This window comes from Sorangium sp. So ce836, assembly GCF_028553905.1.
Taxonomy (GTDB): domain Bacteria; phylum Myxococcota_A; class Polyangia; order Polyangiales; family Polyangiaceae; genus Sorangium; species Sorangium cellulosum_D.
This window is the reverse complement of the sequence record NZ_CP102233.1, coordinates 11,265,694-11,381,036: the sequence shown is the minus strand read 5'-3', so window position 1 is coordinate 11,381,036 and position 115,343 is coordinate 11,265,694. Positions and strand designations below refer to the sequence as shown.

The following is a 115,343-nucleotide window of genomic DNA, read 5'->3' as shown; positions in this document are numbered from 1 at the left end:
CGAAAAATCGGCAGCGTCGGCCGAGAGGAGCACATAGAGCTTCTGGTCGGCCACGACCGCCCGGTTGGCCCGGGGCAGGTATTTCGGGTCCTCGCCGGCCATCGCCGGCATCAGGTCGATCCGACCGGTGATGGATGGCACAGAGGGGTCGATCACCAGGACGTCGTTGCCAGCGTCGAACGGCTCGCTGCCAGCGGCGAGGTTCTGTCCAAGGCGCGTGACGTAGGCCTTGTGCGGCGAGGCCTCGACATAGTCCTGCGGGTTGGCGGCGAATCCGGTCGCCACCGAGAGCTGCGCGGCGACCTCGCCGCTCTTCACATCGATCCACGTCAAGACGGACGCCGGGTACCGATCGATGAGCGCGATCCGGCTACCGAGCTGGGGCATCGTCGGGAGAACGACGTCCCCGGACAGAGGGACCGAGAGCATGGTCGACGCGGCCGACGAGGAGATGAGCGAAGACGAGAGGACGGCTCCCTCGATGTCGAGGAGCGAGACATTGGTGGATTGGTAGTCAGTGTTCACGACGATCAATCCTCGCCCGCACCCGTCCGGCTGCTTCGTGACCCCTCCGGTGCTCCCCGGAGGCGGCGCCACGTTGCATCCGAGGAGCAAGAGCAGGCTCAGCGACCGCACCGCCCAGACGCTCGTCTTGTTCGCCATCACCACCATACCTCCATCCCCCCATGCACGCTTCGCCCCGGCAACGGGAGCCCAACCACATCGTAGTTTCTCGCATCGAGCACATTGGCGATCCTGGCGCGGGCCGAGATCCGCTTCTTCCAGAAGAGCGCCGACAGCTCCGCGTCGACGCTGACCTGCTCAGCCATCACGACGAGCCCTGCCGGATCGGCGAGCCTGGAGGACCGGTAGAACAGGCGTGCGCCGAGCGCGATCCGGTCGATGGGCAGCCACCGGAAGGGCTCCTGATAGACCTCCAGGTACGGCGCCGCGACCAGCCTCGCCTGGAAGGGGAGGATGTCATTCTTGAGGTGGCGCTCCTGCGACGTGTCCCGCGGATCCATCGCGGTGAGCGACACCTCGGCGTGGACGGCGTCCAGGAAGGAGGTCGACCCGGTGAGCTCGACGCCGAGCAGCCTGGCGCTCCCGATGTTGAACGGCCGAACGACGCCGAGCGATGAGCGCCGGAAGCCGATGAGGTCGGTCGCCAGCCGGGAGAACCCGAACACATCGACGCTGAACCCATGGCCCTTGATCCGGACGCCGACGTCAGCGGTGTATCCCTCCTCGACGCGGAGGTCGGCGTTGCCCCGCACGATCGGCGATGTGCCATAGAGCTCACCGAGGGTGGGGACTCGCACGTAGCGGCCGACGTTCGCGAGGAGCGCCATGTTCCAGGGGAGCTCCAGGCGTGCTCCGAGGCGCACCACAGGCTGGAGGGTCTCGCAGGTCCGACCGCCCTCCGGGCCGGCCGTGGTGTGGCACTCGAGCACCGCGTGGCCATGGACCTGGAGCGCCCGGGCCGGGGACGCGGCGACAGAGGCGCCGGCACGCGTGAACGCCCGGCTCGCGCGGAGGGGCTCGCCCTCTGGACGGTCGAGCCCCAGATGCTCGAACTCCTGCACCAGCGAAGCGCCGAGATCGAAGCCCTGCAGGCGGTAACGGAGGCGCGCTTGGTGCGAGACGCGCGCGCCTGCGCTCGCGGTCCACGGGGACAGCAGCCCGAGCTCCAGCTGCGGGTCGGCGATCCGGGTTCTCGCCAGGATCGCCGAGCTGGTGAGCTCGATCCAGCAGCGGTCGTCGGGCTCGCCCGGGATCGGCGCCGCGCACGGCAGCTTCGCCGAAGCCGCGCCGAGCCACCGCTGGGCATGCGAGCGCGCAGCGTGAGCCGGGATCACCGAGAGGCCGGTGACGCCTTGGTCGCGGACAAAGGCGTTGGTGAGCATGGTCATCGAGCTGCGCCCGAGCTGAAGCCGGCCGATGCTCCAGAGGTCATACGCGACGTAATCCGCGTTGAACCGGTCGCGCTCCCGGTCATCGCTCGGGTCAAACGTCGTGCCGCGATCGTCGACGTAGGCATAGTCGTTCCTCGCGCTCTCACGTCGTGCCGCGATCATCGCACCCCCACGCGCGTCACCCGTGGACGCCGCCGCCCACGTCGCGAGCTCTCCGAAGCTGCCCGCGCTGCCCCCCGCGCCAACCCTCGATCCGCGACGCAGCACCGGGTCAAAGAAGATGGCGCCTCCGATTCCTAGCCGGTCGGCCTGGATCGGTGCGTTGCCGCGGTAAATTTCCACTCGGTCGATCATCCAGAGCGGAACGGCGGAGAGATCGGCTGTGCCGGTGACGTCATCATTCAGCCGGATGCCGGCCAGGTAGATGGGCGTCTGGGCGCTGGTCGCGCCGCGAATCGATGCCGTCGAGAGATCGGAGCCAGCGCCGCCCTTCGAGACCTGCACCCCTGGGATCCGCTGCAGGACATGGGCCGCACTCTCGCCGGGTTGGCGCAACCTCTCTCTTGGAACTTTGCTCGATGCAGCGCTCAGATCGCGCGAGCCCGGGCCCGGGTCGCGCTTGTCGGCATGAACGGTCACCTCAAGGACGGACGCTTGCTGAGCCGCCGCGCCCGCCGCCAGCGTGACCGCGCCGGCGAACGACGCCGCCGCGACCGCGCGGCGGGGTGGAATCGATAGCGTCAGGCACATCGAGCGTCGATCATCCCGATTGCGTCGAGGTCAAACACCCGCGGGGGGTGTCCCAGCGGCCGGCGGTACCACGGGGGCGCGCCCCGGTAACCGCGCTATCGAGGAGGTCCACGGCCCCGATCGTCAAAATGGCAGCGCAGACATTGGACAGGAAGCCAATTTGTCGCAGCTGGGGGCTCATCGCGGTGCGATATTGACATAGACTGGTTCGTCCTGGTAGCGATTTCCGGGGCGGATGCCGGAGGGCAGCGACCCAGGCGAGCGCTGCGATGCGGCGCCACGTCGCCACGTCGCCACGTCGCCACGTAGAGATTGCATATACCGGTGTTCTTTGGGGGTGTGACACATGGATCTCCGGCGTTCCATTGCCAGGATCGGGTGCCTCATGCGAGGCAGCGGCGCCAATCATTCCGCAGCCTGGTCGGCCACGCTCGTTCTTGCCCTCGGCTGCTCGGGCGGCGCTCCGACGAGCGCGCAGCCGCCGGTGCCGGCATCCGGCGCGGAGGTGACGGTGATGGTCGCCTTGCTCCACATGAACCCGGAGCTCGGCAAGCGTGACCAGAACATCGCGAGAATAGCGCAGCTCGTTGAGGAGTCGCTGACCCAAGGCGCGAAGATCGTCGTGGCGCCAGAGCTCGCCACCACGGGATACTCGATCACGGCGGCTGAGGTGAGCACGAGCCTGGGCTCCGTCTCGCCCTTCCCCGAGCTCGATCGGGTCCGAGATCTCGCCGAGCGATACGCGGCGTACGTGGTTGTCGGCATCGCCGAGCGGACGCGAGCGTCATCGTTCAACTCGGCGGCCATCTTCGGCCCAGGCGGTCTCCTCGGCGTGGAGCGCAAGCGCGGGACGACGCCGTGGAATGCTCGTGGCGACACGCCGTTCAAGGTCATCTCGACGCCGTATGGCGAGCTCGCCGCCGTGATCTGCTCCGACACCTACCTGCCGGACTGGGTGCGCATCGCGACGTTGCAGGGAGCCGACGTCGTCGTCGCACCGGCCAACTGGTGGGGTGACTACGAGCAGGAGGCGATCTGGGCGACGCGAGCGCGGGAAAACGGCGTCTGGATGGCGGTGGCGAACCGCTGGGGGCATGAGGTCGATCGCCGCGGGGCGGACCCGTACGATTATGACATGAACGACGCGCCGTCGGTGGTGATCGACCCCCAGGGAAAGGTCGAGCTGCGTCACCGGGCGAAGGACATGACGGCGCCAGCCGACAAAATTCTCTACGCCACGATGTCGATCCCGCGGGCGCGCATCGGAACCAAGAGCAACCCGACCGACACCGTCGCGAACCGGCGCGCGCAGGCTTACGCGGATCTTGCAGGGCCTTGCTTCGTGCCAACGGCGCCCGCGTCCTGCGAGGCCGGGCTGCCTCCCGCCGGTAAGGTCGAGATCCGCGTCCTCTCCTACGTCCCTCAGGCCGATCCTGCCGCGAACCTCGACCTCGTCGCCTCGAGATGGAGTGACGGTCCGGCCGAGGTGGTCGTGCTACCGGCGCTAGGGATCTCCGGGGAGACCGCGCAGGAGGCGCTCCCGGACTGGAGCCATCCCCCATGGTCGGCGTGGCGGGAGTTCGTCGATCGGAGAGGCGTTCAGCTGCTCGTCACCACGATCCGCGAGAGGCCATCCGGCGCCGGCGCACGTGAGTCCCTGCTCGTGCTAGAGAGGGGGAGGCTTCCGCGGACGGTTCCCGCGATCCACGCCGCTGGCGCTGATCCGGGGAGCGGCAGGAGGCCCGAGCTCGTCGACCTGCCCGGTGCGCGCGTGGGGCTCGTGACGGGGCACGACTCGGTCTTCCCCGAGATCGGCGTCGCGCTGGCCAAGGCCGGTGCTGACATCGTGGTGATACCCTCGAGCCTCGCGTCGAACGGCGGCGTCTGGGACAAGGGGGCGCTCCTGTCCTCCTGGAAGAGCGACACGAACGCCGGCTTCCACCTGGCAGCGTCCGACGCTGCGGGCTTCGGTCTCCTCGTCGAGAGCGGCGGGATGTACAGGATCTCGGCGACGGAGCTCTCGACCAGGGATCCGGTGAAGGTCCTCGCGGTCAACATCCCGCCGGTGCGTGGGCGGAAGCTCAATACCTATTACCCGTTCGATCTGAGCGTGCTCCTCGGGCAGAATCCTCCTCCGTGACGAGGGCAGGGGCAGCGAGCGCCCTCGTTGTTATCCACGCTCTTCGGCTCGCGGCAAAGGCCGCCGTGGGCGCGCTCGATCTACTGCACATGCTCCACGACGAGCTCGTCGCGTGGCAGATCGTCTATGGCCGTGGAGGAAGACACGCAGCCAGCCAGGATCGCGGGAGGGGCAACAGCACCCCTCACCGCTTCGCGCCGCCCGCCGGCGCAGCCGGCGCGCCGCCGCCCGGCGTCGCGTCCACGGCCCCCGGCCCGAGCAGCGTCCCGCACATCGTCTTGCACAGGATATCCGTCGCTTTGCACTCGCACTTGCCCTGCTGCTTGAGCTCGAGCTTGCCGCGCATCTGCTCCACCGTGAACTGCGCGAGCCGCTCGACCCGGTCCATGTTCCACCCTTCCTGGATCTGGCGCGGCGTCCGCGGGTCGGTGGTCTTGCCGTCGGGCTCGGCGCAGCAGCGGAAGCTCAGGAAGTAATAATAGAACCCCTCGTCGTGCGTGTAGATCTTCGGTCGGCACTGGTTGCGCACGCCCTTGTACCAGGGGCCGCCGGTGTGGACGCTGTCGAACTTGCCGCGCCAGCCGCCGGTCGTCTCGCTCGCCACGACCTCATCGGTGTTCGCGGGCAGATCGGCGACGCCATAGTCGCTGATGCACTGCGGCTGCGACCCGCTCCGCACCCCTTTCCAGAGGCGCGCCAGCTCGCCCGGGTCGCGCTTCGCCACCTTCTTCATGTCGGGATCGTCCCAGAGGTGGTCGCCGTTGCACTTCGTCGCGTCGCGCGAGTAGCCGTAGGGAAACGGCTTCATCTCCGGCCCCTCGCAGGCGAGCGTCCACTCCGACTCGGTGCAGAGCCGCTTGCCGACGGCGGCGCACTTGACCTGCGCCTGGTGGAACCGGTTCATCACCTCGGGCCGCTCCCCCTTCTTGTTCGGCCACTCGTACGTGTCGATGCAATACCGCTTCTTCGTCTTGTCGCCGACGCAGCGGCCGGGGGTGGGGGCGAACTCCTCGCAGATCGTCTTCTTGTTCGACTTGTCGTACCAGCTGCGGAGGCAGCTGTGCTCGACCTCGGAGCAGTACTCGCCCTCGACGAGCTTCATGTCGGCCGGGCACGCCTGCTCCTCCGCGGCGGCGGTCTCCCCGCCGGTCGTCCCGGCCTCGGCGGTGGGCGCGCCGGGCTCTGCGGCCGGCGGCGTCGAGGCCGCGGGCCCGGCGGGGGACGGAGCGGCCGCGGGCGGGCGGTCGTCGTGCGCGCGCGGGGCGGTCGGCTTCTGGGCGGGCTCAGGCGGAGCGCCGGAGCAGGCCGCGGCGAGCGTCAGGGCGGGGAGGGAGAGAGGGAGAGGAGGAGGCGTCGCATGGCCGGCGTCATGGTCGAGATCGCGGCGGGAGGAACCAGGCATCGCGCCCTCGGATCGACGCCGCGCGCGCCCCGGCCGCCTCGGAGGCGGTCCGGCACGGAGCCGCGCGATCTCCCCCGTCGCTCGCCGCCGCCGTCGCGAGCAGCCCGGAGGCGCATGGTATCGTGCGCCCGGGGGTGAGAGGAGGTTCACTCATGAAGCGCATAGCCGCTCGATGTCCACCTCGGACCGGGGGCGGTGAAGGAGGCGACGAGTGTGGTGGTGGTCTCGCCGGCGCGCCGACGCCTATAGAACACCGATCAGCTTGAAACGCCCCAGAATGAAGAGGTTGGAGCCACAGAGGCGCAGAGGGCACAGAGGAAGAGAGAAGAGACAGCTCAGAATCTTTTCTTCATCCCTCTGTGTCCTCTGTGCCTCTGTGGTTCCAATCTCTTCATTCTCACGCGTCTCAAGCAGATCGGTGCTCTACAGCATGGATCCGGCCGGGAAGCCGACATCCACGACGAGCTCGGCATCCGAGAATACGTCCAGCGCATCGAGGGGCTTCGTGATGCTCCTCGCGCGGTTCGCGGCGTCCACGAGCGTCACGTCCGCCGTGTAGCGGCCCGGGAGCAGCGTGGTGCTGACCTCGAACCAATCACACGGAGCGTACTCCTCCGCGACGAGGTCGCCGCCGGGCGTATAGACGACGAGCTCGGCGTCGGTCGCCCCGTAATACGAGCACAGGAACGGGTCTGTCGTGCCCTCGATGGTGTACGCGATGGTCAGCGTCCCCGTATCCCGGAGCGGGCGCGGGTCGTCGGCCACGACGACGCAGCCTGCCGCCGGGGCCGCGAGCGCGGCCAGCAACATCAGGCTCAGCATTCTCGTGGATTGCATGGTTCTTCCTCCTCGGGTCTGCGGTCCTTTGGGCTGCGGCTCAGTCCGCGTAATAGCGGCGGCGGCGCTCGACCGGCTCGCGGTAGGCCGGGGCGCGTCGCTCCTCGTAGTACCGCGGCGGGTGGTAATGATGGGGCCGCTCACGCCGGCTCCGGATGACCACCCGGCGCTCCGCCAATACCCGCGGCTCGGATCGGAAGATCACCCAGCCGCGCGGGCCTTCGTAGTACCACGTTTCGCCGACGAGGTACGCGTACCCGCCGCGGTAGCGCACGCTCGGATACGCATAGATGTCCGCCGGCGCCGTCTCCACCCGGACGACAGAGTGGCCATAGAGGAGCTCGCTCTCGCCGCCGACTGTCCAGAAGCATCCAGCAGCGGCGAGCGCGAGCGCCCACAGCAGGATCGTGGCGCCGAGGCGGCGCGCAAACGTGCCTCGAACGACGCGATTCAAGCAGCGATGATCAGCTTGCACGATGCGTCTACCTCCCTCCATCGCCAATCCGCAATATGGGTGCCAAGAGGAGGAGGCGCGGGTCTTCATCGCGCGGCGAGGAGGCGATTTTCCCGGGTCTCCAAGAACGGCTCGTTTCGCTCGCGGGTGAGCGCGCCGCGACCGGCTCCGCGCCGGTGGGGGGCGGTCGAGCCGGAGCGGAGGCGCCGCCCGGAAGCAAGGCGGCGTCCAGCTGCGCCGGGGCCGAGCCGCGCACCGCGGGGGGCGGCCCGCGAGGTGCGCTGTACCCACGGACGCCGAGCTCGCCATGCCCTCCCGACTGTGCCGATCGTGCAAGGGGAGTGGCAATTTGCCATGATGGAACGCCATCGTCGCGGCGCGGGCGCGCGGCCGCGCAGGGCCGCGGGTGCCCTGGTGGGCGCGTGCGCCGCCGCGCCGGACACGCGCGGCGCATACCGGCGCATCCTGGCGCCGCCGGATCAGAACACGAGCCGGGCCGACAGCCCCGCAGGGCCGAGCGACGCGATGGGCCGGAACTCGACCTCCACCTCGCCCCGATCATGGGTGCGGTAGACCTGTGGCCTGTTCATGAGGAGCAGGACCGTCCCCGTGATCATCGTCGCTCCGCCGGCGACGAAGGCGCCGATCGCCGGGCCGCCGCCGCCCTGGCTGCCCTTGTCTGCCGCGCCGCTCCACATCAGCCCGCCACCCGCGACGCCCAGGGTTGCGCCTGCCCCGAGCAGGGTCCAGGGGATCCACGCGGGCCACCGCGGCTGGCCGATGACGGTGTCGACGCGCCGCGCGAGCTGGCCGGACGCCTCTTTGCCGGCGATCACGAGGATGGGCTTGACGACCGTGGAGTAGCCGTCCCTCCTCACCATGACGACGTGCTCTCCGGGCGTGACCATCCGGCGCTCGGTGCCGGGGCCGACGAACCAGGGCTTGTCGTCGAGCAGCACGGCGGCGCCCGGCTCATCGCAGCGGATCTCGATGGCGGCGAGCTCGCGCTCCATGAGCGCGCGCATCGCCGCGCGCGCCTCCTGCTCCTTCTCGGGCGCGAGCGTACCGGGCCCCCATCGCAGGACGAGCCGCAGGTTCTCATAGGCCAGGAGCGGCAGCCCGAGGCTCTTCAACACCCGCGCCAGATAAAGCCGGAGCTGGGGATGCTCCCAGGCGGCCAGCGCCTCTTCGTATTTGACCCGCGCCTCGGCGAACATCATGCGCCGGTGCAGCGCCCGCGCCTCCGTGAAGAGCTCGTGCGCGCGCTGCTTTCGATCGTCGGAGATGCCCTGGTGCCATGGCCGCGGCGACGGCGACGGACGGGGCGATGACGCATCCACCGCCGCCGGCGGCGGCGACGGCGGATGCGGCGAGAGAGAAGGTGGATGCGGCGACAGCGACCCTGGCGGCGGGCTCGCCGTCCCTGGGCTCGTCCCTGTGCCCGTCCCTGTGCCCGTCCCTGTGCCCGTCCCTGTGCCCGTCCCTTGGGCCAGCGCAGGCGCGGCGCAGAAGGCGCACAAGGCCACGAGAGCGATCGATAATGAGAGCTTCGCTGCTGGAAGGCGGACGTGCATGGGTCGCGTGTGGGTCCTTTTGCTTTGCGGGTCGCCCGCGGTGATCCACCGAGCCTTCACCCCGGCTCACCGGGCCGGCGAGCATGCCTCGCTCCCGAGGGTACGCCCTCGCATGTCCTCCTGTGAAGCGAGCTCGTCCCGGATCTGAGTACGCGCGCGTGCATTGGGCGCCTATGCTATCGTGATCGCTCTCGCAGCTCTCGCCATGGCAACCGCAGTTTCAGTGGCGGTGTTGTTTTATGCGCAGGGGGAAAGATGTCCACCGAGCTGATCATCCTGGGGCCGACGGGTCGATCGTCCGGCGCAGGCGAGCACCATCATGAGGGGTGCTTTCCAATGCGCACCGGAGCGCTCGAGGACGTAGGCTACACAAGCACGATGTTCGTCCGCGCAGCGCCCGCGCTGGCCGGCTCCGCGGCGGCGGCGGATGTCCTGCCGGCGGGCGCTCGCGCGATGAAGGCCGGCGGGGCGACGAGCGCGGGCGCTCCGCCGTCCTCGTCGCCTCCGCATCTCAAGCCGCTGCTCTCGGCCGGCGCCCGCATCGGGCACTACGAGCTCTTGCGCGAGCTCGGCCGGGGCGGCATGGGCATGGTCTTCCTGGCGCGAGACACGAGGCTCGCGCGCCTCGTCGCGATCAAGCTCCTCACGAAGCTGAACAGCAACGGCGTGCAGCGCTTCCTGAACGAAGCGCAGGCGACCGCTCGCTGCAAGCACGAGCATATCGTGACGATCCACGAGGTGAACGAGCACGACGGATACCCGTACATGGTGCTCGAGTACATCGAGGGGCAGAGCCTCGGCGCCTGGATGAGGCAGCGCAGGCCCGCGGACGCGGGGGAGGAGGTGTCGACGGCGCCGGTGCCGCCCAGCCTCGCCGTGGAGCTGATGGTCCCGGTCGTGGGCGCGCTCTCGCGCGCGCACGCGTCCGGCATCGTCCACCGCGATCTCAAGCCCGAGAACATCATGCTCGAGGCGTCGGGGGCGATCAAGGTGGTCGATTTCGGGATCGCCAAGCTGCGCGAGGACGAGGCGAGCCTCGCGCTCGCGGTCGAGCGCTCTGTCGCCGGCGCCGGCGCCGGCGCCGGCGCCGGCGATGCGCGCCTGACGGGCGAAGGAGCGGTCATCGGCACACTGCCTTATATGTCTCCCGAGCAGTGGCGAGGAATCGATATCGATCAGTCCAGCGATATCTGGGCGGTGGGCATCATGCTCCACGAGCTCGTGCTCGGCGCGCACCCGCTCGCGCCGGTCAGCATGGCGAGCCTCCTCCGGGTTCCGATCGTCGACGATCCGATGCCCGAGGTCGGCGCGCGCCGCCCGGAGCTCGGCCCGCTCGGCGCGATCATCGATCGCTGCCTGCGCAAGCGAAAGGCCGAGCGGTTCGCCTCCGCGCAGGAGCTTTTGGCCGAGCTGTTGCCCCTCCTGCCCGGGCGCCGGGAGGTCCACCTCGCCGCCGACGAGAGCCCGTTCGCCGGCCTGTCGTCGTTCCAGGAGGCCGACGCCGATCGCTTCTTCGGCCGCGCGCAGGTGCTCGCCGCCGTGATCGCGCGCCTCCGGAACCAGCCGCTGCTCGCGCTCGCGGGGGAGTCCGGCGTGGGGAAATCGTCGCTCGTGAGGGCGGGGGTGATCCCGGCGCTCAAGCGCTCCGGGGAGGGCTGGGAGGCGCTCGTCCTGCGGCCCGGGCGCGACCCCATGGCCGCGCTGGCGCACCTCTTCAGCCACCCCGCGGTGACGCCGAGCGCCGCCCCGCGCGCGCTCGCCGCGCAGGGCGGCGCGGGGACGGGCGCGGGCTGGAGCGAGCGGCTGCGCGCCGAGCCCGGCCTCCTCGGCGCCGCGCTGCGCGCGTGGTCGGACAGCGCGCAGCGACGCCTGCTGCTGTTCATCGATCAGTTCGAGGAGCTCTTCACGCTCGGCACCCCGACCGGCGAGCGCGAGGCGTTCCTCGCATGCCTGGAGGGGGTCGCCGACGACGCCTCCTCGCCGCTCCGGGTCGTCCTGTCGGTGCGATCGGACTTCCTCGAGCGGATGGCCGAGCACGAGCATTTCATGACGGCGATGATCCGCGGCCTCGTGTTCCTCCGGCCGATGGGGCGCGAGGGGCTGCGTGAAGCGCTGATGAAGCCGGTGGAGGCGGCGCGGCACGAGATCGAGGATCCGGCGATGGTCGAGGGCCTCCTCGACGCCCTGGAGAGCACGCGCGGCGCGCTGCCGCTCCTCCAGTTCACCGCGGCGAGGCTGTGGGAGATGCGCGACCGGGAGCGCCGGATGCTCACGCGCGCGAGCTACGAGGCGCTCGGCGGCGTGGCGGGCGCGCTGGCGAGCCACGCCGACACGGTGCTGGCCGCGATGAGCGAGCGCCGGGCGAAGCTCGCGCGGGCGGTCCTGGAGCGCCTGGTGACGCCGGAGCGGACGCGGGCCGTCGCCAGCCTGGGGGAGCTGTGCGAGCTGCCGGGGGATCGAGGCGAGATCGAGCGGGTGGTGGGGCTGCTCGCCGACGCGCGGCTCCTGGCGATCGAGACGGGGAGCGACCGCGCGGGCACCACGGTGGAGCTCGTGCACGAGTCGCTCATCGAGCGGTGGCCGACGCTCAAGCGCTGGCTCGATGAGAGCCAGGAAGACGCGGTGTTCCTGGACCGCCTGCGCGCGGCGGCGAGGCTCTGGGAGTCGAGCGATCGCGCCGCGGACACGCTCTGGCGTGGCAAGGTCGCCGACGACGCGCGCCAGTTTCGCAAGCGCTACCGGGGGGAGCTGCCCGAGCGGGAGCGGGTCTATCTGGACGAGGTGCTCCGGTTCGCCGATCAGCAGCAACGCGGGAGGCGCCGCCTCGTATCCGGGATCATGGCGGCGCTGTCGATCCTGATCGTCGCGGCGGGGGCCGGGATCGTGACGGTGACCCGCCAGAACGGGGTCATCACGGCGCAGTTCCACGAGATCCAGAGCACCGAGCACACGCTGAAGGACGCGCTCGCGAGCGCGGAGGCCGCCCGGAGCGCGGCGGAGAGGGCGCGGAAGGAGAGCGAGGCCGCGCGGCAGGAGAGCGACGCGCAGCGGAGGCGGGCCGAGCAGCTGCAGCAGGAAGCCGAGGCGGCCCGGGACCGCGCGGAGGCCGAGGCCGAGAGGGCCCGCGTGGCGGCCAGCCAGGCACAGGCCGCGCGGGACGAGGCGCGGAGGTCCGAGGCGGAGGCGCGACAGGCCGAGCTCAAGGCCACCGAGGAGGAGCAAAAGGCCAGGGCGGCGTCCGAGGCGGAGCGTCGGAGCCAGCGCGAGCAGGAGCTGCTCATCGAGCGGAGCGTGGGGAAGATCGAGGATAAGTTGGACTAGGTCCGCCCGCCCGAAGTCCGGCCAGGGGTGGCCGGACTTCGGCGCCGCTTCGCGGGGGCCTCGCGCGGGCGGACCTAGCTTCATTTCCTCGGGGCTCCGCCCCGAGAGTCGATGTCCCAGAGGAGCACGGTGGGGCGCATGCCCCGCGTCGTCGGTCTGGCGCGCGCCGAGCGCGAGCGCCGAGGCGGTGCCCGAGGGCGAGCACGGGAGGGCGGCGGACGGCCGTCCGGCGGCCTCACCGCGCGACGCAGCAGGCGATCCGGGCGATGTTCAGCGGATTCAACCATGCCGTGCAGGCGACTAACGCACCTTGCATGACTCCAGACGGACCATCTTCTCGTGCTGCTTCTTCTGCAGCACGTTCCAAAGCTTTTCCTCCGTATCGTCGCCTTCGCCGAACGTCTTGGCGTCTTCGATGAGCGCATCGGCGTCCTGGATGCCCGCCCGTATCGCGGCACTGATGAACAGTGGGTTGAACAGCACATAGCTGAGCACATCGGGACGGCTGTACGGGCTCACGGAGGTGAGCACGTAAAGGAGCCATAGGTCGCGATGCTGCAGCTTGCGCGTGCCACGCAGGATGTCCTCCAGGGCTCTCGCCGCCACGGAGCCGACGGCTTCTTGCCCTGATGGGCCGCCGAAGATGATGGGGATGCAGGGGGGGCTGCACTCCTTCGTTTCGCCCTCCTGCTTCTGCAGGAAATCGGCGTTCACTTCCACCTGCTTGTGAACCTCCTCGATCATGCGATCGGAGGTGATCACGCGCATCACCTGCAATACGTGATCCTGCAGCGACGGCCACTCGTTGATGTTCACCGCTGCGGACGCCCCATATCGCCGTGAATCCGTCGAGATCACGATGATGGCCTCGGCGCCGAAATCGATCGCGGGCTGCAGCGGAGCGTTGAGGCGCACGCCACCGTCGACGTAGAAGCGGCCGCGAGCCTGCGAGCCGATCCGGATCGGAGGGAACAGGACCGGGATCGCGGCCGACGCCAGCACGTGCTCCGGGGACAGCCGGGTGGGGATGTATTCGATCGCCCGATCCTCGTCGTTCTTCGGTATTCTCGCGCAACTGTTGGCGCCCATCTGGTAGAATATCTTGGTTCGCCCCGACCCGGACTCGGTCGTGGCGACCGCGAGCACATCGACCTTGGCCCGTTTGCGGTCCACCGACCTGTCTCTCTTGCAGTCCTTGGAGCTGCCTTGCGGGTTGTCGCTGAGCTCGTTGCCGTCCACCGTCCCGTCGCCTTCGCAGTCCTTGGGGCTGACTTGCAGGTTGTCGTGGATGACATCCCAGTCGACCAGGGTCGGGTTCTCGAGGTTGGCCCGCAGCGGTCTCGTGTCGAGCAAGCTCGTGGGGCCGTTCGTGCCGCACAGCAAGCCGGCGAGGTACTTTGCGCCGGCGCTGAGCAAGGAGGGCACGACAGGGCCGAGGACCATCTCTTTGTGGATGCGTTGCCAGCGCTCCACGAGCTCGCGGCTGGCCTCCTCCGGGGTCCTGGCGGCCAGCGACGCGAGCAGGGCTGCGTTGATGGCGCCGGCGCTGGTGCCGATGAGGATGGTCGGTCGAGTTTCGAGCTCGGGCAGCAGCCTGGAAACGAAGCCGGCCTCGTATGCGCCGCGAGCCCCCGCGCCGGTCAACACGATGGCGATCGGAGCTTTGGGCCGTTTTACCTTCTGGAATGGCTGGATTCTGAATTGGGCCGATTGGTGCTGCTCTGACACGACGTTCTACCTCCCCCTGCCATCGCTTGCGATCGCTCCACACCGAGCAAAAGCCAGGCCCCACGCCCCGAAGGAGGCGGCGTGGGCCCCACTGCAAAAGCTACCACGGTGAGGGTGGCTGTGGTAGCGACGCCATGACTCCTTCGAGCCCGCGCTCTCGTTCGTGCCCGGCAGATCGCCTCGGCGAGGGGCGCGCGCGGGCGTGCCTCACGGAGGTGAATCCGTCGATTTACGCCTTTGCTCGTCTGCGCCGAACTCTGGCTGCTCCGCGGGATCTGCGCTGTGCGTACGGAGAACGTCTCGGCCGGGGCCCGGCCCCGGTCCTGCGTCCCGTTGGGCCACACCGGAGCCGCCCTCGGCGGGGAAGCAGGCGGAAATTTTGAAAATCTCTGCTGGTTCTGGCGACCGCTCGTCATCGACCGGTCTTTCTGGCGGGATGTCTGACACGCGGAACTAGGTCCGTGCGTCAGACAATCTCACCGCTTCTCGCCGCCCGTCGCCGCCGGCGCACCGCCGCCCGGCGTCGCGTCCACGGCGTTGGGCCCGAGCAGCGTCCCGCACATCGTCTTGCACAGGATATCCGTCGCTTTGCACTCGCACTTGCCCTGCTGCTTGAGCTCGAGCTTGCCGCGCATCTGCTCCACCGTGAACTGCGCGAGCCGCTCGACCCGGTCCATGTTCCACCCTTCCTGGATCTGGCGCGGCGTCCGCGGGTCGGTGGTCTTGTCGTCGGGCTCGGCGCAGCAGCGGAAGCTCAGGAAGTAATAATAGAACCCCTCGTCGTGCGTGTAGATCTTCGGCCGGCACTGGTTGCGCACGCCCTTGTACCAGGGGCCGCCGGTGTGGACGCTGTCGAACTTGCCGCGCCAGCCGCCGGTCGTCTCGCTCGCCACGACCTCATCGGTGTTCGCGGGCAGATCGGCGACGCCATAATCGCTGATGCACTGCGGCTGCGACCCGCTCCGCACCCCTTTCCAGAGGCGCGCCAGCTCGCCCGGGTCGCGCTTCGCCACCTTCTTCATGTCGGGATCGTCCCAGAGGTGGTCGCCGTTGCACTTCGTCGCGTCGCGCGAGTAGCCGTAGGGAAACGGCTTCAGCTCCGGCCCCTCGCAGGCGAGCGTCCACTCCGACTCGGTGCAGAGCCGCTTGCCGACGGCGGCGCACTTGACCTGCGCCTGGTGGAACCGGTTCATCACCTCGGGCCGCTCCCCCTTCTTGTTCGGCCACTCGTACGTGTCGATGCAATACCGCTTCTTCGTCTTGTCGCCGACGCAGCGGCCGGGGGTGGGGGCGAACTCCTCGCAGATCGTCTTCTTGTTCGACTTGTCGTACCAGCTGCGGAGGCAGCTGTGCTCGACCTCGGAGCAGTACTCGCCCTCGACGAGCTTCATGTCGGCCGGGCACGCCTGCTCCTCCGCGGCGGCGGTCTCCCCGCCGGTCGCGCCGGCCTCGGCGGTGGGCGCGCCGGGCTCTGCGGCCGGCGGCGTCGAGGCCGCGGGCCCGGCGGGGGACGGAGCGGCCGCGGGCGGGCGGTCGTCGTGCGCGCGCGGGGCGGTCGGCGTCTGGGCGGGCTCGGGCGGAGCGCCGGAGCAGGCCGCGGCGAGCGTCAGGGCGGGGAGGGAGAGGAGGAGGCGTCGCATGGCCGGCGTCATAGTCGAGATCGCGGCGAGAGGGCCAGGCGTCGCGCCCCGGAGCGACGCCGCGCCCGGCCGCGCCGCGGGCTCCTCCTCGCCGGCGCGCCCGCTCAGCCCTGCTTCGGCGCCCTCATCCGCGCCGGGTCCACGACCGCGTCCCGCGCCACCTTGCCGAACGCGATGACGCTCCGGTCGCCGTTCTTCTCCTCGATGACCACCCGCCGCACCGACCACAGCTCCGGCCCCGACGTCATCTCGAGGCTGCGCACGTGCTTCGCGACCTCCTCGGCCCGCGGCCGCGCCGCCAGCGTGATCCCGTCCGCGCGGCTCGGGATCGAGAGGTCGTAGCGCGCCCTGAGCTTCGCGAGGTCGCCGCCGAGGAGCACGAGCAGGTCCGAGAGCACCGCGCCGAAGCGCCCCGCCGCCCCCCGCCCCGCGCCCGCCGCGCCCTTCGGGGTCGCGAAGCCGAACCCCTCGGGCGTGATCCAGTAGGTGATCGCGTCCGGCGGCTTGAGCTCCCAGCGGAGCCGGTCCGGCAGGACCAGCGTCATCTCCCCGTCGCTCTTCACCGCCGTCGCGAGCAGCCCGATGCTCCGCTCCTGCGTGAACGGCGCGACCAGCGTCTTCACCGACGCGCGCGCCCTCGTGATCTCGGCGAGCGCGTCGCCCACCTCGTCCGCGCGCGCGCGGCCGGCGAGCGAGAGCGCGCCGCCGCACGCCGCGAGGCCCATCAGGAAAGATCGTCGCTGCATCCTCGTCCTCTTCCTTCAGACGGGCACGCCGCGCTCAGTCTGCAACCGGCTTCGGCGTGTTGGGCCCGCTCTCCGGCAGCGCCGGCTTCGCGATGTACTCCTTCGGGAGCTCGCCCGTCAGCGACTTGAGCCAGACCACGATCTGATGGACCTGGGCCTCGGCCAGATCCTTGCCGAGCTGGTGCTTCGCCATGAGCCGCACCGCCTCCTCCAGCGACGAGATGGACCCGTCGTGGAAGTACGGCGCCGTCGCGGCCACGTTGCGCAAGGTCGGCACCCGGAAGACCATGAAATCCGCCTGCTTCTTCGTGATCTCGAAGACGCCGCGGTCCATCGTGTCGGGCCACGACCGCACCAGGCCGAGCTTCTGGAACATCGTCGCCCCGACGTGCGGGCCGAAGTGGCACGTCACGCAGCCGACCTCGACGAAGGTGTTGAACCCCTCCTTCTCGGCGTTGGTCAGCGCGTCGCGCTCCCCCTCGAGGAACTGATCCCACCGCCCGCGCGTGAACAGCTTGCGCTCGAACGCGCCGATCGCCTTCGCCGTGTTGCCGACGGTCACGGGCCACGGGTCGTTCGGGAACGCCCTGCCGAACGCCTTCACGTAGTCGGGGATCGAGCGCAGCGTCGCCTCGAGCCGCACCGGCGTCATCGCCATCTCGCTCGGGTTCATCATCGGCCCGTTGGCCTGATCCTCGACGCTGTCGAAGCGCCCGTCCCACATGAGCGAGAAGAACCCCGCCGAGTTGTAGACGCTCGGCGTGTTGCGGCGGCCGCTCTGGTGGGCGTGCCCGATCGAGACCTTCGAGCCGTCGGCGCCGTAGCGGTCGAGCGGGTGGCACGAGTTGCACGACAGGTCGTGGTTCTTCGAGAGCCGCGTGTCGTAGAAGAGCATCCGGCCGAGGTGGATCTTCTCGTCCGTGAGCGGGTTGTTCGAGGACGTGACGACCGCCGGCAGCGGGTTGAAGCTCGCGAGCCGCTCCGGATCGATCTGCACGGCCGGCTCGGCCGGGGCCGACGCGGTCGCCCCCGGCGCGGCCGCGGTCCCGGCCGGGGCCACGGGCGCGGCCGGCGCGGCGCCGGCCGCGGTGGAGGGCGCGGCCGCCGTCGTCTTCTGCACGAGCCAGGCGCCGACGCCGGCGCCCGTCGCGGCGACCAGCGCCGCCGCCGCCACGAGCGGCGCCGCCTTGCTGCGGGGGCGCGCGGCCGCGGGCGGCGGCTCGCCCGCCACGATGATCGTCTTCTGGAACGGCACGGACGTGCCCGCGACCGTCCTCGACGAGGGCGGCCCGTCCGGCAGCCCGCGGATGACGGGGCTGCTGTGGCTCGGGTGCTGGCCGCTCTGGCCGAGGTGCTGGCCGCTCTGGCTCAGGTGGTGGCCGCTCTGGCTCAGGTGGCCTTGGCCGCTCTGCGAGAACGCCGTGACGTGCTCGGGCCAGCTGCGGGGCGTGGCCACGGGCGTGGGCGGGCGGCGGGTCGCGTGATCGCCGTGGTCCTGCCAGCTGCGGGGCGTGGCCACGGGGGTGGGCGGGCGCCGCGTCGGGTGATCGCCGTTGTCCGGCCAGCCGCGGGACGCGCTCCCGGGCGCGGGCGTGCGGGAGGTGTGGACGGGCGTCGGCGGGCGCCGCGTCGGCGCCTCGGGGTGCGCCGAGCGCGAGGGCGGCGGCATGTCGGCCTGCACCGACTCGGGCAGCGGCTGCAGCATGTCCTCCCGGATCGAGAAGCCGTGCGGTAGGAGGATCCGGCACTCCTCGAGCATCTCCTCCGCGCTCTGGAAGCGCAGGTTCCTGTCGATCTGGAGCGCGCGATGGACGATCTCGCCGACCTCGTAGGGGACCCAGGGCGCCAGGCTCTGGATGGGCGGCGCCGGCACCGAACAGATCGCGACGATGAGCTCGCCCAGCCCGCGCGAGTTCCGGTAGGGGGTGCGGCCGGCGAGCATCTTGAAGAGGACGATGCCGAGCGACCAGAGGTCGGTCCGGCCGTCGACGTCCTTCATGTTGCGCGCCTGCTCGGGCGACATGTAGATGGGCGAGCCGATCAGGTTGCTCGTGGCCGTGAGCTCCTGGTGGGACTCGAAGCTGTCGTCGGCCTGGATCTTGGCGACGCCGAAGTCGAGGAGCTTGACCGAGTAATCCCCCCCGTCGCGCCGGGTCAGGAACAGGTTGGCGGGCTTGATGTCGCGGTGGAGGACGCGCGCGTCGTGCGCCTTGATGAGGCCCATGCACGCCTGGGCCACGATGCAGAGCGCGAGCTCGGGCGACAGGGGGCCGAGCCGCCGGAGCAGCTGGTCGACGTCCTCCCCCGAGAGGAGCTCCATCACGAGGAAGGGCAGGCCGGTGGCCCGGTCCCTGCCGCTATCGAGCACGCTGGCGATGTGCTCGCTCTCGATCGCGCCGGCGGCCCTGGCCTCGCGCTCGAAGCGGGCCATCACCGCGTCGTCCTGCGCGAGCTTGCTGGTGATCACCTTGACGGCGACGCGGCGGCCGGTGCCGAGGTGCCGTGCCTCGTAGACTGCCCCCATCCCGCCCTCGCCGAGCAGCCCGAGGATGAGGTACCGTTGATCGAGGGTGGTGTTGATCAGGTTGATGTCCGTCATGGTCTGGTCGACCCGGTCGCCGCTCCGCTGCGGCGACCTTGCGCCCCGCATCGCATTGTCGGACGGAAGCTCCCGCTAGGCAATCTCGCGGTACGGGAGCGCCGGACGAGAGGTGTCCTAGCCCCGGTGTACGGGCGTGGGAGAGGGGCCCTGTGAAACTGCGGCGAAACAGTTGCGCGCCGGGCTCGGCCATGTCTCAGGCGCGCCGCGGAGGGGCCGGGAGCGGCGCGTCGCCGGCGTTCGCCGCAGGACGGCGCGACCCGGACGGAGCGCTGTCCAGCCCGCCATGGGATGGACGCGGCCCGGACGCAGCGCCGTTGCGCGGGCGCGGGGGGCGGCGTGGGGCTGTCGCGATCGGGCAAGGGAGGTTGCTTCGTTAAGTTGTTTGTCGTTGGGTGAAGATCGTTGGTTATTTAAGGAGCGTCGCGGCCGCCGCGCCCGACGAGCGACGCGGTCGTGCTTTCAGGGATCGCCCGGGTCGCGCTCGCGGTCCGCGGCGGAGGGGCCGGGGGCGTCGCTGCCGAGCTCGCCGCCCGCGTGGGGCGAGCCGGCGCGTTCCCAGGCGGCGTAGTCGCCGCTCGTGAGCAGCGGATCCTCGGGCAGGGCGACCGGCTCGGCGGTGTCGAGGGCGGGGTCGAACGCCGGGTCGAGCAGCCGCGCCAGGTCGAAGCGCAGGAAGCGGCCGGCGAGGTGGGGGCCTTCGCTGACCCAGAGGACGCGCGCCGTCGCGTCCATGACGACCGCGTGCGTCGCGATGAGGGCGTCGATCGCGCGCCGGTCGCCGAGCGGCAGCGGCGCGCCGCCGGGGCCGCGCCGGTCGCGCAGGACATCGACGGCGGCCTCGACGGTCGCGCCCTCGGGCAGCGCCGCGAGCCGCTCGTCGAGGCGGCGGCGGCGCGCGCGGGTCGAGGTCTCGGCCTGGACGCGGAGGTTGCGCGGGTCGCCGGCGAGCGGCCCCTCGAAGTGGTTGGTGAGCGGGACCTTGCCGCGGCCGCGGCGCGCGTGGAGCTTCGCGCCGGGCGCCCGCTCGGCGATCGCGACCTCGCCGGCCGCGTCGACGAGCATCACGAGGTGGGAGACCATCGGGGCGCGCGCCTCGAGGAGCGCGAGCGCCTCGTCGACGCCGCGCGCGCGGCCGAGCACCTCGCGCATCGTGTGCACGACCGGCTCGCCGGCGGCGCGCGGCTCGCCGGCGCGCCCGCCGTGGACGACGAGGGCGAGGCCGGCGGCGTTCATCCCGGTCACCGCGCCGACGAGGCCGGGCCAGGCCACCGAGGCGTACGGGATCCTGCCCTGCTCGTGGACGAGGAACACCGCCTTGCCCTCGTCGAAGACGGGCCCGGCCTCGAAGTCGAAGTTGCGGGCGAGCACCGCGTGCCCGCCCGCCGACGCGGCCCCGGTGAGGGCGAAGCTCGTGCAGCCGATGAGCGGAGAGTGCTCGAACGAGAGCGCGATGTCGTAGAGCGACTGGAGGAAGACGAAGCGGTGGTAGGTGGGGAGGACGCCGTCGAAGGGGTCGGGCGAGAAGGCGCGGGCCTGGGCGGCGATCTCGCGCCGCGCGCCGTCGCTCATGCCCTCGTCGACGCCGCGGAACTCGAGGCGCGAGAGGTCCATGATGAGCCACCGGAGCGGGGCGACGGGCACGTAGCGGCGGAACTGCTCGTAGAGGGTGCCCTCGTTCTGGACCATCTCCGGGTAGAAGAGCCGGCCGTGCTGGTGGCCGATCTCCTCGGGCGTCCCGGCGAGGCGCGCCTCGAGGATGCGGCCGCGGCGGCGCGCGTAGGCGGGGCCGAGCACGCGCAGGCCCGCGGGACCCGCGGCGGGCTCGCCGGAGGCGGCGCGGATCGGCGGCGGCTCGATCCGCGTCGCGGCGGCGATGCCGAGGTGGGCGAGGACCGGCGCGGCGAGGAGCGCGGCGGCGGCGATGAGCTTGCGGCGGTGACGGGCGAGGCGCGAGGGCCGTGGGGGCGCGGTCGCGGTGGCGGCGGGGGCCGCGGTGGCGGCGGGGGCCGCGCTGGAGCCGGCTGGGTCCGTCACGCGTTCCAGAGCGCTGGCCCCGGGTCAGGGAGGCGCGGCCGTCGGCTGCGACGGGTGGGGGTCGATCTCGGCGGCGAGGGCGCTCGCCACGGCGGAGCGGCGCGCGGCCGCGGGCGGCGTCGGCGCGGCGGGCACGTGGCGGAGGCCGCGCGTGAGCGCGAGCGTCGCCACCACGCGGCCCACGATCCGCGCCGGATCGCGCACGCTGTCGAAGTGGGTGAGCCGCTCCTCCTCGGGCGGGTAGATGACCCGGGTCGGCACCTCGACGATGCGGACGTCGGCGGCGACGGCGCGCAGGAGGATCTCCGCCTCGAATGCGTAGCCGTCGTCGCGCGCGCCGAGCGACAGCGTCGTCCGGAGCGGGTAGCGGCGCAGGCCGCACTGCGTGTCGGCGAAGGGGCGGCCGGCGAAGAGCGAGAGGAAGAAGTTCGAGATGCGGTTCGAGATCTGGTTGGCGCGCGGCGCGCCGGCCGACGCGAGATCCCGGACGCCGAGGACCAGCGCCTCGGGATCGGCGTCGGCCTCGATGAGGCGCCGCGCCTCCTCGGGCGGGTGCTGGCCGTCGGCGTCGATGGTGATCGCCACGTCGAAGCCGGCGGCGAGGGCGAGCTCCATCCCGGTGCGCAGGGCGGCGCCCTTGCCCTGGTTCTCGGGGTGGATGAGCACGGTGGCGCCGGCCGCGCGCGCGCGCTCGGCCGTGCGGTCGCTCGAGCCGTCGTCCACGACGAAGACCGCGCCGCCCAGGCCGTTGACCCGGAGCGCCTCCCGTGTGACGTCCCCCACGTTGCGCTCGGCCTGGTAGGCGGGAATGATGGCGCAGATCCGCATGAAGCAGAGCGCGATTACCATGGTGTGCCCTGGATGAACAGCGGCAGGCGCGATCCGTCCGCTGCGTCCGCGTCGCCACGCCCGAGCCTGCTCCGCCGCCGGCCCCAGTTCCGTCGCGTCTGGCTGAGCGAGATCGTCTCGCTCCTCGGCGACTGGATGAGCTTCGTCGCCGTGAGCTTGCTCGCGCTGGGCGGCGAGGGGGGCGGGGTCGTGGCGCTCGCGCTGGTGATGGTCGGGCATCACCTCCCGAACGCGCTGTTCGCGCCGGTGGCGGGCGTGCTCGCGGACCGGCTCGATCGGCGGTGGCTGCTGGTCGCGACGAGCGTGGTGCAGGGCGCGCTCACGGTCGCGATGCTCGGCGCCGCGGTGCTGGGCAGCGTGGTGGCGGTGCAGGTGCTCGTCTTCGCCCGCGCGTCGGTGGGGGCGCTGCGCCTGCCGGCGCAGAGCGCGGTCTTGCGCCACGTGGTGGAGGAGGACGAGCTCCTCGAGGCGAACGCGATCGCGTCGGCGACGTGGAGCGTGATGTTCGCGGTCGGGATGGCGGCCGGCGGCCTGATCGCGTCGCTCGGCCCCGCGGCGGCGCTCGCCCTGGACGCGGCGTCGTTCGGCCTGTCGGCGCTGTTCCTCTGGGGGCTGCCGCCGATGGTGGCCGAGGGGCGGCCGGCGGAGGGCGGCGTGCTCTCGGCGCTCGCGTCGGTGCGCCGGGACATCGCGCTCGCGTGGAAGCACGCGTGGGATCGGCCGCCGCTGCTCGACGCGGTGCTCGCGAAGACGCCGGTCCACCTGGCCAACGGCGGGGCGCTGCTCTTGCTGAACCTTGTCGCGGCGGAGCGCGCGTTCGCGGGCACGGCCGCGCTCACGCTGGGGGTGCTCCAGTGCGTGCGCGGCGCGGGGACCGGGGTCGGCCCGCTGGTCGGCGTCGCGCTGGTCCGCCGCGGGCTGCGGGGCGAGCTCGCCGCGACCGGGGCCGCCTGGATGACGTTCGCGGCGATCGCGGCGTTCTCGGTGACGGGGCACGCGGCGGCGCTGATCGCGGTGGCGCTCGTGTGGGGGCTCGGCAGCGGCGCGAACTGGGTGCTGTCGAGCGCGGAGATCCAGCGGCTGTCGCCGGACCGCTTCGTCGGCCGGCTGTCGGCGATCGACAACCTGGTGCTCACGGTGGGGCTGTGCGCGACGTCGCTCGGCGGGGCGATGCTCGTCGAGCGGGTCGGGGTGCCCGGGGTGGCGGCGTGGCTGGGGCTCGGGGCCGGCGTGGTCGCGTGGCTCGGGTCGCAGTGGATGCTGCGCCGGCGGGCCGCGGCGGTGCGCGGGCAGGGCGCGGCGGAGGCCGCGGCGGAGCCGGAGGCGCTTTCCTTGCGGCACGGGACGGAGCGCAGGTAGCTTGCCGAGTCGATGATCCCGGACGTGTGGGCGCCGCTGCGCGGTCTCTCGGTGGGCCGCTGCGACGATGAGGGCCTCATCAACGGAACGTGGTTGGCCGGCCTGGCCGGCGGTGGCCCGCCGCGGTTCGTGGTGCAGCGGGTGAGCCCGATCTTCGCCCCGGAGGTCCACGACGACATCGAGGCGGTGACCGCGCACCTGGCGCGCCGGGGCCTCGCGACGCCGCGGCTGCTGCGCGCGGAGGACGGCGCGCTCTGGGCGCGGGACGGCGCGGGCGCGGTGTGGCGGGTGATGGACTTCGTCCCCGGCCGCACGCACCACCGGGTCGGCTCGCTCGCGCTGGCGCGCGCGGCGGGGGCGCTGGTGGCGCGGTTCCACCGGGCGGTGGACGATCTCGAGCACGCGTACCGCCATGTGCGCGCGGGCGCGCACGACACGGCGCTGCACATGGAGCGGCTGGACGGCGCGGCGACCGGAGGGGAGGGGAGGCGGCAGGCGGACGCGATCCTCGACGCGTGGCGCACGTGGCAGGGGCGGCTGGATCTGCCGCTGCGGCACTGCCACGGCGACCTGAAGATCTCGAATCTGCGCTTCTCCGAGGCGGGGGAGGGGATCTGCCTGCTCGATCTGGACACGCTCGCGCTGCAGCCGATCGACGTGGAGCTCGGCGACGCGTGGCGATCGTGGTGCAACCCGGTCGGGGAGGACGCGACCGACGCGCGGTTCGATCTGGAGGTGTTCGCCGCCGCGGCGGCGGGCTACCGCGCGGTGCGGCCGTTCGGCGCGGAGGAGCGGGAGGCGCTCGCGGACGCGGTGGAGCGGATCGCGCTGGAGCTCGCGGCGCGGTTCTGCCGGGACGCGTTCGAGGACCGGTACTTCGGCTGGGACCCGGCGCGGTTCCCGACGCGGGTCGCGCACAACCTCCAGCGGGCGGCGGGGCAGCTCGCGCTGGCGCGCTCGGCGCGGCGGCAGCGCGGGGAGATCGCGCGGCTGCTCGCGGGCGGGTGACACGGGGCCGCGCCCATCGGCCCGGACCTCGACCGCACCGCCCGGCGATCGCCCAGATCACCCGGGGGTGATCTCCCGGATCACCCGAGCACGCGCGCGCGACCCCGTTCCCGCGTCGATCCGACCTCGGTGTTGGTCGCCATTGAATTTGTTGACCTCCACGGACCGGCACGGACGCTGCAAGTCGCAGCGACACGAGCGAAGCACGCGAGTCGCCGTGGAAACCAGAGGAGGACGCATGGATCGGAGAGACGGTTGCGCAGCGCTGCTGACCTGGGCTTGCCTCGGCGCCCTCGCGGGGTGCATCACGGCGGCCGACGCGCCAGGAGGCGCGGAGGACACGACGAGCCAGGAGCTCGCCGAGGTGTCCTACAGCCCCGGCGCGGGGTGGAACCTCGTGTGGTCGGACGAGTTCGACGGTTCGAGCCTGAACACGGCCAACTGGAACGTGCTCACGAGCAACTACGATCCGGTCACCAACAATTGCAACTTTGGCACCGGAGAGCTCGAGTACCCGCGCGCCGCGAACGTCGCGGTCCGCGATGGCAGGCTGATCATCTCCGCGCAGCGCACGAGCGACAACCCGGCCGCGCCCCAGTGTACCGGGTACGGCGGGCGCTCCTTCTATTCCGGTCGCATCCACACGAAGGGCAAGGTCGAGCGGCGGTACGGCAAGATCTCCGCGAGCATCAAGGTGCCCTCCGGCTACGGGATGTGGCCGGCGTTCTGGACGCTGGGCGCCAACATCGACTCCGGCGCCAACGCGTGGCCTCGCTCGGGCGAGATCGACATCCTCGAATGGAGATCCACCGAGCCCACCTGGATGCAGTCCGCGGCCCACTGGTGGAGCGGTGGACAGGCGGACTGGGGGACCGGGGCGAACCGCGGCGCGAGCCTCGCCGACTCCTTCCACGTCTACGAGGTCGAGTGGTCGTCGAGCAGCATGATCTTCAGGCTCGACGGCAGCATCGTGGCCAACAACACGTACTACCACAACGAGGCGGAGTTCCAGCAGAACCACTACATCCTCTTGAACCTCGCCATCGGCGGCAACTGGTACGGCAACCCGAGCCCCGCGAGCATCGATCTGCCGTCGGGCACCACGAAGACCATGGAGGTCGAGTGGGTGCGATGGTACCAGCAGGGCGGCGGCGGCGGCTCGAGCGGCATCTCGCTCACCAACCCGAGCTTCGAGTCCGGGATGACCGGCTGGACCAACTGGAGCCCGAACGGCACCGGGGCAGCGGGCTTCAGCGAGACGTACAACGGCGCGCAGTCCGGCTCTTACCACCTCACCCACTGGACCAATGGCTCTCCGTTCGAGGTGTGGACGTACCAGACGCGCTCTGGGCTCGCGGCGGGCGACTACAAGGTCCGAGCGTGGGTGAAGAAAGGCGGCAGCTACGATTTCAGCCGGCTCCAGGCCAAGACGTGCGGCTCGTGCTCGCCCACGTACACGACGATCGGGAACTATGGGGCCTGGACGCAGGTCGAGACGCCGGCCATCCATGTCACCGGGGGTTACCTGGAGTTCGGCTTCCACACGAAGGCCACCACCGGCAACCCGGCCAACTTCATCCACATGGATAGCGTCGAGCTGATCCGCCTCTGACGGCCCAGCGCTGCCGTCACAGGTCCGCCACGGCGTAGGTCATCACCGGCTGCACGCGGCCTTTGACCGTGATTTCGCTGACGGGGCGCGTGTCGAAGCGATCCTTCACGAGGCGGTGCGTGTCCTCGCTGAGGAGGACGCTCACGCCGAGCTCCTTTGTCGCGCTCTCCAGGCGCGAGGCGAGGTTCACGGCGTCGCCGATGACCGTGTACTCCATCCGCGCTTCGCTGCCGATGTTCCCCGCGACGACCTCGCCGGTGTGGATCCCGACACCGGTCTTGAGCGCCGGGGTGCCCCGCTCGGCGAGGCGCTCGTTGAAGCGCGTGAGCGCGGCGCGCATGCGGATGGCGGCGCGCACGGCGCGCACGGCGTCGTCCGGCCTGGGGACGGGCGCGCCGAACACCGCCATGATCGCGTCGCCGATGTACTTGTCGACGACCCCGCCCTCGTCGAGGATGATGGCCACCATCTCGGTGAAATACTCGTTCAGGAGCCCCACGAGCTCATGGGCGTTCATCCGCTCGCTGATGGTCGTGAAGCTCCGGATATCGGAGAAGAGGATCGAGACGGTGAGCGTCTCGCCGCCGAGCTGAACTTTGCCGGCGAGCAGGTGCTCGAGCACGGACTCGGTCATGTACTTGCCGAAGGTGCTGCGGAGCTTGTCGCGCTCCTTGAGGCCGTCGACCATCGAGTTGAAGCCGGCCGCGAGGTCCTCCAGCTCGTCGCCGGTCTTCACCCCCTCCACGTGGACGTACTGCTGTTGCTCGAGCTGCTTGAGGGCGACGTTCACGCGGGAGAGCGCGCGCGACATCGTGCTCGCGAGGCGCGCGCCGAGGATCAGCGAGACGAGCGCCGCGAGGGTGAGCACGCCGGCCGCGAGCATCAGGTTCTGGCGCACGATCTTCCGGACGTCGCTCACGTCGAGCGCCATGACGATCGAGAAATCGCCGGCCTTGCCCCGCAGCGATCGGGGCGCGAAGCGGGAGAGGGCCCACAGCGAGCTGGCATCCTCGACGATCGTGGGGTGGGTCTCGTCGCCGATGGAGGCGCCGTGGAGCAGCCCGGTCGGGAAGCGTGCCGTGCCCGTGATCCGCTTGCCCGACGGATCGACGAGCGCGATCTCCACGCCGAGCTTCGCCGCCGCTTCGTCGAAGTAGGTGTGGTCGATGGGGATGCAGGCGAGCAGCGCTCCGGCGTCGCTCCTCGCGCGCTGGGCGACCATGTACGCGGGCGGCGCGCCTTGCTGTCCGTCGCACCCGTGGACGAGCACGTCCCGCAGGTCCTCCATCTCGTCGAGGTTCGAGAGGCCCGCGGCGAGCCCGGGGACCTCGTCCGTGCTCGCCGGCGGCGCGTCGAGCCCTCGCGCGGCGACCAGGTCGCCGAGCTCGTCGAAGGCGGCGATGGCGACGTTGGGATGAGCGGCGATGACGGCCTCGAGCGCGGTCCCCACGGCCGCGTCGTCGCGAAGCCGGAGCCCGTCGACCAGCTCGCGCGTACGAGAGGCCTGGCGCGCGCTCGTCGAGATGGAGCGCTGCTGCTGCCGGAGCTCGAGGCGGAAGTTGCGGATCGCCTGGGGGACGCGCTCGCTGATCTGCGCGAGGAGCTGCCGGTGCATCACCCAGGACAGCACGGGGAGGGCCGCGAGGGTCGCGAGCGAAGAGAGCGCGACGAGGACGGTGAGCTTGGCGCGAACGGTGCCGAGGCGGAACATGAAGGGCTGCATCAAAGCAAAGTCCGCTCCCGGTGGACAGCGCTTCGGCCGGGTGACAGCGCTTCGGCCGGGGAGGCGGTCACTGGCACATGGGGACACCGCCGCACGATCGGTGTCGTCGGCGACAAGGCCGACGACCGCGCCGTGTTGTGCCGCCCCGTGCGCGTAAGTACATCTGTGAACGCTCTGAGCGAGCCGAGATCGCCAAGGTAGCCGGAGCACGCCAACGCGATGGGCTGCGAGTACGCGTCGTCCTCGTCGAAGGCGCAGAGATCGCGCTCGCGCAGCGGTCGATCGAGGTAGGGCGACGGCGACGCATGGCGGTCGTGGTGCATCCCTGTCGGAGAGAGCTCGACCGAAGCGCGCCTCGATCTGGAGGTCTTCGTCGCCGCGGTGGCGGGCTACCGCGAGGCGCGGCCGTTCGGCGCGGAGGTGCGGGAGGCGCTCGTGGATGCGGCGGAGCGGATCGCCTTAGCTCGCGGCGAGGTTCTGCCGAAATGCGTTCGAGGACCGGTGCTTCAGCTGGGATCCGGCGCGCTTCACGATGCGGGTCGCGGACAACCTGCACCGGAAGGCGGGGCAGGTCTCGCCGGCGCTCGGCGCGGCAGCCGCGCGGGGAGCTCGCGCGGCTGCTCGCGAGGGGGTGACGAGCGACGCTGCGTTGGAGCGGGCGCAGCATCGGGCGTGTGGGGACATCGGCGGAGGCCTGGCCGGGACGGGCAGGGGGCGGACATATCGGGACATGGGGGCAGGGTCGATCCTCGCGTCGAGTGGAGCCAGGGGCGTTCCCAAAGCGTGACGGCACTATGGGATGCAGATATTGCGTAGAACGCTCACGCTGTTGCTGTCGAAGTTCGCGACGGCGAGGTCGTGCTTACCGTCGCCGTTCAGGTCCGCGACCGCAACCGAGACGGGCGTCGTGCTCGTGGGGTAGTCAAGCTTGGGCGCGAAGGTGCCGTTGCCGTTGTTGAGCAGTACGCTCACGCTGCCGCTACCATTGTTCACGACGGCGAGGTCGTGCTTACCGTCGCCGTTCAGGTCCGCGGCCGCAACCGAGACGGGGACATTGCCCGTGGGGTAGTCGAGCCAGGGGGCGAAGGTGCCGTCGCCGTTGTTGAATAGCACGCTCACGCTGCCGCTGTCGTAGTTCGCGATGGCGAGGTCGGGCTTGCTGTCGTCGTTCAGGTCCGCGGCCGCAACCGAGAAGGGGTGATCACGCGTGGGGTAGTCGAGCTTGGGGGCGAAGGTGCCGTCGCCGTTGTTGAGCAGCATGCTCACCGTGTTGCTGTCGGAGTTCGCGACGGCGAGGTCGTGCTTGCTATCGCCGTTCAGGTCCGCGGCAGCAACCGAGACGGGCCTAGTGCCCGTGAGGTAGTCGAGCTTGGGGGCGAAGGTGCCGTCGCCGTGGTTGAGCAGCACGCTCACGTTGTCGCCGTTGGAGTTCGCGACGGCGAGGTCGGATTTGCCGTCGCTGTTCAGGTCCGCGGCCACAACCGAGATGGGCGTAGTGCCCGTGGGGTAGTCGAGCTTGGGGGCGAAGGTGCCGTCGCCGTTGTTGAGCAGCACGCTCACCGTGTTGCTGTCGGAGTTCGCGACGGCGACGTCGGATTTGCCGTCGCTGTTCAGGTCCGCGGCCGCAACCGAGATGGGCGTAGTGCCCGTGGGGTAGTCGAGGTTGGGGGCGAAGGTGCCGTCGCCGTTGTTGAGCAGCACGCTCACCGTGTTGCTGTCGGAGTTCGCGACGGCGAGGTCGGATTTGCCGTCGCTGTTCAGGTCCGCGGACACAACCGAGATGGGCCCATTGCCTGTTGGGTAGTCCAGGTCGAAGGTGCCGTCGCCATTGTTGCGCAGCACGCTCACGCTGTTGCCGTCGAAGTTCGCGACGGCGAGGTCGGGCTTGCCGTCGCCGTTCAGATCCGCGGCCGCAACCGAGACTGGCGTATTGCCCGTAGGGTAGTCGAGCTTGGGGGCGAATGTGCCGTCGCCATTGTTGCGCAGCACACTCACACTGTCGCTATCAGCGTTCGCGACGATGAGGTCGTGCTTTCCGTCGCCGTTCAGGTCCGCGGCCGCAACCGAACGGGGGGCACCACCCATTGGATAGTCGACCTTTTGGACAAAGGTCCCGTTGCCGTTGTTGAGCAGCACGCTCAAGGTCTCGCGGAAGACGCTCACGACGGCGAGGTCGGGCTTGGCATCGCCGTTCAGGTCCGCGGCCGCAACCGAGGCGGGGAAATCGGCCGTGAGGTAGTCAACGTTGGGGGCAAAGGTGCCGTCGCCGTTGTTGAGCAGCACGCTCACCGTGTTGCTGTCGGAATTCGCGACGGCGAGGTCGTGCTTTCCGTCGCCGTTCAGATCCGCGGCCGCAACCGAGATGGGCATAGTGCCCGAGGAGTAGTCGAGCTTGGGGGCGAATGTGCCGTCGCCGTTGTTGAGCAGCACGCTCACGCTGCCAGCTTTCGCGACGGCGAGGTCGTGCTTTCCGTCACCGTTCAGGTCCTCGGCCGCAACTGAACTGGTCCCGGTGCCCGCGGGGTAGTCGAGCTTGGGGGCGAATGTGCCGTCACCGTGGTTGAGCAGCACGCTCACGCTGCCGCCGTTGGAGTTCGCGACGGCGAGGTCGTGCGTGCCGTCACCGTTCAGGTCCGCGGCAGCAACCGAGACGGGCCTAGCGCCCGTGAGGTAGTCGACCTTGGGAGCGAAGGTGCCGTCGCCGTGGTTGAGCAGCACGCTCACGCTGTCGCCGTTGGAGTCCGCGACGGCGAGGTCGTGCTTTCCGTCGCCATTCAGGTCCGCGGCCACCACCAAGAAAGGCGAATCACCGACAGAAAAAGACAGCTTGCCGCCGAACCCGGGCTTCCCACAGATACAGGTTCCGTTGCCGCAGCTCTCTCCCAAATCACAAATCACGGGGTCGCTGGTCTTGCATGCAGCGGTGGTTGGGTCACAGCCGACACAGGGATCGCAGACAGGGCCGTTGTTCTGCCAGCTCCCATTCGCATCGCAGACCAGCGGGATATTCCCGGAACACTGGAAGTCTCCCGGTGTGCACGTCTGTACGCAGTCACCGCCTGAGCAATGAAATCCGGAGTACGAGTCGCATGTCTTTCCCGGCTCCCATTGCCCATTGTCGTTGCATACCTCGGGTGTCAGCCCCATGCACCGCTTCCCCGGCGCGCAATGGCCCACGCACTCGCCGTCCTTGCACGTCTGGTCCACGCACAAGCCCCCTGGCGCGTCCTGCCAGCTCCCCGACGCGTCGCAGCGCTGTGGCTGCTGGCCATCGCAGTGCTTGTCCCCGGGACCGCAGACTCCCTCACACAGGCCCGCCACGCAGGTCTGCTGGCTCGCCGAGCACCCTTTCTCGCTCGATGTACAGGTGCACCTCCCGTACTGACATCCTTCTTCGCACGCTGGCTGGCTCTCCCACACGCCGCCGGTATTGCATCTCAAGGGCGTTATCCCGTCGCACTTCAAGTCATTGGGGGAGCACGCGATCTCGAGATTGTCGATCCCCAGCAATCCATCGCAGCTCAAACCACAAACACTCCAGAACAAGAGCACCACCAGCGCCGCCAAAACCTTCGCGATCCTGCTCTTCGCCGCGCCCATCAGAAGCTCCCCCCCACCGAAAATCCGAGAGGCCCGAGGCCCACCTTCCACGCCGTCGCTGCCGTTCGCACCCGCCGCTCCTCTCCTTTGGGGTGAACCGTGAGCAGCACGACCGTCCCGGTGACGGCTCCGGCTCCTCCCGCGATCAGCCCGGCGAGCGCCGTGACCCCGAGCGCATGCGCTCGCTCCTTCTGCCCGGCCCTGTCGCGCGGACAGAGGCCACCCGGGCACGCTTCTTTCAGGTCGGCGCTCGTGTTCAATGCCAGCGCGCCGCTCACAGCGAACACCCCCAGCCCCAGCACGCCCGCCCCGTAGGCGGCCGTCGCCCCCACCTTCCTCGCCGTCCAGAACTCCGCCGTCCAGAACCCCGGCTCCTGCGGCACCCTGTCCAGCGCCACGGTCACCTCCCGCTGCTTGCGCCGCTCGAGCTTCACGTCTTGTCTTACTCCGATGTACCCCTCCGCCCGGACATCGATCCTGTGATCCCCCAGCGGTAGGCGCCCCTCCCACGGCGTCTGCCCCGCCTCCTTGCCATCGATCCACAGCGTCGCTCCCCTGGGCACGGACTCGACCTTCAACGAAGCGTCCCGGTCCTCCGCCCCGAGCATCACCTCGGCCACGTCGTACAGCCGCACGCTCACCGTCTCCACCCCCGACTCCATCTTCGCGCCTTGTCGCGCCGCCTCCCGCTTCTCTCCGGGCTTTGCCCCGGGCACCTCGCACGCAAGCAGCGCCTCCTCGTCCAGAAACCCGCGCAGCCTCACCGTGTGCTCTCCGGGATCCAGGAGCCCCTCCCACGGCGTCACCGCCCCCGTCGCCTTCCCGTCGATCTCGATCGCCAGCGGCCAGTTGTGCCTCTCGCTCACCCGGAGCCGCCCCTTCCTCGACTTCGCCACGAGCTCGACCACGTTCTCTCTTCCACCCTGGACCTCCACCGTCCTCGTGATCGGCGCGAACCCCTCCTTCTCCACGCGCACCGCCCGGCTCCCCACGCTCAGCCGCAGCGGCTTGTCCAGCGGCAGCCTGCCCCGGAAGCGATCGTCGACGAGCAGCGACGCCCCCGCCGGCACGTCGCCCCTCAACACCAGCGTCCCCACGAGGCCCGCGAGCTCCGCCATGTCCGCCGCCACCATCGCTTCCGTCCTGGGAGGAAGCTTCGGGTACTCGCGGCGCATCGTCTCGTATTGCTCCAGCGCGTCGTCGTACTGCCCGAGCTGCTTGAGGCACGAGGCCACGTAACCCATTGCATTGCGGGTCTTCTTGTGCCCGAGCGACTTGCGGAACTCCTCGAGCGCCTCGCGGTACTCCCGCTTGTCGAAGCGCGCCACGCCCTTCTCGAAGTGGGCGCGGGCGGCGGCCTCGTCGCCGGACATGTCGGACTGAGCCGTATCCTCCGGCGGCTCCGCCCCCGCCTTTGCGCCGAGGAGCGCCAGCGCGAGGATCCATCCAGCCATGACTCTTGCAGGAAAGCGACGCATGATCATTCCTCTTACCCCGGAAGCCGCCCAGTAGACGAGGCGGCTCGAAGCCCGTCAAGCGGACCGCGAATTCGCTGAAGCGTCCGTCCGGTTTGGCCTTTTGACGTGCGACGCAATCCTCTGGCCGGCGTAACCGCTCGCGCCCACGCGGCTCCGCCGCCTCGCGCGGTCACGCCGCGCCGTCATGTTCTTGACAGGGTCACGGCCGCCGCGGGTACGATGTTCATCCACTATCCTGCACCTCTCTATTTGAGTAACCCATGTGGATCGAGATCGAGGTCGACGCCGGCGCGCAGGGCGTGCGCGTGAGCGCGCGCGGGAGCCGCGGAGAGCGCCCTCCGGCGCACACGCTTTCGCCCGAGCTGGGCATGGATGCGCTGCAAAGCCTCGCCAGCAAGGTCGGCAGGGCGGTTCGCGGCGGCCGGGCGCTCGATCCCGCCGTCGTCAAGGAAGCCCAGGCGCTCTACGGCGAATTGCTCAAGGACGACCTCCGCGACGTGCTGGCGAGGCTCCGCGAGGCATCGAAAGACACCCCGCTCCTCGTGCGGCTCTTCCTGCGCGACCGCGCGCTCCTCGGGATCCCCTGGGAGGCCGTTTGCCGGCCGGGCACGACGGAAGGCTTCCTCGGGACCGACCCGAAGATCCTCCTGGCGCGCGGCGTGACGTCGCCCGACCCCTGGGAGCCGCGCGACGTCCTCGGCGCCGTTCGCGTGCTGGCGATCGCGCCCGGCAGGGACGAGCGGAGCCTCGTCGTTCTCAAAGAGGCCCTCGCGTCATCCATCGAAGCCGGTGAGGTGGAGTGGCTGGATCCGATCGCCGGCCCGCACATCGGCGCTCAAGCCCTCTTCGACCGGCTGCGGCGCGGAAAGACCCCGCACGTGCTGCACTGGCTCGGCCACGGCGGCGTGGATCTCTCCGGCAAGCCAGTACTGCGCGTGGCCGACGACGAGGACGGCGAGGAGGTATGGATCACCGCCGAGGCCCTGGGGCGCGAGCTCTCCGCGAGCTTCTCCGAGGAGCTGCGCCTCGTGATCCTCGAGGCGTGCGAGGGCGCCAAGGCAGGCGCCTTCGGCAGCGCCGCCGAGATCCTCGCGAGCGCCGGCGCCGACGCGGTGGTGGCCCACCTCTGGCCGGTGAAGGCGGACGTGGCGCGCCTCTGCTCGTCCGAGGTCTACCGGTCGCTCACCGGCTCGGAGCGCGGCCTCGGCGACATCGGCGCCAGCGTGGCCGCCGCGCGCAGGACGCTGCTCGCCCAGAGCGCCGAGGCGTTCTCTCCCGTCCTCTTCCTGCGCGGCACCGGCTCGGCCATCTTCGACTTCAGCGATCGGCGCGTCTCCAAACAGCGATCGCGGCGCAGCTCGCGGGGCCTCTCGCCCGCGCTGCAAAGCCTGCTCGAGACGCCGTTCACGATGGTGCTCGGCGATCTCGAGGAGGACCGCGCCGCCCTGAGGACCGAGCTCCTCTCGTTCATGAAGGAGAGCGGCGACACCGCCCCCGAGGCCCTCTCGCTGAGCGCGCTCACGCAGCGGTGCGCGCTCAAGTTCGGGCAGGAGAGCTTGCACGTGCTCTTCCAGCAAGCGCTCACGACCTCCCTCGAGGTGCCGACCCCGCCGCTCGCCCGGGCGCTCGCGCGCTTCGTCGGCCCCGGCGTCCACATGACCCTCCTCTGGCGGCCGCACATGGAGCGCGCCATCGCCGAAACGCACCCGGAGCGGAGCGTGTTCGCCATCCAGCCCTCGCTGCTGGGCGCGAGCGGCAAGCCGCTCGTGGTGAAGCGCGCCGCCGGCGCCGCCGCGTGGAAGATGGAGCCCGTCCTGCCGAAGCGGTTCGACCTCGACAGCGATATCGTGATCCTGCGCCTTTACGGGGGATACTCGGCCGGCCCCCGCCCCATCTTCTCCCACCCGGTGCTCACCGAGGACGATCACATCCACGGTCTCCTCGGGGCCATCGGGTTCGACCCGCCGGTGTGGATGGAGGAGCTGCTCGCGCGGCCGCGCGTTCTGCCAGGCCTCTTCGTCGGGCTCTCGGCGCTCGACTTTCGCCATCGCATGCTGCTGCGCTGGCTCTACGATCAACGGCAGCCGCCGAGCGACAGCCTGGCGATCTTGACGCCGGACACCGACCCCAGCGAGCCCGAGATCTGGGAGGGCGGCTGCGGCCTCCCGGGCGGCGGGCGCATCGCCTCGGTCATCGAGGATCCAGAGCTCGTACCGCAGCTCGATGCGTTTTCCCCCGACGAGGGGCCATGAGCGAGAGCACGCCGCCGGAAGGCGCGCCGGCGGACGAAGCGTCGGCGGACGAAGCGCCCAGCAGCCTGGCCGTGCCCAGCATCGGCCGGCCCTCGGGCGCGGACGCGGAGCGCACCGGCATCTTCACCGCACCGAACCCCTTTCCCGGCCCGCAGCCGTACCGCGCCGCCGATCGGGAGCGATTCCACGGCCGCGAAGAGCTCTCGTACCGCCTCGAGGCGAGCGTCCTCGCCAACCGCTGCGTGACCGTCTACGGGCCGTCCGGCGCGGGCAAATCATCGCTCATGCAAGCGTCGGTGATCCCGTCGCTCGTCGACACGCAGCGCATCCGCGTCGTGCGGATCGACGCCTGGCCCGAGAACAAGGAGCCCACACAATGGCTCGCGGACGCGGTCTACACCGCGCTCTCGTTCGGCGAGCGGCCGGCCGACCTGCCGGCCGAAGAGGCCTTGCTGTCGGCCGCGCAGCGCGCCGGGCGCAAGTCGCCCCGGATCGTGCTCCTGTACCTCGATCAGATCGAGCAGCTCCTTTACCCGAGCCGGAGCACGACCGAGGTGGAGGCGTTCTTCGCCGCCTTGAATCGCCTCGTGGACACGCCGCTCCGCGGCCTGCGCGCGGTGCTGTTGCTCCGCGAGGATTACCTGGGCCGCTTCCGCGATCGGCTGCGCGAGCACCGCCGGCTGTTGAGCCACGGCTTCCGGGTCGGTCCGCTCACCGTGGCCGAGCTCTCCGAGGCGGTTTGCAAGGCCGCGGCCGGCGGACAGCCGCCGCAGACCTGGGAGCTCGAGCCGATGCGCACGCTCCTGCTGCAGGTGCGCATGCCCGGTCAGGCCGAGTCGGACGAGGCCGAGGCGCAGGCCGCATACGCGCAGATCGTCTGCCGGGCGCTGTTCCAGCAGCGGGCGCAGGGCGGCGACGCCGCGCAACAGGAGGCCGTCGAGGCTGAGCCGATCCTGCGTCGATATCTGGAGGCGACGCTCGACGATCTCGGCGCGCTCAGCGCGGCGGCGCGGCGCCTTTTAGAAGATCACCTCGTCACGGCGGACGGCAGCCGCACGCTGCGCACCGAGAAGGAGCTGCTCCGGCTCTTTCCGGCCGCGGAGCTCGGCCCGATCCTCAAGGCGCTCGAGGGTGCCGCGATTCTCCACGCCGAGGAGCACCAGGGCAGCCGGTATTTCGAGATCGGCCACGACTGGCTGGCGCGCAGGGTGTCCGAGGCGCGGCAGCAGCGTGAGCTCGAGGAAGCGCAGCGCCGCCGCGAAGAGGAGCAGGTGAGGGAGCTCGCGCGCGAGCGCAGCGAGGCGGAGAGGCGGCTCCGGAAGGCGCGCGCGCAGCGGCGCTTCTTCGCGACCGTGGCCTTCGTGGCGGTCGCGGTGGCCGCCGGCGCCGTGGTGCTGGTCCTCTATGCCTACGGCCAGCGGGCGAGGGCCCAGGCCGCGATGAGCGACGCCCAGGCGGCCGAGGCGAACGCCAGGAACAAGGAGATCGAGGCCTCCGACGCGCGCCTTCTCGCGGGCTTTCGCGAGCTCAAGAACGGCGGTCAGATGGCGTGGGGCATCAAGCTCTTGCCGGAGGTGAAGAGGCCCGAGACAGCGCGCGGCTGGATCGCGCTGGCGAGCGACGCGCTCGGCCAGAACGCGCTCTTCGTCACGCTCCGTGGTCACGAGCAGCCGCTCCGCGCGGCCGTGTGGAGCCATGATGGCCAGTGGGTCCTGTCCGCGTCCGACGACGGGACGGCGAGGCTCTGGAACGCCGGCGGAACAGGCGATCCTGTCGTGTTCACCGGGCATGGGGGGCCGATCAACACGCTCGCGTTCAGCCCCGACGACAAGCGCGTGCTCACCGCCTCGGAGGACGGGACAGCGCGCCTCTGGGGCGCCGGCGGCAACCTGATCGCGGTGCTCGATGCTGGGGGCGGGCCTGTGCGCCGCGCTGCGTGGAGCCCCGACGGAGGCCGCGTCGTGACCGCCTCGGCCGACCATGTTGCGCGCATCCACGGCGTCGACGGCGGCGGTGTGGTCGAGCTGAGGGGCCACGCGGGAGCGTTGAACGCGGCTGTCTTCTTCGATGACGGGGCGCGCGTGCTCACCGCGTCGGACGACGGGACAGCGCGCGTCTGGGCGCCCGACGGTGCCGGGAAGCCGGTGATCTTGAGAGGGCCGGAGGCCAGTGCTCTGTTTGCCGTGCCGAGCCCGGATGGGACCCGCGTCCTGACCGCGTGGAGCGACGGCACGGCCCGGATCTTCGACGCTTCGGGCAAGGGGAAACCGGTGGTTCTCGAGGGCCACCAGGGCAGCGTCCTCTTCGCCGCGTGGAGCCGGGACGGCGCGCGCGTCGCCACCGCGTCGGCCGACAAGACGGCCCGGATCTGGAGAGCCGACGGCGCCGGAGAGCCGATCGTCCTCGCGGGCCACGGCCGCGCCGTCACCTTCGTGGCCTTCCGGCCGGACGGCAGGTATGTCGCCACGGCCTCGCTCGATCACACCGCGCGCCTCTGGCCGTCGGAGGGGGGCAAGGATCTCGTCCTCGCCGGGCACGATGCTCCTGTGTTGTCGGCCGCGTGGAGCCCGGATGGAGCGCGCGTGCTCACGGCCGCGGCGCCGCAGGTCGGGGTCCCTTCGCGGGACAGCACGGTGCGGATCTGGCGCCCGACGATGCTTGAATTGTTGCCGCGCGAGCGCCCTGCGTTCTACCATTCTGCGTTTGTCGGCCGCGGCGCCGAGCTCGTCGCCTCCGCGTACGACGACCGCGCCGCGCGCGTGTGGCGCGCCGACGGCACCGGAGAGCGCGTCGTGCTCGCGCAGCAGAGCGCATGGATCGCTGGCGCGGCGTTGAGCCCTGACGGCGCGCGCCTCGCCGCGGCTGGCTTCGACGGGGTGACGCGCATCGTCCGCGTGGACGGCACGGGAGATCCCGTGTCGATCCTGGGCCATACGGCTGCAGTGCGCGCCGCCGCGTGGAGCCCGGGTGGAACGCTCCTCGTCACGGTATCGGACGACCGGACCGCGCGCATCGTCTCCGTGAACGGCGCGTGGGGGGGCGCACGGGTGCTGTCCGGGCACACCGACGGTCTCACCTCGGCCGCGTGGAGCCCGGACGCGCAGCGCATCGTCACCACATCCATGGATCACACGGCGCGCGTGTGGCTGGCGTCGGCCGCCCAGGAGATCGTGGCCTTCAAGGGCCACGGGGGCGCCGTGTACAGCGCGACGTGGAGCCCCGACGGGGCCTGGATCGCCACCGGCTCCGAGGACGGCACCGTCCAGGTCTGGGACGCGCGGAGCGGCGCGGTCGCGGCGTCCCTCGATCGGGGCGTCGCGGTCCTCCAGGCGATCTGGAGCCCTGGCGGCGACCGGATCGCCGTCTCGTTGCGGCAGGGCGACGTCCTCCTGTGGAGCCGCGCGGCGTGGGAGCGCCCCGGGATGAGCGATCCTGTCCTGCTCGACACGCAGGCGGCGATCCTCGCGATGGCCTTCCTCGACGGCGGGAAGCGGCTCTTCACGGTCGCGGCCGACAACACGACCCGCACCTTCACGATCGACGCCGACGAGCTCCGGCGGGGACTCCTGTCGAGCAATGTGGATTGCCTTCCCGCGAGCTTGCGGGTGCTCCATCTCGGCGAGGCGCCGGACAGAGCGTCGGAGCGGTATGCGGCGTGCGAGCGCGAGCATTCGAGGACACCGTTCTTGGGGAGGGGGCAGGAGGGGCCATGAGCGGGAGGAGCGGGGGGCGCGTGCAGCGCGGGGGGGCGATCGTCGCGGCGGCGGCGATGTGCCTTGTCGCTTGCGAACGACCGTTGTCGGGCGCCGACGGTGGCGCGCCGGACGGCGACGGCGGCGTGCCGGCGGTGTCGAGCGCGGCCGAGGTCGCGGTGCCCAGGGCGGCGGCTCGCACCGGGATGGCCGTCCTCGGGCCGGTCGAGCGCCGGGTGCCCCTCCTCGTGGTTCCGGGTGACGCCCTGGTGGAGGTGGACGGCCAGACGGCCTATCGTCGGGATGGGGCGATCGATATCGTCGGCAAGGTCGGCGACCAGCGCTGGGTGCGTGTGTGGAAGGGCGCCAAGGCGGCGGAGAAGCCGGTGCTGATTCAGGAGAACCAGCCCTCCCCGCCCGTGATTGACCTGAACGAGGCCCTGCCGCCGAGGCCGGCCCCGAAGGCGCCGAAGAGACCGGCGCGCTTCGGCGGCTTCGACGACGGATGATGTGACGGGTGTCGTGACGGCGGGATGATCGGGAGGAGGGAAGGATTGGTGCGTCCACTTCATTCGAGAACGCTGGCTGGCTGGATCCTCGCGCTGATGCTGTTTGACGCCGGCGCGAGGGCGGCGCCCCCTGCGCCGCCGGGAAAGGCACCGCAGGCGGCTGTCTCCAGCGAGGAGGCCGAGGCTCGCGCGCACTTCGAAGAGGGCGTCGCGCGCTTCGACATGCGGGAGTACCGCGAGGCGCTGGAGGCGTTTCGCAGATCGCTCTGGCTCAAGAAGAATCGGAACACGATGGGCTACATCGCCTCGTGCCTCAAGCAGCTCGGCCAGTACGACGACGCGCTGGAGCAGTACGAGGAGATGCGCCGCGAGTACCCGAAGCTGCCGGCGAAGATAGAGGCGATGGTGGCGGCGGACATGGCGGAGCTCTCGGGCCTCGTGGGGACGCTGGTGGTGGCGGGAGATGCGCCGGCCGGAGCGTCGCTGTTCGTCGACGATCGCCTGCGCGGCAAGCTGCCCCTGGAGAAGCCGCTGCGGGTGAGCGCGGGCAGACGGGCCGTCCGCGTGGAGAAAGAAGGGTTCGAGCCGCTAAAGATGACCTTGGAGGTCAAGGCCGGACAGGAGAACGTCGCGCAGCTCGTGGCGGCGTCGAGGAAAGGGCGGCTCGTGGTGAACGAGAAGCACAACTGGGTGCTTCGCGTGGAGCTGGACGGCAAAGATGTCGGGGTGACGCCCTGGCAGGGGCTGGTGGACCTCGGCGAGCACAAGGTGCGATTGCACGGGTTCATGGGGGTGGAGGCGCTGGCCGCGTGCGAGGCGCCCGCGACGGCAGCAACGGAGGGGGCGAAGGTGGTATCGAGCGTCGCGGCGGCGTCGGTGAGGCTGTACGAGGAGACCCGGGTGGTTCTGGGGGCGGAGGAGCAAGATGCGTCGCTGCGGGTCGAATCAACGCCGGCGGGGGCCACGGTGAGGATCGATGCGCGGGTGGTCGGTATAGCGCCGTGGGAGGGGCGGCTCCCGCTGGGGGAGCATGTGATCGAGGTGAACGCGGGTGGGTTCTTCCCGGCGAAGCAAACGGTGCAGCTCGAGCGGCGCAAGCAGCGGGAGCTGGCCGTATTGCTTGAGCGGCAGCCGGACCTCGCGGCCGCGGCGCACGCCGCGGCACGCGCCGCAAGGAACAGGAAGATCGGCGTCGGATTGGCCTATAGCGTGGGGGTGGCGGGGCTCGGAGTGTTTGCCGTGACCGGAGGGCTGGCGCTCGACAAGGTCAATGAGCTTGACGCCCGTTGCCCGAACAAACAGTGCCCCTCCACCGAGGCAGGGAATCAGCGCGCTGCAGCTACCCTGGGAACGGCGGCTACCGTCGGCCTGGTAGCGGGCGGGCTGGGGGTGGCGGCAGGGACGGCCGTATTGCTGCTAACGCGGCCCGGGGACGGTGAACGGCGCGCAGGGTCGAGCGTGAGCGCGGGAGTGGGGCTTGGGAGCTTCGAGGTGAGAGGAAGGTTCTGATGGGCCAGTCGAAGAAAGGAGGGGTCTCGAGCGGTGTCCGGGTGCTGGGAGCGGTTCTCGTCAGCTTCGTCCTGTGGGCGTGCAACGGTGTGCTGGGTGTCGGCGAGTTCAAGTTCGCCGTGTGTGACGAATGAGCCAGGCAGTGCAAGGGCGATTGGCCCCAGGTCTGCACGTCGGGACAATGGCGGAACGTGTCAGCGGACCCGTGCGCTAGTCAGAGATGCTGGGGCGGCGAGTGCGTCCCCGTGTGCGACGATGGCGCCAGGCAGTGCAGCGGCCAGCAGCCCCAGATCTGCACAGCGGGGGAATGGCAGGACGCCCGAGAGGGTCCGTGCGTTGGTCAGACGTGCATCGACGGCGTGTGCACGGGTGATTGCGCTCCTGGGGGTAAGCGGTGTCAGGGCCTCACGCCCCAAGCGTGCGACGAGAATGGGCGATGGGAACGCATCCGTGATCCGTGCGATTCGACTCAATGGTTTCATTGCTCGGGCGGTGACTGCGTGCAGACCTGTGCGCCGGGGGACTTGAAGTGCTCGGGAGACATTCCACAGTACTGCGACATGAACGGGAGTTGGCAGCGCAACGGTCCTGTCTGCGATCCCTGCGTTGGTTGCGATCCAACCACCGCTGCGTGCAAGACCAGCGATCCCGTGATTTGTGGGTCGGGAGAGAGCTGCGGTAATGGAAGTTGCATCTGTGAGAGACCTGGGTTTGCCGAAACGCCGGCCTTCCCTGTGGGTGTCGATCCCGCCTCGGTTGCGGCCGCGGACCTGAACGGCGACGGCAAGCCCGACCTCGCCGTCGCGAACTATACTAGCGCCACCGTGAGCGTGCTGCTCAACAACGGCAACGGCACCTTCGCACCCAAACTCGACTACCCAACAAGCAACGGCCCTTCCTCGGTTGCGGCCGCGGACCTGAACGGCGACGGCAAGCCTGACCTCGCCGTCGCGAACTATAATAGCGCCAGCGTGAGCGTGCTGCTCAACGACGGCGACGGCACCTTCGCCCCCAAGGTGGACTACCCCACGGGCGATCGTCCTGTCTCGGTTGCGGCCGCGGACCTGAACGGCGACGGCAAGCCCGACCTCGCCGTCGCGAACGGCTTCGGCGACAGCGTGAACGTGGTGCTCAACCACGGCGACGGCACCTTCGCCCCCAAGGTCGACTACCCAACGGGCGATCGTCCTGTCTCGGTTACGGCCGCGGACCTGAACGGCGACGGCAAGTCCGACCTCGCCGTCGCGAACTCCGACAGCGGCACCGTGAGCGTGCTGCTCAACGACGGCGGCGGCAACTTCGCGCCCAAGGTCGACTACCTTGCGGGCGATCGTCCTGTCTCGGTTGCGGCCGCGGACCTGAACGGCGACAGTAAGCCAGACCTCGCCGTCGCGAACCGCGACCACGCCAGCGTGAGCGTGCTGCTCAACGACGGCGACGGTACCTTCGACCCCAAGCTCGACTACCCAACGGGTGCTGCCCCTAACTCGGTTGCGGCTGCGGATCTGAACGGCGATGGCAAGCCCGACCTTGCCGTCGCGAACGGTGGCGACGACAGCGTGCGTGTGCTCCCCAACGTTTGCATCCCATAGCGCCGCCACGCTTCGGGCAGTTCATTTCATGCGCCACGCGACGCCCGGCTTGCCGCGGGTTGCTTGTGCCGGCTCGTTACCAGCGCGTCCCGGCAGAACTCCCCATGGCCCTGCACGGCCATTGGTCGAAAGCTCCCAGCCTGAGGCGTAGGAAAAACCAACGATGTAGGAAGCGTTCAGCGCACAACTCGACCTCATCCAGTCTCAGGTGACGGCGGTCGCCACCTCGGACACGGTACCTCTTCGATTGTGAGACACGACCTTTCATGGATTTGTACGAGTCGCGATCCCCGCCGATTGCAAGCTGCGGGGATGTGCGGACATGGACAAGTACCTGGCCGTGAAGATGGACGGGCATGTCGAAACATGGGAGGGCGCCTGGCCGAGCAGACGGGCGGCATGTCGAGATATGGGAGGGCGCCCGGCCGAGCAAGCGACGGGCATGTCGGGACATGGGCGGGGCCTCGCCGGGCGAGCGGCGGGCATGTCGAGACATGGGAGGGCGCCCGGCCGAGCAGGCGACGGGCATGTCGGACATGGGCGGGTGCCTCACCGGGCAAGCGGCGGGCATGTCGGGACATGGGCAGGTGTCTGCCGCGCAGGCCCCGCCCATATCGTATATGTGATGCTTGTTACAATTCCGGATCGTTGACCACGACCGGCTCCGCCGGCGCCGGCTCAACCGGCGCCGCGGGCTCGCCGGGCGCCGCAGGACCACCCGCCGCTGGCGCCGCCCGCGCCCGTGCCGCCCGCTCCCGGTCGGCGTTCAGCTTGTCGACGTACGCGAACAGCCGCGCCTCATGGTCCGCCGGCAGCTTGCTGCCCTCTTCCTGGATCTCGTCCCTCAGCGCCTCCCTGAACCGCCCCAGCAGCCCCACCACCGCGCCCCGGAGCGGCCCGGTCGCCGCGGCGTTCTCCCCGGTCGCGAGCAGCGTCGCGCGCCTGCGCAGCAGCTTGTCGATCTCGTCCCCGGCGCTGACGAACGCCTTGACCCACTCGTGCAGGCTCCCCCCACCCGGCGTGGCCACGGCCTTCAGCTCCGCCTTGAGCCGGGTCAGCTCGGGCCGGTTGTCGAGCGCCGCCGACGCCTCGTCCGCATACGGCGCGCGCAGCACGTCGAGCCTCGGCACGAACGCCTGCTGCGCTCCGGCCGCCGCCGCCTTCACCTCCGGCGCCACCGAGGGATGCGCCTCGACGGCCTTGCAGAGGAAGAAGATCGCCGCCCCAATTCCGTCGTGCCGGACGTCCGCCTCCGAGAGCTCCCGGGCGAGCGGCGCCTGCGTGCCCGCGGCCTCGGGGATCGCCTCGATCTCCTTCTGCCTCGCCCGGAGCCGCGGCTCGTACAGCCTGCCCGTGGCCGAGAGCCGCAGCTCCTCGACCCTCTCGTCGAGCAGGTCGCGCAGCGCGAGCTTCAGGTCTCCTATCGTGAGATTGCGCAAGGTCCCCTCCGTAAATGGCGTGGTTCGCTCGCCCCGTGAGGCACCGGCGGCCAAGAGAAGCGAGCTGCGGGTTATTGCCGGATGATGGCACGCTATCCGAGTTGCCGGCGGTTGAGTAGACCGAATCCGGTCGCCCGGTGGAGGCACGAGGGAGGAGGCGCGGAAATCGTGCTGCGGATCGGGCGATGAGGGCGTGCTCATGGCGCTGCCTCGCGCTGACAAGATTTTGTCATTGCTATTTACTTTCTCGATTGCTTCCCTCGCCGCCGCGGAGGGGAGCAATGGCATCCGGTCAGATGAAATGGCTGTGGCGGTGGTGCGCGAGCTGCGTTCTCGTGCTCGTGGCGGTGAGCGCGCCGCTCGGCGCGTGGGCTCAAGCGCTGACGTTGCGTCGGATGGGCGAGCCCCTTCGCGCGCGGCTCGGCGGCGCTCGCGCTGGCGCTGAGATGGCAGCTGCGCTCGCCGGCGACGCTGCCACCCTCGCCCTCGCGACGCCAGGCGAGGCCTCCGAGGATCCCGAGAACCGCGCCGTGGTCCCGATCGCCGCCCTTCCGGCGGATGTTCGCGCAGCCGGCGCGGGCCAGGGTGCGGATCCATGGGTCCTGTTCGACGGCCGCGCTGACACGGGGCTCCACAGCGAGACCGGGGAGGTGATGCGGGTCCGCGTCTCGTTCCCGCAGCCGACCGCGCTCGAAGCGCTCGCGCTGTACGGGCGCATCGATGGCGCGCTCACGGTCTATGTGGAGCATGGCGCCGAGCTTCAGGCGGTGTCCGGCCTGGTCGACGTACCGCTCCACGACACGGGCGAGCGCTGGACACGCTTTCCGATGGCCATCACGGCGCAGCGACTCGTGCTCGAGTGGCTCCCTTCGGGCGAGCGCGGGCCGCAGGAGCTCGTGTTCTGGACCGCCGGCGCGCCCACGCGCAGCCTGGCGGAGGTGGAGCTGGCCGATCGCGTGCTCGCGGGGAAGCTGGCGGGCGCAACCCAGTTCCCGGCGATGTCCGAGCGGGCGGCGGTGACGCGCACGGGCGGCGAGCAGTCGCTGACATTTCACCTGGACACCGATCCACGGGCGCTCGCGCGCGCGTTCCTCGTCTACGAGCTCGAGGGGCGCGGGCACTGGTCGAGCGTGAGCCGGCGGCTGAACGGCGCAGCGCCGCGCGGCGGCTTCCGGGCGGAAGCGCCCGCGACGGGAGGGCTTCAGGTCGAGGAGATCGCGCCCGCGTGGCTGAGGCGCGGCGATAACGTCGTGCGATTCCGGCCTCAGGCGGACATCGAGCAAGGATTCACCGTGAGCGCGCTCCGGGTGATCGGGATCCCGCACGCCGGCGTGCACGAGGCGCGCGCCGCCATGCGCTCCGCCGGGGGCGAGCGCGCGCGTCGCGATGAGCCGCTCCGCATCGATTTCGGCGCACGCGTGGCCCCGCACGCGCTCCTGTTCCAGCTGACGGCCGCGGGCGCCGGGGAGATCGAGATCGCGCCAGGCGCGGGGGCGAACGGGTTGCGCTTCGACCTGAAGGACCTCTCGCCGGGCTGGCATCGCCTCGACCTCCCGGTTCAATCGATCTGGCCGGAGACGGCCTCGGTGCAAATCCGGCCGGCGAAGGGCAGCCGCGCCGAGGTATCGGACGTCGCCGTGGCGGCCAGCCTCATCCCGTCCCGCTCCCCGAGGATCGCGCTGAGCACGCCATTGCACGGCGAGTGCACCGACGGGAGAGCATACGTGCGCGGTTTCCTCGACCTCCCCGGCGAAAGCACGCCGCGAGCGCGGCTCTTCGCCGATACAACGCCCGTGGAGCTAGGGGACGACGGCAGCTTCGAGCTCACCCTGAAAGAGCCCGAAGGCGCCCGTCATCGAGCGTGGAGGGCGCACCTCGAGGCGCGGCTCGAGGACGGCACGCGCCTCGGTCGAGCGGTGGAGCTCGGCCCGTGCACCGAAAGCGCCGCGGCGAGCGCGCCGCCGGGCGGGCTCGTCGTGGATGAGGGCGCCCCGTACGGCGCGGTGGTGAGCCCGGAGCAGGGCGGCGTGCTCTCGTTCGCGGGCGCCACGATCGAGGTCCCGCCGGGAGCGCTGGCGGAGACGACGCGCATCACGATCCGGCCGCTGATGCCCGTCCAGGTGCAGCCGATGGGGCGCGCGATGCGCAACGTGACGCCCGAGGACCGCGCGTTCCGCTTCGGCCCGCACGGCCTCAGGTTCAAGAAGCCGGTGAAGCTGACGCTCCCCATCGACGGCGAGCGCCTCCCGGAGGGCGCCGGCGCGAGGGACGTCTTCGGCTTCTACTTCGATGAGACGGCGAAGCAGTGGACCAAGCTCGGGCGCGCCGACGAGGGCCGCACCCGCGAGCTCACGAGTCTGACAGACCACTTCACCGACTTCGTCAACGCGACGATCGCCATGCCGGACCAGCCGGGGGCGCAGTCGTTCGACCCCAACGCCATGAAGGGGATCGAGCTCGCGAGCCCCTCGGCCGGCGTGTCGTTCATCGAGCCGCCCGAGGCGAACAGCCGGGGCACGGCGCAGCTGACGTATCCGATCGAGGTGCCACCGGGCCGGCACGGCCTCGAGCCGGAGCTCGCCGTCACGTACGAGAGCGAGCTGAGCAATGGCTGGCTCGGCGTGGGCTGGGACCTGCGTATCTCCGCGATCGAGATCGACACCCGCTTCGGCGTCCCGCGCACCACGGGCGACGAGCTCTACGCGCTCGACGGCCAGATGCTCCGGGCCATCCCCGATCAGCCGGGCCGGTATGAACGGCGCGTCGAGGGCGCGTTCGATCGCATCGAACGCCTCGGGGCCGATCCCCAAAGCTATCACTGGGTGGTCACGGACAAGAACGGCACCCGGTACGTCTATGGCGAGAGCGAGGGCGCGCGCCTGGCAGACCCGTCGGGCGACGCCGGGATCTTCCGCTGGAACCTCGAGCGGGTGGAAGACACCTTCGGAAACCAGATGCGCGTCTCGTACTTCGAGGACGTGCCCGACGGCGGGGAGTGGGTGCAGCTGTATCCGCAGCGGATCGACTACACGGAGCACGCGAGCGGCTCCCCCGCCGCCTACTACCACGTGCTCTTCATCCTGGACGACGGCGCGCAGCGGAGAGACATCCTCAGCTCGGCGCGCGCGGGCTTCGAGGTGCGAACGACGCGAAGGCTGGAGCGCGTCGACGTGACCATGGGCGAGGTGCCCGGCGCCGAGGAGATCATCCGGAGCTACCACTTCGCCTACCACGAGCCCGACGCCCGGCACTATTCCAAGTCGCTCCTCAAGAGCATCGCTCTCCACGGGAATGGCGGCGCCGGGCAGCTCTACGAGCACACGTTCGAGTACTTCGGTCTCGAGCAGCAGGACGGCAGGCTTCAGGTCTTCTCCGCCCCGACCGAGTGGAGCCGTCCGGCGGAAGGGCGCGACGGGCTCGGGGCGACCAGCTCGATCGAAGGGGGGCTCAACGCGTTCGTCGGCGCGGGACCGCCGGTCTGCGATCCGCACGGCGGGCTGGGCGTCGGCGTCTCGTTCGGCATGGACGAGGACGAGGTCGCCTTCACCGACATCAACGGTGACGGGCTCCCGGACTTCGTGGGGAGCAACGGGGTCTGGCTGAACGCGCTCCCGGATCGGTCGAGCCCGAACGCGTTCTCCCCGGAGAGCGCCGGCAGCACGCACCAGATCACGGCGAGCCTGCAGGGGGCGATCCACTTCTTCCAGGAGCTCGGGGGCGCCGGGATCAACCAGTCCTGGACCACCGCCACCGCGCAGCGCGTGCTGCTCGACATCAACGGGGACGGCTTCCCGGAGCTGTTCGGTCGGAGCGGGGCGACGCTGAACCCGAACAACGCGCGGCTCGGGTCGGGCGCGAGCGGCGTCGGCTTCACCGTCGACGAGGATTTCAGCGACGGCGAGCAGGTCGCGGAGCTCGGCAAGGCGTTCTACCGGACCAGCCCGCTGGTGAAGTGGACGCCGCCATTGGATGGCATCGTCGTCATCGACGGCGGCGTGTCGCTGGCCGGCGGCGGCGTGGGAGACGGGGTGACGGCGTCGATCACGAAGGCGATCTGGGACCCGCGGCCGGGCGACCTGGGGTATCACGAGCGCCAGCTGCTCTGGCAACGAGAGATCGGGCCGAGCGATGCGGCGTGTGTTCCCGAGGGCGAGGATGGCTGCGGGAGCGGCGTCCAGGTCCGCGTCCGTCGGATGGACGCGCTCTATTTCCGGGTGGATCCGAAGGAGGACATCGAGGGCGACAGCACGCGCTGGAACGCGCGCATCCGCTACACGGAGCGCTGCACGTCGGGGACCTGCGTGCCGATCTTCGGGCCCGACCTGAGGCGCCGCGACGCGCTCGGGCGTTCGATGTACGTCTACACCTTCGCGGACGACTTCTCGGTGCTGGACCGGAGCGTGCCGGGCTGGGCCGCGGGCGCGGACGGGCAGGTCACGGTGCAGGCGAGCTTCGTCCGGACCGACGCGGACGACGCGTTCGACGTGCGGCTCGTGCGCCAGGACGTCGATTCGGGGGAGCGGATCGAGCTTCACCGGACGACGGTCTCGGGAGCGCAGCTGAGCACCGAGATCGCCTGGCCTGTCGCGGTGCTCCAGGGAGACCTCCTGTTCCTGTATGGCGAGCTCAGCGACAACGCGGTCGACCCGTCGCGCGTCCAGTACCAGGGGTTCGCCAGGTACACCGAGGTGTGCGGCCACGACGCGGATCCGGGGAGGTGCCGCGCGGTCGAGTCGTGCGCGGAGAGGCCCGGCGCGCCCTCCGGAAGGAGGGAGTGCGGGCTCGAAGCGTTGCCGGGCGACGGCGGGCCGATCTCGGTGCCCGAGGCGTCGATCGTCGTGCCGGTGCAGCTGAGCGACAGCGGCCTCGGCGGGGCGCCGCTGGACCTGGCGCGGCTGGTCGTGCCCGAGGGCGGGACGGTCCGCCTGATCGGCGCCGTCTCCAAGGGCGAGACGCAAGGGCCGGTGAGCCTGCGGGTGGATCGGGGGAGCGAGCGGCTGTTCCGGGAGCTGCTCGGACGGGAGGCGATCGCGCCGGCCCGGAGCGTGCCTGACCCGAGCGATCCGGTGGTGTTCCCGGTGCAGGCGGGCGACGAGCTCGCGTTCACGAAGTTCTTCGAGCTCGAAGAGGACCTGGGCCCTGCCGGTCCCGAGCCCGGGGCGCCGGTGTCGTGGCTGCCGCAGCTCGTGTTCGACGAGACGGGCACCGTGCTCGACGTGCCGACGGTGAACGCGCGGCTGACGCCGGATGGGCAGCTGGACGCCCGGATGGTGGGCGGGTTCCGGGGCTTCAGCTACGGCGAGTGGACGACGGAGTATCCGTTCGACGTCAACCAGATCAACAAGCGGCCCGAGGAGAACAAGCCGCCTTATTTCACGCGCGTCGAGCCGCACTGGGAGGGCTATCACGCGGGCTGGTCGCCGGAGGACGCCGGCTTCCCGCTCGTGGGCAGCATCAGCGGCCCGGTGTTCCGCGGCTCGGGCGCGGACATGTACATCACGGCCGGGGAGCTCAAGCCGTCGCGCGTCGGCGGGGTCAGGCCGGAGGATGTGGCCAATGTGCCGGGGCTCCGGAAGAGCCAGAGCAGCTCGACGTCGCAGGATGTCGCGCTCATCGGGTCGTTCCAGGTGACGACCGGGACGACCGAGTCGAAGCTGGAGCTGATCGACGTCAACGGCGACGGGCGGCCGGACGCGGTCACGCAGGGCAGCGTGCGCGTGCAGACGTGCGGAGGCGGCCGGTGTGACGGACAGCAGCCGGGGGAGTATGGCGACCTGACGCTCGATGGGCCGGGCGACTTCCGGGAGCTCGAGAACGCGAGCGCGCGGTTCGGGTTCGGCTTCAGGTCCGCGGCATCGTCGCTCGCGGACAAGATCAAGGCGAGCGGGAAGACCTCGGCGGTGCTCAGCGTGCTGCCTTCGCTGGGCAAGAGCTGGGGCACGTCGCTGACGACGCGCGACCTCCTGGACGTCAACGGCGACGGGCTCCCGGACAAGGTGAGGAGCGAGGGCGGGGTGCTCTACGCGCGCCTGAACCTCGGCTATCGCTTCGCGGACGAGCGCGCCTGGGCGGTGCTCGATCCGGGCGGAGATCCGTTCGAGCCCTTGCCGGAGGTCGAAGGGGATCCGCTCACCGCGCTGAGCCGGGTCTGGTCCGCGGCGCAGCTCGCGTCGGTGCGGGTGCAGGACAACACGACGAACAGCCTTCAGGTGGGCTACGCGGGGATCGGCGGCGGCATCGCGCACACGGTGAGCCGGACGCTGGCCGACTTCGTGGATCTGAACGGCGATGGGCTGCCGGACCGGGTGAGCAAGCAGCCCGGACAGGGCTACTACCGGGTGCGGCTGAACCTCGGGGACGGCTTTGGGCCGGAGGAGAAGTGGAGCGCGCCGGCGGTGAGCGGTAGCCTGCCGTGGGGCGTTGCGCTGGAGAAGGACTTCACGAAGGAGATCAACGGCAGCAACGACGCCCTGTCGTTCTCCGAGACGACGGCGTTCAACGCGGGCTACGGCGTGCCGCTCAAGATCACGACGCCGTACGTGTGCATCATCGTCGAGATCGCGGCGCAGCTCGGGTTGAACGATGGTCGGACGGAGCTCGGATGGGACGACCTGGACGGCGACGGAACGGTCGATCACGTGCTGAAGCTGAGCGACGGGATGCTGCGCGAGAGCGACGGTGCGCTGCGGGCGCGGCTGAACCTGACGGGCAAGACAAACCGGCTGCGGCGCGTGGTCCGGCCGCTTGGCGGCAGCTTCCAGCTGGACTATGCCCGCGAGGGCAACAAGGTGGCGTATGCGAGCAGCCCGGACGAGCTGAGCGTGGACATGCCCGGCAGCAAGTGGGTGCTGTCGCGGGTCGAGGTGGACGACGGCATGGGCACGCCGGCGTATGTCCACACGTTCGATTATCACCAGAGCGGGTTCTACGATCGCGCGGAGCGCGAGGACTACGGCTTCGCGCAGGTGACGGCGACGCGCGAGGACGGCTCGCAGATCGTCACGCGGTACCACAACCAGGACTACTACCGCCGCGGGCTGGTGAGGGAGGTGCGCGAGCAGGACGCCGAGGGGCGGCTGTTCAGCCGAGAGCAGGTGGTTTACCGCTCGCCCGGGGCGTTGCCGACGATGACGGGCTCGTTCTTCCCCGAGGAAGAGCTGCGGACGACGTCCTGGTACGAGGGGAAGACCACGGACCCGAGCGCGCCTGGCAAGCAGACGAGCGAGGAGCGCGACTGGGACGACCGCGGCAACCTGATCCAGCTGACGGAGCACGGCGAGCCAGGCACGCTGGACGACGACGTCACGACCACGATCCACTATGTGACATTCGACGGGCCGCACATCGTGCGGGCGGACAGCGTCGAGGCGCGCGACGGCGCGGGCACGCTGCTGCGCAAGCGCACCGCGGGGTACGACGGCGTGACCGGGGCGGTGGAGTGGATCACGAGCACGGTGATCGGCGGCAAGGACCCGGCGACGGGCGCGCCGTACACGGGCGACGCGTCGACGAATCCAACATGGGAATTCTCGCACGACGCGTACGGCAACCTGGAGCAGGCGATCGACCCCGGGGAGTTCACGCTCACCTACGAATACGATGATGTTGCGGAGACGTACCTCGTTCGGGTGAGCGATTCGTTCGGGTACTCCTCGGAGAGATCACCGGATTATCGCTACGGCGCGATCAGCGCGGTCCAGAACGTCAACGGCCACGAGGTGCACTACGATTACGACGCGTTCGGCCGGCTGGCCGAGGTGTTCGGCCCGAACGACGCGCCCACGGCGGCGGAGGCGACGATTGCGTTCGAGTATGCGCTCCAGCCGGGGGCGAGCCCGGCTATGCCGGCGTGGGCGCGCACGCGGCACAAGGACGTGCAGCACCCGGGGGATCCGATCGACACGGTGACGTTCATCGACGGGCTCGACCGGGTGATCCAGACGAAGAAGGACCTCGAGAAGGATCAGGGCTCGGGGGCGGATCCGATCGTGGGCATGACCGTGAGCGGGCGGGTGGTGCTCGACGAGCGGGGGCGCGTCGCGCTGCAGGGGCAGCCGGTGTTCGATACGGGCGAGGCGACGGCGTTCGTGGACGTGCCGCTGAAGAACGCGACGGTGTTCGAGTACGACGTGCTCTCGCGGGTGATCGAGCAGCGGGAGCCGGATGACGAGGCCGGCGAGGCGGTGACCACGACGAGCTACGACATCGAGGAGCTCGATGGCGTGGCGATGTTCGTCGCGACGGAGGTCGACCCGAACGGGAAGGTGCGCAGGGCGTACCAGGACGTGGACAACGCGATCGTGGCGGTCGAGGAGCGCAATCGGCTGCACGGGTCGGAGGCGTGGGCCACGCTGGTGACGCGGTACGGGTACAATGCGGTGGACGAGCTCGTGCGGGTGACCGATGCGCGCGGGAACGTGACGACCGCGGAGTACGACTCGGTGGGGCGGATGGTTGCGCTCACGAGCCCGGACATGGGCCGTACCGAGTGGCGTTACGACCTGTCGGGCAACGTCGGCGCGCGGCAGACGGCGAAGCTGGCGGCGGAGAGTGCGAGCAAGCTGATCCGGTACGAGTACGCGTTCAACCGGCTCGAGCGGGTGGATTACCCGGACTCGACGGACGTGACGTACGTGTACGGCGCACCGGACGCGGAGGGCGACGAGCACGGCAACCGGGCCGGGCGGCTCGTCGAGGAGCAGAGCGAGGCGGGGACGAGGACGTTTGCGTACGACCGGCTCGGGAACGTCGCGCAGCTGACGACCGAGTTCCCCCGGATCCGCGAGCCGCACCGGGGGCCGTACGAGGCGACGATGGAGTACGCGTTCGACTCCTTCGGGCGGCTGCTGTCGATGAAGTTCCCCGGTTCCGGCGCGGAGGTGGTGACGTACGGCTACGACCGAGGCGGCCTGGTCCGGTCGGCTGTCGGGACGAACACCCAGCCGAACCCGCAGCACCCGGACGAGCCGGCGACGACGCAGTACCTGCTGCACATCGGCTACGACGAGTTCGAGCAGCGGGTGCGCGTGGTGCACGGCAACGGCATCGCGACGTCGTACAAGTACTTCGAGAAGTCGCGGCGGCTGGAGCAGATCAACGCCGATCACCGCGACCGGTTCCTCGTGGAACGAGGGTTGCCGGCGAGGCCGTTCCAGAGGATGCGGTATGCGTACGACGCGGCGGGCAACCTGGAGCAGGTGCGGAACGAGGCGCCGTACGACCAGGAGATGCCAGGCTCGGTGCTGGTCGGGCCGACGACGCACGATTACGGGTACGACGACCTCTACCAGCTGATCTCGGCGAGCGGGACGTACCAGGACCGGAGGGATTGGCAGTACCGGTACCGGCTGTCGTTCGACTTCGACGAGATCGGCAACATCCTGACGAAGGACCAGGCGAGCTACCGGTTCGTGCCGGATGGGAGCGGAGGATGGCGCGAGGACCACGCGATCCGGGAGCAGACGTACCGGTCGGTGTACCAGTACACGGGACCGCAGCCGCACGCGCCCAGGCACATCGACGAGCACCTCGTGGCGGAGTCGATGCCGTGGCCGCGGGTGATGAGCTACGACGCCAGCGGCAACCAGACGGGTTGGGTCTACCGGGACGCGACGCGGCGCACGACGGAATGGAACGAGGAGAACCGCGTCTCGCGGGTGAGCCAGAACGGGCAGGAGCTGTCGCGCGTGCTCTACGACGGCGAGGGCGAGCGGCGGGTGCACCTGCACCGCATCAGCGGCGAGGAGGAGACGGCCTACCACGACCAGCACCTGACGCTGCGGGACGGGCGGTTCATCACCAAGCACATCTACGCGGGGCAGACGCGCATCGCGAGCAAGATGGATCCGGACTGGTTCCGGGATCCGCCGACGATCTACTACCACCCGGACCACCTGGGCAGCACCAGCTTCGCGTCGAACAACGAGCAGACGCTGACGCAGCGGGACGAGTACTTCCCGACGGGCGAGCTGTGGATCGACGCGTCGGACTCGCGGTACGAGCTGCGGCGAGCGTACGTGTTCACGGGCAAGGAGCTCGACCAGGCGACGGGGCTCTACTACTTCGGGGCGCGGTACTACGACCCGCGGATCAACGTGTGGCTGAGCCCGGATCCGATCCTGGACGAGTACATGGCGGGAGGGCCGGGCGCGGGGGTGTTCAACCCGGGGAACCTCGGGCTGTACAGCTATGCGCTGAACAACCCGGTCAATCTGCTCGATCCCGATGGGCGGCAAGCGCAAGGGGGGCACCGGAACTTCCCGCCCGGCGGGGCTGGGATGGGAGGCTGCCGGAGCCCGAGCTGCTGGACCGGGCCCGAGGGCGCTCGCTTTCATCAGATGATGCAGATGCAGCGCATGGCGGAGCAGCGGGCGCAGGGCAAGGCGCCCGTCAGCCCGGCGGCGGCTCCTCCTCGGACGGTGCGCATGGGCGGCGTGAACCAGCAGCCGGTGCTGCCGCCGCGGCCTGCTGGCCAGCAGCAGGCGGCGGCGCAGCCGCCATCGCAGAAACCTGCGCAAGCGGCGCTGCCGGCGACGCCGCCGCAAGCGACAGCTCCATCGAAACCGGCGCAGGCGGGACCGCTCGCGAAGCCGGCGCAGGCGGCTGCCAAGCAATCGGAATCATCTAACGGACCCACAAGAGCGGCAGCCCTCAAGCCAGAGGCAAAGTATCTCGGGTCAAAGAAACATGGAATCAAATGGAAAGAGGGACCTGCCTTGGCAAGAACAGGCGGGCCGCAAGGTCAGTGGGGAAGCGAGGGGGATTTGCGATACGCAGGGGAGAAAGCAGCGACTCTCAAGCCAGGAGAAGGTGGTTGGTTCGAAATGCCGCCGGGGCACAGCTCCGTCGTCCATCGCCCTGATGGAAAAACCGTTCCAGCTACTAGGTTTTGGGTGAGAAACAACGGAACGGGAACGTTTCACGGATATCCAGCGGAGTGAGATATGGCAGTGGACTTTGTTATTCAAGCCAGCAACCCGCGTACACTTCGAGCGCATGATCAAGATGACTCAAGCCTGTCGGATGCTATTCAAACGGTGTTTCCTATGGAAACAGAGCGGGCAATATTGGTATGGAACCACGTATACCTGCCCCTGTCCTACAAATACGACATCAGCTTGATGGTTGACGATATCGTCAAAATTTGTGAAGACATGTTGTTGATGAACCATGGAACACGGCTCGTGCACTGGCCCTCGAACACCTTTGCCGCCGTTTGGGATATTGCATGGGAACCGATGGTGGTATCTGTTGAAGCTCAGTGGAGCCGCGTGATCGGCTCTACGGAATCGATCTTGGCATGCAGGCCGAGGATTTCGATTTCAAGAGAAGATTTTCTTGCCGAGTGGAAAGCGCCGCTCGATGTGGTTCTCGTGGCCCTCGAAACGGCAGGTTACACGCCGAAGCAGATAGCTGAGCTTCACCGCTTGAAAACCGTGGTTGCACAGCTGCCGCAGTATGGTCATCTGTACCGCAACGACGATGCGTCTCGCGGGTAAGCCAGAACGGGCAGGAGCTGTCGCGCGTGCTCTACGACGGCGACGGCGAGCGGCGGGTGCACCTGCACCGCATCAGCGGCGAGGAGGAGACAGCCTACCACGACCAGCACCTGACGCTGCGGGACGGGCGGTTCATCACCAAGCACATCTACGCGGGGCAGACGCGCATCGCGAGCAAGATGGATCCGGACTGGTTCCGGGATCCGCCGACGATCTACTACCACCCGGACCACCTGGGCAGCACCAGCTTCGCGTCGAACAACGAGCAGGCGCTGACGCAGCGGGACGAGTACTTCCCGACCGGGGAGCTGTGGATCGACGCGTCGGACTCGCGGTACGAGCTGCGGCGAGCGTACGTGTTCACCGGCAAGGAGCTCGACCAGGCGACGGGGCTCTACTACTTCGGGGCGCGGTACTACGACCCGCGGATCAACGTGTGGCTGAGCCCGGATCCGATCCTGGACGAGTACATGGCGGGAGGGCCGGGCGCGGGGGTGTTCAACCCGGGGAACCTCGGGCTGTACAGCTATGCGCTGAACAACCCGGTCAATCTGCTCGATCCCGATGGGCGGCAAGCGCAAGGGGGGCACCGGAACTTCCCGCCCGGCGGGGCTGGGATGGGGGGCTGCCGGAGCCCGAGCTGCTGGACCGGGCCCGAGGGCGCTCGCTTTCACCAGATGATGCAGATGCAGCGCATGGCGGAGCAGCGGGCGCAGGGCAAGACGCCCGTCAGCCCGGCGGCGGCTCCTCCTCGGACGGTGCGCATGGGCGGCGTGAACCAGCAGCCGGTGCCGCCGCCGCGGCCTGCGGGCCAGCAGCAGGCGACGCGGCAGCCGGCGCAGGCAGCGCAGCCGGCGAAGCCCCCGCAGGCGGCACAGCCGGCGAAGCCACCCCAGCCAGCACAGCCGGGGCAGATGGCCGCGAAACCGCAGTCATCATCTGCAGGAGCCGCCAAGGGGGGACCGACCCGGCCCCTACCCGAGTTAAAGGTCGACAGCATTCAATTCGGAAAAAAAGTAGGCAAACATGCCAAGGATTTCGGGCTCGACGCAGGCAACCCAGCTCATCGCCAATGGGTTCGAGAGCGAATCAACACGGTAGTTCAGCAGTACGACGAAGTCCGTCAGGGACCGTGGAGCCCACGAGGTGGCGGAGGTAACGACTTCCTGTTTTTTAGGAAAGGTACCGACCTCGTGATCACCAAGCCGAGCGGCGAGTTTGTGACGATCTTTCCAGGAGGTCAGTCGAATGAGTGGTTCAAAGGCGCTTCCCCTCGCTAACCTTAAGTCGCTATGTGGAAAGCGACTTCGTCGAGTTGCGAGGATACTGTTCGAGCATGGCGGACAGATTGAGCCAGGCGACGGTCCGCTTGAACTCTACTTGGACGACGGAACCGTAGTTCTTTTTGACGGATCGGCGGACGGTGAGGGTCTTCGTGTTCAATATGCGCCATGGGTGGACCCATTCGAGCCACCGATTTCCGATGAAAACCGCGAATACATAGAGCAAAGCGGAAAGTGGAGTAGGGTCGAACAGTCGAGTATTCCGATGTTTGTTGGCATGCTCGGTGCGATTATCTCCTCTGTGACGATCTTGGAGAACGAGTTCGGTAGAGAAGCCGGAGTCCAGCTCTGTGCTGGGGGAACGGCCCTCTGGTTCGTAGTCGCAGGCGACGAGTGCCACGTCTATTGGGAGCAACCGATCGGATTCAGAAGAAGTGCCAGGTACGCTCAGTAGGTGCCGCGTCGCCCAATCGTGGCCATCCAGCGCAGCTCGGATTGAACGACGGTCGTAACGAGCTCGGATGGGACGACCTGGACGGCGCCGGAACGGTCGATCACGTGCTGAAGGCATGCGTACGACGCGGCGGGCAACCTGGAGCAGGCGCGGAACGAGGCGCCGTACGACCAGGAGATGCCAGGCTCGGTGCTGGTCGGGCCGACGACGCACGATTACGGGTACGACGACCTCTACCAGCTGATCTCGGCGAGCGGGACGTACCAGGACCGGAGGGACTGGCAGTACCGGTACCGGCTGTCGTTCGACTTCGACGAGATCGGCAACATCCTGACGAAGGACCAGGCGAGCTACCGGTTCGTGCCGGATGGCAGCGGCGGATGGCGCGAGGACCACGCGATCCGGGAGCAGACGTACCGGTCGGTGTACCAGTACACGGGACCGCAGCCGCACGCGCCCAGGCACATCGACGAGCACCTCGTGGCGGAGTCGATGCCGTGGCCGCGGGTGATGAGCTACGACGCCAGCGGCAACCAGACGGGTTGGGTCTACCGGGACGCGACGCGGCGCACGACGGAATGGAACGAAGAGAACCGCGTCTCGCGGGTGAGCCAGAACGGGCAGGAGCTGTCGCGCGTGCTCTACGACGGCGAGGGCGAGCGGCGGGTGCACCTGCACCGTAGCCGCTCCGCTGACCGCGTCTTTCCCCTGGCCAGATTCGGTTGCACGCTACGCGACGCCAGATGAGGGCCGTGCCCTCGCCGAGCGAAGAGGAGCGAGCGATGCCAGGAAGCAGGGAGCTGGTACAGCTGCGTGCAGAGCTGTCGAGGTATCGAGAGCAGAAGAGCCGTGGGAAATTCCCGAGCGAGCTGCGGGAGCGAGCCGAGGCCTACGCCAAGGCGCGCTCCCGCTCGGGGGCAACACCGACCGAGATCGCCACGGAGCTCGGTGTCCACAAGATGACTGCCGACCGATGGGTGGCTGACGGTGAGCGCGCAGACGAGGGTGCGTCGCCAAGAGCCCCCAAGGCGGCTCAGCAGATTCCGTTCCTACCCGTCGTGGTGCGCCCGGAGCGCCGCGAGGCGCCGCCTTTGCGGCTCAACGTCGCGTTTGCCGACGGGACGCGGATGCAGGTATGTGGGATAGGCGCGCGCGAGCTCGTGGAAGCACTCGAAGCGTTGCGGAGGGGACGGTGACCCCCGCGACTATAGCCGTCTATCTGGCGGTCGGTCCAGTGGACTTGCGTGGTGCGTTCGACCGGCTCGCCGCGATCACCCGGCAAGTGCTGTGCCTGGACCCGGCCAGCGGCGCGCTGTTCTTGTTCCTCAACAGGAGGCGTAACCGGCTCAAAGCCCTTTGGTGGGATCGCAATGGATACACGATCTTGTATAAGCGTCTCTCGAAGGGTGCATTTGCTCTGCCTTCGTTCACCGAGGCCGACGGCAGGTGTATCGAGCTGTCAGCACAGGACTTCGCGCAGCTGCTCGCCGGTCTGCCTGTAGAAGAGCTGGCAAGCCGCCGCCGGCTGGTCCACTGAGGCGTCTGCGCCGGCGCTCGTTCACCGCGCTGCCGGCGCCAGCGCGGCCCGATGGCGGCCGGCGCAGCCGGATGCGGAGATGGAGCAGGGCGCGCGCTGCATCGCGCCCGAAGACCTCGCGAGAGCGCGCCGCCGATGGCGCACCATGGCGGCCCTGCATTCCCGCCTTCGACGAGAAATTCTCATCGAAAACAGCGAATTTTCGCTGCATAAGGTACTTGTCAAGAGCAAGCGCAGGGGGCATCCATGGCGCGCCTTGACCTCGACGACACGCCCCGGTGAGACCGCGCTGCCGCAGTCGACGGAGGCAGAGCGCCTTGACGGCGCGGCGCTCGTGCTCGGCTATCTCCAGGCCAGGGGACAAGGACAGGGGAGCCCCGCCGGCCCCGCGTCGGTGGTCGACGCGCTGCTCCGGCGGGTGCAGGAGCTCGAGGCGAGGCTGGCCGAGCTCTCGACGGCGGAGCAGCAGGCCCAAGAGCTCGCTCGCACCGTCGCGTCGCTCAAGGCGTACAATCAACAGCTGCAGGAGACGATTCGGACCCTGGAGATCGGATTCCGGCGCCACGTCTCCGAGCAGGTCTCGCCTGACCAGCTGCGGCTTTCGCTGGCCGGAGAGCCAGATGCCTGTCCGGCTCCGACTTCGTCGCAGGCCGAGAGCGTCGACGCCGCGCCCGAAGTGGACCCGGGCGAGGCCAGCGGCCCGCCGCCGGGCTCCGCGAGCCCACCGGAGCACGCGGGGACGGCAGAATCCTCCTCCGGCTCCGATCCCGGAGGTGGCAAGCCAGTCAAGCGCCACGAGCACGGGCGCCGCCGCATCGGTGTCATTCCGAGGGTGATCATCGAGTCGCTGCCGCAGGAGGTGCTGCTCAAAGGCCTCGAGCGCTTCGAGCGTGTGGGCGCCGAAGACAGCTCGAGCATCGGCTACCGGCGTGGCGGCCTCCTCGAGCTCGTCACGCGTCGCCTCAAGTACGTGGCCAAGGCGGAGGCACCGGCGGCGAGCAGCGCAGCTGAAGAGGCGCCGGCTCCTTCGCCAGCCGCCGGGCCGGCCTTGAATCACGAGCGCGGCGAGCCGCTCGTCGTGCGGGAGCACGAGCTCCTGGGGATCCCCGCGGACACGTCCTTCAAGCAAAGCCCCTTCGTCGACGGCGTCCTTGTACGCTACACGCCCGAGTCGGACGCTGCGGAGGACAGCGGACCGGTGAAGATCGCGTCGCTGCCGGAGCGCCCGATCGACAGGTGCCTTGCCGATCCGAGCCTCTTGGCCCACCTGTTCGTCCACAAGCTCGACTACCACACGCCCTACTACCGGCAAGAGGTGGAGTCGGATCGCCACGGCTTCCGCATCGGCCGCGGCAACATGACCCGCTGGCAGTACGATTGTGGTGGCATCGCGATGCGCATCGCCGATGCTATCTGGAGCGACGCGCTCTCGAGGTCGTGGTTCGCCATGGATGCGACGGGCACCGCCATCCGGGCCAAGGACAAGCACCGCTATGGGCATGTCTTCGTCCTGGTCGCGCCGGGCGATGGGGTGCTGTTCCGCTATACACCGACGTACGACGGGCCCACCGTCGCGAAGCTCTTCGGCGGCTACCAGGGGACGCTCGTCGCCGACGCCTCGGCCAACCACAACGTGCTGTTCGGGCCGGGCAAGGCGCGTGAGGCCGGCTGCTGGAGCCATGCACGAAGGCGCTTCTTCAAGGCGTTCAAGGCCGGGGCGGGCAAGGAGGCGGCGTTCGCGCTCCAGACCCTCCAGGCGCTCTTCCGCGTCGAGCAGGAATGCGCCCTGTGCAGCCCGGACGAGCGCCTCGAGATCCGGCAGCGCAAGTCCGCACCGCTGATTGAGAAGCTCTTCGCCTGGGTCGAGGCGCAGCGGCAGGTCGTCCCCGAGCATTCGCCGTTGCGCGAAGGGCTGGTCTATCTGCACAACCAGAGGGAGGCGCTCTGCGAGTTCCTCTCCAACGGGGAGATCCCCATCCACAACAATGCCTCCGAGAGGGCTCTGCGCCGCGTCGTCAAGGGACGGCGCAACTGGCTCTTCCACGGCAGCGACGAGCACGCTGTCCGGTCTTGTGCCATCACGTCGCTCATCGCGACTTGCCAGATGCACGGGTTCGACCCCGAGCTCTACTTGCAGGAGATCCTGACCGTGGCTCCGAGCTATCCGCTCAGTCGCATCCTCGACCTGAGTCCCAAGAACTGGGTCGCGACGCGACAACGCCTCATCGCCGAAGGGCGGCTCAAGTACCTGGACCTGGCTCGGATCACCGGCTCGCGGCTCGCCTTCCGCGACCGCTGATCGCGCCGCGTCGCCCGCATCCGCCGCGCCCACAGCGCTCGTCGCGTCCGGAGCGGTCGAGGCCGGCGCGCGTCCTTTCCGCGCCGAGGTGCGTCGGCTCGTCGAGCCGGTGCTGTCGTCGCTTCGCCCGGCCGCCGTCGAGCTCGTCGTGGCGGGGCGCCTCCGGGTCGCTTCGCTTCGGCGCTGCTTGTCCGCGCCTCGGGTCGGCCGCCGTCCGCCCTCCTGCTCCGCGGACGGCTGGGCGGCGCTCTTGCGGCGCCCCACGCCTGCGGGCTCGGCTGCTCCCGCGCGCTCTTCCTGGCCGGCCGCGCGACGCGGGCGCCCCTTCGCGCGGGCGGGGACGTCCTCGCGGCCTTGCCACGCGACATGCGGCGCGGACAGCTTCAGCACCGCCGTCATCAGGCTCGGGACTTCGACGCCTGCGTCCCCGCTCCGTCGCTCCGTCATCGCACCGCGACTCTACGCACGGGGCCGCCTTCCACAAGCTCGCTTCAGAACGCGCTCTGCGGAGCGGCTACCCTGCACCGCATCAGCGGCGAGGAGGAGACGGCCTACCACGACCAGCACCTGACGCTGCGGGACGGGCGGTTCATCACCAAGCACATCTATGCGGGGCAGACGCGCATCGCGAGCAAGATGGATCCGGACTGGTTCCGGGACCCGCCGACGATCTACTACCACCCGGACCACCTGGGCAGCACGAGCTTCGCGTCGAACAACGAGCAGACGCTGACGCAGCGGGACGAGTACTTCCCGACGGGCGAGCTGTGGATCGACGCGTCGGACTCGCGGTACGAGCTGCGGCGGGCGTACGTGTTCACGGGCAAGGAGCTCGACCAGGCGACGGGGCTCTATTACTTCGGGGCGCGGTACTACGACCCACGGATCAACGTGTGGCTGAGCCCGGATCCGATCCTGGACGAGTACATGGCGGGAGGGCCGGGCGCGGGGGTGTTCAACCCGGGGAACCTCGGGCTGTACAGCTATGCGCTGAACAACCCGGTCAATCTGCTCGATCCCGATGGGCGGCAAGCGCAAGGGGGGCACCGGAACTTCCCGCCCGGCGGGGCTGGGATGGGGGGCTGCCGGAGCCCGAGCTGCTGGACCGGGCCCGAGGGCGCTCGCTTTCACCAGATGATGAAGATGCAGCGCATGGCGGAGCAGCGGGCGCAGGGCAAGACGCCCACAAGCCCGGCGGCGGCTCCTCCTCGGACGGCGCGCATGGGCGGCGTGAACCAGCAGCCGGTGCCGCCGCCGCGGCCTGCGGGCCAGCAGCAAGCGGCGCCGCAGCCGGCGCAGGCAGCGCAGCCGGCGAAGCCCCCGCAGGCGGCACAGCCGGCGAAGCCGCCGGAGCCGACGAAACCCGCTGGTCCCAGCGCTTCGACAGGATCTCGGCAAGCCTCCAGCGCGAAGCTTGTGGATCGGGCAAGAGCTGCGCGCGACGCGAAGGCTGCGGAGGTTGGAGGCTTGCGCTCACCTGCCCGGCCGGCGACAGTCACCGGCGGGTACAACAAAGAAACGGGAAAGTCGAAACAGGATGCTCAGGCGGCGGCCTCTGCGCCGAACAGCGTGTTGTCGAGGCACTCGGAGGAGATCCAAGCAAAGTAAAATTCACAGAAGCCGTGCGCCCACGAGCTGACGGACCTCCGTACAAGCAGGTTCCAGTGTGCACAAAATGTGAATCTCGATACGGTCGCGGCGCGTTTCCAGAGGGAACCCAATTCAAGAGTGATCAAGGGAAATGACATGATATGGGAGATTGAGCGCCATGATTGGTCAAACCTACGTGCTGAAGGCAGTGCATCTCAGATACCGCATGCCATCCGAGAGCTTCAGGCTGCCGCCACGGAATCGGAGGCGCTAGCTGCATACTGGAAGATCGATAATACGATTGTCGTACAGGGACAGGTTTACCAGGCGGCCCTTGCCGCGGTGCCATGCCTGTTAGGTGTTCTTCTGCGATGCCCCGATGCTGCTCGTCGGCATGTGCTAGAGCTCCTCGTCCAGATCGGCAGCGGAGAGGTGGCGGCGTGCGAGATCGAGCTTGGTGAGGCAGATCTTGTTCAGCGATGCTTGCGAGAAATCGCTAGAGGTTTGCCAATCTATGTCGATATAATTGAGCACGCGGCAAATGCTGATGAGTGCGCGTTTTGCGTTGATCTTTTGGGTCTCTCATGTGGGGTCGATCACGGTCTTCGAGAGAGGGTATTGTGGTACTTCGAGCGGGTTCGTGTTAATGCCTCGTTCGAGGGGGCACAGAGACTGATTCGTAGCTGGATGGAGGAGCTGAATTCATAGTTCGGTCATTCTGATTGACTTCGATGTCGGCCCATCGATCGCACTCCGATGGACGGGGTGGTGAGTTCTACTCCTTCGGGCGGCTGCTGCCGATCAAGTTTCCCGGCTCCGAGGCGGAGGTGGTGACGTACGGCTACGACCGAGGCGGCCTGGTCGGGTCGGCGGTCGGGACGAACACCCAGCCGAACCCGCAGCATCCGGACGAGCCGGCGACGACGCAGTACCTGCTGCACATCGGCTACGACGAGTTCGAGCAACGGGTGCGCGTGGTGCACGGCAACGGCATCGCGACGTCGTACAAGTACTTCGAGAAGTCGCGGCGGCTTCAGGAGATCAACGCCGATCACCGCGACCGGTTCCTCGTGGAACGAGGGTTGCCGGCGAGGCCGTTCCAGAGGATGCGGTATGCGTACGACGCGGCGGGCAACCTGGAGCAGGCGCGGAACGAGGCGCCGTACGACCAGGAGATGCCAGGCGCGGTGCTGGTCGGGCCGACGACGCACGATTACGGGTACGACGACCTCTACCAGCTGATCTCGGCGAGCGGGACGTACCAGGACCGGAGGGATTGGCAGTACCGGTACCGGCTGTCGTTCGACTTCGACGAGATCGGCAACATCCTGACGAAGGACCAGGCGAGCTACCGGTTCGTGCCGGATGGGAGCGGAGGATGGCGCGAGGATCATGCGATCCGGGAGCAGACGTACCGGTCGGTGTACCAGTACACCGGACCGCAGCCGCACGCGCCCAGGCACATCGACGAGCACCTCGTGGCGGAGTCGATGCCGTGGCCGCGGGTGATGAGCTACGACGCCAGCGGCAACCAGACCGGCTGGGTCTACCGGGACGCGACGCGGCGCACGACGGAATGGAACGAGGAGAACCGCGTCTCGCGGGTGAGCCAGAACGGGCAGGAGCTGTCACTTTGGGGCAGGGGATCGGACCGGGAACGCTCTTCTCCCATGATGAGGCCTGACCATCCACGGAAGCGCCTCCCTCACGGGGCGTGAGCGCGAAGAAGGGACGAGCGCGTTCCTGAGCCTGTTTGGTTACAACCCCCCGCCGCCGGCCCCTCCGCGGCCCTACGCCGCCTTCAGCGCCGCCGTGCAGTGCCCGCAGCGCACCGCCTTGATGGGGATGGTCATCGCGCACTCGGGGCACTCCTTGGTCGTCGCGGCCTCCTCGTGCTTTCTCTGGAGCTTCCCCATCAGCTGCATCAGCAGGAACACGCAGAAGGCGATGATGAAGAAGCTCACCAGGTTGTTGATGACCTGGCCATATTGAAGGAGGACCGCGCCCGCCTTCACCATCTCGTCGGGGTTCGCGTAGGGGCCGGGCCCGCTCGGCGCCTTCAGGACGATGTAGTGCCGGCTGAAGTCGATGCCGCCCGTCACCAGGCCTATCGGCGGCATGATCAGGTGATCGACGAGGGACTTGACGATGTTGCCGAACGCCGCGCCGATCACGACGCCGACCGCCATGTCGACGACGTTGCCACGAATCGCAAACTTCTTGAAATCATCCCAGAACATCGCTCACCTCCCATCGCCGAGGGCACCGGCTCGCACTGGCGACTCCGGCTCGGTCACCGCTTTATCGCAACTTCGGCGCTGCCAACAGCCTCCCTGTCCACGCCGTCCACGCGGCCGGCGCCGCCGAGCACAAACGGTGCCACCGAGCTCGTCCGTGCGCTCATCGCCTCCCGGCCCCAGAGCCCGCCGTCAGCCCCCTCTACCGCACCCGCCGCCTCGCCCCACCCCCCTGCAGAGCCGCCACACTCCTCGCCCCACCCTCCACCCCCCCGCCGATTTCTCACACACCGGTTCCCCGATCCCGCCTCGCCTCTCTAGGATGCCCCCCGGAGGACCCACCCCTACCATGGACCCCGATACCGAGGCCGCCCTGCGCTACCGCGCGAAAGCCGAGCTGCGGAAGCGCGCCCGGGCGGTCCGCAACTCCATCCCCCGCGACGCCATCCTCGAGCGCTCCCGCCGCATCGTCCGCGCCCTCGCCGAGCTCCCGGCGGTCGTCGCCGCCCGGCGCGTGGCGCTCTTCTGCCCGATCGAGGACCGCAACGAGGTCGACCTCCGCGAGCTCGACCCGCTCCTGCGCGCCCGCGGCGTCCAGGTCGCGTACCCCGCCATCGACCCCGAGTCGCGCGCGATGACCTTCCGCTTCGTCGCCGACCCCGAGGCCATGCAGGAGCGCGGCCTCGGCTTCCGCGAGCCCGACCCCGCCGACGAGGAGGCCGCCGCGCTCGACGTCATCGTCGTCCCCGCCCTCCAGATCGACGCCCGCGGCCACCGGATCGGCTACGGCGCCGGCTACTACGACAGCACCCTGCCGCGCTTCTGCCCCCCGGCGCACGCCGTCGGCGTCGCCTTCGACTTCCAGCTCATCGCCGAGGTGCCCTCGACCGACGGCGACGTCCCGCTCGGGACCATCGTGACCGACGCCCGCGTGCTCGCCGCCGAGCCCGCCTAGGATGCCCAACGGACCGGTGCCCAAGAACCAGGTGGAAGGGGAGACCGACAGCGCAAGGCCCGTCCTCATCGCCGCCCTCGCGTCCGGCGCGATGATCGCCCAGCAGGTCGCCGGTCGGGCCACCCGCGACGCCCTCTTCCTCGCCGCCTTCGGCGCCGCCGACGTCCCCAAGGTCATGGCCGCCGGCGCGGCGCTCTCGTTCGCCGCGGTCCTCCTGCTCTCGCGCGCCCTCCTGCAGCTCTCGCCCGCGCGCGTCGTCCCCGCCACCTGCGCCGCGAGCTCCGTCTTCCTCGGCCTGGAGTGGGCCCTCGCCCTGCGCGCGCCCGGCGCCGCCGCCCTGGTCTTCTACCTGCACGTCGCCGTCTTCGGCGCGACCCTCATCTCCGCCTTCTGGTCGCTCGTCAACGAGCGCTTCGACCCCCACACCGCCCGCCACTCCATGGGGCGCATCGCCGGCGGCGGCACGCTCGGCGGCGTCGTCGGCGGCCTGTTCGCCTGGCGCGCCGGCCACCTCGTGGACGCCCCGACCATGCTCCTCGCCCTCGCCGGCCTGAGCGGGCTGGCCGCGTTGGCGACCTACCTCCTCGGCGCCGGCCTTCCGGCCGCGACCGATGCCGGCGCCGCCGGCGCCGCCGCGAGCACCGCCGCCACCGGCGCCGCCGCGAGCACCGCCGCCACCGGCGCCGCCGCGAGCACCGCCGCCACCGGCGCCGCCGCGAGCACCGCCGGCGCCGACGCCGCCGCGAGCACCGCCGCCGCGAGCACCGCCGCCGCGAGCACCGCCGCCGCCGGCACCGCCGCCGCGGGGGCCGCCGCAGCCGGCACCGCCGCCGCCGCCGCCTCAGGCGCCGCCGCCGCCTCCTCGGCCGCCGCCTCCACCGCCGCCAGCCCCTCCGGCCTCCGCGCCCTGCGCGAGAGCCCCCACCTGCGCGACCTCGCCCTGCTCGTCGGGCTCGGCGCCGTCAGCGGCGCGCTCTTCGACGTGGCCCTCAGCGCCGAGGCCGCCCACGCGATGCGCGACCGCAACGAGCTGCTCTCGTTCTTCGCCCTCTTCCACCTCTCGGTCAGCCTGCTCTCGTTCCTCGTGCAGTCGCTCGCCGCCACCTTCTCGCTCGACCGGCTCGGGCTCGCCGCCACCATCGGCATCCTCCCGGCCGCCGTCCTCACGAGCTCCCTCTCCGTCGTGGTCGCGCCGCGCCTCTGGGCCGCCTCCATCGTCCGCGCCACCGAGGCGGTGCTCCGGAACTCGCTGTTCCGGTCGGGCTACGAGCTGCTCTACACGCCCCTGCCCCCGGACCAGAAGCGGTCGATCAAGACCCTCATCGACGTCGGCTTCGACCGCATCGGCACCGCGGCCGGCAGCGGCCTCGCCATGGTCCTGCTCGCGCTCGCGCCGGGCGCGTCGCTGCCGCTCCTCATCGGCCTCGGCACCGCGGCCGCGGGCGTCACCCTGCTCTTCACGCCGCGGCTCCACCGGGGCTACGTCGCCGCGCTCGAGGGCAGCCTGCGCTCCGGCGCCGTCTCGCTCGACCCGGCGAACGTCGTCGACGCGACCACCCGCCGCACCCTGAGCGGCACCGTCGACGCGCTCAGCCGCGACAAGGTGCTCGCCGAGCTCGCCGCCCTCCGGCGGGGGACGGCCGCGCGGGCCGACGCCGGGCGCGCCCACGGCGACGGCGAGCGCATCTCCTACGCCGGCCCGCCGATCTCCGCCCGGCCGCCCGTCTCCGCCCACGCCCCCGGCGACGGGCCGCGCGCCCCGGCGGGCGAGCGCAAGATCGCCGAGGGGCCGCTGTCGGCGCGCTCCGCTTCGGCCGCGCTCTCGTCCGACCCGGTGCTCGCGGCGGTCGCCGACCTCCGCTCGGGCGAGCCCGAGCGCGTCCGCCGGGCGCTCGCCCGGGAGCCCGACCCCGCCCTCGTCCCGCACCTCCTCCCGCTCCTCGAGCGCGACGGGCTCATCTCGGACGCGCTCCGCGCGCTCCGCGCCGTCGCCCCCCGCTCGACCGGCCAGCTCCTCGACGCGCTGCTCGACCCGGCCGTGAGCCTCGCGGTCCGGCGCCGCATCCCGCGCGTGCTCCAGGCCTGCCCCACCCAGCGCGCCGCCGACGGGCTGATGCTCGGCCTCGCCGACGAGCGCTTCGAGGTGCGCTACCAGTGCGGCGTGGCGCTCGCGCGCCTGCTCCAGCAGCGCGCGCCGATCCACCTGCGCCGCGACGACGTGATCGCGGCGGCGATGCGGGAGATCGAGATCGACCGCCGGGTGTGGGACGCCCAGCCCCCGAACGCGTCCCCGCCGGCCGAGGCGCCCCTGGCCGCGCGCCTGCTGGTCGAGCGGACGAGCCGCAGCCTGGAGCACGTCTTCCGTGTGCTCTCGCTCTGCCTTGAGCGCGAGCCGCTCGAGATCGCCTACCGGGCGCTCCACGCCGACGACGCGCACCTCCGCGGGACCGCGCTCGAGTACCTGGAGAACGTGCTGCCGGCGCCCATCCGCGAGAGCCTCTGGCCGTACCTGGGCGCCCGCCCGGCCGCCCCCGCCGAGCCGCTGACCGCCGCCGGGCCCCGCGCCGGCGAGCCGGACCCCGCGGCGCCGGCCGCCGTCGAGCCCCGCCCTGGGGAGCCGCGCGCCGCCGAGCCGCGCGAGCCGCGCGTGCCGCGCCTGCCCGAGGATGCGCTCGACGAGCTGCGCCGGTCTGCCGCCAAGTGGCCGCGGGCGTCGATCTCCGCCGCGCGCCGGCGCAGGGAGCCGCGCACGTAGCGCCGCGCTCCCCTCCGCAGCGGCGCGCCCCCTCGCGCAGCGGCGCGCTCGGCCCCTGGCGGAGGTATCACCGAGCGCCGAGCGGCCCGCCGATCCGGCGAGCGACAAAAAGAAAAAGCGTCGCCGGGGCCCGGGGGGGGAGAGGCCGCACCAGCAACGCTGCCCTATGAATTAGCAGCTCGCATGCCACCGCGAGAAGCTCAAAATTCGCTGCGAAATAGCATAGATGTCCCGGGCGCATTCCCTCGCGTTGCACTCCTGCGATTTCATCCTTGCAGGCGCGCATTGCGTCGGGGGCGGGCCGGCCAGCTCCGTGCTGACGCTCGGAGCTAGTGCAGCGGCTCGCGGCGCCGCGCTCTCTCGTCGAGGTGCTCGGCGATCGTGAGCCGGTCGGCGTCGCTCATGACCACGAAGCGGACGGCGAGCAGGTTGTCGCGGTCCCAGACCGGGCGGGCGCGCAGCCGGATGGGGCGCCCGACCCCGAGGTCGAGCTCGAACGGGGTGACCGCCGGCAGCGCCCGGCCCGCGAGCCCGGGCGTGCGCTCGACGACCATCCCGGTCGGGGAGAGATCGATCGCGCGGCACCGGTGCCTGTGGCCGTCGACGAGCGCCGAGACGGGGAAGTCGACCTGGGCGCGCGCGCCCTGCCTGCGATCCATGCGTTCCTCCTGGGTCCTCGTGAGGCGCCGAGCGTAGGTCGCGCGGCTCGTCCGGGCCAAACATCGGGCGGGCGAGCCCCGCCGGCACCCCGCAGCGCGGCGGCGCGATCCCGCCGCGGGTGCGATATGCTGGCGGGGCGAAAGGAAGGTCGGCGATGCCCACGTGCCGCGAGTGCGACAGCGAGGTCGACGAGCTCAAGACGATCAAGGTCGGAAGCAAAAAGAAGAAGGTCTGTGAGGACTGCGCCGATCGCGCGGCCCAGGAAGGCGCGATCGCCGAGGAGAGCGAGGCGGTGGTGCAGCAGATGATGGGCTTCAAAGGCAGGCGCTGAGCCCGCCCCGGCCCCCGCTCGGCCCGCCGGACGCCCCGAGTTCAGGAGGAAGACGGGAGTTCCCGAAAGGGAGCGAGATCTCCTCCTGAGCCCGATTCATCCTTTTCCGTATCCCTGCCAACCCGTTCAGTTTTCCCGCGAGGCCGGCGGCTTACTTTCCCGTGGCTGGCGGCGGCGGCGCGATGAACAACGGCGCGGCCGTCGCGCGGACGCGCCGGATCTCGTCGTCGAACACCGCTCATTCGTGCCTCTCGGCGATCTCCCGCACAGTCGCCTCGGTCTCGCCGGCGAGAACGCACCGGCGAGCGCGCTCGGATTCCCCGGGAACGGGCGCGGCCGCCGGCCGAACGCGCGGCGCCTCGTCGAATCGCGAATGAGCCGACGCCCACGCGAGGTTGCGAGCGCCGCAATGGAATCTCTCCCCGGAGATCGGATCGGCGAATGACTCCGCTGCGCGAGCGCCGAGGCGCGCTGGGCAAAGCCGCGTCGCCGCGGAAGGAGCGCCCGGCGCGCGTGGCACCGCCGCGCGCGCTCGAGGCGCCGCGGCAGCGGCTCGAAGCGTGAAAGGCGCTGCTCCCATGCGGACGCGATGAGATCGGCGCGACCACCGCGCCGCCCGTCGCTGGCGACAATCGCGGCGCGCTCCGGCGAAGAACACCGCACCAGGGCGGCGTGGACGTCGCCCGCGAGCGCGACAGATGCGGGGAGAGGTAGGCAGAGGTCGTTGGAGTGAATGGATATTTCGGTCGCAATGCATGTTAGCCCACAATTCCACGGGATTTTGACCATGAAAGAGCGGGCGAGCGGGCACATCGCTCTACATTCCTCACATCAGCGGACGAGCTGCGCATTGCAGTTTTGCATCGAATTTTTGCAACCTTGATGTGAAAAGCGGCTGAGGTGTGCGACCTAATTGGCCGATCGTTTGATTTGCGAAAGCATTTCGTCTTGACCCTTTGCTCCAATCCAGGAATAAGTTGTCTCACGAGAGCGCCGGTATCCGCCCCTCTGGTGCTGAATGGTCTGCACCGATGGTTCGCGGCGCGAGGGTCTACAGCGGGAGGCTTCGCTTCTGCCCCCTGTAGCCTTCGGCCGTTACGGTCCTGTTCACCGCAGGGGTTCGACGACGCCGGGGGAGAAAAAGCCATGCATTCGATTTCTCAAGGCTTTGGGTCGCGGTCGTTCGCTGCCGGTAAGTTCATCGCCTCGCTGATGGCGATGTCGATCGTCGGCTCCGGCTGCGCGCCGCTCGACGAGGACGTGACCGCGGAGGACTGGGGCGCGGGGGAGCAGGCCGCCGGCACGACCTTCCTTGTCGGCCCCACGCGCACCTACAAGACCCTCAACGACGTCGTGGGCCAGCTGAAGCCGGGCGACATCGTGGAGGTCGACGGCAACGCGACGTACGCGGGCAATATCCGGATCACGAAGGGGGGCACGCCCACCGCGAAGATCACCATCCGCGGCAAGCGCGTCTCCGGGAAGCGCCCCGTCCTCAAGGGCGGCACCAACACCATCGAGATCAACGCGAACCACGTCGTGCTCGAGGGGTTCGATGTGACCGGCGGCACGACCCGGTGCGTTTTCCACCATGGTCACGACGTGACCATTCGCGACACGGTGGTCCACGACTGTCCTGCGCACGGCATCCTCGGCGCCGACAGCGACTCGGGCTCGCTGACGCTGGAGTACGTCGAGGTCTACAAGTGCGGGAACGGGACGCAGAAGCACCCGATCTACATGGCCACGGACGAGAGCGCGTATCCGGGCGCCGTGTTCCGGATGCAGCACAGCTACGTCCACGACGCAAACGGCGGCAACGCGGTGAAGTCCCGCGCGGAGCGGAACGAGATCTACTATAACTGGATCGAGGGCGGGCTCTACAAGGACCTCGAGCTGATCGGTCCGGACGGGCAGGATCCGGGGCTCGCGCGGGAGGACTCCGATGTGGTCGGCAACGTCTTCCGCAAGACGCACACGCAGTACGTGGTGCGCGTCGGCGGCGACGGCACGGGCGACACGAAGGGGCGGTACCGGTTCGTCAACAACACCTTCCTGCTGATGCAGGGGTCGAACGCGGCGATCCACCTGTTCGATGGGATCGAGAGCATCGAGCTGCACAACAACGTCTTCCACCGCGTCGGCGGCGGCAGCGTCCAGGTCTTCCGCGACGACGCGAAGTGGGCGACCGGCAGCCCGGTGATCAAGGGCGTCAACAACGCGGTGCCCACGGGCACGACCGTGCCTTCCGGCTTCGCGGGGACGCTGATCGTGGCCGATCCGGGCTTCGCGAGCGTCGCCAACCGCGACGTGACGCTGCTGCCGTCGAGCCCGCTCCGCAACGCGGGCGTGAGCCAGACGTCGGGGATCTCGGGGCGCCCGTTCCCGTCGCCGCTGGCGATGCCGCTCTTCCACCCGCCGAAGGGGGTGATCGGGGCCGTCGGCAGCGCGCCGCGGCGGACGGCCGTGGGCGCCGTCGACATCGGGGCCTTCGAGCTCGGCTCGGGGACGACGACGGCGCCGAGCGAGCCGACGCCGACGGAGCCGACGACGCCGACGCCCTCGGAGCCGACGACGCCGAATCCGGCGCCGTCGTGCCCGACGGTGAAGGCTGGCGAGTGGGTGAACACGCCGCTGACGACGCAGTGGGGCACCTTCACGGCGACGTGGGACGTGACGCCGAGCGCGGCGAAGATCGACGGGGTGGTCGGGCTGTCGAGCGGCGCGGCCGATCAGTGGACCGAGCTCGCGGCGATCGTGATCTTCGACGAGCAGGGCAACGTCCGGGTCCGGAACGGATCGAGGTACGAGGCGGCGACGGTGTTCCCGTACTCGGCCGGGACGACGTACACGGTGCGGATGGTGGTCGAGACGGCGTCGCGGCTGTACTCGGTGTACATCCAGCCGAAGAACGGCGCCGAGGTGCGGCTCGCGTACCGGTACGCGTTCAGGACCGAGCAGGCGCAGATCCGGTCGCTCAACAACTGGGCGATGACCCAGACGGTGGGGTCGGCGTCGCTCTCGGCGTGCAACTTCTCGATGAAGTGAGCCCCTCGGGAGGGGGCGGCCGGTGGGATGAGCGCCGGGGCCCCCTCCTCCTCTTGCTTTGCTGAGAGGCCCGCCCCGGGGGGGCGGACCGCGCTACGTCACCGCACGTTGAAGCCGTGGCGCAGGACCGGGAAGACGCCGAGGTAGAGGCTCCCCGTGGTCGCCCCGATGGAGGGCCAGTCCTGATCGGGCCGCATGGCTTCGAACTCGGCGACCTGACCGCGGAGGAAGTGGCGATAGAAGTACACGAAGTTGTGCTCGCCGTTGGAACCGTCGTAATAACCGTGGTTCGAGCTGCCGTGCAGCCCGTGGATCCCGTTGTACGAGCGCAGCACGTTGCGGTTGTACCCCTCGTAGTTATGAATCACCTCGTGGAGGAGCCCGGCGTTCGGGACGCCGATCCCTTCGCCGGTGTAGGTGGTTGGGATCGCGAGGTACCGGTCGTCCCAAGCCCACGCGAGGTTGCTCTCATCATGCACCAACGATCCGTCGGCCCGGTGCTGCGGGATGTAGAGCACGATCATGTCGTAGTCCGAGAGCAGGTGCGCGGTCGGGTTCTCGCTCTGGAAGCGCCCGGTGTCCCACCCATCGTGGTTCGGCTCGTAGATCGGCACGTCCTCGACGGTGGGCAGGACATCGACGGTCCACTTGGCGAGCCCGTACGACAGCGGCTCGAGCCACCTGGCGCTGGTCGCCCTCGCCTGCGTCAAGAGCCTCTCGATGTCGTCCTCGGAGAGCACGCCGACGTTCGACGGGTCCGCTCCACCGAGCGACGCGCGGTAGTTGATGCTCCTCCGGATGGGCAGGATCCCGATGCGCGTGTCCTCCTGGATCCCGAGCGGCGGGTTCGCGGTGACGTCGACGGTCATGGGCGACGCGCCGACGGTCACGCTCTGCTCCCGATAAGAGCCCGTGTAGTCGTAGGGCGGCGACTGGGTGCCGAGCCCGACGCCGATGGTGTAGTTGCCCGGCGGCAGCGAGAGCGTGGTTGGCGTGGAGCGCCCCGTGTAAACGTCGTTCACGTACACCTTGCCGGGCTGCGAGCTCGTTGCCGTCACGGTGACAGGCTGGAGCGCGGGCCGGTTCGGGGTGTCCACGGAGAACGTCCGATCCGCCACGATCCCCTGCCGCACCTCCTGGCCGTTGCACAGGGTCGCGGGGCACGTCGCGTTGACGACGAGCTGGTCGTCGACCCAGACCTCGACGCCGTAGCTCGTCGGTCCGCTGGTGTTGAGGGTCTGGATCCGGAGATCGTTGTCGCCGCTCCCGAACCAGTCGCTCACGTCGATGCGCTGGCCGATGCTCGGATCGGCGCTGTGGAACATCCTCCGCTGCAGGCCGTTCACGTAAAGGACGAGCCGGTCGTCCGCGCTCGAGACGCGCAGCTCCACCTTGGAAGGGCCGGCCGGCGCGCCGCCCACGAAGCGGAGGTTGTCGACCAGGTAATCGGTCGTCGTCTGCGGGACATTCAGGACGATCTTGAACGTCAGATCGCTGTAGGTATTGCTCAGGGCGCTGACGACGCTCGCCGGCAGGCTGAACGAGATCGGGCTGTACGTGCCCGCGGGCAGCCCGGCGAGGTTCACCTGACCCAACCACACGCTGTGCACGCCTTGGGACGGGATGTTCACGACGAGCTGCGCGTTGCCGAAGCCGGGCGACACCGGCGGCTTCAGGTCGAAGGCGATCGTCGAGGTCACGCCCGACACGGTGGTCAGCGGCACGGACTGGAGCTCGACGAAGTTGAAGTTCCGCAGGGCGAGCGCGGAGGTGCCCTCGGAGTGATCGGCGCTCGCGCTCTTCACGGCGCCGGAGGCCGTCCAGTCTGCGGTGCTCTCGAACCCGAGCACCGACGCCGGGTTCACGAGGGCCTGCCCCACCTCATCAACGAACGGCTCGTCCGTGCTGGTCCCCTGTACGCAGGCAGCGAGCGCGAGCGCGCACGAGGTCGTGATCATGAAACGTAAACGTCGCATTCGATGATCTCCTTTGGATCGGCGGAGCGCTGGTGCTGCTCCGCCTCGCGCCGGTCCTGAGCGGCCCGCCTCCGTGAGGCGAGCCGCGCCCGTGGCAGCGCGGCTGGCAGGGCGCTATCGCAACCGGCGTGCCGCCCCGCCGCGCGAGGGGCATTTCCTGCGACGACGGGCGGCGAGACGCGCCGAGCGCGGCGCACGAGCGGCTGCCGCGCCATCGAGCTCGCCCACGGATCCAGCCTGCAGAGGCAAGCCTTGCCGCCCTGGCAAAGTTTGCCAGCGCTGAACAGCAGAGGCACGGCAAGGATTGCCATCCCGCCGCACGCCCGCGCCTCGGACACGCCAGGACGACAGCCGCAGGCATCGCTCGCCCCGCGCCTGCAGACGGACGCTGAGATGAACCGGTTAAGACAACGAGCGCGCGGGCTCTGGGAGGAGGCCGTGACGAGCGCGGCGCCGGGCGGACCCCCGGGAGGGGCCGCCCCGGGGGCTCAGGCGAGGCCGCTGCGCTGGAGCAGGGCGTCGAGGGTGGGCTCGCGGCCGCGGAAGCTCTTGTAGAGATCCATCGGGTCCTGCGTGTCGCCAAGCGCGAGGATCTGGCTCCGGAACGCGTCGCCCACCTTCCGGCTGAACAGGCCCTCCTCCTGGAAGCGGGAGAAGGCGTCGGCGTCCAGCACCTCGGCCCACTTGTACGAGTAGTAGCCGGCGGCGTAGCCCACGGGGCTCGAGAAGAGGTGGGAGAAGCCGGCGATCATCGCGTAGCCCTCGGGCAGCGGGACCGGCGAGTAGCGCGCGAGGACCTCGCGCGCGAACTCGACGACGTCGCCGCGCTCGGGGGTCCAGTCCACGTGGAGCGCGAGGTCGATCTCGGCGAAGCCGAGCTGCCGCATCGTCACGGCGCCGGCGCGGAACGTGCGGGCGGCGCGCATCCGCTGGAGCAGGTCGTCCGGGATCGGCGCGCCCGTCTCGTGGTGGCGCGCGAACAGGTCGAGCGCCTCCCGCTCCCAGCACCAGTTCTCCATGATCTGCGAGGGGAGCTCGACGAAGTCCCAGGCGACGTTGGTGCCGGCGAGGCTCCGGATCGGCACCCGGCTGGAGGCGTGGTGCATCATGTGCCCGAACTCGTGGAACAGCGTCTCGACCTCGCGGTGGTTGAGCAGCGCGGGGCGGCCGCCGACCGGCGGGGTGAAGCTGCCCGCCAGGACCTCGAGGTGCCGCGCGTCCTCGCCGGCCGCGCGCCCGCCGTCGCTCGGCGCGCCCGTGACGAGCCCGTGCATCCAGGCGCCGTCGCGCTTCTGCTCGCGCGGCGTGAAATCGAGGTAGAACGCGGCGCTCTGGGCGCCGTCCGCCTCGAGGAGCCGGTAGGCGCGGACGCTGGGGTGCCACGCGGGCGCGTCCTGCCAGGGCACGATGCGCACGCCGTAAAGGCGGTGGGCGATCTCGAACAGGCCGGAGACGACGCGATCCAGCGGGAAGTACGGGCGGAGCGCCTCGTCGTCGAAGTCGTAGCGGGCGCGGCGCAGCTTCTCGGCGTAGTAGGAGACGTCCCACGGCTCGAGCGGCGGGGCGCCCGGGCCCTCGATCTCGCGGCGGAAGGCGGCGAGCTCCTCCTTTTCGCGGGCGAACACCGGCTCGGTGCGCTCCCGCAGCGTCGCGACGAAGCGGCGCGCCTCGGCGCCCGTCTTGGCCATGCGGTCCTCGAGCACGAGGTCGGCGAAGGTCGCGTAGCCGAGCAGCGCCGCCTTCTCGCGGCGGAGCTCGAGGATGCGGCGGATGAGCGGGCGGTTGTCGTGATCGCCCTCGGTCGCCCGCGTGTTGTAGGCGCGGTAGAAGCGCTCGCGGATCGAGGCGTCGTCGAGGTGCGTGAGCACCGGGATGTAGCTCGGCGCCTGCAGCGTGAAGCGGTAGCCCTTGACGCCCTTGTCCTGGGCGCTCTGGCGGGCGGCCTCGACCGCGCTCGGCGGCAGGCCGGCGAGGCGGGCCGGGTCCTCGACCACGAACTCGAAGGCGTTCGTGGCGTCGAGCACGTTCTGCGAGAAGCGCAGGGTGAGCGTCGCGAGCTCGACGTCGATCTCGGACAGGCGCTTCTTGCCGGGCGGGTCGAGCTCGGCGCCGCTCCGGCGGAAGTCGTCGAGGGTCTTCTTGAAGAAGCGGCGCCGCGGGCCGGTGAGCGACCCGGCCTCGGGCGTGGCCGCGAACGCCTTGAGCGCGCCGTAGACGCCCTCGTTGAGGGCGATGCCGCTGAGGAACTCGCTGACCTCCGGCTGGACGGCGTTGTAGGCGGCGCGCAGCTCGGGCGTGGTGGACGTCGACTCGAGGTGCGAGACGACGTTCATGGCGCGGTCGAGCCGCTCGGTGACGGCCTCGAGCGCGGCGAGGGTGTTGTCGTAGGTGCGAGGGCCGGGCGTCGCGATGAGGGCCTCGAGCCGGGCGCGGGCGTCGGCGAGCAGCGCGCGCACCGCGGGCTCGACGTGCTCGCTCCGGATGCGATCGAACGGGATCTCGAAGCCGAGAGAGAGCAGGGGATTGTCGGTCGCTTCGGTCATGATCGTTCCTGGTTGGGCGTGAGGGGGCCGACGGACGGGGCGCGGCGCCGGCACCCTCGGCCGGTCCGCGCAGCCCTCCCTTGGTAAAGGCGTCCGCGGGGGTTGGCTAGTGCCGGGCGCGCGAAGCCGCCGGGGCGCGGGGCGGCGATCCGGGCGTCGGTGGACGGACGCGGCGGGCGGGGCGTCTGAGGCCGGAGCTCCGGCGGGCGGCGCTAGACGCCCAGCCAGCGCGCGACGATCGTGGCGAGCACGTCGGACGTCCCCGAGTGGATGCTGCCGCCCAGCGCGTCGTCCACGGCGGAGGGGAGGCCGCTCTCCTCGAGGTAGCCGGCGCCGCCGCGGAGCTGGAGATCGTCCAGCGCGGACTGCACGGCCGAGTCCGCCGCGTGCCACTTGGCGAGCGCGGCCTCAGCCTGGCCGCGGTGGCCCTGGTCGAGCTCCCAGGCGGCGCGGTAGACGAGCAGCCTCGAGGTCTCCAGCCGGAGCTTCCTCTGCGCGAGGCGGTGCGCGACGGCCTGGTGGCGCGCGATCGACTGGCCGCCGATCGCGCGCTCCCGGGCGAAGCGGACGGCCTCGCCGAGGGCGCGCTCCATGGCGCCGAGGCGGAAGGCGAGGATCAGCGCGCGCTCGTAGGTCATCGCGATCTGGAAGACGGCGAGGCCGGCGCCGGCGCGGCCGAGGAGCGCGTCGGGGCCGACCTCGCAGCCGGCGAACGAGACGGGCGCGAGCCGCGCGCCGCGGAGGCCGGCGGTCGCGAGCGGGGCGCCCGGGCGGACGCGCGCCGCGCCGTGGGCCGCCGCGTCGGCGGGAGCGCCGGACGCGGTCGCCCCGGCCGCGGCGTCGCGGGGGACGAGCAGCGCCGTGAGGCCGCGCGCCGGCGCGCCGCCGGCGCGGTCGTCGCCGCCGTTGCGCGCGATCGCGAGGTACACGTCGGCCCGGTCGGCCCAGGTCACGTACCGCTTCTCGCCGGTGAGCCGGTAGCCTGCGGCGGTGCGGTCGGCCGTGGCCTCGACCGACGCGACGTCCGAGCCGGCGCCGGCCTCGGTCGCCGCGACCGTGGCCATGCGCTCGCCGGTCGCCATCGGCGGCAGCCACGCGCGCTGCTGCGCGGGCGTGCCCACCCGGGCGAGCAGGAGCGCCACGCCGAAGAGGTGCGCCCCCGCGGCGAGCAGGACGCCGCCGTCGCGCAGCGTCGCGCCGAGGCCCTCGTAGGCGAGCGCCGTCGTGACGAGGTCGAGGCCCTCGCCGCCGAGATCGCGGGCGATCGGCAGGCCGAGGGCGCCGCCGCGGGCGAGGACGCGCATGCGGTCGTCCGGGGCCGCGGCGTCGGCCTCGGCGCCGAGGGCGCGCATGCGGTCGTGGACGGCGCGCTGGGCAGGGGTCCATCCGAAGTCCATCGCTCGTGCGATACCAGAGCGGGCGAGGGGCGGGGAGGACGCGCGGGCGGCGCGCCGTCCACGACCGCCCGCGCGGACCTCAGTAGGGGCGCTCGCCGACGAAGTTGCCGGGAGGGTCGTAGTTGCACACCCAGAGCTGCCACGACCCGCCGCCGAACGGCGAGTCGCCCGAGCAATCGGCGACCCCGCAGCCGAGCCGCACGGAGTCGGCCCAGACCACCTGCGTGTAATGGCCGCAGGTGGAGCTGCACGAATTGCTCGCAAGGTCGTAGTTTGCGGCCTCGTCGACCCACGCCGCGACGACCTCCTCCGGCGAGACCGCGGCGCCGCTCGTGGCATAGAGGTTCTCTCCGTAGCTGCTCTTGCTATGGCCGAACACGCACCCGTCGGCGTAGGCCTGGGCCGCCGCGGCGATCTCGGGCGACCACGTGAGCCTGGGGAGCGGATCGTCGGCGGGCGGATCGACCGTGGCGCGCGCCGTGTTGTGGGCCGCCGTGATCCCGGCCATCTCGCGCGGCTCGCCGGCGGCCTGACCCGCCGTGCCCTCGTCGTCGGACGAGCCGCTGCACGCGGCCGTCAGGGCGAGGAGGAGAGAGAGCCGCGAGGTTCGGGGGAGCCGTGGGCCGAGCGTGGTCACGGGGGCATTGTCCTACGGCTCGGCCTAGCTCTGCAACGGCTATTCGAGGATGGCTATATGTGAACCACGACGTGCCGTATCATGGCGCACCCGAGAGCGCCCCTGGACGGCCGCATCCAGGCGTCCTGCCCGCGGCGAGTCGCACATCAACAGATCACGTCATGCCTTGCTGGCGTGCTGACGGGCCTCGCCCTAAGGTGACGCCGAGAGCCGCAACAATTCCGCAGGATGGGCCTTGTCAGCCGGGTCGGTTCATGAGTTATTGTCGCCCTGCTTCGGCGGCGGCTGTCGCCCGAGCATCAAGGTGAGCGGCCGCCCACGTGGGCTCTCGCCGCCGCCGCGGCGATCCGGCACCGGACGCGCCCCCGACAAAGAACCAAGGAGTTTCCTGATGAACATCCGTCTGACGTGGCGAATCGCGACATTCCCTCTGGCGCTGGCGGCGCTCTCCGTCGTTCCGGTCATGGGGTGTGACAAGGCCGCGGAGCTGCAGAATGACCTCTGCTGTCGCGACTTCACGCCGGGCGCCGATCTCGCCACGGTGCAGTGGGGGCTCGAGGGCGAAGCCGAGCTCAATTATGGTGCCTTCATGCAGTCCGTGTCCGACTTCACCGGGGCCGCGGGCTCCATCGTGGCCGACGTGAGCGGCGCCTGTCAGGCGATCGCGCTGGATCTCGGCGCGGACGCGGCGACGGTCACGGCGACGAAGCCGAGCGAGCGGGCGACGCAGTGGTGCGAGCTCGCCATCGACGCGATCGGGGAGGCGGCGGCCGATCTGTCGTTCTCTTTCCAGCCGCCGAGCTGCACGGTCGACGCGAGCGTGCAGGCGAACTGCGAGGCGAGGTGCAGCGCCAACGTCGAGTGCCAGCTGACGCCGGCGGAGGTCATCGCGCGCTGCGATCCTGGCCAGCTCTCGGGCCGGTGCGAGGGGACGTGCACCGGCACCTGCGAGGGCTCGGCCAACCTGGCCGTCACCTGCGAGGGCACGTGCCGCGGCACCTGCGAGGGCACGTGCGACGGCAACTGCTCCGCGACGACGGCGGGCGGCGACTGCCGCGGGGCGTGCGACGGCACCTGCACGGGCGAGTGCCGCGGATCGTGCGAGATCGCGGCCGACGCGCAGGTGGAGTGCAACGCGGACTGCTCGGGCGAGTGCAGCCTCACGTTCGAGGCGCCGAAGTGCAAGACCAACCTCAAGCCGCCGAAGGCCGAGTGCACGGGGAGCGCGGAGTGCAGCGGCTCCTGCGAGGCGAGCGCGAGCGCGAGGGCGAGCTGCAAGGAGCCCGCGGTCACCGTCACGGGCGGGGAGGGCGCCGAGGCGGTGGTGGCGACGCTCCGGGCGAACCTGCCGCGGCTCCTGGTCGCCGCCCAGGCGCGCGGCCAGCTGCTCCTCGACAGCGCCGAGGCCGTGGTCGCGGCCTCAGGCAACCTCGAGGGCGCGGTCACCGGCAGCGTGAAGGCGGGGGCGTGCATCATCCCGGCCACCAACGCGATCACGCAGGCGGTCGAGAACATCGAGGCGAGCCTCACGGCGAGCACCAAGGTGATGGCCGAGCTCAGGATCGCCCCCGCGGGCGACGAGTGAGCGCGCGCGCGGCGGCGGCGCGGGCCGCTCACCGCGGCCCGCGCCGCCGCGCGCGGAACGCCTCCGGCGTCGCGCCGGTCCAGCGCCGGAACGCCCGGTGGAACGCGCTCGGCTCCGAGTAGCCGAGCAGGTAGGCCACCTCGCCGATCGCCATGTCCGCCTCCAGGAGCGCCGCCGCGCGGCCGCGGCGGACCTCGTCGAGCAGGGCGTGGATCGACGTGCCCTCGTCGCCGAGGCGGCGCTGGAGCGTGCGCGGGCTCATCCGCAGGCGCGCCGCGAGCGCGCCCAGGTCGGCCCCCTCGCGCAGCCGCTCGCCGAGGAGCGCCCGCACGCGGTCGGACAGCGCGGACGGCGCCGCGCCCGGCAGGCTCGCCGCGATGACCTGCAGGTGGCGCTCCAGGAAGGCGGCGAGCGCCTCGTTGGCGTGGGGCAGCGGCCGGGCCAGCGCCTCGACGGGCAGGACCAGCTCGGTCTGCGGCGCCCCGAAGCGCACCGGCGAGCCGAGCCGCCGCGCCTTCTCGGCCGGATCGCCCGCGGGCGCATGGCGAAAGCGCACCGCGACCGCCTGGATCGGGCCGCCGCACATGCGGCCGGCGTTCACGAGCACGTCGAACGCGAACATCTCCGCCACCTGGCCGTGGGCTGGCCGATCGGGCCCGAACGGCGCGAAGGCGACGTGCGCAGCGCCGCCGCGGATCTCCAGGGTGTAGCGCTCGCCCTCGTTCCAGACCTGCTGGTAGCGGAGCATCCGGTGGAACGCCTCGCCGAGGGTGGGGCTGCTCATGGCGAGGAAGCCGAGGGCGTCGAAGTGCTCCGGCTGGAAGCGCCCGGCGAAGTCGAGGCCGAGGTGCGGATCGGCGACGGCCGTCACGGCCGCCTCGACGAGCGCGTAGAAGGCCGCGAGCGGGACGCGGGCGTCGGGATCGGCGAGCGCCGCGGCCGGGAGCCCCGCGGCCTCGAGCAGCGCGGCGCGGTCGGCCCCGCGCTGCGCGGCGTGGTCGGCGAGCTGCGCGGCGGTGCGGGCCCAGATCGTCGGCGCGCGCGCCGGGGCCCGGGCGGGCTTGCGCCGCATGTCAGCCCTTGTGGCGCGCGCTGTCACTGCTCGTCCGCCGAGGGAGCCTCAGGCTTCCTGGCAATCGGAGGCGCATCATGCGAAGGCACGGCATCGAGGAAGGGCGCGGCGGGTTCGTCGAGGGCGCCTGGTACATCATCGCGAACGCGGCGCGCGTGGGCAAGCGGCCGGTCACGGTCGAGCGGTTCGGGACGCGCATCGTGCTGTTCCGGGACGAGCGGGGCGCGCTGGTCGCGGCGCGGGCGCGCTGTCCGCACCGGGGCGCGGACCTCGGCCTGGGGCGCGTCGTGGACGGGGCGATCGAGTGCCCGTACCACGGCTTCCGGTTCGCCTCGGACGGGCGCTGCGTGGCGATCCCGTGCGAGGGGCGCGGGGCGAGCGCGCGCGGCGTGGCCGAGACGCTGGCGCTGACGCGCTACGAGGTGCGCGAGCACCGGGGCTTCGTGTGGCTCTTCTGGGGCGAGCGGCCGGACGAGCTGCCGCCGGTGCCCTGGTTCGAGGGGCTGCCGGCCGACGAGCGGCACGCCCACACGGCGTCGCTGGACTGGGATGTGCCGTTCGCGCGGGCGATGGAGGGGATGCTCGATCTCCATCACGCGCCGTTCGCGCACCGGCCCTGGGTGCCGGGCATGGGCGCGCTGCTGGACCCCTACGACGTGCGGGTGGAGGGCGACGTCATCCACGCGATGGGGGTGCTCCGCCACGACGATGGGGAGCCGTGGGACGGCCGTCGGGGGTGGAAGTTCGAGATGGAGGTGCGCTTCCCGGGGGCGTTGCGGCTCTCGTTCGGGAAGCTGGTGGTGGGGGTGGTGGGGTGCGCGCCGATCGACGCGGGGCGGACGGCGATCGTGGGGCGGTACTACGTGCCGGTCCCGGCGATCGGGCGGCTGCTTGCGCGGCTGGGGCTGCTGATGGAGTTCCGGCTGATCCAGCCGGGGGACGAGCGAATGCTGGCGTCGTCGGAGCCGCGCGACGCGGACCTGGAGGCGTGCCGTTTCGTGCGCGCGGACGCGGGGATCCTCGCGTGGCACAAGATGCGTCGGGCGCGGCTGAAGGCGCAGCGGGAGGGGGAGCCGCGCCGGCTGCCGGTCGAGGCGGGGTGAGGCGCGGCGCGAAGGTGGCGGCGGCGGGCGCGTGGGCGGCGGGCGCGCGGCGTGGCGGGCGCGGCCGCGAGGCGCGTCAGCCGCGCATCGTGGCGAGGGCCTGGACGACGACGCGCAGGTCGTCGACGTCGAGCGGCTTGTCGAGCACGGCGTCGGCGCCCAGGCGGTAGGCCTCGGCGTGGGTCTCCGGGTCTCCGAACGCGGTGATGAGGACCACGGGGGTCGCCCAGTCGTCGCGGCGCAGCCCGGCGAGCAGATCGAGGCCGCTCCTGCCCGGCATGCGGATGTCGCTGACGACGACGTCGGTCGTGGCGCCGCCGCCGGAGACCAGCGCGTCGCCCATCAGCTCGAGGAGGTGGTTGGCGTCGCGCGCCTCCAGCACCTCGTAGCCGTCACGACGGAGGGAGGTGGCGAGCAGCAGCCGCAGCTCCCGGTCGTCCTCGGCGAGGAGAACGCGGACGGGCGTCGCGACGGGGTGGACGCTCGGCAGGGGTTCAAGGGGCACGCTCGGGGACCAGGCACGTTCGCGGAGCTGCACGGGGATCATGGGGTCTCCTTTGACGGGTCCTGAATGCAGGCAGCGTGCCGCGGGCGGCGGCGGACCGACCCGGGTTGAGGTGAGGGCCAGGAACCGACCCAGGTTGAGGCGGCCGGAACCGACCCAGGTTGGGGCGGCCCAACCCAGGTTGGGGCGGGAAGGGCGGACCGACCCGGGTTGAGGTGAGGGCCAGGAACCGACCCAGGTTGGGGCGGTCGGTCGGAACCGACCCAGGTTGGGGCGGTCGGTCGGAACCGACCCAGGTTGGGGCGGTCGGTCGGAACCGACCCAGGTTGGGGCGGTCGGTCGGAACCGACCCAGGTTGGGGCGGTCGGTCGGAACCGACCCAGGTTGGGGCGGTCGGTCGGAACCGACCCAGGTTGGGGCGGTCGGTCGGAACCGACCCAGGTTGGGGCGGTCGGTCGGAACCGACCCAGGTTGGGGCGGTCGGTCGGAACCGACCCAGGTTGGGGCGGTCGGTCGGAACCGACCCAGGTTGGGGCGGTCGGTCGGAACCGACCCAGGTTGGGGCGGTCGGTCGGAACCGACCCAGGTTGGGGCGGTCGGTCGGAACCGACCCAGGTTGGGGCGGTCGGTCGGAACCGACCCAGGTTGGGGCGGTCGGTCGGAACCGACCCAGGTTGAGGTGGCTCCGGAGATGGCTCCGCGCCTCAGCCGCCCTTCGCCGCCCCGGCGGCCGGCTCCCACCGCTCGAGCTTGCGGTGCAGCGTCTTCCGGTCGAGCCCCAGGATCCGGGCCGCCAGCGTCTTGTTCCCGCCCGCCGCCTCCAGCACCCGCAGGATGTACCGGCGCTCCACCTCCTCGAGCGGCACGAGCTCCGACGGATCATCCCCCGCCACGAGCACGTGCGACGGCCGGTGCTCCCGCACCTTCGCCGGCAGATCGTCCACCGTGATCTCCTGGTACCGCGTGAGCGCCACCGCCCGCTCGATGCAGTTCTGGATCTCCCGCACGTTGCCCGGCCACGAGTACGCAAGCAGCCGCTCGGCGGCCGCGGGCGACAGGCCCACCACCTCCTTGCCCGAGCGCGCGGCGAAGTCCTCCAGGAAGCGCTGCGCCAGCAGCAGCACGTCGCTGCCCCGCGCCCGCACCGGCGGCAGCTCCACGTGGAGCACGTTGATCCGGTAATACAGATCCTCCCGGAACCGGCGCTCCTCGACCGCCTCGTCCAGGTCGCGGTTCGTCGCGGCCACGATGCGCGCATCGAACGGCACCTCCGCGTTCCCGCCCACCGGCCGCACCCGGCGCTCCTGCAGGGCGCGGAGCAGCTTCGGCTGCACCGCGAGCGGCAGCTCCCCGATCTCGTCGAGGAGCAGCGTCCCGCCGTTCGCCTCCACGAACAGCCCGGAGCGCGCCGCGCGCGCGTCGGTGAACGCGCCCCGCGCATGCCCGAAGAGCTCGCTCTCGATCAGCGACTCCGGCACCGCCGCGCAGTTGATCGCCACGAACGGCCCCCCCTTGCGGCGGCTCCGCTCGTGCAACGCCCGCGCAACGACCTCCTTGCCCGTCCCGCTCTCGCCCGTGATGAGCACCGTCGCCTCCGCGTCGGCGATGCGCTCGATCAGGTCCTGCACCGTCCGCATCGCCGCGCTCCGGCCGATGAGGTCCGGGAACGCGCCGGGCCCGGCCACCGCGCGGCGCAGCCGCCGCACCTCGGCCTTGAGCGCGTGGTGCGCGATCGCCCGCTCCAGCGCCAGCGCCAGCGCCTCGATGTCGACCGGCTTGGTCACGTAGTCGTACGCCCCCGCGCGGATCGCCTGCACCGCCGTCTCGATGCTGCCGAAGGCGGTGATCACCACCACCGGCAGGTCCGGCCGGATCTCGGCCGCCCGGCGGCAGACCGCGATCCCATCCATGCCACGCATGTTCAGGTCGGTCAGGAGGACGTCGAAGCGCTCGTCCTCCTCGAGGAGCGAGAGCGCCTCCGCGGGTGAGGTCCGTGTGGTCGCCTCGACGCCCCGCGCGCGGAGATCCGCCGCGAGCCACGCGCACATCGCCTCGTCGTCGTCGATGATCAGCGCTCGCCGTCCCATCTCTCCTCGAACGATGACGTAGTACAGCGCCGGGCCTGCGACCAGCCGCCGCTAGGCCGCCGTCCCGGCCAGCCCGCCCTGCCCCGGAGAGGGCGCGCGCTCCTCCCCGGCCGCCGGCGCCTCGCCCCCCGGGCCGCTCGGGGCGAGGTACATCGTGAAGGTCGAGCCCTTGCCGAGCTCGCTCTCCACGTCGAGCCAGCCCCCGTGCTCGCGCACGATGCCGTAGGAGACGCTCAGCCCGAGGCCGGTGCCCTCGCCGACGTCCTTCGTGGTGAAGAACGGCTCGAACACGCGGAGGATGTTCTCGGGCGCGATCCCGTCGCCGCGGTCGATCACCCGGACGGCGACGTGCTCGCCCTCGGCGCCGCCGTGATCGGCCGGCGGGCGGGCGCGCGCGCGCTCGACGCGGACCGTGAGCTCGCCGCCGCGCCTCATCGACTGCATGCCGTTCATCACGAGGTTCGTGAGCACCTGCTGCATCTGCCCGGTGTCCACCTCGGCCTGCGCCCCGGGCGGGGCGAGGTCCGCCTCGTCGAGGCGGAGCGTCACGCCCCGCTTGCGGGCGAGGGGCTCCAAGAGGGCCAGCGTCTGGCGCGCGATCTGCGCCAGATCGGCCGGCGCCTTCTGCGCCACCCGGCGGCGCGCGAAATCGAGCAGCTGCCGGATGATCTTCGTCATCCGATCCGCCTGCTCGGCGATGATGCGCGCGCTGTCCGCCGCCTCCTCCGGCGAGAGGCCGCGGGCGATCATCTTGGCGCGACCGCCCACCACGTTGAGCGGCGTGCCGAGCTCGTGCGCGATGCCCGACGCCAGCTTGCCCACGGTGGTGAGCCGATCGGCGTGCCGGAGCTGCTCCAGCGCGGCGATGCGCGCGGTCGTCTCCCGGGCGGCGCGCTCGCGCGCCTCGGCGAGGTGCTCGCACATCGCGTTGATCTCGCGGGCGATCTGCCCGAGCTCGTCGCGTTGCGACAGGATCAGCGGGCCGCCGAGGTCGCCTTCCCCGATGCGCCGGGTCTTGTCGACCAGCCGCTGCGTCGGGCGCCCGACGAGGAGCTGCCCGAAGGTCATCGCCAGCAGACCGCTCAGCGCCGCGAGGGCGATGATGGTGATCACCGTGTTGACCACGCCCGCCTGGACGTACGACTCCTCCTCCTCGAGCGACTCCGAGATCTCGATCGCGCCGACGCGCGCCGGGTCCACGGCGACCGGCGCGTAGGTGTAAAAGCGCCCGGTCTTGTCGCCCTCGCGCTGCATCCGGAACACCTCGGTGCCCCCGGCGAGATCGGCGATCTCGTCGGCGGGCAGCGCCGGCGCGAAGCGGTCGCCGGGGGGCGCGTCGAGCCAGACCCAGCGGAAGTGCACGCCGTCATTGCGCTCGCTCGCCTCGTCGAGCACGCGGAGCGCCTCGTCGAGCCCGTCGCGCCGCCACCGCTCGGTCACCGCCGCGCGCAGGGCGATGCCGATGAGGTGCTCGTCGCGCCGCATGTCCATCTCGAACAGCGCCCGCTCGCGCCGGACCGAGAGGTAGCCGTAGAGGCTCAGCGCCGCGCACATGACGAGGACGAGGGCCAGGGTGAGCTTGCTGGCGAGCCGCATGGGATCCTGGAGGAGGATGCAGGACGCGTGCGCATTCTCAAGCCGGAGCGTCGCCGCGCGGGTCGTTCCGGGGCCGCCCCGGATCTCCCCGGTGGGGCAAAACTCCCCTGGGCAAGCCCCCGCAGCGCCTCTGTCACGCGCGCTCCACGTCCTCCCACGAGCCGGTCGCCGCGAGCTGCGGCGCCGCCACCGGCGCCGACCAGCGCAGCGGCACCCCGTCGTCCGTCCACACGCCCTCGGCCACGCGGAACCGCAGGAGCCGCTGGGCCCCGGCGAAGGCGGCGAGCTCCGCCCCGTCCCAGAGCACCTCGGCCTCTCCGGTCAGCGACAGCACCCCGCCGGACGCGAAATCCACGAAGAGCAGCCCGGCGTGCGGGTTCAGCGCCAGGTTGCCGAACGTGTTGAACGCAGAATTTCCGGCGAAATCCGGCGAGGTCAGCAGCGTGCGGCCGCCCTCCTCGGTCACGCGCACGAAGCCGGGCTTGCCGCCCCGGTGGGACACGTCGGCCCCCTCGGTCGCGCCGCCCCCGCGCGCGGCCGGCGCGGCGGTCGCGATGAAGAACGTGTCCGCCCGGCGGATCAACGCCGCGGCGCCGGCGGACAGGATCGGCCCTTCCTTCTGCGCCGCCGGAGGCGCGGCGGCCGCGCCGGGCTCTCTCACGAACACCGGCTCTCGCGCCTGGATGTACTGCGGGCAGTTGCCGAAGCTCTGCCCGACCTCGACGACGAAGCCGCCGTCTCCGGCCTCGACGATCGTGCCGTTCATCCGGTTGCGACGGCGGGTCTCGAGCTGGATGCCGAGCAGGCCCACCGGCGCGCCCGCCACGAGGTGCGCGGCGAGCGGATCGCCGGGCAGCGGGCGCGCGTTCACGGCGAGCGTCCGCGGATCCGGCGAGGCGATGAACCCCGGCCGCCCCACGAGGAGCGAGGCCCAGGGCCGGCCCTGCGCGTCGAGGCTCCCGACGAGCAACAACGGCAGCTTCGCGAACAGCTCGCGGTGCTGGTCGGGCATGAAATCCCGGATGACCCTGCGTCCGGCCTTCTCGGCCCGCTCGCGCACGCCGGCCCGCTCCTGCACGGCCATCTCGCCCGGGTGATAGGGCGACCCCTCACCGGGCCATCCGGGCAGGGCGTTCACAGGACCGTCCTTGTCATCGGCATCTGACCGAAGGGGTTCTTGCGCAGGAGCTCGGGCGCCTTCTGGGCGCCGCTCTTCAGATCCACGTCGACGCGCTCGAACGGAAGCCGCAGCAGCGACAGGGACAGCTCCACGCGGTGCGCGTGTCCCGAGAGCGGGTGACGATAAAGACGGATGGGTCTGGCAGGGGTCGTCATCGCGGTGTCCTTGGGGAGGGATGGTGGCGAGAGGCGGCGCGGCCCGCGTGGGCTTCCCCGCCTCGCCAGCCGAAGATGCCCATTCCACCTGCCATGGGTAATACCCATCCTTGACAAGGTACCATTCCAGGAACTGGAATAGTTGGATGGATCGGCTGGACACCATGCGCGTGTTCGTCGCCGTCGCCGAGGAGGAGGGCTTCGCGCCCGCGGCGCGGCGGCTGTCCATGTCGCCGCCGGCGGTGACGCGGGCCATCTCCGCGCTGGAGGAGCGGATCGGCACGCGGCTCCTGCACCGCACCACGCGCATCGTCCGCCTGACCGAGGCGGGCGCCCGGTTCCTCGCCGACTGCAAGCGGATCCTCGCGGAGATCGAGGAGGCCGAGGCGTCGGCGGCCGGGTCTCACGCGGCGCTGCGGGGACAGCTCGGCGTGACGGCGCCGGTCCTGTTCGGGCGGATGTTCGTCGCGCCGATCCTGTTCGATTTCCTGGCGCGCCATCCGCGCGTGTCGGCGCGGACGCTGCTCCTCGATCGGGTCGTGGACATGCTCGACGAGGGGATCGACGTCGCCGTCCGGATTGCCCATCTGCGGGATTCGTCGCTGACCGCGATCCGCGTCGGCTCGGTGCGGCGGGTGGTCTGCGCGTCGCCGGGCTACCTCGCCGCGCGCGGCGCGCCCGCGACGCCGGCCGACCTGGCGCAGCTCGACACCATCTCGTTCTCGCAGACGGGCTCACCCGAGGAGTGGTCGTTCGGGTCGGGCGCGCGGGTCGAGAAGGTCCTCCCGCCGTCCCAGCTCCTCGTCAACACGGCCGACGTGGCCATCGCGGCGGCCGCTGCCGGACGGGGGCTCGCGCGCGTGCTCTCGTACCAGATCGGCCCGGAGCTGCGCGACGGGCGCCTCGCGATCGTGCTCCCGGCGTTCGAGCCGCCGCCGGTCCCGATCCACGTCGTCCACTACGAGGGCCGCCGCGCGGCGGCGAGGGTGCGGGCCTTCGTCGATTTCCTGGTCGAGCGGCTGAGGGCCGAGGCGTGGCTACGCTGATCGCGGCCTGCGCCCCCGCTCATTTCCCGTCGAGCACCAGGCACGTCGTGGCCGCGCGCGCGTAGCGCTCGCCGTCCTCCTTGCCGACCAGCCGCATTCCGCCGTCGCCACCCGCGACCCCACGTGGATCACGCCGCTCGCGGGGGGCTGACCTCCGCGCTTTCATCTTTCCCCGAAGCTCCGCGCGACCTCGGCCTCGGATGAATTTCGTCGAGCCCCGGCGCACCCGACGTCCTGCGGCCCGACGCGGCAGGGGGCGGGGGCGCAGGAGCTTATGAGATGCGAGCGCTTCAGTTTCAACGATGCTCGGCGGACAGCGAGGGCGGCAGCGGGAGCAGCCTTGGCGCTCGGAGCGCTGCGCGGCGGGCCGGGGCCTTGCTCCTGCCCGTGCGGCCAGCGGCGATTGCCCTCTGCGCTGCGGCCCTGGCCGGCTGCACGCAGGGCGACGGCCTGGGCAGGGGGCCGGCCGGCTCCTGGCTCGACCCGCCCCTCCTCGAGACCGCGGGCGAGGATCCACCGGCCGACGCCGCGACCTCCACGATGCCCGAGCCCCGGGCCGACCACCACGCCGTCGGGCTCCACAGCGGCCAGGTCCTCGTCTTCGGGGGCGTGACGCGGACGACTCTGGAGCACTATCCTGACGGGTCGACCTCGGAGACGGCCCTCACCAGCACGGCGCTGTACGATCCGGCGACAGGGACATGGGCTCCTGCCGCGCCGAGGGCCATCACCGGAACCGCCCGGCGGGCCCGCGCCATGGTCCTCCTGGACGGCCGTGTGCTCGTCGCGTCGGGGGTCTCGTTCGAGCTCTACGATCCCGCGCTCGATGTGTGGACCTCCACGGCGCGGATGCCCACCCCCCGCGCGGTCTCGACGTGCGGCACGGCCGTGCTGGCCGACGGCCGTGTGCTCGTCGCCGGCGGGGGGGTCCTCGAGGGCCCATCTCCGAGCCGCGGCGTCGCGGAGATCTACGATCCTGCCACCGACACGTGGTCGGCGACCACGCCCATGCTGACCGCGATGCGCTCGGTTCGCGGCGCGATCCCGCTGAGGGACGGCAGGGTCCTCGTCAGCGATGGCATCTCCCGCTCCGAGCTGTTCGATCCGGCCTCGGCGACGTGGACCCCGGGGCCGGCTCTCCGCTTCAAGGACATCGTGTTGCTGTCGGACGGGAGGGTGCTCTCGATCCGGCGCGGCTCTGGGCCCGGCGCCGGTTCCAGCGTCTATGACCCGGTCACGGACACCCAGACCGCGACGCCGCCGTTCGACTTGCCGGCCGAGACCGAGTCGCCGGCGCTGACGGCGCTGCGGGACGGCCGCGCATTGTTCATCGGCGGCTACACGATCGAGTTCAACGGCGAGGAGTGTACTGGCACCGATCCGTGGGACTGCGATTCTGTCCACAAGTTCTCTGACGCTGCGTGGATGTTCGACCCGGTCGCGGAGCGCTGGAGCCCGGCGGCGCCGATGAAGCTCCCCCGGGCTGGTCACACGGCGACGCAGCTCCTCGACGGCGCGGTGTTGATCGCCGGCGGCGACGCCGGCGATCCGACGAGCGGGCCCGTCTCGATGGCCGACGCGGAGCTCTACATGCCTTCGTCTCCGCTCGGCGCGCCGTGTGACGATGGCGCCTCCTGCGGGAGCGGCTTCTGCGTGGATGGGGTCTGCTGCGATGCCGCCTGCGATGCCGGCCCTTGCGATGCTTGCGCGGTGGCCGCCGGCGCCTCCCAGAACGGTCGCTGTGCGCCGCTCACCGGCCCGGTCTGTGACGACGGGGATGCATGCACCGACGGCGACACCTGCCAGGCGGGCGCGTGCGCCGCAGGCGCCATCGACATTTGCGGCAGCGGAGGCGAGGGGGGCAGCGCTGGCGAGGGTGGCAGCGGCGGAGCCGGCGGCAGCGCTGGCGAGGGTGGCAGAGGCGGCGCCGGCGGCAGCGCTGGCGAGGGTGGCAGCGGCGGCGCCGGCGGCAGCGCTGGCGAGGGTGGCAGCGGCGCCGGCGGCAGCGCTGGCGAGGGTGGCAGCGGCAGCGCCGGCGCTGGCGAGGGTGGCAGCGGCAGCGCCGGCGCTGGCAGCACCTCGCAGTCGTCCGGCGGCGATTCAGTGGCAGGCGCCGGCAGCGGTGGAGACCACGCTGGAAGCGGCGGCGCTGACGCCGGAGCTCCGGACGGCGGCAGCCACACATCGATGGGCTGCGGCGTCGCGAGCCCTGGTGAGGCTCACCCGCAATGGCTCGGGGCGCTCGCGCTCCTCGGCGCGCTGGGCGTGCGCCGGCGGCGCTCCGGAGCCAGGTGATCGCGCCGTCTTCTCCTCGGCGAGCTCGTCCCGCCGGAGCGGCGGCGCCGCCCATCGCGGCACGGATCGCGCCCGCTCACGCGCCGCCCGTCACCCCTCGCGCTCGGACAGCGGCTCCCGCGCGCGCGGCGCCTCGTCCGCGTCCTCGCGCGGATCCCGCCGCCTCCGGCGCCGCCGGACCGACACCCCGCTCGATTGCATCGCGAAGAGGAGCGCCTCCCGCAGGTTCGAGAGCGTCTTGATGTTCGACAGATCGAGCCCCAGCGACACCACCGTCTGCGCCACCTCGGGCCGGATGCCGACGACGATGCCCTGCGCGCCGAGCATCGCGACGGCGTCGATGAGCCTCAGCACGTGATCGGCCGTGGCCGCGTCCAGCGCGCTCACCCCGGTGAGATCGATGATCGCGTGACGGCACCGGGTCCGCGCCACGGCCTCGAGCAGCACCTCCATCATCTGCTGCGAGCGCTGCTCGTCCAGCACGCCGAGCACCGGCATCGTCAGGACCCCCTTCCAGACCTCGATGATCGGCGTCGACAGCGCCCGGATCGCCTCCTGCTGCCGCTCGATGATCTCGAGCCGCTCCTTCAGCATGGCCTGATGGCGCTTCTGCTCCGTGACGTCGGTCGCGCCGCCCGCCATCTGGAACGGCACGCCCCGCTCGTCCCACTCCGCCATGCCGCGGGTGAACATGTCGCGATACTCCCCGTCCTCGTGCCGCAGCCGGTACTCGATCGCGAACGGCCGCCGCTCCTCGAGGTGCGCCTTGAGCGCGGCCTGCATGCGGCCCCGATCGTCGGGGTGCAAGCGCTCGAAGAAGCTCATGAACGTCCCGCCCCACGCCTCGCGGCCGACGCCCATCATCTCCAGCATGCGATCGCTCCACTCCGTCGTGTCCTCGCGGATGTTCCAGAACCAGATGCCCTCGTTCGTCCCCTCCGCGAAGAGCCGGTAACGTGCCTCGCTCCGCCGCAGGGCGGCCTCGGCCCGGCGCAGCTCGGCCACGTCGGTCGTGCCGCCGATCCACAGCACGATGTTCCCCGCCGCGTCGCGCTGCGGCAGCGCTCTCGCCACGTGCTCGCGGTAGCTCTGGTCGCTCGCGCGCCGCAGGCGGAACTCCGTCTCGTACGGCTGCCCCGTCTCCAGGCTCCGCGTCCACACCGCGATCGTCTTCTGGACGTCGTCCGGGTGCAGCATGGCGAGCCAGCCCTCGCCGAGCATCTGGCCTTCCGTGCGATCGAAGTAGTCGAGCACGGCCTGGTTCACGAAGTTCAGCTTGCCGTCCGGGCGCGCGGTCCACACCTGGAGGGGCATGGCGTTCCCGAAGGTCCGGAGCTGCGCGTCCAGCTCGCCGGCCGGAGCGCCGTACTGGGCCGCGGCGCCGTGCTGGGGCGCGGCGCCGCCCGCGCGCAGCCGGCTCGGCGGCGGCGCCTCGCGGCCGCCCGGGTCGGCGAAAGCGGCCCCGAGCGCGCGGGCGAGCGGCTCCTCCAGATCGATGGCGCGCTCGGCCTCGGTCTCCGCGATCCGGGCGCGGACGAGGCGAAGGAGCTCCTTCCGCACCTCCTCTTCGATCCGGGCGCGCAGGTAGTCCTTCGAGCCGGCCTGCGACTCGGCGAACAGCACCGACCCCGCCGCCGGCTCCGCCACGTCGAGGTAGATCCCGAGCGGCGCGCGCGGCCTCGGCGTGATGCGCAGCACGATCGTCGCGTCGAGCCGATGCTCCGCCGCGTCGGCCTCCCCGGCCGTATCGACCCGGACCGTCAGGACCTGCGGGATCGAGACGTCGAACGCGACGCTCACGCCGCGCGTCACCGTCGCGTCGCCGATCTGGAAGTCGACCGTGAGGCGCGACGGCTTCCCGAGGATCTTGAGCTCCCGCTCCTCGCGGCGCGCCAGCGGCAGGAGGGAGATCGCTCGCCGGCGAATCACGTCGTCCGTCATCGTGAGATCGAGGAGGTTCCGGCCAAACTCCTCGAGCGTCAGCCCTCCGTGCTCCACCATGGCTCCTTCCCCATGCCGCCCCTCCTCGCGCCAGGAGGTCAAGTCGACGAGCCTAGTGCGCAGCGCCGCGCGCCGGAAGGCCTCACGGCGCTCAGCTCGACGCGGATGTATACCGCCCTATCGCCCGTTTCCACACCGCGCGGCCGACGGCGCCGAAGGCGAGCGCCCCGAGCGCCGCGGCGGCGGCCGTGCGCGGGGCGATGGTGCCGAGCATCGCCTCCGCCGGGTAGGTGGTCATCAGCGCGAGCGGGACGACGACGGTGAACGCGATGCGCCAGAACCCGTTGAAGATCGTGACCGGCCAGCGCGCGAAATCGAAGAGGGAGTTGAAGAGGTACGCCAGGTTGTCGAGGCGCACGACCCAGAACGCGGCGGAGATGACCAGGATGCAGATGGAGTAGAGCACCAGCGTCGCCGTCACGAGCAGGCACAGCGAGAGCGCCAGGTCGGCGGGCGCGGGGGCGCGGCCCATCTTCGCGAACGCATAGACGAAGATCGCCGCCGCGGCCGCGGCGTCCACGACCTTGCGGACCTCGAACCTGGCCGTGGACACGAGGAACTGCGCGTCCGCCGGCTTGAGCAGCGTGAAGTCGAGCGTGCCCTTCCGGATCTGGTCGACCACGCTGATGAGCGACGGGTTCACGGCCCCCTCCAGGATGCCCTTGAGGAGCGTGAACCACCCGACCACGACGAGCGCGCGCTCGTAGGTCCAGCCCTGGACCGGCGGGCGCGCGGCGAGCGCGATGTGGAGCGGGACGAGCCCGACCAGCGTCCAGACCACGGTCATCACCGCGCCGAGCAGGAAATCCCACCGGTACTGCATCCCGAGCGCGAGCGAGACGCGCAGCTGCGTCGCGAGGAGCCGGAGGTAACGCACGCCGCTCACCCGCCGAACGCCGAGAACCGCCGGACGCCCGCGCGCCACGCGACGAGCGCCGCCGCGGCGGTGACGAGCGCGAACGCCCACTGCACCGCGAGCTCGGTGAGCGCGCGGCCCGGCGCGAGCAGGCCGGTGATGAGCTCGACCGGGAACGCGAGGCTGTACCGGAACGGCAGGGCCCGCGCGACGTCGCCGAGCCACGCGGGGAACAGCTCGATCGGGACGAGGTAGCCGGCGAGGACCATGAAGGCCGCGAGGTAGACGTCGAACACCGCGGTCGAGCTCTCGATCACGAACGCGAGCGAGCCGATCAGCGCCATCATGAAGAAGTTGATCATCCAGGCGCCGACCAGCGACGCCGCCCAGATCCCGAGCTCGAGGGGCGTCGGCTGGAACCGCTCGCCCGAGGTGACGGCGAGCGCGATGATCGCGATGGGCAGGCAGAGCGCCGCCCGCAGCGGGAGCGCGGCGAGGTTGTCGGCGGCGAAGGAGACGAGCGGGTGGATCGGCTTGAGCAGGCGCTGCGAGAGGGCGCCGCTCTTGATCTCCATGTTCAGCTCCCAGACGAGCCACGAGCCGGTCATCTGCCGGACGATGAGGATGGCCAGGAAATACGCGGTGAAATCGCTCGCCCCGAAGCGGCCGACCGGGGCGCTCGCCGCCACCGCCGACCAGAGCGCGAGGCTCACGAGCGGCATCGTCGTCGTGAGCATCCAGATCAGCATCTCGGCCCGGTACGCCATCGCGGCCGCGACCCCGACGCGGAGCAGCGTCGGGAACGCCCGGATCGCCCTGGAGACCGCGCTCACGACGCGGCCCCGCCCGCGGCGCCCGCCGGCCCGCCGGCCGGCCCCTCGCCCGCGAAGAGCTCCCGCATCACCTCCTCCAGGGGAGGATCCTCGACCGTGAGATCCGCGATGTCCGTCTGGCCGAGCAGCCAGGACATGGCCTGGCGCAGCTCCTCCTGCGACACCTGCAGCACCGCGCGGCCCGGCTCGAACGAGAGCACGGCGCCGACCCGCTCGAGGAGCGCCCGGTCGACCGGGCCGCCGAAGCGCAGCGCGATCCGCTTGTGAGGCCGCACGCTGCGGGCGAGCGCCGCGAGGTCGCCGTCGTAGCGCAGCCGCCCCTTGTCGATGACGATGACCCGAGGGCAGAGCGCCGCCACGTCGTCCATGTAATGGGACGTGAGCACCACCGTGGCCCGGCGCTGCTCGTTGTAGCGGCGGATGAACTCCCGCACGCCGAGCTGCATCGCCACGTCGAGCCCGATCGTCGGCTCGTCGAGGAACAGGATCTCCGGCCGGTGCAGCAGGGCGGCCGCGAGCTCGCACTTCATGCGCTCGCCGAGCGAGAGCTGCCGCGTCGGCTTCGAGGCGATGGCGGCGATCCCGAGCAGGTCTTCCAGCTCACCGAGCGTCTTCTTGAAATCCGCCTCACTGATCCCGTAGATGGCGCGGTTCAGGGCGAAGGTCTCGGCGGGGGGGAGGTCCCAGAGGAGCTGCTGCTTCTGGCCCATCACGAGGGTGATCCGCTTGAGGAAGCCGACCTCGCGGTGCTGCGGGACGAAGCCCGCCACCCGGACCCGGCCGCCCGACGGGTGGAGCAGGCCGGAGAGGACCTTCAGCGTCGTCGTCTTGCCGGCGCCGTTCGGGCCCAGGAAACCGACGCGCTCGCCGGGCGCGATCGAGAACGACAGGTCCTCGACCGCGTGGACCACCCGGGTGCGGCGCCGGAAGACCGAGCGCACCATCGCCCCGAAGCCGGGGGCGCGCTCGTGGACCTGGTACGATTTGCAGAGCGATTCCACCACGATCGCGCTCGACGCCTCTGCCATGGTCGGCGGACACTAGCACCTCCGCGCTGGAGCTCCCGCGGCGACCGAATGCTCGCTCGGCCGATCCGGGCTAACCTCAGGGCGCGGGGGCAACGGCCCGGATCCCCTATGCCGCAGAGCTTCAAGGACGACACGATCCACGACACACCGCTCCCGGCGAGCGGCGCCCGGGCGGGCGCCGAGCCCTCGAACGCCGCCGCCGAGACCGGCCCGCGCCAGGTCCTCGCTGGCCGGTACGAGCTCCTCGGGCTGGTCGGCATCGGCGGCATGGGGAGCGTGTACCGCGCCCGCGACCTGGAGCTCGAGGAGGTCGTCGCCGTCAAGGTGCTGCGGCGCGAGCTCAGCGGCTCGCCCGAGGTGATCGATCGGTTCCGGCGCGAGGTGCGGCTCTCGCGCAAGGTGACGCACCCCAACGTGGCGCGCGTCTTCGACATCGGCGAGCACGAGGGCGACCGGTTCCTGACGATGGAGTTCATCGACGGCGAGCCGCTCGCCGCGCTCCTCGCGCGCGAGCGGCGCCTCGCCGTGGCCCGCACCATGGACATCCTCGAGAGCGTGTGCGCGGGGCTCGTGGCCGCGCACCGGGCCGGCGTCATCCACCGCGACCTCAAGCCGGACAACGTGCTGCTCGGGCGCGACGGGCGCGTCGTGCTGACCGACTTCGGGATCGCGCGCGCGATCGCGCCGGACGGCGAGGCGGGCAAGACGCTGGGCGCGGTGATGGGGACGCCGGCGTACATGGCGCCCGAGCAGGTGCAGGGCGCCACGGACATCGACGCGCGCGCCGACGTCTACGCGCTCGGCGCCATGCTCTTCGAGATGCTCACGGGCGAGCGCGCGTGGCAGGGCGACGCGCCGCTCGCCGTCGCCGCGGCGCGCCTCGTCTCCGACCCTCCGGACCCGCGGCGCCGGCGCGCCGACCTGCCCGACGCCCTCGCGCGCGTGGTGCTCCGGTGCATGGCCCGCTCGCGCGACGAGCGGTACGCGTCCGTCGAGAGCGTCGCGCACGAGCTCGCGTCGCTCACGCGCCCGGCCACGGTCGTCCCGCCGGCGTTCACGCCGCCGCACGAGCGGACGGCGATCTCCGGGGTCTCCGGGGTCATCTCGGGGCCGATCTCCTCGTCGAACGATCCGGGCGGCAAGAGCGTGGCGGTCCTCCCGTTCGCGAACCAGGGCGCGCCGTCCGACGCGTACCTGGCCGAGGAGCTGACCGACGATCTCATCGACACGCTATCCATGACCCGGGGCCTGCGGGTGCGGTCGCGCGGGTCGCTGCCGCGGCGGCCGGACGGCGAGGTCGACCCGCGCGAGATCGGGCGCGAGCTCGGGGTGCAGGTGGTCGTCGGCGGCTCGGTGCGGCGGCGCGACGGGACGGTGCGGGTCAGCGCGCGGCTCGTCTGCGTCGCCGACGGGTTCCAGCTGTGGGCGAAGCGCTTCGACCGCCCCGAGGCCGAGGTGCTGCGGATCAACGACGAGGTCGCCGAGGCGGTCGCGGCGGCGCTGACCCTCGACGCGGCCGCCCCGAGCCGCACCGCGCCGAGCGATCCGGTCGCGCTCGACCTGTTCCTGCGCGGTCGCCACGAGTACCGGCGGTACTGGCCGGAGCACCAGGCGCGCGCGATCGAGCTCTTCGAGCAGGCGCTCGCGCGCGCGCCCGAGGATCCGATGATCCTGTCGGCGTACGCGCTCGCGCGCTCGCGCTTCTGGTTCTTCACGGATCAGGGCGGCGAGCTGGCCATACAGGCGGCGGCGCGCGCCGCCGCCGCGGCGCCCGGGCTGGCGGACGCGCGGCTCGCGATGGCGTCGGTGCGGCTCCAGCGCCTCGACGTGATCGGGGCGATGCGGGAGCTCAAGGCCGCGCTCGCGTCCGGGAACGCCGAGGCGGAGGGCCTCATCGGCACCATCCTGATCGAGTGCGGCGCGTTCGAGGAGGGCGCGCGGCGGGCGCGGTCCGCGCTGGCGCGCGATCCCGAGGTGGTGCTCGCGGCGTACGCGCTGGCGCGCGCGTACGCGCTCCATAACCGGTGGTCGGAAGGCGAGGACGTGATCAGGGTGCTGCCGAACTCGGGCAGCGGATCGGGGAACTCGGTCTACCAGATGCGCAGGGCGATGTGGCTGCGCGACCCGGAGGTGCTCGCGGCGCTCTCGCAGCGGCGCGTGCGCGACGCCTTCCCGCACGCCCCCGACCCGTTCGTGCCGCTGATCGAGGATGTCCTTTCGGATCGGCTGTCGGACGACCGGCCCGCGCTGGCGCCGGGCGCGAGCGGGCCCGTCACGGCGCTGCGGCGCACGTCGTTCATGCGGCAGCTCCAGGCGGAGCTCGCGGCGTTCGTCGGCAAACCGGAGCTCGCGCTGCATGCGCTCGAGCTCTCGCTGGCCGACGGCCTGTTCGACCTGGTCTGGATGGAGCGCTGTCCCGTCTTCGCCTCGCTGCGCGCGGACCCGCGCTACGCGGCGATCCAGGCCGAGGTGGAGCGGCGGGCCTCCGCCGTGATCGCCGTGTACCTCGAGCGCTGACGCGCCGTGCGTCCGGGGCGGGGCCCGGCGCCGCGTGCAGGGGCGCGCGCGGCGCTCAGCTCGGCGCGCGGAAGAGCGCGAGCACGCCGGTGTAGAGGGCGAGCCGGGCCTGGCCCGGCGCCCACGGGGCGATCTCGAAGCTCGAGTGCATGCCGGCGATCGGGAGATCCGCGAAGCGGTGGCGCAGGATGCGCGCCTCGACGTCGGGCGCCCCGTACAGGCCCTGGCCGCGCCCGGCGCAGCTCAGGTAGAGCGCGAAGCGCGGGGCCGACCCGAGCGCGCTCTGGGACACCTGCCGGGCGATCCCCTCGAGCCCGGCGCGGGCGGCGGCGGCGTCGCGCACCGCGAAGGCGAGGCGCGCCCCGGGCCTCGCGTCGTCGCCGACCAGGAGCCCGCGCCGCGACGGATCGACGCCGCGGACCGGCCGCAGCACGTAGCGCGCGTCGCGGGGCGCCGCCGGCGTGGCGGCGTCGCCGCGCGGATCGGCGGCGTCGCCGCGCGGATCGGGCGGGTCGGCGAGCGCGGCGAGGACGAGGTGCTGGGGGCTGGGCTGCTCGCCGAGCGCGGCGGTCGCGGCGGACAGGAGGTCGAGCGCGGGCCGCCCGCCGGCGCGGAGCACGACGCCGCCGCTCACCTCCTCGATGGGGTGGAAGCCGGAGAGCAGCCGGACGGCCGGCGAGGCGTCGACGAGGGGCGGGGCGAGCCCGGTGATGGCGAGGCCGACCGTCGCGCCCTCGAGCAGCTCGCCCTGGGACGTGACGCCGATGGCGGAGCCGGACGCGGTCCCGGCGCCGAACAGGCACGTGCTGGGCGGGGTGGAGGCGAGCGCCTCGAGCGTGTCGGGGGCGAACGCCCCGGGCCGTACGAAGAGGATCGCGGTCGCGGAGCGGCGGCCGACGATGCGGCCGAGGGTCTCGCGCAGGAGGCGCACCGGCTCCTCGGCGCGCTCGGGCAGCGCGAACGGCGTGACCTGCCCGCCGGACCAGAGCACCCCGCTCGCGCCGGTGTCCCCCTCGATCTCGCCGCGCTCGCTGAGCACCCCCGCGGCGGGCACGACGCAGGCGGGGATGCCGCGCCACGTGCTACGGACGAGCTCGGCGACGCCCGAGGCGCGCTGGGCGAGCTGCCCGGAGACGAAGACGACCCCGCCCGAGGCCGACGGGACGGCGCTGCGCAGGTCGGCCAGGTGGTGGAGGAGGCCATCCGGCCCACAGGTGGCGGAGAAGCTTCGTGCCATGGCTGGCGGGTCCATCCTAACCGAGCCGTCGCCCACTCGACAGGCCCCGCTGAAGAAGTTTATCGTGCGATAGTCGCGCCGGCGCCTCGGGGCTTTCCCCACGGGCGGCGATCGAAGGACCGGGCAAGCTCGATGAGGATCCAGTCATTTGGCCGCACCGACGTCGGGCGCCACCGGCGCGCTAATGAGGACGCGTTCTTCCGGGACGACGAGCTCCGCCTCTACATCGTCGCGGACGGGATGGGCGGGCACGCGGCGGGCGAGGTCGCGAGCGCCGAGGCGGTCGAGACGATCTACGGCATGGTCAAGCGCGGGCTGCCCGCCATCGGCGATCCCGACGAGCCGCTCACGCAGCCCAAGGCGCGCGCCGTGCTGCGGATCCTCGAGGGCGCGATCCAGGCGGCGACGTACATGGTCTTCGCCATCGCCGAGCTCGACCGCGACAAGAGCGGCATGGGCACGACGATCAGCGCGGCGCTCATCGTGGGCGGCGCGCTCGTGACCGGCCAGGTGGGCGACAGCCGCATCTACCAGGTCCGCAACGGGACCGCGGTGCAGATGACCGAGGACCACACGCTGATCGCGTGGCAGATCAAGAACGGGCTCATCTCCCCGGACGAGGCCAAGAGCTCACCGCACCGCAACGTGATCACGCGCGCGGTGGGCAACCGGGACTACGTCGAGGTCGACACCTCGATCGTGGCCGTCGAGGCGGGCGATCGATACCTGCTCTGCTCCGACGGGCTGCACGGCTATCTCCACGCCGAGGAGGAGATCGCGAGCATCGCCTCGAAGGGCGGCGACGCGGCGGTCGACCTCTTCATCGAGCTCGCGAACCGGCGCGGGGGGCGGGACAACATCACCGCGGTCCTGGTCGAGGTGGGCTGACGCGCCCGCTCGAAAGTCGGCTAGGCTGCGCGCATGGCGCTCAAGGACAAACTGGTCTCCGAGGGGATGAAGCTCGCCGCGAACCCGAACGTGGCGAAGCTGATGCAGGACGAGCGGTTCATGCGGCTGTTCATGACGGCGATGAGCGTGCCCGGTCGGGTCTCCTCGTTCACGGCGGAGCAGAAGGAGACGTTCGCCAAGGCGATGGGCCTGGCGACCGCCGAGGAGGTCCGCGACCTCAAGCGAACGGTGGCCTCGCTGGAGCGCGAGATCGCCAGGCTCAGGCGCGAGGGGTGATCCGGGGACGCGAGGGGGCGCGGCGCGCGAGGCGCCGCGCCCGGGGCGGCTACTTCGTGTCGCCGCGCGCGTAGATGCTGGCCACGTAGTCGAGGACGTCGCGCGCCGAGACCTCGTTGTACCCGAAGTACTTGATCATCCGGGTCTTGATGATGTCGATCTTCTCCTGCGTCTCCTTGTCGATGACGCTCGACACCAGGGTCTGGAGCTTGATCGCGTCCTTCTGGTCCTCGAACAGCTTGAGCTCGAGGGCGCGGCGGAGCCGGTCGTTCGTGTGCCACTCGAACTTCTTGCCGTCGACCGCGAGCGCGCCGATGTAGTTCATGATCTCGCGGCGGAAGTCGTCCTTCCGGTTCTCGGGGATGTCGATCTTCTCCTCGATCGAGCGCATCAGCCGCTCGTCCGGCTCGACGTCCTCGCGGGTGAAGCGGTCCTTCACCTTCTCCTTCAGGGTGTAGGCCTTGATCGAGTCGATGTAGTTCGCGGCGAGCTTCTGGATCGCGTCCTCGTCGGCGCTGATCGCCCGCTGCACCTCGTTCTTGACGATCTCCTCGTACTCGCGCTTCACCATCCCGATGCACTCGGTGAAGCGCTTGCGCTGCTCGTCGTTCGTGATGAGCGAGTGGTGGCGCAGGCCCTTCTCGAGCTCGCTCATGACCATGAAGGGGTTGATCGTCCCCTCGCCGAGGTCGTTCACGAGCGCGTTCGAGATCTTGTCCTGCACGTAGCGGGGGCTGATCCCTTCCATGCCCTCGCGCGACGCCTCCTTGCGGAGCTCCTTCACGGTGTCCTGCGTGTAGCCGGGCAGGACCTTGCCGTCGTAGAGCTTCATCTTCTGGACGAGCGACAGGTTGTGCTTCTTCGGGTCCTCGAGCCGGGTGAGCGCGGCCCACATCGCGGCGACCTCGAGCGTGTGAGGGGCGATGTGCTTGCCGCGGATCTTCTCCTTGTTGAAGTCCTTCTCGTAGATCCGGATCTCCTCCGACACCTTGGTGATGTAGGGGATATCGATCTTGATGGTGCGGTCGCGGAGCGCCTCCATGAACTCGTTGTTCAGGAGCTTCTTGTACTCGGCCTCGTTCGTGTGGCCGATGATGACCTCGTCGACGTCGGTCTGGGCGAACTTCTTCGGCTTGATCTTGTGCTCCTGCGACGCGCCGAGCAGGTCGTAGAGGAAGGCGACGTCGAGCTTCAGCACCTCGATGAACTCGACGATGCCGCGGTTCGCGATGTTGAACTCGCCGTCGAAGTTGAAGGCGCGCGGGTCGGAGTCCGAGCCGTACTCGGCGATCTTGCGGTAGTTGATGTCGCCGGTGAGCTCGGTCGAGTCCTGGTTCTTCTCGTCCTTCGGCTGGAAGGTGCCGATGCCGACGCGGTCCTTCTCGCTGAGCACGAGGCGGCGCACGCGCACGTGCTGCATGACCTTCGACCAGTCGCCGCCGTACTTGTCCATCAGGCGGTTGAAGATGAAGCGGCACGCCGGGTCGAGGTCGCCCTCGGTGCGGACGTGGAACTGCGGGCTCGAGAGGCCGAGCTCGCGGAACGCGCGGTCGCGCCAGGACGGCGGCACGAGGCGCAGCGGCTCCTCGTGCATCGGGCACTTGAAGCGGGCGCTCTCGGTCCCGGCCATGCCGACGTCGTCGAGGTTCACCCAGTCGAACGTGTAGAGCGCGCCGTCGGGGGTCGTCGAGTAGTGCTCGATCCCCTTCTTGAGGAGCCGCGCGATCGTCGACTTCGACGAGCCGACCGGCCCGTGGAGCAGGATGACGCGCTTCTCCGGGCCGTACCCCTCGGAGGCGGCCCGCAGGACGTGGACGAGCCTCATCAGCGGGATGTCGAGCCCGTACACGGCGTCGGCGCCGCCGTTCATCTCATCCTTGAAGAAGTTGTACCGGATGAGCTTCTTCTTGTTGTCCGTGTACTCCTCGATGCCGTAGCGGATGATCATGTCGTACGCCCGCTGGAACGCGTTGCGCGTCACCTGCGGGTTCTGGCGCACGATCTGGAGGTACTCTTCGAACGTGCCCTCCCACGCGAGATCGCGGTAGAGCGCGAAGTCCTGCATCGCCGCGATCTTGTCAACCATCCCTGTCCGCAACTCGCCCATTTCGCACCTTTTTCTCCAGGCGACCGCGGGGCGGCCTTGGCCGCCGGAGGTGCGGGAGCGGAGCCCGGCGTACCGAGCTCCGCCTCCGTCGTGCGCCGCGCGCCCGGGGGGAAGCCAAGCTTAACACCGATCGCGGGGACGCAAGGCGGCTGCGCCCCGGAGCTCTCTCCATCCCGAACGGGAATGATCTGCGGGGCGGCCCGAGCGCGGCGGTGCAGCCCGGAGGAGGTGCGAGGGCGCCCGCGGGCAGGCGACGTCAGCGAGCGGACGGCGCGGGGGAGCGCGCGTCCTGCGCGCCCCAGGAGAGGCCTCCGCCTTCCACGACGCCGGGCCAGGAATCGACGTACTCCGACGGCTCGCCGGGCCTGGAGGCGTCGATCCAGAAGAGGCGGCCGGTGCCGGGGCGGCGCACGTCGACGTGGACGAACTTGCTGTTCGGGTAGAAGCCGCAGCCCACGTCGTCGAGGGTGCGGCAGAACTGGAACAGCGCCGTGTTCGGGACGCCCATGACGAGGATGTCCATCGCGCGCCCCTCGGCGTGCTGGCTGTGGTGGGTGCCGGAGGCCTTCCCCTTCGCCGGCGGTTCGCCGGCCGGGCGCGGCCGGTAGCCGCTGAAGATGTGGATCGCGCGGCGCGGGAAGGCGTCGGCGATCTGCTGGAGGAGCCAGAGCAGGCGCGGGTGGACGAGGCGGACCTGGGGCACCCACTCGAGGGCCCGCTGCCAGGTGCCTTCGTTGGGCTCGTCGGGCAGCTGCTCGCCCGGGTCCGGCGCCTCGGGGGGTCGCGCCATGATCGACAGGCGATCGAGCGCGCCGGGCGCGACGGAGCCGTCGCAGCGCACCAGCTCGAAGGCGTCGTGCTGGGCGCCGTACCGGGTGAACTGGACCGGGCTTCTGCGGCAGCGCCAGTCGGGCGGTTGCTTCTTCGGCGGATCCCAGAGCAGGTCGAAGCCGTTCGACGAGAGGCTCGGCCCCGTGGTCGCGAGGAGGGGCGGGCCGAGGATCGGATCGAGGTGGCGGAGCCACGCGGGCGCGGCCGGATCGAGGTGGAGGGATCCTGGTAGATCGAGCGGGGAGGGGAAGGGGGAGTAAGCGCTGGCGAATGCGGGGGTGCCGGGGGCGGCGGCGGCGAGGCCGCGCTCGCCGAGGTCGGCTTCGGCGTCCGGGTGCGCGCCGCCCCAGGCGAGCTGCCACCACGGCTGGTGCTGCCATTTCCCGTAGGCGCTGCTCATGTAGAGCCGGAGCGGGCCGGGGCGCTCGACGGCGGCGTTGCGGAAGGCGCGGAGGAGGGGCAGCTCCGGCGCGACGGTCTCGTTCAGGTTGAAGGTCGCGCGCTTGGGCGGCTCGTCGAGCAGGCTGGCGCCGGCGTCCGGCGGGGCGGCGACGAGCAGGGCGGCGAGGCCGACGGCGGCGGCGAGGCGGTGGGCGGCGGCGCGGGACGTTGCCGGCATGGGATCGATGGAGGGCGAGGCGCGCGAGGGAAGGTAGCTCACCCGGCGGGCGGGCGGCTCTGATTTGCCACAAACAGGCATGGCGGGGGGTGAAAACCCACCCGCGGCCGGCGACGGGGCCGAGCGGGCGGGGGGCGCGGGGGGGGCGCAACCCCGGTCGGTCGCCGCCGAGCGGGCGGGCGCAACCACGGTCGGGCGGCGCAACCCCGGTCGGGCGGCGCAACCCCGGTCGGGCGGCGCAACCCCGGTCGGGTGCCGCAACCCCGGTCGGGTGCCGCTGCCGCAACCCCGGTCGGCTCAGGGCGCCGCGGAGGCGCGCGTCAGCCGGTCCCGCACGGCGTCCCACGCCGGATCCTCGGGGACGGCGGCGATCACGATCACATCGCACCCCGCGTCCTCGAGCCGGTGCAGCGCCGCGTACAGCCCCGCCGCGTAGCCGGCCGGATCCCCGGGGAGCACCTCCGCGTGCGGCCCCGTCGCGGTGCGCCTCCCGCGCTCGATGGCCCCGGCGCGCGCGCCGCCCCTCACGGCGCCCTCCACCTCGTCTCGGACCGCCTCCGCGGGGACGAGCGCCACCTGCGCGCGGGGCGCGTAGTGGCGCGCGTGGGTCCCCGGCGCCGGGGCGCGCTCGGTCGTGGCGGTGATCAGCCCGGCGGTCGTCTGGATCGGCACGAGCGCGGCGATCTCCTCCGCGGCCACGTGCCCCGGCCGGAGCAGCCGCGCCGGCGAGGTCGTGACGTCGACGATGGTCGACTCGATGCCGACCGCGGTCGGCCCGCCGTCGACGATGGCGTCGATGCGCCCGCCGAGGCTCTTCTCGACGTGGTCGGCGGTGGTCGGCGAGATCGCGGTGGACCGGTTGGCGCTCGGCGCGGCGATCGGCAGCCCGACCGCGTCGAGCAGGGCGCGCGCGACCGGGTGCACGGGCACGCGGATCGCGACGGTCGGCCCGCCGGCGGCCACCTCGTCGGCGACGCGGTCGGGCCGCCGCGCGACGATGAGGGTGAGGGGCCCCGGCCACATCGCCTGCGCGAGGCGCTCCGCGTCGTCGGGCCAGCGGTCCGCGAGCGCGCGGGCGGACGCGACATCCGGCACGTGGACGATCAGCGGGTTGCCGGGCGGCCTCCCCTTCGCCTCGAAGATGCCGCGCGCCGCGGCCGCGACGTCGGCGCGCGCGCCGAGCCCGTACACGGTCTCCGTGGGGAAGGCGACGAGCCCTCCGCGGCGGAGGATCTCGGCCGCCCGTGCGATGGATGCCGCGTCCGCGGCGAGCCGCTCGGTTCGCATGCGCCGCGCTCCATGTTGCCCGGGCGGGCGGGAGGCAAACGAAAACCGACGGGGCACCTGGCCGAGCTCGCGGGCCGCGCGGGCGACGAGGCGCATGGGGTCGAGCTCGGCGCGGCCCCCGCCGGCGCTGCAGCCGCGGACGTCGCGAAGCACGGTGCCATCGTCATCGTCAAGAGGAATCGTCGCGGCGCCGGTACTCGTGGGCGACGAAGGTTCGTCGACTCATCGGTTGAGAGCACCCGCGCCGAGTGATCTCTGAGCCCGTGTACCGCCTGCACGGATCGACCCTCGTGCAGGATGATCGGCTGTGGCCGCCGTTCTGTCGTAGACCCCTACACCTGCCCCTGGAATGATGCTGAGCATGTTGTGGGCTTCGAGCCGGAAGTCCCCCTCGCTGCGCCAGAGCCACCCGGCGAAGGGACTCACCGCAAGCCGGGGCTCGGTCCCGACCTGGATCCCGCCCACGCTCACGCCGCCGCTGAACTCGAGTGCCTGTGCCGGTGCCGAATCAAGGGCGAGCGCACCGATAAACAGCAGGCCGATCTTGCTGAGGGTGCGCATGGACATGGCGGAAGACCTGGCCGATACGCGGAATGCGACGTGAGGGCGGGTACTATTTTTTTTGGACGTGGCGCGGGCGTCAACGAGGACGTCGGCGAGCCGATCTGCGGCACTGCCCGTCCGATCGCGCTGCCAGCAGCCAGCTCTCACAGCCGAGAGAGCCGTCCATCTTCGAGCAGCACCCAGGGGGCCGAAGGCGAGTACGCCTCGGTCCCAGCGATGGGCAGGCTTGGCGCATCCGTGAGCCGATCGAGCCCCTTGTCCCGGAGCTGCATCCCACGTTCCGTGAGGCGGTACACCTTCGAGCGCATAGGGGAGCCAGCGTTGGGCGGCCTCGGGCCAGGTGCGCGCTCCACGGCGGCGGAGCCGTGCTTTGCCCATTGGTCTAGACGCGCTCGCAGGAACAAGTCGCCTGTGCAGGAGAGGAGCTCTCGCAAATCCAGTCCAAACTGCGATTTGTGACAAAACACAGAGACGGCAGTCAGGTTCTCTTCTGTCGACAGGATGGTCAAAATGAGCTCATCGAGTCGGCTCAAACGTAGCGTACCTCCAGCGGCCTGTCGTGGAAAGAAGCATGATAGAAGCCCCCACAAGGGAGCGAGCTCCGGAAATCCATCAACGCCACGGATGCAGCTTTCGACGAACAGCAATGGGTTATCATCTACGTAACACTCCCAGAGGCGAACAGCGTGTTCGTAGCGTTCCACTGGCCAGGGGCACGCCGTGTCGAGGCGATCCAGGAGAACCTCATTAGGATGGTGCGCCACGGACGCGGAGCAGTTGAACCGCGGCATGATCGGTGGCTCGCAAGACCTATTTATCGTGCCAAACACAAACTCGAACTCGGCGACCAAGACCTCGCCGCTCGCGATCCCGAGGTGCCGCAACCAGCGACAGGCCCTCCATAGGTTCACTCGTTCGCGGAGGCTCACCGATACCCACAAGACAACTGGCAGCCCCCAGCGGATATCCGGCGAATAGAGCCGATCCCACGGTTCGCCCGACTCGTCTCTGAACGAGCTCTCCTCGAACAAAGAACGCCATGTCTCACGTGTCCGGGCATGTTCGAGGGCATCCAGGCGGCTTGGTCCGACAATAAGGCAGTCGGAGGCTCGCACCACGTTGATGGCGCCGATGTTCAGAAGACTCTCTGTTGTAGCCGCATCGAAGGCTACATGCGTCGCCGCGCGGAGGAGGGCTGCCTTTGTCATGATCAATAAAACCCACACTGATAGCACTCGCTGTATTTATAGGGTCGCTTGTTCTGACAATCGTCACGACAATAATCGCAAAGAGTCCTGCCGGAATCGATCTCACGCGTACAGCGCCCCCGTTTATCCTCGCACTTCTCGTACATCTCGGTACATGGGTGAACGGGCGAGCACCCCCCCGCCATCGCAAGCTGTGCGCTGCCCACATCGTCGTCTTCCGGCTCGTCTTCTTCGTCGTTGTTCGGGTAGTCTCCCGCCCCTACGGATTCTGTCGGGTATCCAGCACCCGCACTCCCCGGCTCTACCGTGTCGCAGTTGTAGGTCAAGTCGCATGCCGACGCGAGCACCATTGCGAGCCCGCCACATAGCACGAGCGCGCTCGCCTTCAGCTTCAAGCTGTACCCCATATCTTCCTCCCCTTCCGGATGAGCGCACCGATCTCCCAGCAGAGAGGCGGCGTCAACAAGTGATCTGGACCACGTTACGTCACGCGGTCTTTGCGCATGGGAGCCGGGGCGCGACCGGCCGCTTCGGTAGGTTGAGGCGTTAAGCAGCGAGCTCGGCGGCATCTCGTCTACCCGCTGGCCCGCTACGTCCGCAGCGGAGCGACTACCCGCTGGCCCGCTACGTCCGCAGCGGAGCGACCGGCGGCTCCGGCCCTGGTTGCAGGCAGCCTGCCGGATTCGTCACGCCGTGTGGCCTCCGTGTGCCCCGACGCCAGGGCACGGGGCTTCCAGAGTGCGATCCAGTGCCAGGCGGGAACTTCCGTGTGCTGGTTGAGATCGACGGATTCGATGAGCGGTTCTCTCGCCATTTCCACGGTGTCGACGAGCTCCAGGCGCTCCTTGAGGGATGCCGGATGGTGCCGCTCCTCCTGACCATGCTCGCCCCAGCCGGCGCCAAGTTGCAATGGCTCGGGGAGGACGACCTCGGCTTCGGGACGTCTTCTGCGATCCCCTGAAGGAGCGCTGAAAGTCACAGGGAAAGTAGACCAGGCGTCCCTTCCAAAGGTAGCCGCTCCGCTGACCGCGTCTTTCCCCTGGCCAGATTCGGTTGCACGCTACGCGACGCCAGATGAGGGCCGTGCCCTCGCCGAGCGAAGAGGAGCGAGCGATGCCAGGAAGCAGGGAGCTGGTACAGCTGCGTGCAGAGCTGTCGAGGTATCGAGAGCAGAAGAGCCGTGGGAAATTCCCGAGCGAGCTGCGGGAGCGAGCCGAGGCCTACGCCAAGGCGCGCTCCCGCTCGGGGGCAACACCGACCGAGATCGCCACGGAGCTCGGTGTCCACAAGATGACTGCCGACCGATGGGTGGCTGACGGTGAGCGCGCAGACGAGGGTGCGTCGCCAAGAGCCCCCAAGGCGGCTCAGCAGATTCCGTTCCTACCCGTCGTGGTGCGCCCGGAGCGCCGCGAGGCGCCGCCTTTGCGGCTCAACGTCGCGTTTGCCGACGGGACGCGGATGCAGGTATGTGGGATAGGCGCGCGCGAGCTCGTGGAAGCGCTCGAAGCGTTGCGGAGGGGACGGTGACCCCCGCGACTATAGCCGTCTATCTGGCGGTCGGTCCAGTGGACTTGCGTGGTGCGTTCGACCGGCTCGCCGCGATCACCCGGCAAGTGCTGTGCCTGGACCCGGCCAGCGGCGCGCTGTTCTTGTTCCTCAACAGGAGGCGTAACCGGCTCAAAGCCCTTTGGTGGGATCGCAATGGATACACGATCTTGTATAAGCGTCTCTCGAAGGGTGCATTTGCTCTGCCTTCGTTCACCGAGGCCGACGGCAGGTGTATCGAGCTGTCAGCACAGGACTTCGCGCAGCTGCTCGCCGGTCTGCCTGTAGAAGAGCTGGCAAGCCGCCGCCGGCTGGTCCACTGAGGCGTCTGCGCCGGCGCTCGTTCACCGCGCTGCCGGCGCCAGCGCGGCCCGATGGCGGCCGGCGCAGCCGGATGCGGAGATGGAGCAGGGCGCGCGCTGCATCGCGCCCGAAGACCTCGCGAGAGCGCGCCGCCGATGGCGCACCATGGCGGCCCTGCATTCCCGCCTTCGACGAGAAATTCTCATCGAAAACAGCGAATTTTCGCTGCATAAGGTACTTGTCAAGAGCAAGCGCAGGGGGCATCCATGGCGCGCCTTGACCTCGACGACACGCCCCGGTGAGACCGCGCTGCCGCAGTCGACGGAGGCAGAGCGCCTTGACGGCGCGGCGCTCGTGCTCGGCTATCTCCAGGCCAGGGGACAAGGACAGGGGAGCCCCGCCGGCCCCGCGTCGGTGGTCGACGCGCTGCTCCGGCGGGTGCAGGAGCTCGAGGCGAGGCTGGCCGAGCTCTCGACGGCGGAGCAGCAGGCCCAAGAGCTCGCTCGCACCGTCGCGTCGCTCAAGGCGTACAATCAACAGCTGCAGGAGACGATTCGGACCCTGGAGATCGGATTCCGGCGCCACGTCTCCGAGCAGGTCTCGCCTGACCAGCTGCGGCTTTCGCTGGCCGGAGAGCCAGATGCCTGTCCGGCTCCGACTTCGTCGCAGGCCGAGAGCGTCGACGCCGCGCCCGAAGCGGACCCGGGCGAGGCCAGCGGCCCGCCGCCGGGCTCCGCGAGCCCACCGGAGCACGCGGGGACGGCAGAATCCTCCTCCGGCTCCGATCCCGGAGGTGGCAAGCCAGTCAAGCGCCACGAGCACGGGCGCCGCCGCATCGGTGTCATTCCGAGGGTGATCATCGAGTCGCTGCCGCAGGAGGTGCTGCTCAAAGGCCTCGAGCGCTTCGAGCGTGTGGGCGCCGAAGACAGCTCGAGCATCGGCTACCGGCGTGGCGGCCTCCTCGAGCTCGTCACGCGTCGCCTCAAGTACGTGGCCGAGGCGGAGGCACCGGCGGCGAGCAGCGCAGCTGAAGAGGCGCCGGCTCCTTCGCCAGCCGCCGGGCCGGCCTTGAATCACGAGCGCGGCGAGCCGCTCGTCGTGCGGGAGCACGAGCTCCTGGGGATCCCCGCGGACACGTCCTTCAAGCAAAGCCCCTTCGTCGACGGCGTCCTTGTACGCTACACGCCCGAGTCGGACGCTGCGGAGGACAGCGGACCGGTGAAGATCGCGTCGCTGCCGGAGCGCCCGATCGACAGGTGCCTTGCCGATCCGAGCCTCTTGGCCCACCTGTTCGTCCACAAGCTCGACTACCACACGCCCTACTACCGGCAAGAGGTGGAGTCGGATCGCCACGGCTTCCGCATCGGCCGCGGCAACATGACCCGCTGGCAGTACGATTGTGGTGGCATCGCGATGCGCATCGCCGATGCTATCTGGAGCGACGCGCTCTCGAGGTCGTGGTTCGCCATGGATGCGACGGGCACCGCCATCCGGGCCAAGGACAAGCACCGCTATGGGCATGTCTTCGTCCTGGTCGCGCCGGGCGATGGGGTGCTGTTCCGCTATACACCGACGTACGACGGGCCCACCGTCGCGAAGCTCTTCGGCGGCTACCAGGGGACGCTCGTCGCCGACGCCTCGGCCAACCACAACGTGCTGTTCGGGCCGGGCAAGGCGCGTGAGGCCGGCTGCTGGAGCCATGCACGAAGGCGCTTCTTCAAGGCGTTCAAGGCCGGGGCGGGCAAGGAGGCGGCGTTCGCGCTCCAGACCCTCCAGGCGCTCTTCCGCGTCGAGCAGGAATGCGCCCTGTGCAGCCCGGACGAGCGCCTCGAGATCCGGCAGCGCAAGTCCGCACCGCTGATTGAGAAGCTCTTCGCCTGGGTCGAGGCGCAGCGGCAGGTCGTCCCCGAGCATTCGCCGTTGCGCGAAGGGCTGGTCTATCTGCACAACCAGAGGGAGGCGCTCTGCGAGTTCCTCTCCAACGGGGAGATCCCCATCCACAACAATGCCTCCGAGAGGGCTCTGCGCCGCGTCGTCAAGGGACGGCGCAACTGGCTCTTCCACGGCAGCGACGAGCACGCTGTCCGGTCTTGTGCCATCACGTCGCTCATCGCGACTTGCCAGATGCACGGGTTCGACCCCGAGCTCTACTTGCAGGAGATCCTGACCGTGGCTCCGAGCTATCCGCTCAGTCGCATCCTCGACCTGAGTCCCAAGAACTGGGTCGCGACGCGACAACGCCTCATCGCCGAAGGGCGGCTCAAGTACCTGGACCTGGCTCGGATCACCGGCTCGCGGCTCGCCTTCCGCGACCGCTGATCGCGCCGCGTCGCCCGCATCCGCCGCGCCCACAGCGCTCGTCGCGTCCGGAGCGGTCGAGGCCGGCGCGCGTCCTTTCCGCGCCGAGGTGCGTCGGCTCGTCGAGCCGGTGCTGTCGTCGCTTCGCCCGGCCGCCGTCGAGCTCGTCGTGGCGGGGCGCCTCCGGGTCGCTTCGCTTTGGCGCTGCTTGTCCGCGCCTCGGGTCGGCCGCCGTCCGCCCTCCTGCTCCGCGGACGGCTGGGCGGCGCTCTTGCGGCGCCCCACGCCTGCGGGCTCGGCTGCTCCCGCGCGCTCTTCCTGGCCGGCCGCGCGACGCGGGCGCCCCTTCGCGCGGGCGGGGACGTCCTCGCGGCCTTGCCACGCGACATGCGGCGCGGACAGCTTCAGCACCGCCGTCATCAGGCTCGGGACTTCGACGCCTGCGTCCCCGCTCCGTCGCTCCGTCATCGCACCGCGACTCTACGCACGGGGCCGCCTTCCACAAGCTCGCTTCAGAACGCGCTCTGCGGAGCGGCTACTTCCAAAGCGCCCAGGCGGGAGGTGCCGACGTGGTGATCAGATCCAGCGCACGCCGAGAGCCCCAGGACCGCCGCGGCCGTGCCGGCGCCGACGATCACCACGAGCGCGCCCGCCGCGCGGCGTCAGCCTGGCCGAGCACCTGCTGCTGGGCGTGCGAGCTCAGCGCCCCGGCGGCGAGACGCTCCAGGACCGGGGCGACCGCGTCAGCGTCGATCCTGTGGTTCCCCGGTCTCCGTCGTCTAGCTACTTTGCGACGGCGAGTTTGATTCACTCGTCCAGCGCTTTGAGAAATCTGGCGTTTCCCCGCGGCCGATGGCGAGCGCCCACGTCTCCAGCAGGGATGCGCTCCTCTTCCAGAACTTCTTGCAACCGTCGATGTAGTCGATGACAGCGTCTCGCTGTCCGATGGAGAGCAACTGGGATGCGAGCTCGAAATCAGGTCCAAAGCTGTCAAGCTGCGGCGAGCCGCGGACGTCGCTCGCGGCCCGCAGGTGTTCTGCCGCGCTGGCACGCTCGTTGCGTGCAAGCGCGACCTTTCCCAGGACGATGTGTGCGCAATGTATGGCATTGCCGTACTGAAATGTGTCGACGTGATCCTCGGCGTCGGAAAGCAGTCGCTCTGCGGCTTCGGTCGCTCGCTGGTAGTCCTCGGACACGACCGCCGCCTGCGCGATGTCCATGAGGATTCCGAACGCTCCGAGCGTACAGCGCTCGAGGCTGAGCGCCGCTTCGTATTCCGCGAGTGCCTGTCGAGCTAGCCGTATACGTTCTTCGCGCGATGTGGATCCGATGCTGGACCTGAAGTGCAGACCGCCTAGGAGCTCTCGCCAGCTTGGGTTGTCCGGTTCGATCGTGGCTCCTCGTCCGTACAGCTCTTCGGCGATGTCTGGGTCTCCGGCCGAAAGAAATCCCCCGGCATTTCTGAGTATGGTGGGATCGTTGGGCCTATCGGATACCGTGCTCAGCCAGATCTTCTTTCCTTCATTGTACGCATCCAGGTGTTGTTCCGGGTACATGCGCGCGAAGGCGCCGAGGTGGATCTCTGGATGATGTGCGATCAGCCAGTGAATGTGGTCTGCTCGTCGGTTCTGTGCGTCATCGTTAAGGTTCGTGAAATAGAAGCCCATCAACTTCACGCGCGCTTCGATGTCGTCAGGATGTTTCAGTAGGCGGGTCTCAAGGTCTGCTGCGTCTTGCGCTGCCAGGTCGACGGCGTCGGTGCATAGGGAGATCCAGTCGGGTGAGCGTTTCATGGTGCTGCGAGCATAGCGCGTCTGGCAGGCGCATGCCGGCAAGATCGGCGCGGTTGCCGTCCACCCGACCGAGCTCGGGCACGTCGCCGGTAATGGTAATGAGGACCGCCCGCGCGAACGCGGCGCAGCCGCCCTTCCAGGTGGCAGGCGGCGCCGGCGCGGACGTCGATAGACACGTTGGCGAAGCTCGGCGCGGCCGCCGTCCACCCGACCGAGCTCGGGCACGTCGCCCGCCACGGCGGGCCGCGGCTGGGCTGGCCTCCAAGAAGGACGCACTTCTAGCGGTCGCAGCAGTACACGCGCGTCTCACCGCGCTCCAGCTTGCCGCTCACGATCTTGGAATCCGTCGAAGGGGTGCAGGTGCCAGGCTCGTTCTGTGTCCAGGCGGACCGCATTGTTGCAATCTCTCCATCGATCGCCTCCGTGCAAATCGGACGATCCGCATTGGAAATAGCGATGGATCCAACCTCGCGCGAGCAGTCTTCATTGCTATACAGCGTGGTTTGTGCGGTGCACTTGCCTCCGCGTGGCGCGCCGCACGAGCACGGGGTACACGTGCGAGTGTCCGTGTAGACCGGGAATTCGAAACGCGCCCGGTTTCCTCGCCAGCATTCGCCGTTCTCTTGTGGGAGATAACATTGGCGGAAGAAACTGGGGATAATCATGCTTGAACCTGGAAGACAAGCACGGACGAAGCTCATGTTCTTTCGCGACGGTGCGGGCACAGGCGAGACAGGTTGACAGTCGGCGAGCGTCGGCGGCTCGAACGTCACGGAATCGTAGGAGCTGCTCGTTACAGAGAAGGCCCCCGCCTTGCACGCACCGTCCCAGGAGTCGCCACCGATGAGCGTGACGACAGGGTCGCCGCCGGGGCAAACCACCCTGTTCGCGGACACCTCCGACGGCAGCACACAGGCCGCCGGGGTACATTCACAAGGCTCGCATTCGTCCGGCCCCGGATCCTCGGACCACGCCGTCCATCCTTCCCACAGCATTTGCCCATCTGGATCGCATCGTGGCGCGTTTTCCTGCCGTCCGCCGAAGACCAGAATGAGCTTGCTCGGGTCCGGCTCTGGCAGGTCATCGTCGGTGACCGGCGAAGAGCAGCCGATGAGTGCCAACGTGGCCAATGTGTAAAATGTAGCCGTCCGCATCGTGCGCCTCATCCTTTGCTTCGGTCAATCATCGTTGATGACTCTACGCTCGGTGCAGCAGAACACGCGGGTTTCGCCGCTCTCGATCGTGCCTTCGACGCGGGACGTGGTCACTGTTGGCGAACAAGCGCCCGGCTCTTCGTGCGCGAGGATCACGCGTGCCGCTGCCAGCGACCAGTTCGGTTGTGTATCGATGCACGCAGGTGTCTCGACTCCGTTGGACAACGTTATCAGATCGGAGCAGCCTGTGTCGCGGAAGAGCAGCACATCCGCCAGACATCTCCCACCCGAAGGATCTCCGCAAGTGCATGGAGTGCATGTGCGAGCATCGCTGATCCGCTCCTGAAACTCGAAGCGACCGGAGAAGCCCGGCGGGCACGATCCATC

77 protein-coding genes and 1 pseudogene (2 of these 78 only partly in view) are annotated in these 115,343 nt (G+C 70.6%); 36 read left to right on the top strand and 42 right to left on the bottom strand.

Features of this window, described 5'->3' with window-relative positions:
• Together NQZ70_RS41485 and NQZ70_RS41480 are read right to left on the bottom strand one after the other, a co-directional pair.
• A protein-coding gene (locus tag NQZ70_RS41485; RefSeq protein ID WP_129579152.1) for a hypothetical protein crosses the window boundary here: on the bottom strand, nt 1-663 show its 5' portion. The gene continues 597 nt to the left of window position 1, outside the view; the window shows 663 of its 1,260 coding nt (coding positions 1-663); it begins with the start codon at nt 661-663; its stop codon lies off the left edge, out of view.
• Nucleotides 663-2,666, bottom strand: a complete 2,004-nt coding sequence (locus tag NQZ70_RS41480) for a TonB-dependent receptor (protein WP_129579151.1) — start codon at nt 2,664-2,666, stop codon at nt 663-665. Before NQZ70_RS41480 ends, NQZ70_RS41485 begins: the two co-directional genes overlap by 1 nt.
• 385 nt (nt 2,667-3,051) lie before the next feature.
• On the opposite strand from NQZ70_RS41480, the gene NQZ70_RS41475 reads away from it, so the two are divergent.
• On the top strand, nt 3,052-4,806 hold the full coding sequence (locus NQZ70_RS41475; RefSeq protein ID WP_165374421.1) for a nitrilase-related carbon-nitrogen hydrolase: 1,755 nt from the start codon (nt 3,052-3,054) through the stop codon (nt 4,804-4,806).
• 184 nt (nt 4,807-4,990) lie between these two features.
• Here the strand turns inward: NQZ70_RS41475 and NQZ70_RS41470 are convergent, their stop codons facing one another.
• The 4 genes from NQZ70_RS41470 to NQZ70_RS41455 form a co-directional block, all read right to left on the bottom strand.
• Nucleotides 4,991-6,208, bottom strand: coding sequence for an SUMF1/EgtB/PvdO family nonheme iron enzyme (locus NQZ70_RS41470; RefSeq protein WP_129579149.1), 1,218 nt, complete (start codon nt 6,206-6,208; stop codon nt 4,991-4,993).
• Nucleotides 6,209-6,631: 423 nt separating this feature from the next.
• Entirely contained in the window at nt 6,632-7,045 is a 414-nt protein-coding gene (locus NQZ70_RS41465) for a hypothetical protein (protein WP_129579148.1), read from the bottom strand.
• Nucleotides 7,046-7,085: 40 nt separating this feature from the next.
• A complete protein-coding gene (locus tag NQZ70_RS41460; RefSeq protein ID WP_237244524.1) occupies nt 7,086-7,499 on the bottom strand; it encodes a hypothetical protein in 414 nt (137 codons plus the stop codon).
• A 479-nt stretch (nt 7,500-7,978) separates the two neighbouring features.
• On the bottom strand, nt 7,979-8,839 hold the full coding sequence (locus NQZ70_RS41455) for a hypothetical protein (RefSeq protein ID WP_129579146.1): 861 nt from the start codon (nt 8,837-8,839) through the stop codon (nt 7,979-7,981).
• Nucleotides 8,840-9,451: 612 nt separating this feature from the next.
• Here NQZ70_RS41455 and NQZ70_RS41450 point away from each other — a divergent pair.
• Entirely contained in the window at nt 9,452-12,394 is a 2,943-nt protein-coding gene (locus tag NQZ70_RS41450) for a serine/threonine-protein kinase (RefSeq protein ID WP_129581883.1), read from the top strand.
• 300 nt (nt 12,395-12,694) lie between these two features.
• Here NQZ70_RS41450 and NQZ70_RS41445 read toward each other — a convergent pair whose 3' ends face one another.
• The 6 genes from NQZ70_RS41445 to NQZ70_RS41420 form a co-directional block, all read right to left on the bottom strand.
• Nucleotides 12,695-14,122 (bottom strand): patatin-like phospholipase family protein, encoded by a 1,428-nt coding sequence (locus NQZ70_RS41445; protein WP_129579144.1) that lies wholly within the window; start codon nt 14,120-14,122, stop codon nt 12,695-12,697.
• Between the two features lie 476 nt (nt 14,123-14,598).
• Complete coding sequence (locus NQZ70_RS41440) at nt 14,599-15,762, bottom strand: SUMF1/EgtB/PvdO family nonheme iron enzyme (protein ID WP_129579143.1); 1,164 nt, start codon at nt 15,760-15,762, stop codon at nt 14,599-14,601.
• 104 nt (nt 15,763-15,866) lie between these two features.
• A complete protein-coding gene (locus NQZ70_RS41435) occupies nt 15,867-16,508 on the bottom strand; it encodes an outer membrane lipoprotein carrier protein LolA (RefSeq protein WP_129579142.1) in 642 nt (213 codons plus the stop codon).
• 34 nt (nt 16,509-16,542) lie between these two features.
• Entirely contained in the window at nt 16,543-19,158 is a 2,616-nt protein-coding gene (locus NQZ70_RS41430) for a cytochrome c peroxidase (RefSeq protein WP_129579141.1), read from the bottom strand.
• A 411-nt stretch (nt 19,159-19,569) separates the two neighbouring features.
• Nucleotides 19,570-21,144, bottom strand: a complete 1,575-nt coding sequence (locus NQZ70_RS41425) for a C45 family peptidase (protein WP_237244523.1) — start codon at nt 21,142-21,144, stop codon at nt 19,570-19,572.
• 24 nt (nt 21,145-21,168) lie between these two features.
• Nucleotides 21,169-21,993, bottom strand: a complete 825-nt coding sequence (locus NQZ70_RS41420; protein ID WP_237244522.1) for a glycosyltransferase family 2 protein — start codon at nt 21,991-21,993, stop codon at nt 21,169-21,171.
• A gap of 12 nt (nt 21,994-22,005) precedes the next feature.
• Here NQZ70_RS41420 and NQZ70_RS41415 point away from each other — a divergent pair, with 12 nt between their 5' ends.
• From NQZ70_RS41415 to NQZ70_RS41405, 3 genes are all read left to right on the top strand, one after another.
• Entirely contained in the window at nt 22,006-23,352 is a 1,347-nt protein-coding gene (locus tag NQZ70_RS41415) for an MFS transporter (protein ID WP_129579140.1), read from the top strand.
• Nucleotides 23,353-23,364: 12 nt separating this feature from the next.
• Complete coding sequence (locus NQZ70_RS41410; RefSeq protein ID WP_129579139.1) at nt 23,365-24,360, top strand: phosphotransferase enzyme family protein; 996 nt, start codon at nt 23,365-23,367, stop codon at nt 24,358-24,360.
• 238 nt (nt 24,361-24,598) lie between these two features.
• Complete coding sequence (locus NQZ70_RS41405; protein ID WP_129579138.1) at nt 24,599-25,972, top strand: family 16 glycosylhydrolase; 1,374 nt, start codon at nt 24,599-24,601, stop codon at nt 25,970-25,972.
• 16 nt (nt 25,973-25,988) lie between these two features.
• Here NQZ70_RS41405 and NQZ70_RS41400 read toward each other — a convergent pair whose 3' ends face one another.
• From NQZ70_RS41400 to NQZ70_RS41390, 3 genes are all read right to left on the bottom strand, one after another.
• On the bottom strand, nt 25,989-27,683 hold the full coding sequence (locus tag NQZ70_RS41400; RefSeq protein WP_237244521.1) for an adenylate/guanylate cyclase domain-containing protein: 1,695 nt from the start codon (nt 27,681-27,683) through the stop codon (nt 25,989-25,991).
• An 804-nt stretch (nt 27,684-28,487) separates the two neighbouring features.
• Complete coding sequence (locus tag NQZ70_RS41395) at nt 28,488-30,593, bottom strand: VCBS repeat-containing protein (RefSeq protein WP_237244520.1); 2,106 nt, start codon at nt 30,591-30,593, stop codon at nt 28,488-28,490.
• Between the two features lie 701 nt (nt 30,594-31,294).
• A complete protein-coding gene (locus NQZ70_RS41390; protein WP_129579136.1) occupies nt 31,295-32,749 on the bottom strand; it encodes a PEGA domain-containing protein in 1,455 nt (484 codons plus the stop codon).
• Nucleotides 32,750-33,033: 284 nt separating this feature from the next.
• Here NQZ70_RS41390 and NQZ70_RS41385 point away from each other — a divergent pair, with 284 nt between their 5' ends.
• From NQZ70_RS41385 to NQZ70_RS41360, 6 genes are all read left to right on the top strand, one after another.
• Nucleotides 33,034-35,025 (top strand): CHAT domain-containing protein, encoded by a 1,992-nt coding sequence (locus tag NQZ70_RS41385; protein ID WP_129579135.1) that lies wholly within the window; start codon nt 33,034-33,036, stop codon nt 35,023-35,025.
• The gene (locus NQZ70_RS41380; protein ID WP_129579134.1) at nt 35,022-38,738 is read left to right on the top strand and encodes a hypothetical protein; all 3,717 of its coding nucleotides are present in this window, start codon (nt 35,022-35,024) and stop codon (nt 38,736-38,738) included. The genes NQZ70_RS41385 and NQZ70_RS41380 overlap by 4 nt, the downstream gene beginning before the upstream one ends.
• On the top strand, nt 38,735-39,226 hold the full coding sequence (locus NQZ70_RS41375) for a hypothetical protein (protein ID WP_129579133.1): 492 nt from the start codon (nt 38,735-38,737) through the stop codon (nt 39,224-39,226). Before NQZ70_RS41380 ends, NQZ70_RS41375 begins: the two co-directional genes overlap by 4 nt.
• A gap of 48 nt (nt 39,227-39,274) precedes the next feature.
• Complete coding sequence (locus NQZ70_RS41370; protein ID WP_165374420.1) at nt 39,275-40,735, top strand: PEGA domain-containing protein; 1,461 nt, start codon at nt 39,275-39,277, stop codon at nt 40,733-40,735.
• A complete protein-coding gene (locus NQZ70_RS41365) occupies nt 40,735-40,869 on the top strand; it encodes a hypothetical protein (RefSeq protein ID WP_257792745.1) in 135 nt (44 codons plus the stop codon). The genes NQZ70_RS41370 and NQZ70_RS41365 overlap by 1 nt, the downstream gene beginning before the upstream one ends.
• 600 nt (nt 40,870-41,469) lie before the next feature.
• Nucleotides 41,470-42,327, top strand: a complete 858-nt coding sequence (locus NQZ70_RS41360) for a VCBS repeat-containing protein (RefSeq protein WP_237244519.1) — start codon at nt 41,470-41,472, stop codon at nt 42,325-42,327.
• Between the two features lie 632 nt (nt 42,328-42,959).
• On the opposite strand, the gene NQZ70_RS41355 is transcribed toward NQZ70_RS41360, so the two are convergent.
• A complete protein-coding gene (locus tag NQZ70_RS41355; RefSeq protein WP_129579130.1) occupies nt 42,960-43,766 on the bottom strand; it encodes a hypothetical protein in 807 nt (268 codons plus the stop codon).
• A 281-nt stretch (nt 43,767-44,047) separates the two neighbouring features.
• On the opposite strand from NQZ70_RS41355, the gene NQZ70_RS41350 reads away from it, so the two are divergent.
• The 9 genes from NQZ70_RS41350 (at nt 44,048) to NQZ70_RS41310 (ending at nt 62,445) form a co-directional block, all read left to right on the top strand.
• A complete protein-coding gene (locus NQZ70_RS41350; RefSeq protein WP_272826636.1) occupies nt 44,048-54,706 on the top strand; it encodes a SpvB/TcaC N-terminal domain-containing protein in 10,659 nt (3,552 codons plus the stop codon).
• Nucleotides 54,707-54,709: 3 nt separating this feature from the next.
• Nucleotides 54,710-55,264, top strand: a complete 555-nt coding sequence (locus NQZ70_RS41345; protein WP_129579128.1) for a hypothetical protein — start codon at nt 54,710-54,712, stop codon at nt 55,262-55,264.
• Between the two features lie 26 nt (nt 55,265-55,290).
• Entirely contained in the window at nt 55,291-56,544 is a 1,254-nt protein-coding gene (locus NQZ70_RS41340; protein WP_129579127.1) for an RHS repeat domain-containing protein, read from the top strand.
• On the top strand, nt 56,513-57,001 hold the full coding sequence (locus NQZ70_RS41335; RefSeq protein WP_129579126.1) for a hypothetical protein: 489 nt from the start codon (nt 56,513-56,515) through the stop codon (nt 56,999-57,001). The genes NQZ70_RS41340 and NQZ70_RS41335 overlap by 32 nt, the downstream gene beginning before the upstream one ends.
• 177 nt (nt 57,002-57,178) lie before the next feature.
• The gene (locus tag NQZ70_RS41330) at nt 57,179-57,748 is read left to right on the top strand and encodes a hypothetical protein (RefSeq protein WP_129579125.1); all 570 of its coding nucleotides are present in this window, start codon (nt 57,179-57,181) and stop codon (nt 57,746-57,748) included.
• Between the two features lie 35 nt (nt 57,749-57,783).
• Nucleotides 57,784-58,197 carry a helix-turn-helix domain-containing protein gene (locus tag NQZ70_RS41325; protein ID WP_129572567.1) on the top strand — a complete coding sequence of 138 codons (414 nt, stop codon included), beginning with the start codon at nt 57,784-57,786 and terminating at the stop codon, nt 58,195-58,197.
• Nucleotides 58,194-58,538, top strand: a complete 345-nt coding sequence (gene tnpB / locus NQZ70_RS41320; protein ID WP_165373740.1) for an IS66 family insertion sequence element accessory protein TnpB — start codon at nt 58,194-58,196, stop codon at nt 58,536-58,538. Before NQZ70_RS41325 ends, tnpB (NQZ70_RS41320) begins: the two co-directional genes overlap by 4 nt.
• Nucleotides 58,539-58,794: 256 nt before the next feature.
• Nucleotides 58,795-60,837, top strand: a complete 2,043-nt coding sequence (tnpC, locus tag NQZ70_RS41315; protein WP_165373741.1) for an IS66 family transposase — start codon at nt 58,795-58,797, stop codon at nt 60,835-60,837.
• A 366-nt stretch (nt 60,838-61,203) separates the two neighbouring features.
• The gene (locus tag NQZ70_RS41310; RefSeq protein WP_129579124.1) at nt 61,204-62,445 is read left to right on the top strand and encodes an RHS repeat domain-containing protein; all 1,242 of its coding nucleotides are present in this window, start codon (nt 61,204-61,206) and stop codon (nt 62,443-62,445) included.
• A gap of 381 nt (nt 62,446-62,826) precedes the next feature.
• Here the strand turns inward: NQZ70_RS41310 and NQZ70_RS41305 are convergent, their stop codons facing one another.
• Nucleotides 62,827-62,961, bottom strand: coding sequence for a hypothetical protein (locus tag NQZ70_RS41305; RefSeq protein WP_257792744.1), 135 nt, complete (start codon nt 62,959-62,961; stop codon nt 62,827-62,829).
• 197 nt (nt 62,962-63,158) lie between these two features.
• Between NQZ70_RS41305 and NQZ70_RS41300 the strand changes: the two genes are divergently transcribed.
• Entirely contained in the window at nt 63,159-64,145 is a 987-nt protein-coding gene (locus NQZ70_RS41300; protein ID WP_129579123.1) for a hypothetical protein, read from the top strand.
• Between the two features lie 72 nt (nt 64,146-64,217).
• Here the strand turns inward: NQZ70_RS41300 and mscL are convergent, their stop codons facing one another.
• Nucleotides 64,218-64,667, bottom strand: coding sequence for a large conductance mechanosensitive channel protein MscL (mscL, locus tag NQZ70_RS41295; RefSeq protein ID WP_129579122.1), 450 nt, complete (start codon nt 64,665-64,667; stop codon nt 64,218-64,220).
• Between the two features lie 346 nt (nt 64,668-65,013).
• Between mscL and NQZ70_RS41290 the strand changes: the two genes are divergently transcribed.
• Nucleotides 65,014-65,619 carry a 5-formyltetrahydrofolate cyclo-ligase gene (locus NQZ70_RS41290; protein WP_129579121.1) on the top strand — a complete coding sequence of 202 codons (606 nt, stop codon included), beginning with the start codon at nt 65,014-65,016 and terminating at the stop codon, nt 65,617-65,619.
• A 16-nt stretch (nt 65,620-65,635) separates the two neighbouring features.
• Complete coding sequence (locus tag NQZ70_RS41285) at nt 65,636-68,374, top strand: hypothetical protein (protein WP_207217614.1); 2,739 nt, start codon at nt 65,636-65,638, stop codon at nt 68,372-68,374.
• 329 nt (nt 68,375-68,703) lie between these two features.
• On the opposite strand, the gene NQZ70_RS41280 is transcribed toward NQZ70_RS41285, so the two are convergent.
• Nucleotides 68,704-69,033, bottom strand: a complete 330-nt coding sequence (locus NQZ70_RS41280) for a PilZ domain-containing protein (RefSeq protein ID WP_020740063.1) — start codon at nt 69,031-69,033, stop codon at nt 68,704-68,706.
• Between the two features lie 155 nt (nt 69,034-69,188).
• Here NQZ70_RS41280 and NQZ70_RS41275 point away from each other — a divergent pair, with 155 nt between their 5' ends.
• Both NQZ70_RS41275 and NQZ70_RS41270 read left to right on the top strand, forming a co-directional pair.
• A complete protein-coding gene (locus NQZ70_RS41275) occupies nt 69,189-69,365 on the top strand; it encodes a hypothetical protein (RefSeq protein WP_159397796.1) in 177 nt (58 codons plus the stop codon).
• A gap of 1,146 nt (nt 69,366-70,511) precedes the next feature.
• Complete coding sequence (locus tag NQZ70_RS41270) at nt 70,512-72,413, top strand: hypothetical protein (RefSeq protein WP_129579120.1); 1,902 nt, start codon at nt 70,512-70,514, stop codon at nt 72,411-72,413.
• Between the two features lie 98 nt (nt 72,414-72,511).
• Here NQZ70_RS41270 and NQZ70_RS41265 read toward each other — a convergent pair whose 3' ends face one another.
• From NQZ70_RS41265 to NQZ70_RS41250, 4 genes are all read right to left on the bottom strand, one after another.
• On the bottom strand, nt 72,512-74,389 hold the full coding sequence (locus NQZ70_RS41265; protein WP_129579119.1) for a PEGA domain-containing protein: 1,878 nt from the start codon (nt 74,387-74,389) through the stop codon (nt 72,512-72,514).
• Nucleotides 74,390-74,877: 488 nt separating this feature from the next.
• Nucleotides 74,878-76,932: a M3 family metallopeptidase gene (locus tag NQZ70_RS41260; protein ID WP_129579118.1), complete on the bottom strand. Its 2,055-nt coding sequence runs from the start codon at nt 76,930-76,932 to the stop codon at nt 74,878-74,880.
• A gap of 212 nt (nt 76,933-77,144) precedes the next feature.
• Nucleotides 77,145-78,329: an acyl-CoA dehydrogenase family protein gene (locus tag NQZ70_RS41255; RefSeq protein ID WP_129579117.1), complete on the bottom strand. Its 1,185-nt coding sequence runs from the start codon at nt 78,327-78,329 to the stop codon at nt 77,145-77,147.
• 79 nt (nt 78,330-78,408) lie between these two features.
• Nucleotides 78,409-78,966 (bottom strand): CAP domain-containing protein, encoded by a 558-nt coding sequence (locus NQZ70_RS41250; protein WP_129579116.1) that lies wholly within the window; start codon nt 78,964-78,966, stop codon nt 78,409-78,411.
• 391 nt (nt 78,967-79,357) lie between these two features.
• On the opposite strand from NQZ70_RS41250, the gene NQZ70_RS41245 reads away from it, so the two are divergent.
• Nucleotides 79,358-80,551 (top strand): hypothetical protein, encoded by a 1,194-nt coding sequence (locus tag NQZ70_RS41245; RefSeq protein WP_129579115.1) that lies wholly within the window; start codon nt 79,358-79,360, stop codon nt 80,549-80,551.
• Between the two features lie 28 nt (nt 80,552-80,579).
• Here the strand turns inward: NQZ70_RS41245 and NQZ70_RS41240 are convergent, their stop codons facing one another.
• Entirely contained in the window at nt 80,580-81,623 is a 1,044-nt protein-coding gene (locus tag NQZ70_RS41240) for an AraC family transcriptional regulator (RefSeq protein ID WP_129579114.1), read from the bottom strand.
• A gap of 77 nt (nt 81,624-81,700) precedes the next feature.
• Between NQZ70_RS41240 and NQZ70_RS41235 the strand changes: the two genes are divergently transcribed.
• Entirely contained in the window at nt 81,701-82,726 is a 1,026-nt protein-coding gene (locus tag NQZ70_RS41235; RefSeq protein ID WP_129579113.1) for an aromatic ring-hydroxylating dioxygenase subunit alpha, read from the top strand.
• Between the two features lie 76 nt (nt 82,727-82,802).
• On the opposite strand, the gene NQZ70_RS41230 is transcribed toward NQZ70_RS41235, so the two are convergent.
• The 5 genes and pseudogenes from NQZ70_RS41230 to NQZ70_RS41210 form a co-directional block, all read right to left on the bottom strand.
• Nucleotides 82,803-83,273, bottom strand: a complete 471-nt coding sequence (locus tag NQZ70_RS41230) for a response regulator (protein WP_129579112.1) — start codon at nt 83,271-83,273, stop codon at nt 82,803-82,805.
• A gap of 662 nt (nt 83,274-83,935) precedes the next feature.
• Complete coding sequence (locus tag NQZ70_RS41225) at nt 83,936-85,318, bottom strand: sigma-54 dependent transcriptional regulator (protein ID WP_129579111.1); 1,383 nt, start codon at nt 85,316-85,318, stop codon at nt 83,936-83,938.
• Nucleotides 85,319-85,369: 51 nt separating this feature from the next.
• Entirely contained in the window at nt 85,370-86,914 is a 1,545-nt protein-coding gene (locus tag NQZ70_RS41220) for a sensor histidine kinase (protein ID WP_129579110.1), read from the bottom strand.
• Nucleotides 86,915-87,047: 133 nt separating this feature from the next.
• Nucleotides 87,048-88,052, bottom strand: a complete 1,005-nt coding sequence (locus tag NQZ70_RS41215) for a pyridoxamine 5'-phosphate oxidase family protein (RefSeq protein WP_129579109.1) — start codon at nt 88,050-88,052, stop codon at nt 87,048-87,050.
• A 14-nt stretch (nt 88,053-88,066) separates the two neighbouring features.
• A pseudogene (locus tag NQZ70_RS41210) lies at nt 88,067-88,249 on the bottom strand (glutathione S-transferase N-terminal domain-containing protein); the annotation flags it as partial.
• 146 nt (nt 88,250-88,395) lie between these two features.
• On the opposite strand from NQZ70_RS41210, the gene NQZ70_RS41205 reads away from it, so the two are divergent.
• Nucleotides 88,396-89,295, top strand: a complete 900-nt coding sequence (locus NQZ70_RS41205) for a LysR family transcriptional regulator (RefSeq protein ID WP_129579107.1) — start codon at nt 88,396-88,398, stop codon at nt 89,293-89,295.
• A gap of 279 nt (nt 89,296-89,574) precedes the next feature.
• A complete protein-coding gene (locus tag NQZ70_RS41200; RefSeq protein WP_129579106.1) occupies nt 89,575-91,590 on the top strand; it encodes a kelch repeat-containing protein in 2,016 nt (671 codons plus the stop codon).
• 90 nt (nt 91,591-91,680) lie between these two features.
• Here the strand turns inward: NQZ70_RS41200 and NQZ70_RS41195 are convergent, their stop codons facing one another.
• The 4 genes from NQZ70_RS41195 to NQZ70_RS41180 form a co-directional block, all read right to left on the bottom strand.
• The gene (locus tag NQZ70_RS41195) at nt 91,681-93,591 is read right to left on the bottom strand and encodes a PAS domain-containing protein (RefSeq protein WP_129579105.1); all 1,911 of its coding nucleotides are present in this window, start codon (nt 93,589-93,591) and stop codon (nt 91,681-91,683) included.
• Nucleotides 93,592-93,682: 91 nt separating this feature from the next.
• Nucleotides 93,683-94,468, bottom strand: coding sequence for an ABC-2 family transporter protein (locus NQZ70_RS41190; protein WP_207218033.1), 786 nt, complete (start codon nt 94,466-94,468; stop codon nt 93,683-93,685).
• 5 nt (nt 94,469-94,473) lie between these two features.
• Nucleotides 94,474-95,280 (bottom strand): ABC-2 family transporter protein, encoded by an 807-nt coding sequence (locus NQZ70_RS41185; RefSeq protein WP_129579104.1) that lies wholly within the window; start codon nt 95,278-95,280, stop codon nt 94,474-94,476.
• A complete protein-coding gene (locus NQZ70_RS41180; RefSeq protein ID WP_129579103.1) occupies nt 95,277-96,308 on the bottom strand; it encodes an ATP-binding cassette domain-containing protein in 1,032 nt (343 codons plus the stop codon). The genes NQZ70_RS41185 and NQZ70_RS41180 overlap by 4 nt, the downstream gene beginning before the upstream one ends.
• A gap of 108 nt (nt 96,309-96,416) precedes the next feature.
• Here NQZ70_RS41180 and NQZ70_RS41175 point away from each other — a divergent pair, with 108 nt between their 5' ends.
• The gene (locus NQZ70_RS41175) at nt 96,417-98,825 is read left to right on the top strand and encodes a protein kinase domain-containing protein (protein ID WP_129579102.1); all 2,409 of its coding nucleotides are present in this window, start codon (nt 96,417-96,419) and stop codon (nt 98,823-98,825) included.
• A 55-nt stretch (nt 98,826-98,880) separates the two neighbouring features.
• Here NQZ70_RS41175 and NQZ70_RS41170 read toward each other — a convergent pair whose 3' ends face one another.
• Nucleotides 98,881-100,062, bottom strand: coding sequence for an FIST C-terminal domain-containing protein (locus NQZ70_RS41170; RefSeq protein ID WP_129579101.1), 1,182 nt, complete (start codon nt 100,060-100,062; stop codon nt 98,881-98,883).
• Between the two features lie 132 nt (nt 100,063-100,194).
• Between NQZ70_RS41170 and NQZ70_RS41165 the strand changes: the two genes are divergently transcribed.
• Together NQZ70_RS41165 and NQZ70_RS41160 are read left to right on the top strand one after the other, a co-directional pair.
• Nucleotides 100,195-100,950: a PP2C family serine/threonine-protein phosphatase gene (locus tag NQZ70_RS41165; protein ID WP_129579100.1), complete on the top strand. Its 756-nt coding sequence runs from the start codon at nt 100,195-100,197 to the stop codon at nt 100,948-100,950.
• Between the two features lie 33 nt (nt 100,951-100,983).
• Nucleotides 100,984-101,247, top strand: a complete 264-nt coding sequence (locus NQZ70_RS41160; RefSeq protein WP_061607276.1) for a hypothetical protein — start codon at nt 100,984-100,986, stop codon at nt 101,245-101,247.
• Between the two features lie 49 nt (nt 101,248-101,296).
• Here NQZ70_RS41160 and NQZ70_RS41155 read toward each other — a convergent pair whose 3' ends face one another.
• From NQZ70_RS41155 to NQZ70_RS41135, 5 genes are all read right to left on the bottom strand, one after another.
• Nucleotides 101,297-103,354 (bottom strand): PrkA family serine protein kinase, encoded by a 2,058-nt coding sequence (locus NQZ70_RS41155; RefSeq protein ID WP_129579099.1) that lies wholly within the window; start codon nt 103,352-103,354, stop codon nt 101,297-101,299.
• A 256-nt stretch (nt 103,355-103,610) separates the two neighbouring features.
• Nucleotides 103,611-104,804: a DUF882 domain-containing protein gene (locus NQZ70_RS41150; RefSeq protein ID WP_129579098.1), complete on the bottom strand. Its 1,194-nt coding sequence runs from the start codon at nt 104,802-104,804 to the stop codon at nt 103,611-103,613.
• A gap of 297 nt (nt 104,805-105,101) precedes the next feature.
• Nucleotides 105,102-106,091, bottom strand: coding sequence for an L-threonylcarbamoyladenylate synthase (locus NQZ70_RS41145; protein WP_129579097.1), 990 nt, complete (start codon nt 106,089-106,091; stop codon nt 105,102-105,104).
• Between the two features lie 222 nt (nt 106,092-106,313).
• Nucleotides 106,314-106,658, bottom strand: coding sequence for a hypothetical protein (locus NQZ70_RS41140; protein ID WP_237244518.1), 345 nt, complete (start codon nt 106,656-106,658; stop codon nt 106,314-106,316).
• Between the two features lie 140 nt (nt 106,659-106,798).
• A complete protein-coding gene (locus NQZ70_RS41135) occupies nt 106,799-106,963 on the bottom strand; it encodes a hypothetical protein (protein WP_237244517.1) in 165 nt (54 codons plus the stop codon).
• 1,669 nt (nt 106,964-108,632) lie between these two features.
• Between NQZ70_RS41135 and NQZ70_RS41130 the strand changes: the two genes are divergently transcribed.
• From NQZ70_RS41130 to tnpC (NQZ70_RS41115), 4 genes are all read left to right on the top strand, one after another.
• Nucleotides 108,633-108,824 carry a DUF6968 family protein gene (locus NQZ70_RS41130; RefSeq protein WP_129579095.1) on the top strand — a complete coding sequence of 64 codons (192 nt, stop codon included), beginning with the start codon at nt 108,633-108,635 and terminating at the stop codon, nt 108,822-108,824.
• A 152-nt stretch (nt 108,825-108,976) separates the two neighbouring features.
• The gene (locus tag NQZ70_RS41125) at nt 108,977-109,390 is read left to right on the top strand and encodes a helix-turn-helix domain-containing protein (RefSeq protein ID WP_129572567.1); all 414 of its coding nucleotides are present in this window, start codon (nt 108,977-108,979) and stop codon (nt 109,388-109,390) included.
• Nucleotides 109,387-109,731: an IS66 family insertion sequence element accessory protein TnpB gene (gene tnpB, locus NQZ70_RS41120; RefSeq protein ID WP_165373740.1), complete on the top strand. Its 345-nt coding sequence runs from the start codon at nt 109,387-109,389 to the stop codon at nt 109,729-109,731. Before NQZ70_RS41125 ends, tnpB (NQZ70_RS41120) begins: the two co-directional genes overlap by 4 nt.
• A gap of 256 nt (nt 109,732-109,987) precedes the next feature.
• The gene (tnpC, locus tag NQZ70_RS41115; protein ID WP_165374419.1) at nt 109,988-112,030 is read left to right on the top strand and encodes an IS66 family transposase; all 2,043 of its coding nucleotides are present in this window, start codon (nt 109,988-109,990) and stop codon (nt 112,028-112,030) included.
• Nucleotides 112,031-112,788: 758 nt separating this feature from the next.
• Here tnpC (NQZ70_RS41115) and NQZ70_RS41110 read toward each other — a convergent pair.
• From NQZ70_RS41110 to NQZ70_RS41100, 3 genes are all read right to left on the bottom strand, one after another.
• Nucleotides 112,789-113,802, bottom strand: a complete 1,014-nt coding sequence (locus NQZ70_RS41110) for a lipopolysaccharide assembly protein LapB (protein ID WP_129579093.1) — start codon at nt 113,800-113,802, stop codon at nt 112,789-112,791.
• A gap of 278 nt (nt 113,803-114,080) precedes the next feature.
• Nucleotides 114,081-114,956, bottom strand: coding sequence for a hypothetical protein (locus NQZ70_RS41105; protein ID WP_207217613.1), 876 nt, complete (start codon nt 114,954-114,956; stop codon nt 114,081-114,083).
• Nucleotides 114,957-114,980: 24 nt separating this feature from the next.
• Nucleotides 114,981-115,343: the 3' portion of a hypothetical protein gene (locus NQZ70_RS41100; protein WP_129579091.1), read on the bottom strand. It continues 294 nt past the right edge of the window; the window shows 363 of its 657 coding nt (coding positions 295-657); its start codon lies off the right edge, out of view; its stop codon occupies nt 114,981-114,983.

Bases quoted from the DNA above. Each gene is read 5' to 3' on its own strand.
- NQZ70_RS41165 (WP_129579100.1), top strand. From the start codon at position 100,195: ATGAGGATCCAGTCATTTGGCCGCACCGACGTCGGGCGCCACCGGCGC.
- NQZ70_RS41180 (WP_129579103.1), bottom strand. From the start codon at position 96,308: ATGGCAGAGGCGTCGAGCGCGATCGTGGTGGAATCGCTCTGCAAATCG.
- NQZ70_RS41235 (WP_129579113.1), top strand. From the start codon at position 81,701: ATGCGAAGGCACGGCATCGAGGAAGGGCGCGGCGGGTTCGTCGAGGGC.
- NQZ70_RS41255 (WP_129579117.1), bottom strand. From the start codon at position 78,329: ATGGACTTCGGATGGACCCCTGCCCAGCGCGCCGTCCACGACCGCATG.
- NQZ70_RS41260 (WP_129579118.1), bottom strand. From the start codon at position 76,932: ATGACCGAAGCGACCGACAATCCCCTGCTCTCTCTCGGCTTCGAGATC.
- NQZ70_RS41125 (WP_129572567.1), top strand. From the start codon at position 108,977: ATGCCAGGAAGCAGGGAGCTGGTACAGCTGCGTGCAGAGCTGTCGAGG.
- NQZ70_RS41310 (WP_129579124.1), top strand. From the start codon at position 61,204: ATGCGGCGCGGACAGCTTCAGCACCGCCGTCATCAGGCTCGGGACTTC.
- NQZ70_RS41200 (WP_129579106.1), top strand. From the start codon at position 89,575: ATGCGAGCGCTTCAGTTTCAACGATGCTCGGCGGACAGCGAGGGCGGC.
- NQZ70_RS41380 (WP_129579134.1), top strand. From the start codon at position 35,022: ATGAGCGAGAGCACGCCGCCGGAAGGCGCGCCGGCGGACGAAGCGTCG.
- NQZ70_RS41135 (WP_237244517.1), bottom strand. From the start codon at position 106,963: ATGCGCTCGAAGGTGTACCGCCTCACGGAACGTGGGATGCAGCTCCGG.
- NQZ70_RS41475 (WP_165374421.1), top strand. From the start codon at position 3,052: ATGCGAGGCAGCGGCGCCAATCATTCCGCAGCCTGGTCGGCCACGCTC.
- NQZ70_RS41140 (WP_237244518.1), bottom strand. From the start codon at position 106,658: ATGTCCATGCGCACCCTCAGCAAGATCGGCCTGCTGTTTATCGGTGCG.
- NQZ70_RS41170 (WP_129579101.1), bottom strand. From the start codon at position 100,062: ATGGCACGAAGCTTCTCCGCCACCTGTGGGCCGGATGGCCTCCTCCAC.
- NQZ70_RS41160 (WP_061607276.1), top strand. From the start codon at position 100,984: ATGGCGCTCAAGGACAAACTGGTCTCCGAGGGGATGAAGCTCGCCGCG.
- NQZ70_RS41245 (WP_129579115.1), top strand. From the start codon at position 79,358: ATGAACATCCGTCTGACGTGGCGAATCGCGACATTCCCTCTGGCGCTG.
- NQZ70_RS41410 (WP_129579139.1), top strand. From the start codon at position 23,365: ATGATCCCGGACGTGTGGGCGCCGCTGCGCGGTCTCTCGGTGGGCCGC.
- NQZ70_RS41390 (WP_129579136.1), bottom strand. From the start codon at position 32,749: ATGGCTGGATGGATCCTCGCGCTGGCGCTCCTCGGCGCAAAGGCGGGG.
- NQZ70_RS41325 (WP_129572567.1), top strand. From the start codon at position 57,784: ATGCCAGGAAGCAGGGAGCTGGTACAGCTGCGTGCAGAGCTGTCGAGG.
- NQZ70_RS41420 (WP_237244522.1), bottom strand. From the start codon at position 21,993: ATGGTAATCGCGCTCTGCTTCATGCGGATCTGCGCCATCATTCCCGCC.
- NQZ70_RS41225 (WP_129579111.1), bottom strand. From the start codon at position 85,318: ATGGGACGGCGAGCGCTGATCATCGACGACGACGAGGCGATGTGCGCG.
- mscL (WP_129579122.1), bottom strand. From the start codon at position 64,667: ATGTTCTGGGATGATTTCAAGAAGTTTGCGATTCGTGGCAACGTCGTC.
- NQZ70_RS41155 (WP_129579099.1), bottom strand. From the start codon at position 103,354: ATGGGCGAGTTGCGGACAGGGATGGTTGACAAGATCGCGGCGATGCAG.
- NQZ70_RS41110 (WP_129579093.1), bottom strand. From the start codon at position 113,802: ATGAAACGCTCACCCGACTGGATCTCCCTATGCACCGACGCCGTCGAC.
- NQZ70_RS41440 (WP_129579143.1), bottom strand. From the start codon at position 15,762: ATGCGACGCCTCCTCCTCTCCCTCCCCGCCCTGACGCTCGCCGCGGCC.
- NQZ70_RS41480 (WP_129579151.1), bottom strand. From the start codon at position 2,666: ATGTGCCTGACGCTATCGATTCCACCCCGCCGCGCGGTCGCGGCGGCG.
- NQZ70_RS41220 (WP_129579110.1), bottom strand. From the start codon at position 86,914: ATGCGGCTCGCCAGCAAGCTCACCCTGGCCCTCGTCCTCGTCATGTGC.
- NQZ70_RS41300 (WP_129579123.1), top strand. From the start codon at position 63,159: ATGTCGGCCCATCGATCGCACTCCGATGGACGGGGTGGTGAGTTCTAC.
- NQZ70_RS41365 (WP_257792745.1), top strand. From the start codon at position 40,735: ATGGGCCAGTCGAAGAAAGGAGGGGTCTCGAGCGGTGTCCGGGTGCTG.
- NQZ70_RS41415 (WP_129579140.1), top strand. From the start codon at position 22,006: ATGAACAGCGGCAGGCGCGATCCGTCCGCTGCGTCCGCGTCGCCACGC.
- NQZ70_RS41195 (WP_129579105.1), bottom strand. From the start codon at position 93,591: ATGGTGGAGCACGGAGGGCTGACGCTCGAGGAGTTTGGCCGGAACCTC.
- NQZ70_RS41270 (WP_129579120.1), top strand. From the start codon at position 70,512: ATGCATTCGATTTCTCAAGGCTTTGGGTCGCGGTCGTTCGCTGCCGGT.
- NQZ70_RS41375 (WP_129579133.1), top strand. From the start codon at position 38,735: ATGAGCGGGAGGAGCGGGGGGCGCGTGCAGCGCGGGGGGGCGATCGTC.
- NQZ70_RS41400 (WP_237244521.1), bottom strand. From the start codon at position 27,683: ATGTTCCGCCTCGGCACCGTTCGCGCCAAGCTCACCGTCCTCGTCGCG.
- NQZ70_RS41175 (WP_129579102.1), top strand. From the start codon at position 96,417: ATGCCGCAGAGCTTCAAGGACGACACGATCCACGACACACCGCTCCCG.
- NQZ70_RS41150 (WP_129579098.1), bottom strand. From the start codon at position 104,804: ATGCCGGCAACGTCCCGCGCCGCCGCCCACCGCCTCGCCGCCGCCGTC.
- NQZ70_RS41290 (WP_129579121.1), top strand. From the start codon at position 65,014: ATGGACCCCGATACCGAGGCCGCCCTGCGCTACCGCGCGAAAGCCGAG.
- NQZ70_RS41470 (WP_129579149.1), bottom strand. From the start codon at position 6,208: ATGCCTGGTTCCTCCCGCCGCGATCTCGACCATGACGCCGGCCATGCG.
- NQZ70_RS41435 (WP_129579142.1), bottom strand. From the start codon at position 16,508: ATGCAGCGACGATCTTTCCTGATGGGCCTCGCGGCGTGCGGCGGCGCG.
- NQZ70_RS41450 (WP_129581883.1), top strand. From the start codon at position 9,452: ATGTTCGTCCGCGCAGCGCCCGCGCTGGCCGGCTCCGCGGCGGCGGCG.
- NQZ70_RS41145 (WP_129579097.1), bottom strand. From the start codon at position 106,091: ATGCGAACCGAGCGGCTCGCCGCGGACGCGGCATCCATCGCACGGGCG.
- NQZ70_RS41105 (WP_207217613.1), bottom strand. From the start codon at position 114,956: ATGCGGACGGCTACATTTTACACATTGGCCACGTTGGCACTCATCGGC.
- NQZ70_RS41265 (WP_129579119.1), bottom strand. From the start codon at position 74,389: ATGCGACGTTTACGTTTCATGATCACGACCTCGTGCGCGCTCGCGCTC.
- NQZ70_RS41240 (WP_129579114.1), bottom strand. From the start codon at position 81,623: ATGCGGCGCAAGCCCGCCCGGGCCCCGGCGCGCGCGCCGACGATCTGG.
- NQZ70_RS41350 (WP_272826636.1), top strand. From the start codon at position 44,048: ATGGCATCCGGTCAGATGAAATGGCTGTGGCGGTGGTGCGCGAGCTGC.
- NQZ70_RS41345 (WP_129579128.1), top strand. From the start codon at position 54,710: ATGGCAGTGGACTTTGTTATTCAAGCCAGCAACCCGCGTACACTTCGA.
- NQZ70_RS41205 (WP_129579107.1), top strand. From the start codon at position 88,396: ATGGATCGGCTGGACACCATGCGCGTGTTCGTCGCCGTCGCCGAGGAG.
- NQZ70_RS41385 (WP_129579135.1), top strand. From the start codon at position 33,034: ATGTGGATCGAGATCGAGGTCGACGCCGGCGCGCAGGGCGTGCGCGTG.
- NQZ70_RS41430 (WP_129579141.1), bottom strand. From the start codon at position 19,158: ATGCGGGGCGCAAGGTCGCCGCAGCGGAGCGGCGACCGGGTCGACCAG.
- NQZ70_RS41330 (WP_129579125.1), top strand. From the start codon at position 57,179: ATGCCAGGCTCGGTGCTGGTCGGGCCGACGACGCACGATTACGGGTAC.
- NQZ70_RS41280 (WP_020740063.1), bottom strand. From the start codon at position 69,033: ATGGATCGCAGGCAGGGCGCGCGCGCCCAGGTCGACTTCCCCGTCTCG.
- NQZ70_RS41230 (WP_129579112.1), bottom strand. From the start codon at position 83,273: ATGATCCCCGTGCAGCTCCGCGAACGTGCCTGGTCCCCGAGCGTGCCC.
- NQZ70_RS41465 (WP_129579148.1), bottom strand. From the start codon at position 7,045: ATGCAATCCACGAGAATGCTGAGCCTGATGTTGCTGGCCGCGCTCGCG.
- NQZ70_RS41335 (WP_129579126.1), top strand. From the start codon at position 56,513: ATGAGTGGTTCAAAGGCGCTTCCCCTCGCTAACCTTAAGTCGCTATGT.
- NQZ70_RS41405 (WP_129579138.1), top strand. From the start codon at position 24,599: ATGGATCGGAGAGACGGTTGCGCAGCGCTGCTGACCTGGGCTTGCCTC.
- NQZ70_RS41275 (WP_159397796.1), top strand. From the start codon at position 69,189: ATGCCCACGTGCCGCGAGTGCGACAGCGAGGTCGACGAGCTCAAGACG.